This is a genomic window from Gracilibacillus xinjiangensis (assembly GCF_042651765.1).
GTDB classification, from domain to species: Bacteria; Bacillota; Bacilli; order Bacillales; family Amphibacillaceae; genus Gracilibacillus; species Gracilibacillus xinjiangensis.
In genome coordinates this window covers 230,686-328,311 of record NZ_JBHSDT010000001.1, presented here as the reverse complement: position 1 = coordinate 328,311, position 97,626 = coordinate 230,686, and the positions used below count along the sequence as shown (strand labels likewise).

Annotated in this window: 104 protein-coding genes, 2 tRNA genes, 2 pseudogenes and 4 riboswitches (1 of these 112 only partly in view); of the genes and pseudogenes, 71 read left to right on the top strand and 37 right to left on the bottom strand. The window is 36.4% G+C overall.

What is annotated here, in order from left to right; translation table 11 throughout:
• Nucleotides 1-93: 93 nt before the first annotated feature.
• Together ACFOY7_RS01600 and ACFOY7_RS01595 are read left to right on the top strand one after the other, a co-directional pair.
• A tRNA-Met gene (locus ACFOY7_RS01600) sits at nt 94-170 on the top strand.
• A 70-nt stretch (nt 171-240) separates the two neighbouring features.
• Nucleotides 241-317: transfer RNA gene (locus ACFOY7_RS01595), tRNA-Asp, on the top strand.
• An 88-nt stretch (nt 318-405) separates the two neighbouring features.
• Here the strand turns inward: ACFOY7_RS01595 and ACFOY7_RS01590 are convergent.
• A complete protein-coding gene (locus ACFOY7_RS01590) occupies nt 406-1,437 on the bottom strand; it encodes a saccharopine dehydrogenase family protein (protein ID WP_390248700.1) in 1,032 nt (343 codons plus the stop codon).
• A 174-nt stretch (nt 1,438-1,611) separates the two neighbouring features.
• Between ACFOY7_RS01590 and thiL the strand changes: the two genes are divergently transcribed.
• Genes thiL through tsaD form a run of 5 tightly spaced genes read left to right on the top strand, consistent with a single transcriptional unit; the run spans nt 1,612 to nt 5,215 of the window.
• The gene (gene thiL, locus ACFOY7_RS01585) at nt 1,612-2,589 is read left to right on the top strand and encodes a thiamine-phosphate kinase (RefSeq protein ID WP_390248698.1); all 978 of its coding nucleotides are present in this window, start codon (nt 1,612-1,614) and stop codon (nt 2,587-2,589) included.
• A 5-nt stretch (nt 2,590-2,594) separates the two neighbouring features.
• On the top strand, nt 2,595-3,050 hold the full coding sequence (tsaE, locus tag ACFOY7_RS01580) for a tRNA (adenosine(37)-N6)-threonylcarbamoyltransferase complex ATPase subunit type 1 TsaE (protein WP_390248696.1): 456 nt from the start codon (nt 2,595-2,597) through the stop codon (nt 3,048-3,050).
• Complete coding sequence (tsaB, locus tag ACFOY7_RS01575) at nt 3,047-3,754, top strand: tRNA (adenosine(37)-N6)-threonylcarbamoyltransferase complex dimerization subunit type 1 TsaB (RefSeq protein WP_390248694.1); 708 nt, start codon at nt 3,047-3,049, stop codon at nt 3,752-3,754. Before tsaE ends, tsaB begins: the two co-directional genes overlap by 4 nt.
• Nucleotides 3,747-4,193, top strand: coding sequence for a ribosomal protein S18-alanine N-acetyltransferase (rimI, locus tag ACFOY7_RS01570; RefSeq protein ID WP_390248692.1), 447 nt, complete (start codon nt 3,747-3,749; stop codon nt 4,191-4,193). Before tsaB ends, rimI begins: the two co-directional genes overlap by 8 nt.
• Complete coding sequence (gene tsaD / locus ACFOY7_RS01565) at nt 4,190-5,215, top strand: tRNA (adenosine(37)-N6)-threonylcarbamoyltransferase complex transferase subunit TsaD (protein ID WP_390248690.1); 1,026 nt, start codon at nt 4,190-4,192, stop codon at nt 5,213-5,215. The genes rimI and tsaD overlap by 4 nt, the downstream gene beginning before the upstream one ends.
• Before the next feature lie 331 nt (nt 5,216-5,546).
• On the opposite strand, the gene ACFOY7_RS01560 is transcribed toward tsaD, so the two are convergent.
• The gene (locus ACFOY7_RS01560) at nt 5,547-7,472 is read right to left on the bottom strand and encodes an ABC-F family ATP-binding cassette domain-containing protein (protein WP_390248688.1); all 1,926 of its coding nucleotides are present in this window, start codon (nt 7,470-7,472) and stop codon (nt 5,547-5,549) included.
• 215 nt (nt 7,473-7,687) lie between these two features.
• Between ACFOY7_RS01560 and ACFOY7_RS01555 the strand changes: the two genes are divergently transcribed.
• Nucleotides 7,688-8,326, top strand: a complete 639-nt coding sequence (locus ACFOY7_RS01555) for a redox-sensing transcriptional repressor Rex (protein ID WP_390248686.1) — start codon at nt 7,688-7,690, stop codon at nt 8,324-8,326.
• Nucleotides 8,327-8,361: 35 nt separating this feature from the next.
• Here ACFOY7_RS01555 and ACFOY7_RS01550 read toward each other — a convergent pair whose 3' ends face one another.
• Nucleotides 8,362-8,574, bottom strand: a complete 213-nt coding sequence (locus tag ACFOY7_RS01550) for a DUF4305 domain-containing protein (RefSeq protein ID WP_390248684.1) — start codon at nt 8,572-8,574, stop codon at nt 8,362-8,364.
• Nucleotides 8,575-9,279 (bottom strand): CPBP family intramembrane glutamic endopeptidase, encoded by a 705-nt coding sequence (locus ACFOY7_RS01545; protein WP_390248682.1) that lies wholly within the window; start codon nt 9,277-9,279, stop codon nt 8,575-8,577.
• Between the two features lie 253 nt (nt 9,280-9,532).
• Here ACFOY7_RS01545 and groES point away from each other — a divergent pair, with 253 nt between their 5' ends.
• Nucleotides 9,533-9,817, top strand: a complete 285-nt coding sequence (gene groES / locus ACFOY7_RS01540; RefSeq protein WP_390248680.1) for a co-chaperone GroES — start codon at nt 9,533-9,535, stop codon at nt 9,815-9,817.
• A 64-nt stretch (nt 9,818-9,881) separates the two neighbouring features.
• Nucleotides 9,882-11,519, top strand: coding sequence for a chaperonin GroEL (groL, locus tag ACFOY7_RS01535; protein WP_390248678.1), 1,638 nt, complete (start codon nt 9,882-9,884; stop codon nt 11,517-11,519).
• A 153-nt stretch (nt 11,520-11,672) separates the two neighbouring features.
• On the opposite strand, the gene ACFOY7_RS01530 is transcribed toward groL, so the two are convergent.
• Complete coding sequence (locus ACFOY7_RS01530; RefSeq protein ID WP_390248676.1) at nt 11,673-11,840, bottom strand: site-specific integrase; 168 nt, start codon at nt 11,838-11,840, stop codon at nt 11,673-11,675.
• Between the two features lie 555 nt (nt 11,841-12,395).
• Between ACFOY7_RS01530 and ACFOY7_RS01525 the strand changes: the two genes are divergently transcribed.
• The 5 genes from ACFOY7_RS01525 to ACFOY7_RS01505 all read left to right on the top strand — a co-directional run bounded on the left by ACFOY7_RS01525 (nt 12,396) and on the right by ACFOY7_RS01505 (nt 14,300).
• Nucleotides 12,396-12,584: a hypothetical protein gene (locus ACFOY7_RS01525; protein ID WP_390248674.1), complete on the top strand. Its 189-nt coding sequence runs from the start codon at nt 12,396-12,398 to the stop codon at nt 12,582-12,584.
• A gap of 71 nt (nt 12,585-12,655) precedes the next feature.
• Complete coding sequence (locus ACFOY7_RS01520) at nt 12,656-12,802, top strand: hypothetical protein (protein WP_390248672.1); 147 nt, start codon at nt 12,656-12,658, stop codon at nt 12,800-12,802.
• Nucleotides 12,802-12,963 carry a hypothetical protein gene (locus ACFOY7_RS01515; protein WP_390248670.1) on the top strand — a complete coding sequence of 54 codons (162 nt, stop codon included), beginning with the start codon at nt 12,802-12,804 and terminating at the stop codon, nt 12,961-12,963. The genes ACFOY7_RS01520 and ACFOY7_RS01515 overlap by 1 nt, the downstream gene beginning before the upstream one ends.
• A gap of 54 nt (nt 12,964-13,017) precedes the next feature.
• Nucleotides 13,018-13,446 carry a phage holin family protein gene (locus ACFOY7_RS01510; RefSeq protein ID WP_390248668.1) on the top strand — a complete coding sequence of 143 codons (429 nt, stop codon included), beginning with the start codon at nt 13,018-13,020 and terminating at the stop codon, nt 13,444-13,446.
• Nucleotides 13,446-14,300, top strand: coding sequence for an N-acetylmuramoyl-L-alanine amidase family protein (locus ACFOY7_RS01505; RefSeq protein ID WP_390248666.1), 855 nt, complete (start codon nt 13,446-13,448; stop codon nt 14,298-14,300). The genes ACFOY7_RS01510 and ACFOY7_RS01505 overlap by 1 nt, the downstream gene beginning before the upstream one ends.
• Nucleotides 14,301-14,396: 96 nt before the next feature.
• On the opposite strand, the gene ACFOY7_RS01500 is transcribed toward ACFOY7_RS01505, so the two are convergent.
• The 6 genes and pseudogenes from ACFOY7_RS01500 to ACFOY7_RS01475 form a co-directional block, all read right to left on the bottom strand.
• On the bottom strand, nt 14,397-14,540 hold the full coding sequence (locus ACFOY7_RS01500) for a hypothetical protein (RefSeq protein WP_390248664.1): 144 nt from the start codon (nt 14,538-14,540) through the stop codon (nt 14,397-14,399).
• Between the two features lie 7 nt (nt 14,541-14,547).
• Nucleotides 14,548-14,718: a hypothetical protein gene (locus ACFOY7_RS01495; protein WP_390248662.1), complete on the bottom strand. Its 171-nt coding sequence runs from the start codon at nt 14,716-14,718 to the stop codon at nt 14,548-14,550.
• A 146-nt stretch (nt 14,719-14,864) separates the two neighbouring features.
• Nucleotides 14,865-15,002 (bottom strand): hypothetical protein, encoded by a 138-nt coding sequence (locus ACFOY7_RS01490; protein ID WP_390248660.1) that lies wholly within the window; start codon nt 15,000-15,002, stop codon nt 14,865-14,867.
• 112 nt (nt 15,003-15,114) lie between these two features.
• A complete protein-coding gene (locus ACFOY7_RS01485) occupies nt 15,115-15,372 on the bottom strand; it encodes a YolD-like family protein (protein WP_390248658.1) in 258 nt (85 codons plus the stop codon).
• Nucleotides 15,373-15,981: 609 nt separating this feature from the next.
• Nucleotides 15,982-16,449, bottom strand: a complete 468-nt coding sequence (locus ACFOY7_RS01480) for a low temperature-induced protein (RefSeq protein ID WP_390248656.1) — start codon at nt 16,447-16,449, stop codon at nt 15,982-15,984.
• A 164-nt stretch (nt 16,450-16,613) separates the two neighbouring features.
• Nucleotides 16,614-16,745 (bottom strand): annotated as a pseudogene (locus ACFOY7_RS01475) (hypothetical protein); the annotation flags it as partial.
• Nucleotides 16,746-17,197: 452 nt separating this feature from the next.
• Between ACFOY7_RS01475 and ACFOY7_RS01470 the strand changes: the two are divergent.
• From ACFOY7_RS01470 to ACFOY7_RS01460, 3 genes and pseudogenes are all read left to right on the top strand, one after another.
• Nucleotides 17,198-17,674 (top strand): CarD family transcriptional regulator, encoded by a 477-nt coding sequence (locus tag ACFOY7_RS01470; RefSeq protein WP_390248654.1) that lies wholly within the window; start codon nt 17,198-17,200, stop codon nt 17,672-17,674.
• Nucleotides 17,675-17,897: 223 nt separating this feature from the next.
• Nucleotides 17,898-17,996: pseudogene (locus ACFOY7_RS01465) on the top strand (SET domain-containing protein-lysine N-methyltransferase); the annotation flags it as partial.
• 240 nt (nt 17,997-18,236) lie between these two features.
• On the top strand, nt 18,237-18,437 hold the full coding sequence (locus ACFOY7_RS01460; protein WP_390248652.1) for a cold-shock protein: 201 nt from the start codon (nt 18,237-18,239) through the stop codon (nt 18,435-18,437).
• Nucleotides 18,438-18,545: 108 nt separating this feature from the next.
• On the opposite strand, the gene ACFOY7_RS01455 is transcribed toward ACFOY7_RS01460, so the two are convergent.
• Both ACFOY7_RS01455 and ACFOY7_RS01450 read right to left on the bottom strand, forming a co-directional pair.
• Nucleotides 18,546-18,665, bottom strand: a complete 120-nt coding sequence (locus tag ACFOY7_RS01455) for an IS3 family transposase (protein WP_417398444.1) — start codon at nt 18,663-18,665, stop codon at nt 18,546-18,548.
• Nucleotides 18,666-19,178: 513 nt separating this feature from the next.
• Nucleotides 19,179-20,327, bottom strand: a complete 1,149-nt coding sequence (locus tag ACFOY7_RS01450) for a DEAD/DEAH box helicase (RefSeq protein WP_390248650.1) — start codon at nt 20,325-20,327, stop codon at nt 19,179-19,181.
• Nucleotides 20,328-20,527: 200 nt separating this feature from the next.
• Between ACFOY7_RS01450 and ACFOY7_RS01445 the strand changes: the two genes are divergently transcribed.
• The 7 genes from ACFOY7_RS01445 to rpiA all read left to right on the top strand — a co-directional run bounded on the left by ACFOY7_RS01445 (nt 20,528) and on the right by rpiA (nt 28,856).
• Nucleotides 20,528-20,842: a DUF3892 domain-containing protein gene (locus ACFOY7_RS01445; protein ID WP_390248648.1), complete on the top strand. Its 315-nt coding sequence runs from the start codon at nt 20,528-20,530 to the stop codon at nt 20,840-20,842.
• Nucleotides 20,843-21,302: 460 nt separating this feature from the next.
• Nucleotides 21,303-23,594 carry an MMPL family transporter gene (locus ACFOY7_RS01440; RefSeq protein ID WP_390248646.1) on the top strand — a complete coding sequence of 764 codons (2,292 nt, stop codon included), beginning with the start codon at nt 21,303-21,305 and terminating at the stop codon, nt 23,592-23,594.
• A 79-nt stretch (nt 23,595-23,673) separates the two neighbouring features.
• The gene (locus ACFOY7_RS01435; RefSeq protein WP_390248644.1) at nt 23,674-25,131 is read left to right on the top strand and encodes a sensor histidine kinase; all 1,458 of its coding nucleotides are present in this window, start codon (nt 23,674-23,676) and stop codon (nt 25,129-25,131) included.
• 12 nt (nt 25,132-25,143) lie between these two features.
• Nucleotides 25,144-25,833, top strand: coding sequence for a response regulator transcription factor (locus ACFOY7_RS01430; protein WP_390248642.1), 690 nt, complete (start codon nt 25,144-25,146; stop codon nt 25,831-25,833).
• Nucleotides 25,834-26,177: 344 nt separating this feature from the next.
• Nucleotides 26,178-26,399, top strand: a complete 222-nt coding sequence (locus ACFOY7_RS01425; protein WP_390248640.1) for a hypothetical protein — start codon at nt 26,178-26,180, stop codon at nt 26,397-26,399.
• 1,055 nt (nt 26,400-27,454) lie between these two features.
• Nucleotides 27,455-27,595: a hypothetical protein gene (locus ACFOY7_RS01420; RefSeq protein ID WP_390248638.1), complete on the top strand. Its 141-nt coding sequence runs from the start codon at nt 27,455-27,457 to the stop codon at nt 27,593-27,595.
• Between the two features lie 577 nt (nt 27,596-28,172).
• Nucleotides 28,173-28,856 (top strand): ribose-5-phosphate isomerase RpiA, encoded by a 684-nt coding sequence (gene rpiA, locus ACFOY7_RS01415; RefSeq protein ID WP_390248637.1) that lies wholly within the window; start codon nt 28,173-28,175, stop codon nt 28,854-28,856.
• Between the two features lie 226 nt (nt 28,857-29,082).
• Here rpiA and ACFOY7_RS01410 read toward each other — a convergent pair whose 3' ends face one another.
• On the bottom strand, nt 29,083-29,232 hold the full coding sequence (locus tag ACFOY7_RS01410; RefSeq protein ID WP_390248635.1) for a hypothetical protein: 150 nt from the start codon (nt 29,230-29,232) through the stop codon (nt 29,083-29,085).
• Nucleotides 29,233-29,438: 206 nt separating this feature from the next.
• Between ACFOY7_RS01410 and ACFOY7_RS01405 the strand changes: the two genes are divergently transcribed.
• From ACFOY7_RS01405 to ACFOY7_RS01395, 3 genes are all read left to right on the top strand, one after another.
• Nucleotides 29,439-30,110, top strand: a complete 672-nt coding sequence (locus ACFOY7_RS01405) for a FadR/GntR family transcriptional regulator (protein WP_390248633.1) — start codon at nt 29,439-29,441, stop codon at nt 30,108-30,110.
• A 222-nt stretch (nt 30,111-30,332) separates the two neighbouring features.
• Complete coding sequence (gene ilvD, locus ACFOY7_RS01400) at nt 30,333-32,006, top strand: dihydroxy-acid dehydratase (protein WP_390248631.1); 1,674 nt, start codon at nt 30,333-30,335, stop codon at nt 32,004-32,006.
• A gap of 320 nt (nt 32,007-32,326) precedes the next feature.
• On the top strand, nt 32,327-32,599 hold the full coding sequence (locus ACFOY7_RS01395) for a YuzC family spore coat inner layer protein (RefSeq protein ID WP_390248629.1): 273 nt from the start codon (nt 32,327-32,329) through the stop codon (nt 32,597-32,599).
• A gap of 208 nt (nt 32,600-32,807) precedes the next feature.
• On the opposite strand, the gene ACFOY7_RS01390 is transcribed toward ACFOY7_RS01395, so the two are convergent.
• Nucleotides 32,808-33,512, bottom strand: a complete 705-nt coding sequence (locus ACFOY7_RS01390; protein WP_390248627.1) for a YwaF family protein — start codon at nt 33,510-33,512, stop codon at nt 32,808-32,810.
• A gap of 136 nt (nt 33,513-33,648) precedes the next feature.
• On the opposite strand from ACFOY7_RS01390, the gene ACFOY7_RS01385 reads away from it, so the two are divergent.
• The gene (locus ACFOY7_RS01385; protein ID WP_390248625.1) at nt 33,649-34,086 is read left to right on the top strand and encodes a cell wall hydrolase; all 438 of its coding nucleotides are present in this window, start codon (nt 33,649-33,651) and stop codon (nt 34,084-34,086) included.
• Between the two features lie 60 nt (nt 34,087-34,146).
• On the opposite strand, the gene ACFOY7_RS01380 is transcribed toward ACFOY7_RS01385, so the two are convergent.
• From ACFOY7_RS01380 to ACFOY7_RS01370, 3 genes are read right to left on the bottom strand one after another with little or no spacing between them, the layout of a single operon-like run.
• The gene (locus tag ACFOY7_RS01380) at nt 34,147-34,374 is read right to left on the bottom strand and encodes a hypothetical protein (protein WP_390248623.1); all 228 of its coding nucleotides are present in this window, start codon (nt 34,372-34,374) and stop codon (nt 34,147-34,149) included.
• A complete protein-coding gene (locus ACFOY7_RS01375; protein WP_390248621.1) occupies nt 34,349-34,864 on the bottom strand; it encodes an RNA polymerase sigma factor in 516 nt (171 codons plus the stop codon). The genes ACFOY7_RS01380 and ACFOY7_RS01375 overlap by 26 nt, the downstream gene beginning before the upstream one ends.
• A complete protein-coding gene (locus tag ACFOY7_RS01370; RefSeq protein WP_390248619.1) occupies nt 34,851-35,222 on the bottom strand; it encodes a hypothetical protein in 372 nt (123 codons plus the stop codon). The genes ACFOY7_RS01375 and ACFOY7_RS01370 overlap by 14 nt, the downstream gene beginning before the upstream one ends.
• 238 nt (nt 35,223-35,460) lie before the next feature.
• Between ACFOY7_RS01370 and ACFOY7_RS01365 the strand changes: the two genes are divergently transcribed.
• Nucleotides 35,461-36,957 (top strand): OmpA family protein, encoded by a 1,497-nt coding sequence (locus ACFOY7_RS01365; RefSeq protein WP_390248617.1) that lies wholly within the window; start codon nt 35,461-35,463, stop codon nt 36,955-36,957.
• An 80-nt stretch (nt 36,958-37,037) separates the two neighbouring features.
• Here ACFOY7_RS01365 and ACFOY7_RS01360 read toward each other — a convergent pair whose 3' ends face one another.
• Entirely contained in the window at nt 37,038-37,187 is a 150-nt protein-coding gene (locus ACFOY7_RS01360; RefSeq protein ID WP_390248615.1) for a hypothetical protein, read from the bottom strand.
• A 276-nt stretch (nt 37,188-37,463) separates the two neighbouring features.
• Nucleotides 37,464-37,847: a YndM family protein gene (locus ACFOY7_RS01355; protein ID WP_390248613.1), complete on the bottom strand. Its 384-nt coding sequence runs from the start codon at nt 37,845-37,847 to the stop codon at nt 37,464-37,466.
• A gap of 228 nt (nt 37,848-38,075) precedes the next feature.
• Between ACFOY7_RS01355 and ACFOY7_RS01350 the strand changes: the two genes are divergently transcribed.
• Nucleotides 38,076-38,810, top strand: coding sequence for a YqjF family protein (locus ACFOY7_RS01350; RefSeq protein ID WP_390248611.1), 735 nt, complete (start codon nt 38,076-38,078; stop codon nt 38,808-38,810).
• Nucleotides 38,811-38,929: 119 nt separating this feature from the next.
• On the opposite strand, the gene ACFOY7_RS01345 is transcribed toward ACFOY7_RS01350, so the two are convergent.
• The 3 genes from ACFOY7_RS01345 to ACFOY7_RS01335 are packed head-to-tail and all read right to left on the bottom strand — an operon-like array spanning nt 38,930 to nt 40,778.
• On the bottom strand, nt 38,930-39,538 hold the full coding sequence (locus ACFOY7_RS01345; RefSeq protein ID WP_390248609.1) for an ABC-2 transporter permease: 609 nt from the start codon (nt 39,536-39,538) through the stop codon (nt 38,930-38,932).
• Nucleotides 39,532-40,401: an ABC transporter ATP-binding protein gene (locus ACFOY7_RS01340; RefSeq protein WP_390248607.1), complete on the bottom strand. Its 870-nt coding sequence runs from the start codon at nt 40,399-40,401 to the stop codon at nt 39,532-39,534. Before ACFOY7_RS01340 ends, ACFOY7_RS01345 begins: the two co-directional genes overlap by 7 nt.
• On the bottom strand, nt 40,401-40,778 hold the full coding sequence (locus tag ACFOY7_RS01335; RefSeq protein WP_390248605.1) for a GntR family transcriptional regulator: 378 nt from the start codon (nt 40,776-40,778) through the stop codon (nt 40,401-40,403). The genes ACFOY7_RS01340 and ACFOY7_RS01335 overlap by 1 nt, the downstream gene beginning before the upstream one ends.
• A gap of 262 nt (nt 40,779-41,040) precedes the next feature.
• Between ACFOY7_RS01335 and ACFOY7_RS01330 the strand changes: the two genes are divergently transcribed.
• A complete protein-coding gene (locus ACFOY7_RS01330) occupies nt 41,041-41,238 on the top strand; it encodes a hypothetical protein (protein ID WP_390248603.1) in 198 nt (65 codons plus the stop codon).
• A 115-nt stretch (nt 41,239-41,353) separates the two neighbouring features.
• Nucleotides 41,354-41,830 carry a spore coat protein gene (locus ACFOY7_RS01325; RefSeq protein ID WP_390248730.1) on the top strand — a complete coding sequence of 159 codons (477 nt, stop codon included), beginning with the start codon at nt 41,354-41,356 and terminating at the stop codon, nt 41,828-41,830.
• A gap of 286 nt (nt 41,831-42,116) precedes the next feature.
• Here ACFOY7_RS01325 and ACFOY7_RS01320 read toward each other — a convergent pair whose 3' ends face one another.
• Nucleotides 42,117-42,287 carry a hypothetical protein gene (locus tag ACFOY7_RS01320; RefSeq protein ID WP_390248601.1) on the bottom strand — a complete coding sequence of 57 codons (171 nt, stop codon included), beginning with the start codon at nt 42,285-42,287 and terminating at the stop codon, nt 42,117-42,119.
• A gap of 136 nt (nt 42,288-42,423) precedes the next feature.
• Between ACFOY7_RS01320 and ACFOY7_RS01315 the strand changes: the two genes are divergently transcribed.
• The 5 genes from ACFOY7_RS01315 to ACFOY7_RS01295 all read left to right on the top strand — a co-directional run bounded on the left by ACFOY7_RS01315 (nt 42,424) and on the right by ACFOY7_RS01295 (nt 49,222).
• Nucleotides 42,424-43,341: an SDR family oxidoreductase gene (locus ACFOY7_RS01315; protein WP_390248599.1), complete on the top strand. Its 918-nt coding sequence runs from the start codon at nt 42,424-42,426 to the stop codon at nt 43,339-43,341.
• A 552-nt stretch (nt 43,342-43,893) separates the two neighbouring features.
• A riboswitch (TPP riboswitch) is annotated at nt 43,894-43,993 on the top strand.
• 108 nt (nt 43,994-44,101) lie between these two features.
• Entirely contained in the window at nt 44,102-44,803 is a 702-nt protein-coding gene (tenA, locus tag ACFOY7_RS01310; RefSeq protein WP_390248597.1) for a thiaminase II, read from the top strand.
• Nucleotides 44,796-46,067 carry an acetylornithine deacetylase gene (locus ACFOY7_RS01305; RefSeq protein ID WP_390248595.1) on the top strand — a complete coding sequence of 424 codons (1,272 nt, stop codon included), beginning with the start codon at nt 44,796-44,798 and terminating at the stop codon, nt 46,065-46,067. Before tenA ends, ACFOY7_RS01305 begins: the two co-directional genes overlap by 8 nt.
• Before the next feature lie 218 nt (nt 46,068-46,285).
• Nucleotides 46,286-47,839, top strand: coding sequence for a BCCT family transporter (locus ACFOY7_RS01300; RefSeq protein ID WP_390248593.1), 1,554 nt, complete (start codon nt 46,286-46,288; stop codon nt 47,837-47,839).
• Between the two features lie 228 nt (nt 47,840-48,067).
• Entirely contained in the window at nt 48,068-49,222 is a 1,155-nt protein-coding gene (locus tag ACFOY7_RS01295) for an MFS transporter (protein WP_390248728.1), read from the top strand.
• A 247-nt stretch (nt 49,223-49,469) separates the two neighbouring features.
• Here the strand turns inward: ACFOY7_RS01295 and ACFOY7_RS01290 are convergent, their stop codons facing one another.
• On the bottom strand, nt 49,470-50,411 hold the full coding sequence (locus ACFOY7_RS01290) for a DMT family transporter (protein WP_390248591.1): 942 nt from the start codon (nt 50,409-50,411) through the stop codon (nt 49,470-49,472).
• Nucleotides 50,412-50,730: 319 nt separating this feature from the next.
• Here ACFOY7_RS01290 and ACFOY7_RS01285 point away from each other — a divergent pair, with 319 nt between their 5' ends.
• Nucleotides 50,731-51,387, top strand: a complete 657-nt coding sequence (locus ACFOY7_RS01285; RefSeq protein WP_390248589.1) for a reverse transcriptase-like protein — start codon at nt 50,731-50,733, stop codon at nt 51,385-51,387.
• Between the two features lie 157 nt (nt 51,388-51,544).
• Here the strand turns inward: ACFOY7_RS01285 and ACFOY7_RS01280 are convergent, their stop codons facing one another.
• Nucleotides 51,545-52,351 (bottom strand): VLRF1 family aeRF1-type release factor, encoded by an 807-nt coding sequence (locus tag ACFOY7_RS01280; protein ID WP_390248587.1) that lies wholly within the window; start codon nt 52,349-52,351, stop codon nt 51,545-51,547.
• Between the two features lie 213 nt (nt 52,352-52,564).
• Between ACFOY7_RS01280 and ACFOY7_RS01275 the strand changes: the two genes are divergently transcribed.
• Both ACFOY7_RS01275 and ACFOY7_RS01270 read left to right on the top strand, forming a co-directional pair.
• Nucleotides 52,565-53,011, top strand: coding sequence for a YndM family protein (locus ACFOY7_RS01275; RefSeq protein ID WP_390248585.1), 447 nt, complete (start codon nt 52,565-52,567; stop codon nt 53,009-53,011).
• A gap of 11 nt (nt 53,012-53,022) precedes the next feature.
• Complete coding sequence (locus ACFOY7_RS01270) at nt 53,023-53,886, top strand: manganese catalase (RefSeq protein ID WP_390248583.1); 864 nt, start codon at nt 53,023-53,025, stop codon at nt 53,884-53,886.
• 40 nt (nt 53,887-53,926) lie between these two features.
• On the opposite strand, the gene ACFOY7_RS01265 is transcribed toward ACFOY7_RS01270, so the two are convergent.
• The 5 genes from ACFOY7_RS01265 to ACFOY7_RS01245 form a co-directional block, all read right to left on the bottom strand.
• Entirely contained in the window at nt 53,927-55,279 is a 1,353-nt protein-coding gene (locus tag ACFOY7_RS01265) for an amino acid permease (RefSeq protein WP_390248581.1), read from the bottom strand.
• A 60-nt stretch (nt 55,280-55,339) separates the two neighbouring features.
• The gene (locus ACFOY7_RS01260) at nt 55,340-55,966 is read right to left on the bottom strand and encodes a LysE family transporter (protein ID WP_390248579.1); all 627 of its coding nucleotides are present in this window, start codon (nt 55,964-55,966) and stop codon (nt 55,340-55,342) included.
• Between the two features lie 101 nt (nt 55,967-56,067).
• Nucleotides 56,068-56,646: a DNA-3-methyladenine glycosylase I gene (locus tag ACFOY7_RS01255; RefSeq protein ID WP_390248577.1), complete on the bottom strand. Its 579-nt coding sequence runs from the start codon at nt 56,644-56,646 to the stop codon at nt 56,068-56,070.
• 116 nt (nt 56,647-56,762) lie between these two features.
• Nucleotides 56,763-58,622 carry an FtsX-like permease family protein gene (locus ACFOY7_RS01250; RefSeq protein WP_390248575.1) on the bottom strand — a complete coding sequence of 620 codons (1,860 nt, stop codon included), beginning with the start codon at nt 58,620-58,622 and terminating at the stop codon, nt 56,763-56,765.
• A gap of 16 nt (nt 58,623-58,638) precedes the next feature.
• Nucleotides 58,639-59,403 (bottom strand): ABC transporter ATP-binding protein, encoded by a 765-nt coding sequence (locus ACFOY7_RS01245; RefSeq protein ID WP_390248573.1) that lies wholly within the window; start codon nt 59,401-59,403, stop codon nt 58,639-58,641.
• A 173-nt stretch (nt 59,404-59,576) separates the two neighbouring features.
• On the opposite strand from ACFOY7_RS01245, the gene ACFOY7_RS01240 reads away from it, so the two are divergent.
• The 3 genes from ACFOY7_RS01240 to ACFOY7_RS01230 all read left to right on the top strand — a co-directional run bounded on the left by ACFOY7_RS01240 (nt 59,577) and on the right by ACFOY7_RS01230 (nt 64,035).
• Nucleotides 59,577-60,143, top strand: coding sequence for a TetR/AcrR family transcriptional regulator (locus ACFOY7_RS01240; RefSeq protein ID WP_390248571.1), 567 nt, complete (start codon nt 59,577-59,579; stop codon nt 60,141-60,143).
• 70 nt (nt 60,144-60,213) lie between these two features.
• Complete coding sequence (locus ACFOY7_RS01235; protein WP_390248569.1) at nt 60,214-63,321, top strand: MMPL family transporter; 3,108 nt, start codon at nt 60,214-60,216, stop codon at nt 63,319-63,321.
• Between the two features lie 111 nt (nt 63,322-63,432).
• On the top strand, nt 63,433-64,035 hold the full coding sequence (locus ACFOY7_RS01230) for a DedA family protein (protein WP_390248567.1): 603 nt from the start codon (nt 63,433-63,435) through the stop codon (nt 64,033-64,035).
• 292 nt (nt 64,036-64,327) lie between these two features.
• On the opposite strand, the gene ACFOY7_RS01225 is transcribed toward ACFOY7_RS01230, so the two are convergent.
• Nucleotides 64,328-64,963, bottom strand: coding sequence for a FusB/FusC family EF-G-binding protein (locus ACFOY7_RS01225; protein WP_390248565.1), 636 nt, complete (start codon nt 64,961-64,963; stop codon nt 64,328-64,330).
• Between the two features lie 90 nt (nt 64,964-65,053).
• Nucleotides 65,054-65,317 (bottom strand): CD3324 family protein, encoded by a 264-nt coding sequence (locus ACFOY7_RS01220; RefSeq protein WP_390248563.1) that lies wholly within the window; start codon nt 65,315-65,317, stop codon nt 65,054-65,056.
• A 364-nt stretch (nt 65,318-65,681) separates the two neighbouring features.
• Between ACFOY7_RS01220 and ACFOY7_RS01215 the strand changes: the two genes are divergently transcribed.
• Nucleotides 65,682-66,041, top strand: coding sequence for a nuclear transport factor 2 family protein (locus ACFOY7_RS01215; protein ID WP_390248561.1), 360 nt, complete (start codon nt 65,682-65,684; stop codon nt 66,039-66,041).
• A 120-nt stretch (nt 66,042-66,161) separates the two neighbouring features.
• On the opposite strand, the gene ACFOY7_RS01210 is transcribed toward ACFOY7_RS01215, so the two are convergent.
• Nucleotides 66,162-66,692 (bottom strand): YceI family protein, encoded by a 531-nt coding sequence (locus tag ACFOY7_RS01210; protein ID WP_390248559.1) that lies wholly within the window; start codon nt 66,690-66,692, stop codon nt 66,162-66,164.
• 138 nt (nt 66,693-66,830) lie between these two features.
• Here ACFOY7_RS01210 and ACFOY7_RS01205 point away from each other — a divergent pair, with 138 nt between their 5' ends.
• The 3 genes from ACFOY7_RS01205 (at nt 66,831) to ACFOY7_RS01195 (ending at nt 69,108) form a co-directional block, all read left to right on the top strand.
• Nucleotides 66,831-67,154: a winged helix-turn-helix transcriptional regulator gene (locus ACFOY7_RS01205; RefSeq protein WP_390248557.1), complete on the top strand. Its 324-nt coding sequence runs from the start codon at nt 66,831-66,833 to the stop codon at nt 67,152-67,154.
• Nucleotides 67,155-67,261: 107 nt separating this feature from the next.
• On the top strand, nt 67,262-68,191 hold the full coding sequence (locus tag ACFOY7_RS01200; protein WP_390248555.1) for a nucleoside hydrolase: 930 nt from the start codon (nt 67,262-67,264) through the stop codon (nt 68,189-68,191).
• Between the two features lie 236 nt (nt 68,192-68,427).
• The gene (locus tag ACFOY7_RS01195) at nt 68,428-69,108 is read left to right on the top strand and encodes a uracil-DNA glycosylase (RefSeq protein WP_390248553.1); all 681 of its coding nucleotides are present in this window, start codon (nt 68,428-68,430) and stop codon (nt 69,106-69,108) included.
• On the opposite strand, the gene ACFOY7_RS01190 is transcribed toward ACFOY7_RS01195, so the two are convergent.
• Together ACFOY7_RS01190 and ACFOY7_RS01185 are read right to left on the bottom strand one after the other, a co-directional pair.
• The gene (locus tag ACFOY7_RS01190; protein ID WP_390248551.1) at nt 69,109-69,762 is read right to left on the bottom strand and encodes a DUF2642 domain-containing protein; all 654 of its coding nucleotides are present in this window, start codon (nt 69,760-69,762) and stop codon (nt 69,109-69,111) included.
• 309 nt (nt 69,763-70,071) lie between these two features.
• Nucleotides 70,072-70,854, bottom strand: coding sequence for an ion transporter (locus ACFOY7_RS01185; protein ID WP_390248549.1), 783 nt, complete (start codon nt 70,852-70,854; stop codon nt 70,072-70,074).
• A gap of 281 nt (nt 70,855-71,135) precedes the next feature.
• Here ACFOY7_RS01185 and ACFOY7_RS01180 point away from each other — a divergent pair, with 281 nt between their 5' ends.
• From ACFOY7_RS01180 to ACFOY7_RS01150, 7 genes are all read left to right on the top strand, one after another.
• Complete coding sequence (locus ACFOY7_RS01180) at nt 71,136-72,503, top strand: TrkH family potassium uptake protein (RefSeq protein WP_390248547.1); 1,368 nt, start codon at nt 71,136-71,138, stop codon at nt 72,501-72,503.
• A gap of 205 nt (nt 72,504-72,708) precedes the next feature.
• Nucleotides 72,709-73,662 (top strand): AAA family ATPase, encoded by a 954-nt coding sequence (locus tag ACFOY7_RS01175; RefSeq protein ID WP_390248545.1) that lies wholly within the window; start codon nt 72,709-72,711, stop codon nt 73,660-73,662.
• On the top strand, nt 73,659-74,930 hold the full coding sequence (locus tag ACFOY7_RS01170) for a DUF58 domain-containing protein (RefSeq protein ID WP_390248543.1): 1,272 nt from the start codon (nt 73,659-73,661) through the stop codon (nt 74,928-74,930). The genes ACFOY7_RS01175 and ACFOY7_RS01170 overlap by 4 nt, the downstream gene beginning before the upstream one ends.
• On the top strand, nt 74,927-77,134 hold the full coding sequence (locus tag ACFOY7_RS01165) for a transglutaminaseTgpA domain-containing protein (RefSeq protein ID WP_390248541.1): 2,208 nt from the start codon (nt 74,927-74,929) through the stop codon (nt 77,132-77,134). Before ACFOY7_RS01170 ends, ACFOY7_RS01165 begins: the two co-directional genes overlap by 4 nt.
• Nucleotides 77,135-77,209: 75 nt before the next feature.
• Nucleotides 77,210-77,311, top strand: a riboswitch (purine riboswitch).
• Between the two features lie 179 nt (nt 77,312-77,490).
• On the top strand, nt 77,491-79,011 hold the full coding sequence (guaA, locus tag ACFOY7_RS01160; RefSeq protein WP_390248726.1) for a glutamine-hydrolyzing GMP synthase: 1,521 nt from the start codon (nt 77,491-77,493) through the stop codon (nt 79,009-79,011).
• A gap of 304 nt (nt 79,012-79,315) precedes the next feature.
• A complete protein-coding gene (locus ACFOY7_RS01155) occupies nt 79,316-79,846 on the top strand; it encodes a DUF7010 family protein (RefSeq protein WP_390248724.1) in 531 nt (176 codons plus the stop codon).
• Nucleotides 79,847-80,007: 161 nt separating this feature from the next.
• Nucleotides 80,008-80,108: riboswitch (purine riboswitch) on the top strand.
• Between the two features lie 116 nt (nt 80,109-80,224).
• Nucleotides 80,225-81,520, top strand: a complete 1,296-nt coding sequence (locus ACFOY7_RS01150) for an NCS2 family permease (RefSeq protein WP_390248539.1) — start codon at nt 80,225-80,227, stop codon at nt 81,518-81,520.
• A gap of 29 nt (nt 81,521-81,549) precedes the next feature.
• On the opposite strand, the gene ACFOY7_RS01145 is transcribed toward ACFOY7_RS01150, so the two are convergent.
• On the bottom strand, nt 81,550-81,978 hold the full coding sequence (locus ACFOY7_RS01145) for an Hsp20/alpha crystallin family protein (RefSeq protein ID WP_390248537.1): 429 nt from the start codon (nt 81,976-81,978) through the stop codon (nt 81,550-81,552).
• Between the two features lie 236 nt (nt 81,979-82,214).
• Between ACFOY7_RS01145 and ACFOY7_RS01140 the strand changes: the two genes are divergently transcribed.
• The 16 genes from ACFOY7_RS01140 to ACFOY7_RS01065 form a co-directional block, all read left to right on the top strand.
• Nucleotides 82,215-82,826 (top strand): DUF2179 domain-containing protein, encoded by a 612-nt coding sequence (locus tag ACFOY7_RS01140; protein WP_390248722.1) that lies wholly within the window; start codon nt 82,215-82,217, stop codon nt 82,824-82,826.
• The gene (locus ACFOY7_RS01135; RefSeq protein ID WP_390248535.1) at nt 82,789-82,980 is read left to right on the top strand and encodes an NETI motif-containing protein; all 192 of its coding nucleotides are present in this window, start codon (nt 82,789-82,791) and stop codon (nt 82,978-82,980) included. Before ACFOY7_RS01140 ends, ACFOY7_RS01135 begins: the two co-directional genes overlap by 38 nt.
• A gap of 84 nt (nt 82,981-83,064) precedes the next feature.
• A riboswitch (purine riboswitch) is annotated at nt 83,065-83,162 on the top strand.
• Between the two features lie 232 nt (nt 83,163-83,394).
• Nucleotides 83,395-83,886 (top strand): 5-(carboxyamino)imidazole ribonucleotide mutase, encoded by a 492-nt coding sequence (purE, locus tag ACFOY7_RS01130; RefSeq protein ID WP_390248533.1) that lies wholly within the window; start codon nt 83,395-83,397, stop codon nt 83,884-83,886.
• A complete protein-coding gene (purK, locus tag ACFOY7_RS01125; RefSeq protein WP_390248531.1) occupies nt 83,873-85,003 on the top strand; it encodes a 5-(carboxyamino)imidazole ribonucleotide synthase in 1,131 nt (376 codons plus the stop codon). Before purE ends, purK begins: the two co-directional genes overlap by 14 nt.
• A 13-nt stretch (nt 85,004-85,016) precedes the next feature.
• A complete protein-coding gene (purB, locus tag ACFOY7_RS01120; RefSeq protein ID WP_390248529.1) occupies nt 85,017-86,312 on the top strand; it encodes an adenylosuccinate lyase in 1,296 nt (431 codons plus the stop codon).
• Nucleotides 86,313-86,324: 12 nt separating this feature from the next.
• A complete protein-coding gene (gene purC / locus ACFOY7_RS01115; RefSeq protein ID WP_390248527.1) occupies nt 86,325-87,035 on the top strand; it encodes a phosphoribosylaminoimidazolesuccinocarboxamide synthase in 711 nt (236 codons plus the stop codon).
• Nucleotides 87,035-87,286, top strand: a complete 252-nt coding sequence (gene purS / locus ACFOY7_RS01110; protein WP_390248525.1) for a phosphoribosylformylglycinamidine synthase subunit PurS — start codon at nt 87,035-87,037, stop codon at nt 87,284-87,286. Before purC ends, purS begins: the two co-directional genes overlap by 1 nt.
• Nucleotides 87,283-87,966, top strand: a complete 684-nt coding sequence (purQ, locus tag ACFOY7_RS01105; RefSeq protein WP_390248523.1) for a phosphoribosylformylglycinamidine synthase subunit PurQ — start codon at nt 87,283-87,285, stop codon at nt 87,964-87,966. Before purS ends, purQ begins: the two co-directional genes overlap by 4 nt.
• Nucleotides 87,950-90,178: a phosphoribosylformylglycinamidine synthase subunit PurL gene (gene purL, locus ACFOY7_RS01100; RefSeq protein ID WP_390248521.1), complete on the top strand. Its 2,229-nt coding sequence runs from the start codon at nt 87,950-87,952 to the stop codon at nt 90,176-90,178. Before purQ ends, purL begins: the two co-directional genes overlap by 17 nt.
• A complete protein-coding gene (purF, locus tag ACFOY7_RS01095; protein WP_390248519.1) occupies nt 90,154-91,566 on the top strand; it encodes an amidophosphoribosyltransferase in 1,413 nt (470 codons plus the stop codon). Before purL ends, purF begins: the two co-directional genes overlap by 25 nt.
• A gap of 158 nt (nt 91,567-91,724) precedes the next feature.
• Nucleotides 91,725-92,750 carry a phosphoribosylformylglycinamidine cyclo-ligase gene (purM, locus tag ACFOY7_RS01090; RefSeq protein ID WP_390248517.1) on the top strand — a complete coding sequence of 342 codons (1,026 nt, stop codon included), beginning with the start codon at nt 91,725-91,727 and terminating at the stop codon, nt 92,748-92,750.
• The gene (purN, locus tag ACFOY7_RS01085) at nt 92,747-93,331 is read left to right on the top strand and encodes a phosphoribosylglycinamide formyltransferase (protein WP_390248515.1); all 585 of its coding nucleotides are present in this window, start codon (nt 92,747-92,749) and stop codon (nt 93,329-93,331) included. The genes purM and purN overlap by 4 nt, the downstream gene beginning before the upstream one ends.
• Nucleotides 93,328-94,863 carry a bifunctional phosphoribosylaminoimidazolecarboxamide formyltransferase/IMP cyclohydrolase gene (gene purH / locus ACFOY7_RS01080; RefSeq protein ID WP_390248513.1) on the top strand — a complete coding sequence of 512 codons (1,536 nt, stop codon included), beginning with the start codon at nt 93,328-93,330 and terminating at the stop codon, nt 94,861-94,863. The genes purN and purH overlap by 4 nt, the downstream gene beginning before the upstream one ends.
• Nucleotides 94,864-94,971: 108 nt before the next feature.
• Complete coding sequence (purD, locus tag ACFOY7_RS01075) at nt 94,972-96,228, top strand: phosphoribosylamine--glycine ligase (protein WP_390248511.1); 1,257 nt, start codon at nt 94,972-94,974, stop codon at nt 96,226-96,228.
• 135 nt (nt 96,229-96,363) lie between these two features.
• Nucleotides 96,364-97,212 carry a VOC family protein gene (locus tag ACFOY7_RS01070; RefSeq protein ID WP_390248509.1) on the top strand — a complete coding sequence of 283 codons (849 nt, stop codon included), beginning with the start codon at nt 96,364-96,366 and terminating at the stop codon, nt 97,210-97,212.
• An 87-nt stretch (nt 97,213-97,299) separates the two neighbouring features.
• Nucleotides 97,300-97,626 carry the beginning of a WD40/YVTN/BNR-like repeat-containing protein gene (locus ACFOY7_RS01065; RefSeq protein ID WP_390248507.1) on the top strand. The gene runs 618 nt beyond the window's last position, so the window shows 327 of its 945 coding nt (coding positions 1-327); it begins with the start codon at nt 97,300-97,302; the stop codon falls past the right edge of the window.

The window sequence follows — 97,626 nt, the reverse complement described above, 5'->3', positions numbered from 1 at the left end:
GTAGTTAAGCTCTCCAGCGCCCATGGTAGTTGGGGCTTTGCCCCTGCAAGAGTAGGACGTTGCCAGGCCAAAACAAAATTATATTTTTATTATCGCGGGGTGGAGCAGTCTGGTAGCTCGTCGGGCTCATAACCCGAAGGTCGCAGGTTCAAATCCTGCCCCCGCAACCAAAAATTATTTCACTTCATTAAAAATAACCATGTTGGATAATTTATTTTATCTGCTTAAAACTAAATAACTGGTCCGGTAGTTCAGTTGGTTAGAATGCCTGCCTGTCACGCAGGAGGTCGCGGGTTCGAGTCCCGTCCGGACCGCCAGTATATGACTAACAAACCTTAAGCGAGAAATCTTAAGGTTTTTTTGATGTGTTTGTTTTTATCGCACATTGCCGTATATCCCCATAGATTAAAACTCTTCCAAATTAATTTGAGCACACGAAATGGTTGTTAGAACTTCTTCGAATGTTGTAATTTCAAAAGGAAAATAAGTGCCGCTGTACTTTTTATTAGAAACTATCTTTGCTAATGCTACAGCCATCATTGCGGTTATACCATAATCAGAAATTGCAGTTAATGAGAATGTTTTTGTTATTGCTTTATTTGAAGAGGCCCCTGTCACTTCTACAGATAAAAGCACATCCTCAGTTGATTTATTGTCATGTTTGATTTGACTCTTAAAGATTGATTGATATTTTTGAAGGAATGGAATAATATTTGCTTTAAGAATAAATTCTATTTTTAAATTATATAAATTATCATTCCATCCTGTCCAGTAATTAATTACTGGGATAGAAAGCTTTCGCGATAAATAATCTTTTTCTGGATGAGTGATAAGTCGCACCGTGTGTTTATTATTAGAACCCACCATCTTCTTTTCTTTAAATCCTTTGATCATTTTGTTGCCATACTGAACAGGTTGAGAGATTAACTTTAACATATCTAGTGCTCCTGAGACCCCTACATTAGCATTTTTATTCTGTAATAAACTAATATTGACTTCTACTATATCACTAAAGGATGTTATAGCTTTTTTGACTAATAGTCCTGATAGCCCTGGAAGAAACCCAGCCATTACAATAGAAGCTATATTATGGGACTTTGCTTGAGAGTCTAACAGTAATGTACGGTCAACTAGATTTTGTGATGTTGTAACATCTATACACCTTATTTGTCGCTGGATACATATCTCTTGTATATGTGGCTTATTTTGTTGAATAGCTATTATAACAATATCCACACTATGTATAACATTTTCCACATTGCTTTTGTTATGTATATCTAACAAACGGAATTCTACTTGTTTTGAAAATGAATTTTTTACATGTTCTCCTCTTTCTTTATTATAATCGGTAATAATTAAATCTGCAGAATGTCCAAAGATTCTAAAAACTTCCTTACACATCAGTTTGCCTAGCACCCCACTTGCACCAACTACCATCACTCTCGTCATTTAAGATAACTCCCTTCAATATAAAAATGGCATATGATCACACTAATATTTTATCATATGCCAATTGACAATTAGAATAATGGGGGGTAATTCTTTCAAAATCACCTGATCTTTTGCTATGATATATGTATAAAGAAGATTAATTCATTCTAAGGGGTTAATATGGACGAATTTAAGTTTATACAATCTATTACACCAAAATATTATCGACATCCAAATGTGATTAAAGGAATAGGCGATGATGCAGCAATTATCCGCCATCAACAGGTGGATACGATTATGGCAATGGATACAATGGTTGAATCTGTTCACTTCTCTAAGAAAACAACAAAGCCATATCATATAGGCTATCGGGCATTGGCTGCCAATATTAGCGACATTGCTGCAATGGGCGGTAAGGCTACTGCCTATCTTGTATCCATCGTTATTCCAAAAAGGTGGAGAGAAGGCCAAATCCATGAAATTTATCAAGGTATGAATGATTTAGCCCAATCCTTCAATATGGACATGATTGGTGGAGATACGGTCACAGGAGAACAGTTAACGATATCTATTACCGTCATTGGGACAGTCCAGCAAGGGAAGGCTAGGTACCGAAGCCATGCTAAGCCGGATGACATTGTTTTTGTTACAGGTACTTTAGGTGATTCTGCATGTGGACTCCATGTACTATTACATTGTAGTGAAACAGAATTTGACCAGTATCAACATGTGATTAATCGTCACCAGATGCCAATGCCTAGAATACCCTTTATTCAAGCATGTCACAAAATTAATCGGATGGCTTTGAATGATATTAGTGATGGAATTGCAAATGAGGCAAATGAAATCGCAGAAGCTTCCAACCTTTTATTAGAATTGGATTATGAGAAGTTTCCCATTCACCCGAGCTTAAGGAACTTTTCTGAGCAACAACAGGTTAACTGGTCCTTATCAGGCGGGGAAGATTTTGAACTTGTAGGGACAATTCCCGCTCATGATTGGGCAATACTAGAAGAAGCTGCTAAAAAGTCAAACACAGATGTTACAAAAATAGGTGTAGTTAAAGATAGAAAGAATAAAAATGGAACGGCATGGATATATCATGGAAATGAGTATAAGCAACTGGACAAGTCAGGTTATACTCATCTAAAAGGGTGATTATTATGGAGCAATACTTCTTTCAAACTCAAACAGAAGAAGAAACAAAGAAATTAGCTGAAAAGCTAGCCTTGCTAGTTAAGCCTGGTGATGTTTTGACATTGGAAGGTGATCTAGGTGCAGGTAAAACAACTTTTACAAAAGGCTTAGGTACAGGACTAGGGGTAAGAAGGACAATCAATAGCCCTACTTATACGATTGTGAAAGAATATACTGGAGAGATCCCGCTTTATCATATGGACGTCTATCGCCTTGAGGAAAGTGATGAAGATATTGGGTTTGCTGAATTTTTCCAGGGTGAAGGTGTTACTGTGGTAGAATGGGCTTCATTTATTAATGATTTTTTACCTGAAGAAAGGCTAGCTATTGAAATTAGAAGAAAAGACGAATATACTAGAGAAATTGTGATGACACCAATGGGAGAACATTATGAGTTTATTTGTAAGGAGCTATATAGATGAATATTTTAGCGATTGATACATCCAATCAAGTGATGGGTGTAGCTATCTCCAAAAAAAGTCAACTGGAGGCAGAATATATAACGAACATGAAACGGAATCATTCGATCGGATTAATGCCGGCTATTGACCATATTATGAGAGAAACCAATACATTACCAAACGACTTAGATCAAATCGTTGTAGCAAAAGGGCCTGGTTCTTATACAGGTGTTCGGATAGGATTATCCACTGCCAAAACAATGGCATGGTCATTAGATATTCCGATTGCTGCTATATCCAGTCTGGAGCTTGTTGCCTATAATGGTATGGGGCAAGCGAAGTATATTTGTCCCTTCTTTGATGCGAGACGCGGCTTAGTCTATACAGGGTTGTATCAGCAGGAAGACAACCGTTTAGTTTTGGCGAAAAAGGAACAAAACATATCCTTTACAGAATGGTTGGAAGAGTTAAACAATATTGGAGAACCGATTTTATTTTTAAGTCAGGATCTTGAATTACATCGATCCACGATTGTATCTATATTAGGTGATAATGCTATCTTCCCCGCTTTGAATACTTTACATCTTCCGCGTCCAGGGGTTCTTTTATCATTAGCTGGAGAAAGACAACCAGAAATAACCCATAACATAACCCCGAATTATTTAAGGTTAGTAGAAGCGGAAGCAAAATGGATAAAGGAACAGGGATTAAAGGAAAATGAGTAGTTTAGATTTCCGTCAAATGACAGAAGCTGATATTGACCGGGTATATGAAATTGATTGTCTTTCCTTCCCGAAGCCATGGCCGAAGGATATTTATTATGAGGAAATGAGAACAAATAACTTTGCTCGTTATTTTGTAGCAACTCTTGATGATGAAGTGATTGGTTTCTGTGGTTCCTGGATAGTACTAGATGAAGCGCAAATTACAAACATAGCTATTGAACCAGCACATCGGGGAAACCGTTACGGTGAAGGGCTTTTTCAATATGTAATGAATTATGCAGTTGCCAACGGTGTGAAACATTTGTCTCTGGAGGTACGTGTATCAAACCTTGTTGCACAAAAAATGTACAAGAAATTTGGTTTAATCCCTGGTGGCATTAGAAAGAATTATTATACAGACAATCAAGAAGACGCATTAGTATTGTGGGTGAATTTATGAGTGAATATATTTTAGGAATTGAGACAAGCTGTGATGAAACAGCTGCAGCTATTATAAAAGATGGGCGAGAAATTGTTTCCAATGTGGTTGCTTCACAAATAGAGAGCCATAAACGCTTTGGTGGAGTGGTGCCTGAGATTGCGTCAAGACACCATGTTGAACAGGTTACACTTGTCCTGGAGGAAACTTTTGCAAAAGCAGGCTTAACAATGGACGATATCGATGCCGTTACAGTAACAGAGGGACCTGGACTTGTTGGTGCATTACTAGTTGGAGTGAATGCTGCGAAAGCGTTGGCGTTTTCGCATAATAAGCCGCTAATTGGAGTACACCATATTGCAGGTCATATTTATGCAAATCGCCTTGTGAAGGAATTTGAATTTCCACTCCTCGCATTAGTCGTATCAGGGGGGCATACAGAACTTATTTTAATGAAAGAACATGGTGATTTTAATATTATTGGCGAAACTCGGGATGATGCTGCAGGGGAAGCATATGATAAAGTTGCTCGTACGCTTAATCTTCCATACCCAGGTGGGCCCAAAATTGACCAATTAGCACATGAAGGCAATTCTGTCATTGATTTTCCCAGAGCGTGGTTAGAGGAAGGCTCTTATGATTTCAGCTTTAGTGGTTTAAAGTCAGCAGTGATTAATACATTGCATAATGCTAAACAGCGAGGGCAAGTATATCGTAATGAAGATATTGCAGCAAGTTTTCAATCAAGCGTTGTCGATGTATTAGTTGAGAAAACATACCGGGCTGCCAAAAATTATGATATCAAGCAAGTAATTGTCGCAGGTGGGGTTGCAGCAAATAAAGGTCTTAGAAGTGCGATGGAGACTAAATTTGATGATGAAGCGATAGATTTAATGTTTCCTCCAATCTCATTATGTACAGATAATGCAGCAATGATAGCAGCTGCAGGTTCTATTGCCTTCAATCAAGGGCATCGAGCTGCATGGGATTTGAACGCGAGTCCTGGCCTGGATTTAGAAAGATATGCTCAAAGAAAAAACTAATGAAAAAGGGTTGCTTTGCATCTAAATGTTTAGTAACCCTTTTTTGTTGCTTTTCCTTATCTATGTATCCCAAAGTGGCATGGCCAAATAGTATTTATTTGAATAGGTTCCTTACTTATCAACTATTTATCAACAACTTATTAACACCTATGTTAATAAGCGCTGTAAATAGCGGTAAATCAATGGTAAGAAATAATGGGATTTGTGGATAAATTGACTGTATACTGTGGATTATGGGGATAAGTCTATGGATAACCTTTTACATCAGTAAATAACTCAAAATATAATTGTGGATAAAAAAACGAGTTACTTGAAGCAACCCGCTTTCTTATTAATCTTCATGCAATCTTTCCCATTCTTCCATTAATCTTTCTATGGTAGCCTTGATTTGGCCACTTTTATCTGTTAACTCTAATGACTTCTCATGGTCTTGGTATACTTCAGGATCACATAATAATTCCTCGTTACGTGAAAGTTCTTCCTCTAATTGTTCGACTTCTGATTCGATTTCTTCAATTCTGCGTTGCTTTTTTCGCTCCGCTTTCTTTAATTCCTTTTCTTTTTTGAAATCTGATTTTGTTTGCTGTTTGGAGGCTTCTACTAATTCTTCTTTTTGCAGTTCCTTCAATTGTGCTTCCTCTTGCTTCTTTTCTAGATAATAATCATAATCCCCTAAGTAGACGGTTGTTTTATTTGCCTGCATTTCTAGTACTTGTGTTGCTAGTTTATTAATAAAATAACGATCGTGTGATACAAACAGAATGGTACCAGGATAATCAACGAGTGCCGCTTCCAGAATTTCTTTACTGTCCAAGTCCAGATGGTTTGTTGGCTCATCAAGCAGTAAGAAGTTTGCTTTTTCCATCATGAGTTTTGCAAGTGCAAGACGTGCTTTTTCTCCACCACTTAAGGCAGATACTGGTCGTAAGACGTCATCACCACTAAATAAGAAATTACCTAAAATTGTTCGGATATCCTTTTCATTCATTAGAGCGTAATCGTCCCATAACTCATTTAGCACCGTTTTCTTTTCGTGGAGCAAAGTCTGTTCCTGATCATAGTAACCAATTTGAACATTCGCACCAAGCTGAATCGTTCCTTTGGCAGGATCTAATTGCCCAATGATATTTTTTAACAAAGTGGATTTCCCGACACCGTTCGGGCCAACTAATGCCATGCTCTCTCCGCGCGATAGATTAATATTAAGATTAGAGAAAATATAAGGTTCGGAAGATTCATAACGAAAGGCAAGGTCATTAATTTTTAAAACATCATTTCCGCTTCTGCGGTCAATGGAAAAAGAAAATTTTGCCGAACCTTCATCACCGAGGGGTTTATCCATTACTTCCATTTTCTCTAACTGCTTTCGTCTGCTCTGAGCCCGTTTGGTTGTGGAAGCTCTCACCAAATTTTTTTGAATAAAGTCTTCCATTTTTTTAATTTCCGTCTGTTGTTTTTCATATTGTTTCAAATCACGTTCATAGTTTGCTGCTTTCTGGTCCAGATATTTACTGTAGTTGCCATGAAATTTGGCTGATTCCTGACGGGAAATTTCATAAACGATATTGACTGTTTTATCGAGGAAGTATCTGTCGTGTGAAACTATTACAACTGCCCCGTTGTAGTTGTTAATATAATTCTCTAACCATGTAAGTGTTTGGATATCCAGGTGATTGGTTGGTTCATCCAGGATCAGGACATCTGGTTTAGTTAATAAGAGTTTACCTAATGCAAGTCTTGTTTTTTGCCCTCCGCTAAGTGTAGCAATTGATGTTCCCCACATTGATTCAGGGAAATCCAACCCATTTAATACTGCTTTAATTTCTGCTTCATATTGGTAACCGCCAGCTGTTTTAAATGCCTCTTGTTTTTGATCATAATTTGATAATAACTGTTGATATTTTTCTTGATCTTCAATTAGATCTGGATCACCCATTTGCTGTTCCATTTGACGCAGTTTCTTTTCTTCTTTAATAAAATGTTCAAATATCTTAAGCATTTCATCCCAAATGGTTTCAGCGGAATCAAGTCCCGAGTGTTGTGCAAGATATCCTAGTGTTACTTCTTTTGGTTTATGAATCTCGCCTTCGTCATAGCTTAATTGGCCGGAAATGATATTCAATAAAGTAGATTTACCAGCACCATTTCTACCAACAATGGCGATGCGATCATGTTGTTTTATTTCTAGTTTTATATTAGACAAGATCAGTTCAGCACCAAATCTTTTTGTTAAATTGTTCACTTGTAAATAAATCATGCTTTGTTCACCTCATTGATGTAAGTTTATCTTAACTACTGCCTAATCTGCAAGTAGTCTAATTTATTATGTGGAAATCCTGGTTTCAATAAATTGCACTTGACAGTTGTCTCGTGTAGTGAATTATTTCACGACTTTTCTGACCTTTTCTGTTAGAATGAATAGTAAGTATCAACATTCACAAATCTTTAGTAGTAGAATAAGGGGATTGAATAATGGCGAATTATAATAAAATACCTCAAGCTACAGCAAAACGCTTACCTTTATATTATCGTTTTTTGAACAATTTACATATTCAAGGTAAAGACCGTGTATCTTCAAAAGAATTGAGCAGTGCAATGAAAGTGGACTCTGCAACAATAAGACGTGACTTTTCTTACTTCGGTGCACTGGGGAAGAAAGGCTATGGTTATAATGTTGATTACTTGCTCGGTTTTTTTCGAAAAACATTAGATCAAGATGAGAATACACCTGTTGTGTTGATTGGTGTTGGTAATTTAGGCACAGCATTTTTAAATTATAACTTTACCAAAAATAATAATACGAAGATTGAAGTAGCATTTGACGCTGATCCTTCTAAAGTTGGCAAAGAGATTGGCAGTATTCAAGTATATCATGTAGATGAATTAGAGGAGCAAATAGGTGATATCCATGTCGCTATATTAACGGTCCCTGTTGCTGAAGCACAACCGATGGCAGACAGACTTGTCCAATCTGGTGTTAAAGGGATTTTGAATTTTACCCCTGCCAGAATTACTGTACCGAATGATGTAAGAGTACATCATATCGATTTAGCGGTTGAACTTCAATCATTAGTCTATTTTATGAAACATTACCCATTAGAGGAAGAGTAAAAAAGAAAGAAGTGCAGCATTCGAGCTAGCACTTCTTATTTTTTCTTTTTATCTCTTGCTTTTTTAATACGAAAGTGTAAATTTACTAGTCGTATACCAACAACGAAATCAATGGTTGCAAAAAATGCAAGTAGTATCGTGATAAAGTTAAAAACAGATCCTTCTACTGATTGAATCGCAATATAGGTGAATAGACTGCCTAATGCGAAATAAAAAAAAGCAGAAGTTAGTGGTGAAATTCTCATCATTTAAAAGCCTCCAAATAATATCAACTGCAGCTCTTCAAGCCTTCTCTGTAACTCTTCAGGATCAATTGAAAATTGCAGAATTACAGCCATAGTATTCATGGACATATGAACAATGATAGGAACAATAATTCGATTAGTTTCTACATAAACGAATGCAAAAACCATACCTGCTAATATATATGTTAGCAAATGATCAAAGTCCATATGTAAGATAGCAAAGAGAAAACCTGATATCACAGCAGCAATGAAGAAATTCATTCGTTGATTCAGTGTACCAAAGATTGCTTTTCTAAAAACAAGCTCTTCTAGAATTGGTCCCAATATGGAGATAATAATAATAAATATTGGTGCACGTCTTGCAACTTCCAAAAGGATTTGGGTATTTTCGGAGGAAGTAGTAATTCCGAACACATACCTTTCAATTAGTCCAGCAACATTTTGAGCTATTATTACAAGGATAAATCCTACGACAGACCAAAATATAATTTGTCCGATTTTTTTATCTTCTAATCTGAAGAAACTGCGGATTTCATCTCTGAGTATATAACACGAGACTGCTAATGCAGCAAGAAAAGTTATTATACTCCATGATACGGTCAAAATGACTGGATCAATATCTAAATTCTTTTCAAGTGGAATAACAAAATAACTGGACAGTTGCATCAGTACATATGTTGCTATTACATATATATACTTTTTTGGCAAAGTAAAACGACTCCCTTTATTTATTTTTCTTTACATGATACGTATTTTAACATAAAAAAAGAATGAAATTGAAATAGTAAGACTAATTATATAAGAGTATCCCAGTTTAAGAATTTTTTTCTAAAAATATGTACTTAATACTTGCAAAAAAAATGCTGATTCATTATTATAATAATTGTGTTAGCACTCCCTTAGATTGAGTGCTAACAATCGACAAAAAATATAAATGTAGATATCAAGGAGGTTATTATCAATGCTTAAACCATTAGGTGATCGTGTCATTATTGAGGTTGTAGAGCAAGAAGAAAAAACAGCGAGTGGAATTGTTCTTCCTGATTCTGCGAAAGAAAAACCACAAGAGGGTAGAGTAGTTGCTGTTGGTACTGGTCGTGTAACAGACAATGGCGAAAAAATTGCACTTGAAGTAAATGAGGGCGAAACTGTTATTTACTCTAAATTCGCTGGTACAGAAGTTAAATATGATGGTAAAGAATACTTAATCCTTCGTGAAAGTGACATCTTAGCGATCGTAGGCTAATTGTTGCTCGAAGTACATTTAAATAAAATATCATAATAATTTATTTTCAAGGAGGTTTTCTATAATGGCAAAAGAAATTAAATTTAGTGAAGACGCTCGTCGTTCCATGCTTCGCGGGGTGGATACATTAGCAAACGCTGTAAAAGTAACTTTGGGACCAAAAGGTCGTAACGTTGTATTAGATAAAAAATATGGTTCCCCACTTATTACAAATGATGGTGTAACAATCGCAAAAGAAATCGAATTGGAAGATAAGTTTGAGAACATGGGTGCTCAATTAGTATCAGAAGTAGCATCTCAAACAAATGATGTTGCAGGGGACGGTACAACTACTGCGACAGTACTGGCACAAGCAATGATCCAGGAAGGCTTGAAAAACGTAGCTTCTGGTGCTAATCCGGTAGGGGTTCGCCGTGGTATTGAAAAAGCGGTACAAGTAGCGACAGAAGAACTTCGTAAAGTTTCTAAACCAATTGAAAGCAAAGAATCTATTGCACAAGTTGCTGCAATTTCATCAGCTGACGAAGAAGTTGGTCAACTAATCGCTGAAGCGATGGAACGTGTTGGTAACGATGGTGTTATCACAATTGAAGAATCAAAAGGTTTCTCAACAGAGCTAGAAGTTGTTGAAGGTATGCAATTTGACCGTGGATATGCATCTCCATACATGGTAACAGACCAAGATAAAATGGAAGCAGTACTTGAGGATCCATATATCTTAATCACTGATAAGAAAATCAACAATATTCAAGAAGTATTACCAGTACTTGAGCAGGTTGTTCAACAAGGTAAACCTCTTTTATTAATTGCTGAAGATGTAGAAGGTGAAGCACTTGCTACATTAGTTGTGAATAAATTACGCGGTACTTTCAATGCAGTTGCTGTAAAAGCTCCTGGCTTTGGTGATCGTCGTAAAGCAATGTTAGAAGACATCGCTGTTCTTACAGGTGCAGAAGTTATCACAGAAGATCTTGGTTTAGATCTTAAAAATGCAACGGTTGAACAATTAGGCCGTGCTTCTAAAGTTGTTGTAACAAAAGAAAACACAACAATTGTTGAAGGCTCTGGAAATCCGGAAAATATCTCTGCACGTGTAGCACAAATCCGTGCACAAGTGGAAGAGACTACTTCTGAATTCGATAAAGAGAAATTACAAGAACGTCTTGCAAAACTTTCTGGTGGTGTAGCAGTAGTTAAAGTTGGTGCTGCAACAGAAACAGAATTGAAAGAACGTAAATTACGTATTGAAGATGCATTGAACTCCACTCGTGCAGCTGTTCAAGAAGGTATCGTATCTGGTGGTGGTACAGCACTTCTTAATGTATACAACCAAGTTGCTGATTTAAATCTTGAAGGTGACGAAGCAACTGGTGTAAGCATTGTACTTCGCGCATTAGAAGCTCCAGTTCGTCAAATTTCTGAAAACGCAGGACTTGAAGGTTCTATCATTGTTGAGCGTTTGAAAAATGAAAAAGTTGGTATTGGTTTCAATGCAGCAACTGGCGAGTGGGTTAATATGATCGAATCAGGTATCGTTGACCCAACAAAAGTAACTCGTTCCGCACTTCAAAATGCAGCATCTGTAGCGGCAATGTTCTTAACTACTGAAGCAGTAGTTGCAGACATCCCAGAAGAAAACGCTGGTGGCGGTGCAGGAATGCCAGACATGGGCGGCATGGGTGGAATGGGCGGCATGATGTAATTTTCATTGCCCAACCCCTTATACACCAAGCTTTCAAGTGGTGTGAAAATTGATTTTTATGAAAAGTGTCACATAAATGTCACGATAAGTTTTAAATTAAGTCAGAAAGGGCGTTTTCATACAAAGTTTTCATTTTGTGTGAAGCGTCCTTTTTCATTTTCTTGGTGACATGTGTATTTCCTTTTCCATATTGATAGTACGTACACTACCTTCTGTCTTTGGAGGAGTTAATTCATAGTTGCTCATATTGTTGTTTGGGTTATAGGTTGTTTTCATGATCCTTGTTTCATTATTAGCAAAGTCCAGGTCCGACCATTTCAAAGACAGCATTTCCCCTACACGCATCCACTAAATGCTAATAAAGTAAAGCCATTCAATGTCTAAATCTTTCCCATGCTCTTTTACGGCAGTTATAAACTGATCAAATTCATCACGTTCTAAAAACTTTTCACTAACTGGATCCTTTTCAGTTTCTTACATTCCATCATTTTGCCCCCTTAAGTTGGTTGTTTAATTGCTCCATAATTGCTTTAGTTTCGGGAGACCAATTACATGGATCATTACTTTTTTTTAATTATCCTTTTGTCTTATTAATCAAACAGCAACAACAGTTGAGATCGAAGCCAAAAGGATTAATTTTGTCGGTGCAGTATTCGGTCAAAGCGTTACATTTGAAGTGGATTTAGTTGGTGGAAGAATACTTTCTGACACAAGCATAGACGTATCAACAGATTTGTATGTTTGAAATAACGCATACCTTGGCGATTATATGTCAAGCAACTTAAAGCAGCTTATATTTAATAGTCAATCATAATTACGAGTGATGACGGGACCTTAACCTTAAGTGCCAGTACTACCTCAATTACGGATGGTCGTTTGTTTTTAGGTAATGGAACTAGTGGAGAAGTGAATGTACAAGGTGAATTGTACTATCGTAATCAACCACTGGATAACCGATTTGTTAGAAACATGGGTAGTGGTGCTATCAGTTTACAAGTTAGTTCAGCTGGGAACATCGCTGTGTATGTCAATAATACCTATCAGGACCACATTCCAATACAATAAGGGGATAAAAATGAACATTAAAATTATGAATGTAGGCTTCTCTTACAGAGAAGAAGTAGTAGAGCAGGTTCATGTTATATTACGGTAGTAGTAATACGTTATCCATTAACGGTCAAGTTAATCTGATAAAGGAAGAATATGAAGGAAATGAATCGACAAGTAATTTAGAAGCCATTGTCCAAGATAAACTTCATTCAGAATTTGGTAGTGCTAGCTGATGAACCATGATGCAAACAAAATCATTGATACCATTAGTAATGAATGGGAAAACGATTTTGTACAAGCCAGGAGAAAGATTGCTGTACTCGTTGAGGACAATCGCTTATTGGAAGTGGAGAACAAACTATTGAAAAAGAAGTTAGAAGATAAAGCTGCGTAGGCTTATTTTTATCACAAAAACTAACGAAATGAAATTTGTGGAGATGTCAAACAAATGGGTGTTTTTAATTTGGAACACGTAGAAGCAGCAAGGTTTTATCAATTCGGTGATGTGAAATTCTTGCATCTGTTGTTGTTGCTCATGTTATTAGATGTCATAACTGGACTTGCTAAAGCATGGGAGAATGATAATTTGTGGTCACGAAAATCTTTATTTGGCTTTGCGCGAAAGATCTTGGTGTTAGTAGTGATTATCTTGGCTAATGTGGTAGATCAAATATTAAATCTTAGTGGTGCAGTCACTTATGCGACTGTGCTTTTTTATATTGCCAATGAAGGGCTTAGTATTATTGAAAATTTAGCTGAGGTGGGAGTATTGGTACCGTCCAATCTTGTGAAGAAATTGAAGAATATAAATGAAGAAAGTACAAGTGTTTCAGATGAAATTAGAGAAGAGTTGACAACGAAAGGAGAGAAAAAATAATGGTTAAAATCTATATTGACCCCGGTCATGGTGGCACGGATCCAGGAGCATTTGCAAATGGATTACGAGAAAAAGATTTAACTTTAAAAATATCCTTAATAATAAGAGACTTACTAAAACAATATGAAGATGTCCAGGTCCGTTTGTCACGTACAACGGACAAAACATTATCTTTAAAACAACGTACAGATGATGCCAATATATGGGGAGCTGACTATTTAATCAGTGTTCATATTAATGCTGGCGGTGGTACAGGATATGAGGATTTTATTTATAATAAGCTATCTGATTCTTCAAGTACTGCCAGAAAACAGGATATTATGCATGAGGAAATTATTAAGAAAGTTAATATGTATGATCGTGGTAAGAAAAAAGCTAATTTCCATATGGTACGAGAATCAAACATGGAAGCTATCTTAACTGAAAATGGTTTTATTGACGCTGCCCATGATTCAGCTAGATTGAAATCAGATGAGTTCTTGAACGATATTGCTAAAGGTCATGTGAATGGATTAGTAAGAATTTTTAATCTTAAAAAGAGAAGTGAAGGAGGGATTACAGAAATGGAGGCACAACAATTACAAAAGCAAATTGACGAATTAAAGGCATTACTAAACCAAAAGCTTGATAAACCTAACAATCCGAGTGTTCCAAGTAATTGGGCGGTAGATGTCTGGAAAAAGCAAGTTATGCAAGGTTATTTTGACGGTTCTAACCCCAAAATGCCATTAACAAGAGAACAAGCAGCAGAAGTTTTAGATAGATTTGCTGCTAAAATACGCGAGTATGAAGTGGATCCACTCAAGAAACGTGTGGATGCATTGGAAGAACAAGTGAAGGAACTATCTAAGTAAGTGGGAATACAATATTTTGATAACTATGTTCTGTAAACTATAAAATAAACGCATAATAAAAGCGTAAAGGAGCGTCTTGTCAGCGCTCCTTTTTTTCTATTTAAACAACTTCCTCAATAATTTTCCTGTTGCTTTTCCAGCTACACGCCTGCCAACACGTTTCCCAACTCTACCTTTACGAACAGCATCCACATCATTCCATATACGAAAGATCTTGTATATTTTAGATTTAAGACTCATTAGATTCCTACTTTAATACGTTCTCTCGATCAATTATTAATTGTTTCAATTCTTCTATATCTTCTAAAGTAGCTTGTTTTCTCACAAATGATCTAGCTGCGGATCTATTGCGCAAGTATCTTGCTTTTTCTCTATTCTTCTCTTGCCACTGTTTATTTCTCTCTGTTTGACTTTTCATTGATCAAATCCCTCTTTTCTTTTTCCAATTTACGCTTAGTATTAAGCAAGAAAAGCCTCCAGATACCTAAGATCAGAATTGCTAACAAACATATTCCAATTAATACTTCCATAAGAATGTGGTATACTTAGTGATGAGAGAGGGGATTAACCTCCCCTTCTCATTCTTTTAATTTCTTGCCTTAGCTTTTCATCTTCTAAACTAGTCTTACGAGTGCTCAGCCAAAGCTTAATGCTAGTTAGAATTGAAATTGCTAGGGCAATTATTTTACCTAAGTCTTCCACTTGTTCACCTCCTTTCTATACCCCTATCGTTCTACCGATAGTACAAAAGGTCAATAGTTATTGGTAAATTAAATAATTTTTTCCAATAAAAAAAGACAGCCAAAATGACTCTCTAATTAAGGTTTGCGCCAACAATATCCTCCAACTTCAATACCAATATATCATCATTCGTCACGATCTCCATGCGACCATTCTTAGGTGGCTTTATCTTACCAACAGCCTTACGGATCCTTTTATTCTTGAAGTAGCTTAACTCGATTTCTAATGAATGTTCCAGTGCTTCTTGCATGGTACGCTGTATATCATCAAATTGATCTCCACTAAGGATAGGCTTTTCAATGGCTTTATCTTCATCCCACGCATATTGCAAAATTTTAATATGTCACAAGAAATGTCACAAAAAAGAAAATAAAAGAAAATAACAGCCTGTTAATCTATAATAATTTGAATAGAATTTATACCTTTTCACCATTAAGGAGAAGATAAGAATATTGGAGAAAAACGGTCAATAGATGGGCGGCATGGTGTAAGTAAACTCTAAACCCTTGTTACAACAGAGTATAGAGTAACTCTCATCACATTGCGGTCATTCTATTGGTCATTAGCGCCGTAAATCAATTTAATTAAAAAGTCTCTCATTAATTCACTGAATTAAAGAGAGACTTTTTTTCTAATCCTGTAGTTAGGTGTCCGTATGTTCGTGTTTACGATTGCTTCGATTAATAATGAAGCATGATGGTATGCCGAAATTAATGAACGCTTTAATCGATTTACAAAAATTTTACACCTTGCCAGTCCTCTCGAAATATTCTGCCGTTATTAGTGTCAAAACAATAAGTGGTGGGAGGTGAAAGGATACTAGCAATACCTGAAATTATCATATCAAAAAATTAAGGAATGAGAAATCCCCAAACCAACCCGCGAGAACATTCGCACAAAATAGGGATATGCCCCCACAGCACCTCCCTATTTCGATAATTTACCAATTATTTGCTCTCTTAGTATTGATCGTAGCACGTTCAGGATACATACCTCTGTTTTCTGTATCATGGGACAGGAAGGTTTCATAAACCCTACCTTCCTGCTCTTCATCCGCTTCGACCAATACAATGATTTTTCCTTGTTTTAGAAAACCTTCGTATTGCTTTGCTTGTTCCTCTGGCATACCAAGTCCAACAAGCGCGCCGACGATACCGCCGCCACCTGCACCAACTCCTGCTCCGGTTAGTACCGCTGCCAGAGGCCCTGCCGCCGCGATTTGACCAATTCCGGGGATGGTTAACAGCCCAAGCCCTACAACCAATCCGCCGAGCCCACCGAGCAAACCGCCAGATGCAGCCCCGATTCCGGCACCTTTACCAGCATTTTTCCCTCGTCCTTCATCATTCGTAATAACACCCAAATTTGTTTCGTCTTCCAGCACGTTCGCTTTACTATTGTCATGCACAAATACAGATATACCCTTGGAATTGTTGCCACCATTTTTCAACTCTTTTATTACTTTTTCCGTAGTAGCTACATCTGAAAATACCCCACCGATAATTTTCTTATCCATAACAAGTCCTCCTTTATTGCGTTTATTCCTCTATACCCGATAATTATCAGATATATTCATATCCGGAAAAAGAAAAAGTGGCATGTACCAAGCATATAAGCTGAAGTAAGAAACTGATTTCTGTATTCAACAGGAGTCATCTTCTTTAAATTCCATTGATACCTGTAATTGTTATAGTAAGTCCTATATGGGACTCATGTAGTGTCCTGGCACAACCTTTTAAAGATGTCCTTTACAGGGGGGGACAGTTTAAATTCTGGCTAAGCTTATATTACGAACTGGTGCAATAATTGAACAAAAAGACATATATTTGTTAGGGTGAAAAAGATTGCCAATGCGATTACAATTTAGCCGAAACTTCTTAAACTAGTGGGTAAGATTGCTGATCAAGGCAGTCGCTTTTTTTGTTATTTTCGCAGGAAGGTTTTATATAAATTAAGAGAATATTAAGGTTAGTAGAGGTTTCAAAATATATGCAGGAAAATTAACCGTCCCTTTGTTAGTATTCCGACATGAATCTTATTGTTTTTGCCTTTTTTGATTTCCAAAGAAAAAAGTTGACAAACATAAAAATTTTATGTTAATATTAAAAATTTGATAAAAAACAATATATGTGTTATGGTTAAGAAGGTTACCATATATGGAGGTGGATTATATGTTTCAAATTGGCGATAACATTGTTTATCCAATGCACGGAGCAGGTATAGTTAAAGCCATGGAAGAAAAGGAAATTTTAGGGAGAAAACAACAGTATTATGTCATTAAAATGTTAATCGGTAATATGCAAGTCATGATTCCTACGGGTAAAATATTGAGTTTACGTGTACGCCCTGTAATTGACCTAATTGCATTAAAACAAATCACACACATTTTTGAGCATGGTGAATCAGATAGATTACTGCCGTGGAAACAAAGGTATAAAGTGAACACGGACAAAATAAAAACAGGTAAAATACAAGAATGTGCTGAAGTTGTACGTGATTTAATACGTATGAAGAAAGAAAAAGCACTTAATACAAGCGAAAAGGAAATGTTAGATAACGCACATGAGTTTTTGATTAGTGAACTGGGATTAATTAAAGGGATTACTGAAACTCAAATAAGAAGTTTCGGTTAAGTTAAATTAAGTTAATGGATTACAACTCCCGAAAATATCCTGAATTTTTAAGGAATATGTATATTATTAAAAGTAAATCTTTTCAAAGACATTCAACTCCTTCCAATCACGTTTAGAGTTTTAACCTCTTTTGTTATTTCCACAGTCTAATCCATTTCTATTATTTAAATTTCTTTTAAGAATGTTCGAACATCAAATAACTCGATAAAATAGTCACTTGATATTTTTACAATCCACAGATATAAAAGCAGGTGAAGAGATCTTAATCAATTATAATGGCAATGTTGATGATATAGATCCCCTTTGGTTTAATCAAGACTAAAAAGGATTGAAAAACACATTAGAATATTGTCTTTATTAAATACCTATCATGTTAATAATTGTATAGTAAGTGAAATAATTCACTTAAACTATCGGGTGCAATAATTAAACAAGAAGGGCTTCTGTTTAATGTAGAAAGAGGAATGTTTTTTTTTAGTAATTAGGGGTATAGTATGAATAAATTAATTGCATTAGCAGAACAACTAAAGAAAAAACTTTAAGCACAATGGAGGAATGTTATATGAACACAGGTACAGTAAAATGGTTTAACGCAGATAAAGGTTTCGGTTTCATCGAAGTTGAAGGTGGAGACGATGTATTCGTACACTTCTCAGCAATTAAAGGCGACGGTTTCAAAAGCTTAGATGAAGGTCAACAAGTTTCTTTCGATATTGAAGAAGGTAACCGTGGACCACAAGCAACAAACGTTGTTAAAATCTAATAAAATATAGAAAAAAGCTCTTCTGTCATAGGGTGATTATCCCCAAATGCTAGAGTTTTATTATGCAGCTGATTGGCTGGATTGAGTTCGGTATCCGACTGGACTCAATCAAGCCAATTTTTCTTTTGATCGTTCATGGTTGTACCAGTTGATATATTCTTCGATTCGTCTTTTTAACTCTTCATAGCTTACCAATTCTTCACCATAATACATTTCCTGTTTTAAGATCCCAAAAAAATTTCCATCGAAGCATAAAAAGTCTTATCGTAAAAAAACTTTGTTTACAAAACAAATTGCTAACAAATTGCTAACGCAAAAACGATAAATTCCCGCTAGAGATATTACAGCCAACAATATACAAAAAGTTGATATAACGCACTTCCTGCACATCCCATTAACGATACTACACACTCTCAACTTACGGGTGGCATGATGTAGTTTTTATCATCCCAACCCTTATTTAACACACTTTTATAGGTTAAAAAAGTAATTAATTTCACATAAATGGCACGATATATTTTAAATTAAGTCATAAAGGGCGTTTTCATACAAAATTTTCATTTTGTGTGAAGCGTCCTTTTTCATCTTTTTTGTAATACTCGTATAAATCTTCATTGTTGTATTTATATCCTCATGGCCAGCCTTCTCCATAATTGTTGGAAAATCAATTCATCATACTGATAGGAGAGTGTTTTAAGATAATGATCAGTGGGGAAAAACCCCACTGATCTTAGCCTCACTTTATTTTGTATCAACTAATTTCCCATGGAATAGGGCTTTTTTTGAAACAGTTAGATTTAACTGGCGACTAAACTTTTGTAATTGTCGCTCCTCACTCTCTGTGACAATGGCTACAACGGTTCCAGATTCAGCTCCCAACCGCCCAGTTCTTCCGGAGCGATGAACAAATTGTGCCATCTCTTGGGGAAGGTCCATATGAATAACATGTGATAAATCAGTAATATCTAAGCCTCTTGCAGCGACATCTGAAGCTAGTAAAAGTTCTGATTTTCCTTCGCGGAATTCCTTAATTGCTTTCGTTCGCTCTTGTTTTTTGGAATCGCTATGTAAAACGCCTGCATTGATTCCCATAAACCTTAGTTTTTCTGCCAGTACCGAAAGTGTTGAAATGTCTTTGACGAATACTAGTGCTTTCATTTTCTGATTTCGTACGAGCTTTCTTAGAGATTCAATTTTATCTCTCGCTTCACAAACAAGATACATATATTCTATTTTTGGTCGATCATCATCTTCATTACCTACTTGAATTACTTCTGGACTGTTCATTAGTTCTGCTGCCTTTGATTGTACTGTCTCAGGTAGAGTTGCTGAAAAGACGAGCACTTGCCGGTCACTCAAGGTACTTTTCACAATCTTTTCGATCGTAGATATATGTTCAGGTACTAACAATTGATCTGCTTCATCCAATACAATTGTTTTTACTTGATGCATCTTTAACTTTTTCTGGTTAATTAGTTCGTTCATTCTTCCTGGTGTTCCAATGACGATTTGCGGTTTCTTTTTCAACTTTTCAATTTGCCGTTTTACGTTTGCTCCGCCAATCAGTGTAGCACTCCCAATTCCGCTATCCCTTGACCAATCCTGAACTTCTTGATTTATTTGCATCACTAGTTCATGGGATGATGCTAAGATAACAACTTGCGTATTTTTTTGAGTTGAATCGATTTGTTGCAAAAGCGGTAAAAGGTAAGCTAACGTTTTACCGCTGCCTGTTGGTGACTCAGCAATGATATCTCTTCCCTCGATTATAAAACGGGCCGTATGTAGTTGAATAGCTGTTAGCTTTTCGAATCCGGATTTATCCCAAGCGGTTTGAAGAAATGGTTTCAGGTCGGGTATTGCTTCACTAAGTGATTGTTTGTTATTCATTTATTACGCTCCTTTTATTGCTTCAATTCGAACATCTCTATTCAGAGTAATGCGTATTACTGTATACGTCAACCTGTCAACTTGTACCATTATTTTGTGTAAAATCAAATCGATTATGTGCTCTCCGTAAGTGGGGAAGAGATTACACATAAAAATCTTTCATTCGTTAAAACTAAATGTATGGTCAGGAGGTGTGGAATATGGACAATCAAGAATTTGAGAAAATATATCAAAATTATAAACAGCAGGGTGAGGAACAAGCTCAGCAGGAAGTCCCATCATCAGGAGAGCTTGGAAAAGAACAAATAGTTGCTGTACGGAAGAATGATGATGGCGATATTATTGCATTTAAAACGAATAGCGGCAGGGAGTTAGATTACATCACCGCAATTGATGAAGCAAAAGCAGGAAAACTTGCCAATATAGATGTATTTCATAAGTATGGTCGAGACATTATTCGTAGTGAAGCTGATGGTATTAAAGAAAATAATCTGGATCAATTAGATACTTTTTAATGGCATTAAGGAAAAACATCCTTCTCTAGGTTTAAGAAGTTCACATTGAGAAAGAAATATTAAACGAACTCAAGGAAAAGTATACCAAATTGAATAGTATGATTGGTATGCTTTTTTTCGTTGCTTAGGAAATTATATAGTTATTGCCTAAGGATCATTTGAATACTTGCTTTATAGTCATGTCCAGCTACGCTCACCAAAACTAGGCAACTTTGACGACGTTTGGGAAGCTTCTTTTTATTTCCTATGTGACATAAAGTACACATTTTTTTAATTGGATCGTCTGCCGAGTCGATCCTTAATTTGCTCTAGTGAACGATGTTTGTTTGTGCTAATTATATGGCTCATGAGCTTAGTGGATTATTTTAGAAAAAGTTTAGAAATTCTTTAAGGATATAACAGATTCATTCGCTATGCTTTGAAGGAGTTCAGAAAAAGTATTAGCAGGGGGATGAAGAGATTGAACCGAAAAATGGAGAAGTATGCCAAAAGGATTTATCAGTTTCGTTGGGGAATTATTAGTGCCTGGACAATTTTCGTCATAATTAGTGTCTTTTTTGCCATGCAGCTTGGTGATTTACTGACTGGCGGTGGATGGGGGGATCCGGAAGCAGACTCCACGAAGGCTTATCAGCTGATGATCGATCAGGTGGATGGCCGTGAAGCATCTTCTTTAACGTTGGTATTAACCCATGATAAACACGAAGCAGGCTCTGATGAGTACACAGAAATGTTAGAGAGTGTCACTCAATTATTGGAAAAAGAAGAAACCATTGATCAAGTAGATACATGGCAAGATGTATCTTCCTCTCTGCAAGATCAGTTTTTGGGAGAAGATCTGCACACAAGTATTGGTTTTATCGGGATGAATATTGATGAGGGATATGCACAAAAGGTATTGCCAGCAATACAAGATCGCTTAACAGAACTTGTGGAACCGTATGGATTTGAAGCATTTATTCTAGGTGCACCCGCTTTTTGGGGAGAGACAACAAAGCTTAGTCAGGAAGGTTTGGAGGCAGCCCATTTATATGCCATTCCTATCATTTTGCTTGTATTATTATTTGTATTTCGTTCCATCGTCTCTTCTCTAATGCCGTTAGTATTAGCTGGTTACTCAATCGCGTCATCATTAGGTCTGCTTTACTTTTTTGCTGAGAGAACAGAGCTGTCTGTTTTTATCCTGGATGCTGCTTTAATGTTAGGGATAGGTGTAGGGATTGATTTCTCCTTAATTTTTGTGAAACGTTTTAAAGAGGAAATAGATAAGAAAAAGGGCGCAGAAGGAGTTATCGAGGCGCTTGCGATAACACTTCAGCATGCCGGTCATGCCATTCTTTTTTCCAGTATCACGATTGTCGGTTCCATGTCAGCTATTCTTTTTACTGATATTGCGGCAGTTCGATCGATTGCATTAGGCGTGATAACAGTTGTTTTCTTCTTAATGTTAGCAACACTTTCCCTTCTGCCTGCATTATTATCTGTTGTTGGTTATTCTATCAATGCTCTAAAGGTACCGTTTCTTAAAAAGGAAACCAATCGTGGCAATAAAGGAGTTTGGTATCGACTATCACATAAAGTTATGAGACGTCCTGTTATTTATTTATTGGGAGCAGGCCTGTTTTTAGCTGTTATAGCATTACCGGCAGCAGAAATAGAAGTATCTACACCGGATTCAAGGATGCTTCCAGGAGAAACACCAATTCGCCAAGGGGTTGAGCAGTTGCAAGAATCATTCGGTGTAGGCCATGCATCCCCTATACAAATTGTTCTCCAATCAGAAGAGGAATCTCTTGTCTCAGAAGAGCATCTCCTTTACATGGAAGACATAGTAGAACAGCTGGAATCAATGAAGGATGTGGTGGAAGTAGCATCGATTCTTTCTTATTTTCCTGATATGGATCATCAAACGATTAGTCAACAATTATCTTACCAGAGAGCGGAATTTCCTGCTGATTTTTCCAGAATGACTGATCGATATTTAAGTGATAACTTGAAAGTCGCGGTCGTTGATGTGATAACAAACGATTACTCGTCAAGTGGAACAAATAGAGAGATGGTTATCAAGATAAGAGAATGGATAAATGAGAGCGATATTCCTCTTCAACTATATGTTGGAGGCGAAACGGCAGAGGGAATGGATACATCCTCATCGCTTAATAGTATACTGATGACAGTATTGATTTTCACCCTTCTACTAATTTTCATTATATTAATGTTAACTTTTAAAAGTATTCTCTTACCAATTAAAGCGATTTTATTGAATATCTTATCATTGGGGGCGACCTATGGTGTACTTGTTGCAGTCTTTCAATGGGGATGGGGTTCTGATCTATTAGGATTTGGTGACTTTGGTTTTCTGCAAAGCTTTATCCCGATCCTGCTATTAGGCTTATTATTTAGTCTTAGCACAGATTATGAAGTTTTCCTCTTAACACGTATAAAAGAGGAATATGAGAGTGGAAAGTCGAATGAAGAGAGTGTGTCTTTTGGCTTAGAGCATACAGCCCCATTAATATCTGGAGCTGCTCTAATAATGATTGTTGTTTTCGGATCATTTGCTTTTGCTGGTGTCCTGCCGATGCAGCAGCTTGGCTTTGGTATGGCAGTAGCAATAGCTATAGACGCAACCGTTGTCCGTCTCATTCTGGTTCCAGCGACAATGAAGTTACTAGGTGATTGGAATTGGTGGTTCCCTGGTAAAACAAGCAGGGAAGATGTAAATGTCCGAGTAAAGAACGAGGTTTCATAACAAATAGTAAACTAGCACTCTTTTACGAAAAAAGAGTGCTGGTTTTCAAGCATATTGAAATTAATTGAGGGGGGTAGCCATGTCCATACGAGTGAAATTATTACTTTCTTATCTCATTATGATTATATTGCCTCTTGGCTTAGTCGTATCGTTTTTGCATTTGTTGTTTCATTTATTTGTTGGTAATCTTGAAGAGATGAAGGATTATTATAATGTAGAAGAGCCGTTTGTTGAGGAATTACTAACAGAAGATCTACTTATCTATACGAACCTGCAAAGCTATGTGAAGGAAAATCCGGAAGCATTTCGTAACCCTGGTATTTTAAAACAGTATGAGCAGCAGCTGTCTAAGCGGAAAGCAGTACTATTAGTCAGGGAGGATGAGGGTTTTATTTATCAGTCGGAGAAATTAGAGGAGGATCTGCTGTCAACTCTCTCCCAGCAGACTAATTCCACTGGCAGTGCTCAAGGATACCTATCAACCAATGAAGCGACATGGCTGTATACATCAACCGACTTTTTCTTTGATGATGGAAACAAAGGTACCTATTTTCTTTTGCTCGATATCGGACTAATCGATTCATTTATACGAGTTGTTGTACCAACATTAATCATTACTTTTATATTGGCCTTTTTAGTTACCAGTGGAATATTAACCTATGTTGTCTCAAAACATATTATTGATCCATTGAAGGAATTAAAAGAAGCTGCCAATAGGATGAAAGAGGGAGAACTTGAGCCTGCAATAATAATAAAAAGAAAAGACGAGATTGGAGAATTAAGTGATGCTCTGGAAGAAATGCGAGTAAGATTAATCGATTCGGTTGAAAAACAGTTGAAGTATGAAAAAAATCGAAGAGAATTAATTAACAATATTTCGCATGATCTGAAAACACCGATTACATCGATCAAGGGATATGTGGAAGGTATAATGGATGGTGTTGCCAATGATAGGGAAAAACTGGAGAAGTATTGCCGAACCATTCATGTGAAAGCAACCCATATGGACCATTTGATAGATGAATTATTCCTTTTTTCAAAATTGGATATGAACAGTGTGGCATTTTTCTTTGAGAAGGTGGATATACAGGAATTCTTAGAAAATATGATAGAGGAAATGAAATTAGACTTTGAAAAACAGAAGATTGAGGTCACACTGGATAATAAACTAACTGGAGAACCTTTTATTAAAGCAGACAGGGAAAAGTTAGAGCGGGTTATTCGAAATATTCTGGCTAATAGTATCAAGTTTTTTGACAAAGAGAAAAAGCAGCTATCCTTATCGTTGGAGAAAAGTGACCCATTCATCTTACTGATAATAAAAGATAATGGCCAGGGAATAAAAAAAGAGAATCTGGCACATGTGCTGGACCGTTTTTACAAAGGTGATTCATCGAGGAATACGGAAAATGGAGGCAGTGGGATAGGATTAGCTATTGCCAAACAAATTGTCGAAGCACATGGAGGAACTATTTCAATTGAAAGTACGTATGGGGAAGGAACGACTATTTATCTATCTTTAAAACAATGGAAGTAGGAGGGGGGCAAATTGTCCAAAATATTAATTATTGAAGATGAAATAAGTATTGCAGAGTTACAGCGAGATTATTTGGAAATAAACGGTTTCGAAGTTGATATGGAGCATGAAGGGAAAAAAGGATTATCCAAAGCACTGCAAGGTGATTATGATTTAATTATTCTCGATTTAATGCTTCCAGATATGAATGGGTTTGATATTTGTAAAGAAATACGGAAAGTAATCGATATTCCTGTTTTTATGGTCACAGCTAGGACAGAAGAAATAGATATTATTCGCGGACTTGGATTAGGAGCAAATGACTATCTGAAGAAACCTTTTAGTATGAGTGAGTTTGTAGCACGTGTAAAAGCACATTTAGATCGTTATTATGCAATGAAAAAGAACGATAAGACAGAAAAAGACCGACTGCAAATAAGAGAATTAGTTATCGATAGAAGCTCCCGAATGGTGTATGTGAACGAACAGGCTATTCCATTTCGTGTGAAGGAGTTTGACTTACTCTCATACATGGCTTCCTATCCTGGCCGTACATTTACAAAGGATGAATTATTTGAAACAATCTGGGGAATGGACTCCATTAGTGATAATGCAACTGTTACGGTACATATCGGCAAAATTAGAGATAAGCTTGCACGATTTTCCGCTAATGCGGACTATATTGAGACAGTATGGGGGATAGGTTATCGTTTTAATGCGTAATGGTCGTATTATTTCCTGTAGCAAAGAAAAAAAGAGGCTAACTATATAAAGTCAATAGTTTTAGCAGCAAAAATGAATATTTTCTTTTGTTATAAGTTGGAGCCATGACAAATGGAGCAAAATAGGGGAATCAGGTGAATGCCCACTTTGACTACACTTTTTGCTGGATAAAATGCAACATTCTTTCAGTTAAGATTTCCTTTTATATGGAAGAATGTATATGATGGTCTTAGCGATAATATAGCTAAATTATATTTGAGAGGGAAGGATGTGACTACGAAAAAGGAGATATGCCGAATTTTATAGCAAATATTGTTGCACTATAAAAAGGAGGGCAATCAAGAATGGAATTTAAAATGGGGAACGTTGCTATTGTTCTACCCCCTTTACACGTTACAATTATCGCAATAATAATTATTATCTTTTTAGTAAGGTGGAGTAAGCAATTAGAAACTGGTCGCTTTAAAATTTTCTTTTATTTTCTGATTAGCGCGTATGTTGCTCCAATTTATTCTGCGCTACAGAAGAGGGTGTCTTTGAGTTATGGTTTCCTTTGGGATTTGTAGCAGTTTCCTTTTACTTGTTTCGTAATAAAACAAACCATCCATCTAAAATAAAAGCGAGTATTTTGGGACTCTGCTTAGCATTATATCAGTTAGTTTATATATATATTGAGTAGTATTTGGTATATTAACTGGTGCTTTACTAAACAAAGAAGTAGCCTGAAGAGCCTGAATTATGCAAGTTTTTATACATTACTTGTTTTATAGGCTCTTTTTATAATTTAAAAAGTTACTGTAGTGATGAATTTTATTAATCGCAATGGGATCGCAACAATTTAAACTGAATTTCTAATTAATTGGGTCATTTAGTTGAACAAGAACTATGCCTTTTTACTTGACGGTCACATCATCCTAATTTCCTGTCCTCGTATATGGAGTAAGTTCTTCATTTAATCCAGCAAGTTTTAGTAATCTTTCTATTCTTCTCTCACCAACTTGAAGAAAGAGGAAGGACCAAAATGATAGATATATTTGAATATAAGTCGTGAATATATTTCCAGATAGTATGTTTTTTTAGAATCAATATCTAGCTTAATATCAACGAAAATTGGAAAAGGGAAAAATGAGATGTTTACTAAACGAGAATCTGAAATAATAAATTTGATAGTTAATATGTCGGATGATAAGATTGCAGACAAACTATATATTACACAAAGTACTCTTTGTCTGCCGGTTTACCTAGTCTCCAATGTACTCTATCTTTTTCAGATGAATCAAATGATGAAAAACTCCATAAGTAGGTCTAAAAGCTTCTGCCTAAAGAGTCTATAGGTATGATGAGTATAATTTAAGAGTGATTTTGTTATATTACAAAAGTATTAAATAGCAGTAATTTGGTTTATTTGATCTGAAAAACGAGAATACAATTAATGTGACATGAAAAAGGTTTATATAAGTAGGGAAACATGTCAAAGAAAAAACTATGAAAAAGTGGGCAGCTATTTTGTAAAGTTTTAAAATAATCCACGTAAGTGTTTGAACTTACAAAGAAGTTGCTTAGGCTTAGACGTTAAAGTCTCCTAGGATACTAGAAGAAGCTAAATAAAAGGAGGATAAATATGGCTGAAAACAATAAAAAACAAGACTCTAATGAGCAAAAATTAAAGAAGAATGATCCCAATCGCGATATTGATCCACAGCGTGAAGTAGAAGGTTCGAATAAGAAAGAAAGTGAAAAGAATCCTGACGATTTCAACTAGAAGTGGAATGGAACATTCAGTCTAAAAGGGGGAAGGAAACTAGAATGCAATTTTTTTGATTCTAGTTTTGCCCTCTAAACCATTATACATATCATAGTGTTAGATGGACGTATCGAGAACCTTCTGATTCCGTGAGATCCTAAAATGCCATCCGAAAAATAATTTCCAACCTTATCAGGGATTGAACATTATGATCATCGCGTTATCACAAATAGTTCAATTAGTTTAAAAAAGGACGTTTTCGTATAATTAACGGAAACATCCTTTTTACTTTCATTGAGAGGTGTTAGGGAACATGGTATCGGCATTACGCTCTTATACATGTATAGAGATGCTTTCAAAGAACCATCGTTTCAAGCGCTTTACGAATTTGCCTTTCACGATCTTTTCGAAGATCTTTGATTTAATAATACAACTGACTTTGAAGAATCAATTTTTTTCGTTATTAGCTGCATACCAGCGAGCTTGTTAAACGCACAGGCTACTAAGTAGTATCTACTTAAGCTTTTATACACTTGTTGCCCCGGAAAACTTAAAAATATATAATAAAATAAGTATAACACCGAGGGGGAGTACTATGCGCAAAGCGGAGCAGTTAAAACAAATCGTTGCAAAAGAAGCGGTAAACTATGTCAAAGATGGTATGAAACTAGGGCTAGGCTCAGGATCAACCATGTACTTTTTTATGAAAGAGCTAGGGGAACGTGTTAACAACGGTTTAAAAATTGTTGGCATACCAACATCAAATAAAACAGCAGAATGGGCAAGAGACTTTCATGTACCGTTAACGGATTTCTCCAAAACACAAGAATTAGATTTAGCGATTGATGGTGCAGATGAAGTTGATCCCAATTTACAATTGATTAAAGGCGGCGGTGGAGCATTACTTCGGGAAAAGGTTGTTGCTGCCTCTGCCAAAGAGTTTTTAGTTATTGTGGATGAATCAAAGATTGTCGAACACCTTGGGAAGTTTCCGTTACCGGTTGAAATTGTCCCATTTGGATGGGAAGTAACTGCAAATAAAATAGCAGCGTTAGGATGTGAACCAGAACGCAGAATCGTTAATGACAATGTTTATATCACAGATAATGGAAACTATATATTAGATTGTAAGTTTGACAAAATCACTGAACCGGAAAAATTAAACAACGAATTACAATCTTTAGTTGGTGTTGTTGATAACGGTTTATTTGTTAATATGACGAGCAAAGTGTTAATAAGTAATCCAGAACAGGTGAAGGTTATGGATAAGGAAAGCTGATTGCAAAAAACGGACAACCCGACAAAAAATAAAAATTAGAGGCTTTCCAAAAGATTTTATGAAGGCCTCTTTTTTAAAAAGAGATCAATCCGTAGTCAATTTATTTGTTGCATTATTTATGATTCGTATGACAAACAATTAGTTGTCTGTGTTTTATTATTTACCTCTTAACAAATAGATTAAAACCTAAACCCCATGCCTTTCTAATTTATAGTTAGGATGTAACTTATTTATCGTCTTGGCCTTTAATCACAAGGGATATGTTGTTGTTATTTATTAGAGAGTCAATATCAGTTAGGTTCTGTTTATTTTCTTTGTTGAAAACTTCATTAATCTTTATATTAGCTTTTTCAGTATCAGTTTTTTTGTTTCCCATCGTATTTACCTCCTTTATATTTTCACTAATAATCTTACCTACTATCTGAGTTTTATGACTTGATTTTTAAAAATCCTCTCAAAGACCAATTAATTTCTATTTTATTTCCGTTTCTAATTGTCCACACGTACCTTTTAAATTCTTCCAAAATGTAGTGAGCAGACAACCTATGCTATACTAGAAAGAAAATAGGGTGGATCAGGTATATGCAAAAAAGGCTATCAGATAGTGTAGCAGACGATATAATGTCAATGATTGCTATAGAGAAAAGGTTTTATCCAGGTGATAAGCTCCCGAACGAAAATGAGTTATCGGAAGAGCTGAATATCAGCAGGACAACACTTCGTGAAGCGATTCGGATATTAGTCACAAATGGCGTTTTAGAGATTAGACGAGGAAAAGGGACATATGTTAGAGAAGATATGGATATTAACGGCAAGGAATCTTTAGGTTTTCTGGCTGATGCTAAAATAAATGCGAGAGATTTATATGAAATGCGATTGATCTTTGAACCAGAAGCTGCTTATTATGCTACAATCCGTGCGAGTGATGCCGAGTTAAAACGCATTTTAGATTATGGAATGCGGATAGAACAAAAAATTAGACACAATGAGGACAGGACAGAAGTTGAACAAAAATTTCATCAATCCATTGTAAAGGCAACCCATAATGAGTTTATGGAAAAGCTTATGCCAGTTATTTACCAGGCTATTGATAAAGGAGTCATCTTATCAAAGAAGAAAGAACTAGCAATTAAAGATACGCTCAATGATCATAACATGATTATGGAATTTATGAAGAATCGTAACCCTGAAGGTGCAAAAAGTGCAATGAAAATTCATATTTTGCATGCAATGAAAGAGTTAGGAATCGAATAATAGTTAATGATACGACATCCCGTTTAGCGCCAGGATGTCTTTTTTTTTGTACATTGGGAGAAAAAAAGACAAGGTGAACGGTTAGAATGTACAGGGTATAAAGAATCTAATAAAATCGACCTTAATCCAAATTTTTCCAGTCATACAACGATATTGACAGCAGACAACATACATTATAAAATACATTAAACAAAAAATAAAAATTTGGGGATGTGTGTGCAGATGAGAAGAAGTGACACGATTAAAATTGGGGTAGATCGTGCTCCACACCGTAGCCTTTTGTATGCTACAGGAAAAGTAAAAGCAAAAGATTTAGGAAAACCATTTATCGGTATTTGTAACTCGTATATTGATATTATTCCTGGTCATGTACATTTACAAGAATTTGCGAAAGTGGTAAAAGAAGCAATCATTGAAGCTGGCGGTATTCCATTTGAATTCAATACAATTGGTGTGGATGATGGTATTGCGATGGGACATATTGGGATGCGCTATTCCCTGCCAAGTCGTGAATTAATCGCTGACAGTGCTGAAACTGTTATTAATGCCCATTGGTTTGACGGTGTATTTTATATTCCAAATTGTGACAAAATTACACCTGGTATGTTGATGGCTGCAGCTCGTACAAACGTACCTTCTGTCTTCGTTTCGGGAGGGCCTATGGAGGCTGGTATGAGCTCCAGCGGAAAACAGCTTTCGTTAACATCTGTTTTTGAGGGTGTTGGGGCCTATAAATCAGGTAAGATGACAGAAGAAGAATTTAATGATATTGAAAATAATGCTTGTCCAACTTGTGGATCTTGTTCTGGGATGTTCACAGCAAACTCTATGAACTGTTTAATGGAAATGTTAGGGGTAGCATTACCTGGAAATGGATCTATCGTTGCCACTAGCGATAAGCGTAAAGAATTGATTCGTGAAGCGGCGAAACATTTAATTCGTATGGTTGAAGAAGATGTAAAACCTCGTGATATCATTACAAAAGAGGCGATTGATGATGCATTCGCACTTGATATGGCGATGGGTGGATCTACGAATACGGTTCTTCACACACTGGCAGTTGCAAATGAAGCTGGTATAGATTATAACCTTGCTGATGTTAATGAAATTGCAGCACGTGTTCCATATCTTGCGAAGATTATGCCTGCATCTGATTTCTCCATGGACGATATTAATAAAGCTGGTGGAATAAGTGCCATTATTAATGAGTTGACGAAAATCCCTAATGCCATCCATCCAGACCGTTTAACCATAACAGGTAAGACAATGGGTGAACTTGTTAGTGGGTATGAGATTACAAATGAACAAGTTATTCGAACAAAAGACAATCCATACAGTCCTGTCGGAGGCTTGTCCATACTATATGGAAATATTGCTCCGGAGGGTGCAGTAATAAAGGTCGGAGCAGTTGACCCTTCCATTAAAGAGTTTGAAGGAGAAGCTATTGTTTTTGAATCTCAAGAGGAAGCTCAAGAAGCAATCGATAATGGTGTTGTAAAAGAAGGACATGTTGTCATCATTCGTTATGAAGGACCTAAAGGTGGTCCAGGTATGCCGGAAATGTTAGCACCTACTTCCGCTATTATGGGCCGTGGGTTAGGAAAAACGGTTGCCCTTTTAACTGATGGGCGTTTCTCAGGAGCATCACGTGGTATTTCTATCGGACATATTTCACCTGAAGCTGCAGAAGGTGGCCCGATTGCTTTGATTGAAAATGGGGATATTATTGTGATCGATTTACCAAAAAGAACACTAAATGTAAAAGTATCAGATGAAGTTTTAGAGGAACGCAGAAAATCTTTAAAACCTTTTGAGCCTAAAATTAAAAATGGCTGGTTAGGAAGATATTCAAAACTTGTAACAAATGCTTCAAATGGCGGTGTTATGAGCATATAATTGGTTTATCAATTCGGTAAGATTGATAGTTGTGTTTTTACTGGGTAAAAACGTTTGGATTTTAATATCCAAACGTTTTTTAATTTGCTTTTCAAAATCTTACTTAATGACAGGTCTTGTTTGTCAGCGCTTGAACCCAAATCTTCTTAAAATCTAGACACTAATAATAGGTTTCCGCATAAAATACCTGTAAAAAAAGGTGGTTTTTTATGTATTACATTACTGACTATTACCCCTATAACCACAGTCAAATGCTAAATTATCAGTATTTTCCCTCATATTATTTACAACATAGGCAATATCCTCAGGTGGATATTAACATGTTTCAGCAATCGGCAGCAGCTTTTCAAAAAATAGCTCGTGAGTCCATTACAATACTTGAAAAGTTTACGGAACCCGAATTTTCCCAAAGCTTGATGACAGCAGCTCAAGCGGGAAATCAAAAGGAAGTTGACCGTTTAATCAAATCAATAGGTACATCCACGCCAGTAGAAGTAAAGTATACTCCAACAGGACTTTTATTAACAATTTATGCCGATGCTCAAGGTACACAATGTTGTACCTTATCAATGTTTCTTAGATGGGGGAACTAAAGATTAACTTGTAATTGAAAGAGTGTTTAATACATTTACAGGGCTCTCGTTAAGTTACTAAACTTATTGAGAGTTCTTTTTTGAAATTGGGAAGAAGATAAAACAGGTTGCGACAGATATAAAGTAAAGACATACTATTTAAATTATCATCATTATATTTCCTTCCTTAAATTTATAATGCCAGTTACGACCAACCTTGCCATCTATTCTATTTAATAATTTTAAATAAACCAATATATAAAGCCATAAATAACGTGAATGCCACCACTTCCAATGACAAAATATACCACGGATAAGGGCCTAAGAAATCAATTGGGCTAGTATTGCTAGGCTTTCCAGCTAAAAACATATAATTAGAACCAATTATCTTATTTATAATAAATACAACGCCTGCCATTATATTAAGAGCAGTAAATGATCTAATCACAGACCCAAAAGTCGGTTTAAACTCTTCGATCCAGACCATGTAAAAACACGAGAGTACAATAGCAATATGGGCAAGAAAAAATTGAAAAAAGCGCATATGGGGAAACCCGAAAAATAGTTCAGGTGTGAGAATTGCTATAAAGGCTCCTGTCATACTTACAAAAAAAGAAATCTCGAATATTTTATAATTCCGTGTAAGTAACATAATTGTACATAAGTATAGGGAGATGGAACACAATTGGAAAGGTAAATTGAACAGTATATTCCATCGGTCATTAATCAGATACCATAAATGAAATGTTGCCTCACCTACCATAAGTAGGATAACTAAAGAATATTTAATTGTTCGCTTATTTCCCTTCAGGAATTTCCTGAAAATATACATACATGCTATTAGTCCCACAGTAATGAGCACCATACAAATATGGGTCAGAGAAAACAATTGAAATGGATAGTCTGCTTGGTTGAAACTAAAAATCCCTTCCATTTTCTCCCCTCCTTACTTTTTCTTTGATTATACAAGAGATTCTCAAACTGTACTACCAAGATTAAGTCATAATTTTTATTGTAAAAGCCACATTTTCCACTCTTTCCTCATACAATGCTTTTAGAGGTGATGAAAAGTGTCCAGAGTTAAACATACAAGCAGTGACATTGATTTAATGGCAAGAATGATGAGGGCAGAAGCGGAAGGTGAAGGACAACTTGGAATGCTAATGGTTGGGAATGTCATTGTTAATCGAGTAAGAGCAAATTGTGGAGATTTTGTAGGTTTAAGAACAATACCTCAAGTAATTTATCAAGTACAAGGCGGAAATTACTCGTTTGAAGCAGTACAAAAGGGGAATGTCTTTTATCAAAGGGCACGAGACCAAGAGAGGAGATTGGCTGAACGTACGGTTAAATTTTGGAGAGAACATCCATCTAAGTATGCGCTATGGTATTTTAATCCATATGATGTTTGCCCTCCAACATGGTATGATCAACCATTTGCGGGTCAATACAAACAGCATTGTTACTACGAACCGCAAGCAAATACTTGTGAAGGTGCATATACTTGATAGAGAACCCCACAATTTTGTGGGGTTTTTTGAGATAATCCCCCATAAAATATAAGTCGTTTAAATGAACAGTAATGGGACGGTACACAATAAAATCGGTAGAGGAAGCATGGCCATCCCTAACGGTGTCAAAGGTTTTGTGAAATAATCTGCAGGATTTTTTGCAGATGTAAACATCCAATCCGCAATTCGCCGTGATAATGACCTTTTCATGGTTATTTCAGGTACTTCGACGTTAAACTGATCCATCTTCTGCTTTAATTTATCTGGGATACCGTTCTTCTTCATTATCATCAACCTCCAATAGGTTTTTAAGTTTTTTTAATGACGTATGCAATCTGGATTTTACTGTACCAATAGGAATTTGCAAAATTTCAGCGATCTCTTGCTGCGGTAAATCATGATAATAAGAAAAAATAATTACAGATCTTTGTTCAGGTGGTAATTTCTTTATAGCAGTACGAATAGAGATCTTATCTTCGAGGCTAATCGAGTCACCTTGGTCTTTTTTATATAAAAATGGTAATAATTTTACAAATCTATCCTGTCTTTTTAGTTTCGTCATCGTTAATTGATAAGCAATTCTGAATAAAAATGTGCGAATATGAGACTTTGAGGGATCAAACTTATCTGCATATTTATCAAACTTAATAAAGGTGTCCTGTACAATATCACTGCTTAACATTTCATCTTGGGTGTAACGGTAGATAAATTGGTAAATTTGCTTATGATAGATAGTGAATAGCTCATCTACCTGTATTTTCTCACTTGAATTCATCTGACCACCGCTCTTTAACTCCTTTAAATACATACGCTAAACGCCAAGTAAACCAGCCAAATGAGAGCATGGAAAATATAACCGTTTGGTGAAGGAAGAATTGTACCCAGCTATCATTAATGGTCTTTTCCATAAATAAACAGACTGTAAGCCCAAGAATACAAATAAACGTATATGCAGCACAAATGATGGTGACATAATCCCATCTCGTCCAGTAAAAATAAACATTTGATTTTTTGAAGTTAATTTTCCCGTGTTGATCTTTCACCACTTTTTTATTCAATGTAGCAATGATCATCGCAAAGATATTACCTAACACCACCGCAACAACTAATCCAATTAACCAACCTAATTGCATTTTATCATCTCCTTTATTACTTATACCATTAATGGTGAGGAAAGGTTCACGTTTAATTTTAAAAAATGATTAGAATAGTACAACAGGCTGATTTCACTTACTTAAATATTACTATATCTAATCCCTGAGATGAAATAATGATAGGATGAATGACCTGTTTTACATCCCCTTGCTTGTTTAATAAAAGGATCCTGTTATGATGAAGATAGATAAATGGAAATGAAAGGAAGGCGGAATAGTGTATAGAAGATTATTTTTATTTTATTTTTGTATTGTATTTTTTCTTATGGCTTGTAGTGACAATACGGAACCATCAACAATAGCAGAAGAGGCGACAGAAAATGAACAAGGAGATGAACAAAAAGAAATAGAAGAAAGCCCCAATGATCAAGATAACAAAAAAATGGCAGCAGATCATATAGCTGAGGACCCTGTAGGAGACGTGATCTCTCCTAATATAACTATATCAGGAAAAATGACATTAAAAGAAGATATCATTGAGGTAGATGCAGAATCTAATTTGCCTGAAGGTGTTCAAGTAAGGGTTAAATCTTTTTTAAACCCTTATGGAGGAAATGTAGTAAGTGAAATTTTAGAAAATGAAACAATAGAAGTTGGACAGAGTGGGGTTATCAAGGGATCTATCCCTTTTGATTCAGCTTTATATGAATCTAACTTAAATGACCCGGTTCGTTTACAACTAACTTACAGTCATTCTCGTATAAGCTCAATGCATGAGAGAGCTGATGAGATTAATTCGATTTATGGAGAAGACGGTAAAAATTTTGAAGGTCCGTTTGTAGTAGAAGAGTATAAAGCTGGAAGGGATAAACCAACCTTTATTATTCAGGCAGATGCAATAGGTCCAATTCGAGTTGGAGAAGAATTTATATTAGAAGAGAAGATCGTTGGAGATCCGCCAGATGATTATGGTGAACCCGATGTGTGGGTAGAGGCAGAGATAGTAGACACTGATCATCGCTATGTGTATGTAAAAGGGTCTACCAACTTAATGGATGGTTTAATATTGCATGGAAATATACACAGTGATGCAGATTCTAATCATGGACAGAATATTTATACATATAAAGCTGAGGTACAGAAGGATGGAACATTTATGATGCCTATTGAATACAAGTCATTGACAGACGAAGGGTTTATCGAGATATACTCAATGGCCAGCTTAACTCATCGCAGAAGCAGGGTAATTTTAGATGCATATGGAGAAGAATTTGAACATTTAAAGGGGGACATAGTGGAAAAACGTTATGAAGGCAAGGCGGAACAAATGATTAAATTAACGATTCCATTGAATCCGGAGTATGAGGATGCTCCAGATAATATGGATGTGACAAAAGATGGGGATGAAATGAAGCTCATAATGCCTGACGATATTTTGTTTGAATTTGGGGAAAGTGATATCAGGAATGAAGGTAAGAGCTCAATCCAGGCTGTAGCTAAATGGCTTGAAGATAAAGAATATACAGGAATGATCAAAATATACGGACATACAGATAATGTTGGTGACGATAACATAAATCAACCACTCTCGGAAGAACGAGCCGAAAATGTTTTTCGTACACTGAAGTCTTTTGTGAATGATCCTTCACTTTACCAGTTTGAGGTGAAAGGGTTCGGAGAATATGAACCGATTTCCACAAATGAAACTGATGAAGGCAGGCAGCGGAATCGCCGGGTGGAGATATTATTGTCAGGCGATATGGATACAGATTAAGAATATTGATACACAAGCTTGCTATAAAAAAACTCCTAATTGCAGATTTGCTCATTCTTCTGCTTTTAGGAGTTTCTCTATTATTTATCTAACTCTTCGGCCTCTGGATCTGTTTCCCCTTCCAATCCCTCATCTGGTGGATCAAAGAGACCAGGTTCTGCATATTTGTTATTACTAACACGAATTTCTACAGTATATTCCATTGGTACGAATGAATTGAATTGCCCCATAACAACGGTAGATCACCAGTTTCTTCCGTTTTATTTTTTTTCGTTGGTAATATGGATCGGTTTCAATTTGTTCATTATTCAAGGACGTTTTGACAGAGCGGTTGTAGAAACTGCTACTAGTAAATGAAAAATCCGAATGATTTATGGAAAATCATTCGGATTTTACTGTGGACTAAATACCTTTGTCCTTGCATCTTTACTTGTTATTGATTTTCTAATTTGTAAAAATTAAATTTATGCTAGGTCTTTTAGCAGAATTGCTCTTATTCTTATATTTTAATATTGGTTTGAGGTTCTGTATCTATTCCCAGGAGTGAAATCTCTCTTTAACATAAATTTATGGAAGAAGTATTCACCTACTGCCATAACTATAGCTGAAAGAATAGCTGCTCCTGCCATAGTACCTGCTGAAATGTCTGTCAATGCCATTCCAAGAAGCCAGATTACTAAGAATGCCATTCCCAAGTCTGCCATTGTTGCTGTCATATTCGATGTTTTAGGCAGAATATAGAGATCTCCTAGCAAGTAAGATAGGACACCAAGAACTAATGTAATTAACACCACATTTCCGAAACTCATTTCGAATCCAAGACCTAAAATCAAGTAAAGTACAACTAGTGTCATCAGAGCTTTTATTGCCAGTGCCTTAACATGTTCCATCATGAATCTCCTCCTTTAATATTTTTTTATTGTTACTATTTCTGTAACTAGTAATGCTATTCCCAGATTTACAAGATTAAAACATCATCCTTTGGGTTATGTTTGTTTTCTATTCAAACAGGCTATCTAACATATAAGTAAAATTTATATTGTTTAGTAATAATTTTGGAACCCCATTCAATGAGATATTCGAAAAAATTTGTTAGAACATGTAGAAAGGAGCTAGGTATGTATAAAGAGATACTCCATACAACAGACCATCGTGACAAGCAGTTACCTGGTGGCCCGTGGTTAATGAGTCAGAGATGGGACCATTTACTGTTCATACATTTGCCTGTATCAAAAGAGGTGATGAAAAAACATATACCAGACGGTTTAGAATTAGACACGTATGAAGGAACAGCATGGATTACGATCCTTCCATTCAAATTAAGCAAAATGCATTTTAGAAAAATACCGCCAATTCCTTTTCTTAATACATTCCTCGAGCTGAATGTAAGAACATATGTTAAACGAAACGATACAAAGGGAATTTATTTCTTCAGTTTGGATGCAGATAAATTTCCAGCTGTTCTAGGAGCACGAGCAGCTACATTACCATATGTTTATGCCAAGATGGACATGAAACAAAAAGGAAATACATTTTATTATTATTGTAGAAGAAAAAGGTCATCAAAAGCTTTCAAAGGGAGCTATCGTCCAATCTCAGAACCATATTATCCGGAAAGGAACAGTCTGAGTCACTGGCTTTTGGAAAGATATTTCCTGTGGTCCAAACGAAATGATTCTTTATATAGTGTAGGTATTCATCATAGGCCATGGAAAGTTCAGGATGTAGAGGTAGAAATAGAAGAAGAAAGTATACTTCCAGATTTTGCTAAAGATACCATCATTGGAAAACCTGTCTTTCATTACGCCTATTCCAGACGTGTTTTGTTCTGGCCAATAAAGAAGGTGGATTGAGATAATCATTCTTTTCGTTTTTGTTTTCACTTCCCGTAAAAAAAGCGCACAAAAGTGCGCTTTTTATTAATTTTGGGCATTAAGGATAGGGTGAAATAAATTGATGCTAACCTTTTGTACTAAAATGCTTTCCTGCTATAAATGCGGACTGAAACCATCCATGATAACAAATAGAGCAACCCAACTGATAATATAATTATTAAGTACAATTGTGAATTATCTAATGACAACACTGTTTGTACTAAATTTCTTATTCTGTCATTCAAGTCGACTATAAAAGTGTTAGCAATAACCATATAAATGACAAAGACAACACCTGAAGTCATTAATAAATATTTACTTTTGAATTGATAAGAAAATGGAAATGCAAATGAGATAAACAATAGAACAATACCAATTGTGAGCAATATTTGGTCCAACTGTATAAAATCTCTATATCTGATCCAATGTCCAATAGAAATGGTGATGAGCACTAGACTAACAAAAACAAATGCACCAATATATTTGGAACTAACGATTTCCTTTCGTGTATATGGCAGGGCGTTTAATAAGATATGAGAGGAAGTATTTTCATCTTTTGCAAAGGCATCCATAATGATAGCGATACAAAATACAATACTTATCCAGGTAGAGGAAGTACCGATAAATAAATAGATAGCTAAAGCTGGTAATAAAATGAATAATCCGTTTTTTTGAAGGAAAATATCTTTTATAACAAGGTTTACCATATTGTCTCCGTTCCTTTCTTTGTATATAGCATAATATCTTCAAGTGTGGGTCTTTCGAGAATGACAGTATCACCAAAGACAGTTTCTGTACGCTGTTTATTCGTTGTTAATGCTTCAAAACCATGATTAGATCTTCGTATTGAGACAAATTCTTGTTCTGTATCCCGATCTAATAAATCCGTATCCCCTTTAACAATCGCGTATTCTTCCTCAATTTTATACTGCTCTTTCGTAAAGACATGGTGTCCATTATGAATAAAGGTAATGTAATCCGCTATCCGGTCCAAATCTGTTGTAATATGTGTCGAGAAGAAGATGGTTCTATCACCATTTTGCATGAGATCATGAAGAACTTCTAATAATTCTCTGCGAAAAATTGGATCAAGCCCCGATGTTGGCTCATCCATAATGATTAATTCAGCATTGTGAGATAATGCGAATGTTAAAGAAGCCTTCATCATCATGCCTTTTGAAAAATTCTTTAGCTTTTTCTTTAAAGATAGCCCAAACATGTCTACATATTGATTGAAGATAGTGTCATTCCAATTATGGTAGGCAGGTTTTATTAATCGTTTCATTTCATTCAGTGTTAGATGCTCATAAAATATATTGTTATCAAACACGAATCCGATTCGCTGCTTGATTTCTTTCTCATTCTGTTTGTAATCTAAGCCAAAAACAGAAATTGTGCCACTATCCGGTTGTAATAAATTCAGGATCATCTTAATTGTCGTGGATTTACCTGCGCCATTTCCTCCTATAAATCCTGTTATGAAACCTTTTTTTACAGATAGAGATAAATCCTTTATCTGAAAACCTTTAAAAGTCTTATTTACATTATGCAGTTCAAGGACATCTTCCATTATGTATCCTCCTTATATAACATGGAGAGCAGTTCTCTCAGTTCCGGTAATTTTATCCCGATTTCTTTACTGTTTTGGATCACAGCCGTTAATTGTTCCTCAATTACTTGCATTTTCCGCTCCCGTATCATCTCATTACTTTGTTCTGTGACGAACGAACCTTTTCCAACAATGGAAAAAATAAATCCATTCTTTTCAAGCTCTTCATATGCTCTTTTTGTTGTAATAATACTAATATTTAACTCCTTTGCTAATTGCCTCATTGATGGCAAAGCCTGGCCGGCCTGCAATTCATTGCTCAATATATGCTTTTTTATCTGGACATAAATCTGCTCATAAATAGGCTCTTTCGAATTATTGGAAATGATGATGTGCATGCAAATACCTCTTTTTTAATATTGTATATATACTCTATATACAATATACACAAATATAGAATGATATGCAATAATAATTTGCCTTAAAAATGAACTCATGAGGGGGTGCTGCTTCTTATCCTGGTTTTATGGTTATATTATTTTTATTGGTGCGAAATGGAAATTGACTGAAAAATAGGTAAAGGCACTTACTCATAAGGGATTAGATACATAAGGTATCAGAGAAAGAAGATAATTCATTCAATTATGGGAGGTGAATTGGGTGAGCGACAGTAATTTTAAAGAAACATCGGAGAAAATTATCGATATGCTTGTTGGAACAACTCTGAAACGTCACAATGTTCAATTAGATAGTCAAAAGCTTAGTGAAGAAGACAGGGAACAGTTAAAAAATCTTGTAGATGAATTAAAAAAGAGTGTGCAATCTTTGCAATCGAAACAAGAAAATAATGAAAAGTAATTACTTTCTTAAAAATAAATATTTGTTTATATCCTTAGTTAAGTAGCCTTTGCAATAAGATTATACCGACATATATTAATTATATAAAATGACAAGGAGTGTTACTATGACAGAAATGAAGTACGTTAATGGAAGACCTGTTTACTATACAGGCAGAAATAGTAAGCAAACGAAAAGGTGGAATGCATTGGACACTAGTATGTGCCATCCATTCGATCAAAGTGATGATACTCAAGAGGCAAATCAAGAAATCAAAACTGTACAGGAATCTTTTGAGTCGATAATTATTAAAGATTCATGTGATGTGGAAGTCACTACAACGGATACGCAGGCTGCACTAAATGTACAGGTTGGACTCCAAGCTGCTATAGCTTTGGTCATTAGTATTTCCATTGCGGACAGTGATAAGGCGGAAAGAATTACCCAAGATCTCCATGAAAAGATTAAGTCTAGTCAAGTGAATAAACAACAAACTTATGTAGAAAATTCTAGAGGGGTAAAAATCACAACAACTGACACTGATATTGCAGTAAACGCACAAGTGTTATTACAAGTATTACTCGCATTGGTTGCCCGCCTGGACATTTTATAAGTATCTCAAATCTTTTATCTCTAATAATTTGTTTATCTCCTATAAGGAGGTCTCCACTTAGCGGAGGCCTCCTTATTTTGGAAGATGCAACTGGATAATTAGGTGGGTAAAATATTTACATATATTTTCTTAATTAGTAAAAAAAGAGTATGATTTTGTTAATAAACGTGAGTAACCGTCTGGAAAATATCACATAGGGTATTTCGTGAATCAGGAAATACCAGGAATTATAGCTACCGTAATGGAAGGGAACGGACGATGGGGAAAACAGACCCATGAAGTTTAATTAAATTAGCGGATAGTTTTGCTCATAACGCGGGTTACAGTAATAAGGCGGTCTAAGTCCAATTTTCGGTCCGTAGAATGGCTTCTTATTATGATCATATATAATGGTGTCTTTTCCGAAGGATTCATTCATCAATAAATAGTGTACTTTTGGATTATAGTAATATTCCATAATTATCACCTCCACTTATTAAAATATGCGCCAATGTGAAATTCGAGCCAGTATCTATTTTAAATGGGACAAACACGGCGGATGCCTATTAAACATAAAGTAATCCATACAAAAGAGTGGAGGAGGGTATTTAACAATGTCTGAAAAAAGACTAAATCCTGATTATTATCCAATGTATCCTAATTACGGGGAAATAACGCGATATGAAGAGGTTGCCTTGACGGTTCCGGAGCAACGTCAATATAGACAGCCTGGAGTAGAGAAACTAATGGTACCGGCGCCGATTGTTGAAAATCCTAACTATATAGGGAGTGGGAAGCTAGAGGGGAAAGTTGCCCTTATTACAGGTGGTGATAGTGGTATAGGTGCAGCAGCTGCGATTGCCTTTGCTAAGGAAGGAGCCAATGTAGCGATTGCCTACTTAGATGAACATGAGGATGCCAATCGTACGAAAGCCAGAATTGAAGAAATAGGGAAAGGTTGTTTACTGTTGCCAGGGGATTTGCGAGTAAAACAGCAGTGTCAGGCTATTGTGGAAAGCACTGTCAAAAAGTTTGGGCAACTCGATATACTCTGCAATCATGTAGGAATCCAATTCCAACAATTAGATTTGCAAGATATTACTGACGAACAGTTTGATGATACGTTTAAAGTGAATATATATTCCCATTTCTATACAACAAGGAAAGCGCTAGAATATTTAAGTGCGGGAAGTTCGATCATAAATACCTCTTCTGTAGTTACGTTTGAAGGGAACGAACAATTAATCGATTATACGGCTACAAAAGGAGCAAATATCGGTTTTACACGGGCCCTTGCGAGGAACCTGGTCAAAAAAGGAATCAGAGTAAATGCCGTTGCACCTGGGAAGTTTTGGACACCATTAATCCCATCAAGCTTTTCCCCTGACCAAGTTAGTCTTGCGCTTAATCCGATGAACCGTGATGGTCAACCATTTGAGCTTGCCCCAACCTTTGTATATCTTGCTTCAGATGACTCCCGTTTTGTAACAGGACAAACCTTGCATGTGAATGGTGGGCAGGTTTTTGGGTGAAGTAATATCTCCGTTTGGAATAGCTCAGTAGAGAACAGTCTTTACTGTGCTAATTTCCAATGGGAGTTTTAAATCCCTGTTCAGTTATATAATTATTAATTATCATCGCTAAAGGAGATTTCTAATGGAATTTTTAGCATGACTTTTTCTACATATCACTGGTTTTGTTATATTTGTTGCCTTTATCTTGTTGGATTAATGAATCAATGGAACTAGCTGAACTGGTAAGAAATCAAGAAAAGGACAGACAGAGATGAAAGTGGAGGGGAAAACTGTATTTAATGATCTTTTTGGAAGAATTACTTATTATGCTGTACTTGAGGAGGCTGCCTTGACGAAAGTTACCATTAAGAAATAGCTGAAATCTCCAAAGCGGAATTTGAAAAGCTAAATATTGGTGACAAAATAAAAGGAAATGCTATTGGAGCTTTTTCGAAGGGGTTATACTCGTTTATCCAATCTTTTACCTCATTATTCAACTATTACGTATTCCGCAGCGGGATTTGAATTACCATTGCTTATCCTTTATACTAATAATTAACAATTAAATATAGTTTCTACTAGGGGAGCATGTAAATGCTGAGAGATGAAAGGTCGACCCTTTGAACCTGATCTAGTTAACACTAGCGTAGGGAAGTGGAGTGGCAAATAATTATGGATGTAACAATAAATCTGTAGTTTAAATGCTATACCCATCTCCTTAACTGGTGATGGGTTTTTTGTTCCTCTAGTAAATCTTTTTAAAAAGGAGAGGGAAATAATGAGCAACTTATTTACAGAACATTTATGGACACGTGTCGAACCAATCTGGAAGAGTTATTTGGAACACCCCTTTGTAAAGGGGATTGGAGAAGGGACATTAAACCAAGAGAAATTCAAGCATTGGCTAAAACAGGACTATGTATATTTAATCGACTATTCTAGATTATTTGCATTAGGCAGTGCGAAAGCAGAAGACTTGGAGACAATGACTGTCTTTGCAAAATTACTGCATGGTGTACTTGATATGGAAATGGACCTCCACCGTAATTATGCAGCGGACTTTGGTATTACAGCAGAAGAACTGGAGACAACAGAACCTTCCGCCATTACTACTGCTTACACTAGTTATATGTTAAATGTATCTCAACGAGGTGGAGTGGAAAATGTAATAGCAGCAGTTCTTGCATGTGAGTGGAGCTATAATTTTATTGGTAAATCACTCGCTGAATGGCCTGGGGCATTAGATGACAATTTCTACAGCAGCTGGGTGAATATGTATGCATCAGATGAATTTACAGAATTAGCTGAAAAGTGCAAAAGACTAATGAATCAACAAGCAAAAGGAAAATCAGAACGAGAATTAAAAAGATTAGAGGAGATTGTCATTAGAACTAGCCAATTTGAATACATGTTTTGGAATATGGTTGAGAAAAAAGAGCAATGGCCAGTAAACGTGAGAGGGGAGAAACAGTTTGGCTAATCTAACAGTAGACTTAGTAGATGAGTATCAGGATGAATTAAAGCAAATTCTTGCAGATTTAATTAGCTTTCCAACAGTTAGTCCACCTGCTAGAAATACAGGAGAACTTCAAACATATATTGCCGACTTTTTAGAAAACGAAGGATTTACTACAACTAGCTGGGATGTGTTCCCAAATGACCCCAATCTGGTTGCAATGAAGGAGGGGAAAAATAAAAAGGAGTACAACAGTCTGGTAATTAATGGACATATTGATGTGGCAGAAGTGGGAGATGAAGCGAATTGGACGGTACCCGTGTTTGAATTAACCGAGAAATCCGGTTATGTTTATGGTCGTGGTGTAGCGGATATGAAGGGTGCAGTTGCTGCAACATTGTTAGCTGTAAAAATTTTAAATGAGCAAGGCGTATCCTTAAATGGAGATCTGCAAATCCAGACAGTTATCGGTGAAGAGGCGGGAGAAGCAGGTACGTTATCTTGTATAGAGAAAGGTTACAGATCAGATTTTGCGCTGGTTGTTGATAGTAGTGATTGTCAAATTCAAGGACAAGGTGGTGTTATTACTGGATGGATCACTGTAAAGAGTAAAGAAGTGTTTCATGACGCAATGAGGGCAGATTTAAACCAATCAGAAAACCCTAATAAAGGTGCTAGTGCGATTGAGAAGATGATGCAAATTATTGCTAGTTTGCAAGATTTAGAGAGACAATGGTCGGAATTGAAAAGCTATCCCGGTTTTAAACGAGGTACAAATACCATTAACCCAGCAGTTATAGAAGGGGGCAGACATGCAGCATTTGTTGCAGATGAATGTAGCTTATGGGTTACCGTTCATTTCTATCCGAATGAAAGCTATCAAACTGTAGTTAATGAAATAGAAGATCATTTAACCAAATCGATAGGGAATGATCCCTGGTTCACAGAGAACCCCCTTCAATTTCGGTGGGGGGGAAGATCGATGATTGAGGATCGTGGTGAAATTTTTCCTTCTGCTGATATTGATAAAGAACACCCAGCTATTCAACTTCTCCAACAAAGTCATGAAAGGATAGCAAACAGCCCTGCAGAAATCGGTATGTCTAAATCAGTTACTGATGCAGGCTGGTTCCATGAGGCAGGGATCCCGACTGCTATTTATGGTCCTGGGAAATTAGAAGAAGCCCATTCTGTTGATGAAAAGGTAGAACTGGAAGAGCTATTAACTTTTACAAAAACATTGCTTACATTTATTTTAGAATGGTGCAATAAACCGAAGATTATGTGAGATTTGCAACAAAACAGGGTTTATCGAGATAACATGTGTAATCTAGAAAATAAGTCAAATGATTAAGCAAACCATTCCTGCTTTTCAAGAAGATGATCGTCGTTATTGGTCGTCTTCTTTTTTGTTTACAAACTTAAAAGACGTGGTATCAGTTAACTAGTCTAATGACAGAGCATTTTTTCTTGATAAATACACAGTTTACAGAAAGGGGAAATCCAATGAATAAAAAGGGTATTTTTGATAGTTGGAAATTAATTGATTTTCGCATATTCTTGCCATCAATTCTTTTTATTATAGCTATTTCTATTCCGTTCTCCTTATACGAAGCGGAATCTTTGGAACTATTAAATGTGATCTTCGATAATATTGTGGATGGATTTAGTTGGGGCTATATTTGGTATACGATTATTTTATTAGGTGCAGGGCTTTATTTATCTTTCTCAAAGTATGGGAAAGTAGTATTAGGTGATCCCAATGAAAAACCAAAGCTCTCTTTATTTGGGTATGCTTCCATTCTAATTGCGATGGGGGTCGGTTCGACTATTATGAGAACAGGGATGGTGCAATGGACACAAGTGGCTATTGACCCTCCGTTTGGATTAGCTGAAGGTTCAGACCAATCCTTATTATGGGGCAATGCTTACAGCATGTTCCTGTGGAGCTTTCAAACATTTGCGATTTTTGTCATGGCAGCACCAGCAATGGCGTATGTTATTCATGTCAAAAAACGGCCATTAATGAGAATATCTGAAGCATGTCGAGTTATTTTTGGCGATCGCTTTACAGATGGAATCGGCGGAAAAATTTTAGATGTATTATTTCTAGTGAGTATTCTGTCAGGTGCTGCCGTTACATTAGGGCTTGGCACACCTATTATTACCTCTAACATTTCCAGAATGATGAATACAGATGTTACGTTCGGGTTAACAATGACAGTTACAATTATATGGGTAGTATTGTTCTCTATAAGCGCTTATTTAGGTATTGAAAAAGGGATCAAGCGTTTGAGCACAACTAACATGTATTTAGCGGCTGGACTGGCTATTTTTATCCTGATTGTTGGCCCAGGAATATTTATTCTCGATTATTTTACTGATACAGTAGGACATCTGTTCAGTAATTATTTTAAATTATCATTCTATACAGATTCCGTTGCTTTGGAATCAACGACACACATACAAAGTCACATGGTATTCTGGTTCGCATACAGTGCAACATGGGCAATGCTTCACAGTATATTTGCAGCCAAAATTTCTAAAGGCCGGACTGTAAAAGAAATGATCCTGACTTATTTATTAGCACCGACTATGCTGTCATGGCTTGCTACAGGAATTTTAGGTGGGTTGGGTGTTCATAGATATTTAACAGGTCAAGTGAACGTATTAGATATTGTGAAAAGTACAGAACCAGTCAATGTTATTCCAGACATATTATCAACACTTCCAATGTCTGGATTGATTATCATCTTATTTGTAATTGTATCCATGATTTTCTTAACAACTACGCTGGATTCCACTACTTATACGATTGCAGCATATTCAAGTAAAAGAGATATGAGTAAATATGAACCCTCACGTAATTTAAGAATCATTGTTGCAGCGATCATTACAGTACTTGCATTAATATTAATGCAGGCAGGGGGACTAGCTCCGCTTGAAGTGATCTCAGGATTAATGGGATTACCTATTATTATTATTCAGTTTCTAACAATTTATGCCGCGAAAAAAATGATGGATCAGGATAAAGCGTGGTTATACAATATTAGGAAATAATTAAAGGAAGAATAGAAATAGAAAGAGGATCTTTTTAAATAATGATCCTCCTTTTTTAAAAATAGATATATTCCTTCCATGTAGTCAACAATACGATGTGTGCATTTTATTTCCTCTGTGGCAATAAGAGGCGTATCCTAATATTTAGGGTATCGAAATAAATTGAAAACAAAGAAGGGGTTAACCATTTTAGATCAAGAACAATTAGCAAAACGAAATTTATGGATCATGTGGTTCGCAAACTTCTTTATTGCAGCAAGTATGACGATGGTAATACCTTTCCTATCCTTATATATCGAAACATTTGGCAATCATTCTGATAAATTTGTACAAAAGTGGTCTGGTTGGGTTTTTGCGATTACTTTCTTTACTGCATTTATAGTATCACCAATCTGGGGGAGGTTTGGCGATCGGCATGGTCGTAAGATATTTCTAATTATAGCAGGGTTCGGCCTTGGTATTTGTGTGTTTTTTATGGGGTTTGTGACAAATGTTTATCAACTTTTTTTATTGCGATTTTTTATGGGCTTTTTCTCCGGATTTATTTCCATGTCACAAGCGTTTATTTCTACACAAACACCGAAACATATTGCAGGTAAAGTGTTAGGGACATTGCAGACAGGTAATGTAACAGGGAGCCTGCTGGGGCCATTGTTCGGTGGGGTTTTAGCCGATTTAATAGGCTATCCGGCTACATTTCAATTGACATCAATTACACTGTTTGCAGCTGCTTGTTTTGTTTTATTTGGTATTCGGGAGATTAGGATAGAAAAACCTTCTGCAGAAAAGACAAGTTATTCTTCTAAAGCTGTGTTGAAACATATTATATTTCAACCTGTTCTTGTAATGGTAATGATTATATCGATGTTTGTGCAAATTGCAAATTTCAGTATACAACCGATCTTGTCCTTGTATGTTGATCAAATTCATGGTCCGAGCAGTATTGCATTCTTTTCGGGGCTTGCCTTTTCGGCAGCAGGTCTTGGGAACCTTCTTATGTCAAGAAATTGGGGGAAATTAGCGGATCGCGTCGGTTATGAGAAGATTTTAATCTTATTGTTATTTTTATCTGCTGTATTTTTCTTCCCAGGTGCATTAATTCATAATATATGGCAATTAATTATAGTTCGTTTTTTATTAGGGATAGCAATAGGTGGAATAATACCACTAAGAACGGCGTACATTCGACAAGTAACGCCATTGTCAATGCAAGGGGAAGTGTTAGGATATAACACAAGTATCCGTTTCTTAGGTAATATAATCGGTCCCGTATTTGGTGGTTGGATTGCAGGGTTGTTTACGATATCAGCTGTTTTTTACTTTAGTAGTGCTATTCTGCTGTTTAGTGGCATTGCATTCTGGATCACAGTGAGACGGCAATGAAAAATAGGTCAGAACAACTCCCGTTATATTCTTATGTTCCTCTAAATGATTGCCCTGCTTCAATTAATGGTATCTGAGTATATGACTTCATACATTTATAGTTAGGGGGGACATTAGTTGGCGTTGTGATTAGAAAATGGATGGACTATGGCAAGTGCAAGCAATAGGTGCATTTTATCTCATCTATTTAGGGCTGAAACATTCTGCTTGGTTCGTGAAACTACTTGATATAGGAGGATTTAAGGGATTAATAGTATCCCTTTAAATCCCTCCTTGCTCTATTTTTAAACTGTTTGAATGTTTTCTCTGATTTCCTCTTTTGATGAAAGACTGTTAGAAATGCTGAGGAGATGACAAAGAAAATACCAGTTAATTGAAGTAAGCTTAATACATCTCCAAAAATAAACACACCAACCAGAACAGCTACAATTGGCTCCATTGCCCCTAAAATTGCTGCTTTACTTGATTCGATGTAAACAAGCCCTAATGTATAAAGAGTATAGGCTAATATTGTGGAAATAACCGAAACCCCGAGAATATTAATTATCACCTCGGTTTGATGAAAGAGGTCTAATTTGCGCCACAGCCCGCTAGTAGGAAATATGAATAGACTTCCCGTTAGTAATGCATATAAAGTAATAGTCAGAAAATTATAGTGTGCACTAATTAATTTGCCTATAATACTGTACAGCGCACAAAATAATGCAGATAGTAAGCCTAACCCAATGGTGTGGATGGAAAGAGTTGTATGACCAATTGGGAGAAGCTGTATGGCTAAAGCACAACCAACTAAAGTAAGTAATAGAGAAAGGCACTTTCTTTGCGTAATTCTTTCTTTGAATAAGAAGTAGGAAAGAATTGTTACAAATACCGGGGATGTATATAATAAGACAACTGCGATAGACACTGAAGTTTGGCCGATTACAGTGAAATAACACCAATTAAATATAACAATTCCACATACACCTAAACCAATAAAATGGGGGAGGTGTTTCACATTAATCTTTAAATGTTTTGGTGAAAATAAAAAGAGTAATAAAATCAAAATAATCGTTGAAGTGGTTAAACGTGCCGCTACGATTTCCCATGCTGAAAATCCATATTGATATAAATTTTCCACAAATAATCCTGTTAATCCCCAAAAGCTTGCACCAATAATTGTGATAATATATGCTAGGTAGCCTTTCATACTTTCACCTTCTTTTCTCTCTATATTTTAAAGGCTTCTGTACTATGTCTTTTCTTCATAACAAATTTTTTGTGCTTTTTAATGATCAAGTATTGGCATTATATCATATAAATTAATTTAGTAAATAGTATGGAGAGAATTCAGAAATTCTGTTTTTGAATTATTAAATAATGAGGGAATTAACTAAGGCTAGTTAACCAGCAGGCACTGATCACAAAGTAGTAAAAGCCAGATAACGCGTTGGATTGGAATATCATGTTTTATTTTTGAAGATATGACTAATATAATAGTAAGTAATTTAAAAAGGTGGGCTTTTTTTATGAAACTTCGACTAGAGATTGTTTATAGTACGCCTAATGGGATAGAAACTTTCCTTCATTCTTCTGATTTAACTGTAGAGGAAGTCATTACAATTTCTGAAGATATGATGAACTTGAACAGGGTGAAAGAAATTAAATATATTGACTCGTATGACAGTGCATGGACATTGAAGGATTTAAAGAAGTATGTAAAAGATTTGGAAGAGGAGCCTCATGATATAATGCTGTACTTTGATGGAGGATTTGACCATGAAACATTACAATCAGGACTCGGATGTGTCATCTACTATAAGCAAAATGGTATTTCTTATAGAATTCGAAAGAACGCTTTGGTTAGTGAGCTAGAAACAAATAATGAAGCGGAATATGCTGCATTACATTTTGGACTGAAGCATTTAGAGGAAATGGGTGTACATCATATGCCTATAACTATTAAAGGGGATTCGAAAGTAGTGATCAATCAATTGACAGATGAATGGCCATGTCTGGAAGAAACCTTATCCCAATGGATTGATCGAATTGAAGAATCGTTAGCAATTTTAGGGACAGTTCCAATTTATCAGGTTGTATCACGGAAAAATAATCAAGAAGCGGATCAATTAGCGACACAAGCACTCCAAAATATTGAGATAACAAGCAAAATAGAATTAGCATAAGTAAGTCCTTAAAATGTGAATAGTCCTTATGTCAATGGAAATATAAAAAGCCAAAGCTGATTCGATACATGGAAGTGAAAAAATAAAGAGCATCGAATGAAAAGAATGGCCAGCAGTAATTTCACTTTAAGTAAAGAGGTTCTGACCCACTAAAGGGTCAGACCTTAACTACTTCATCAATTACTTTCATTTCTTCATGATCCAGCATGTTCTTGTTTACTACCTTTGTAACCGGTTTATTCATGTTTACCTTTAAATCATTTACTTCATCTTTATCCCCGACAATGTAGATGTTCTCCCAATTTAGCCCTTTTGCAAAGCGGTCTAATGTGGAGGCAAGGGTTTTATACCAGCGATACCTATTCGCATCAAAACGTTCTTTGAACTGATCTTGTTGCGTGTTTTTCCCTCCAGCAACTGTTGATGCTTGAGCACGCGGTGGTCCGGAATATTCACGCCAGTCTTCTGTATCCAAATCTAATTCAAAGGTATGAGAATCTTTTAATGTACCTAATTCTGTATCTAATACTTTTACTGCAGCTTTTTGAGTAAGAATTATTCCGGATTTCGGAAACGATTCATACATTTTTTTTAGTTGGTCTAAATGTGCATAATCGTCCCACTCAAATTCTGTCGTGACAGGTAACTGGAACTTCTCCGCAAACCAAATGGAATCATCCCCTGTTGCAAAAATGACAACACTCTTAGCTAAGTTTTGTTCGTTTTCATTCATATATTTTTCAACTTTTTCTTTTACTGCCCAATAGTTTCTTTTTTCATCAGAGTCTCCATCTTCTTTTAAGTAACTTTCAAAATTGCGCAAACCATTCTTCAGGTGTATTTTCCATTCTCCACCTTGTTGTTCAGGATCAGCACGGTCAGTGTTCAAATACATGGTAAAAATTCGATTCGGTTTTCCCAATTGAACATTTGATAATTCTTTTATCTTCTCGTGGATATTCATTGCGCGCATTACTCCTTTTTATAAGATTTCACTTACACTTTACATGTAACCTAAAAGTGCCCTAATAAAACATTAAAGAAGTTAGAAAATAAACAGACCATTCAGTCATGGGAATCGGCTTTTATGATGGGCAAAATATACAATATTGAGATTATTTGTTTCAGTATATGTTGATAATTATTACAAAAGATAGAAGCAAAGGAGGTGTTTGATTTGAAGCATATCAAGCTTATAGCAGTTAAATTTCTCATTAGTTTGGCACTATTATTTGTCATACTGGGAATGGGGTTCGATGTTTCTTTCGGAAATGTTTTTCTTATAACTCTTGCATTAGGGGTTATTTCTTATGTTATTGGTGACCTTTTGATATTACCTAGAACAAATAATATGGTAGCTACAATTTGTGATTTTATCCTTGCCTATGCTGTTATTTATTTAATGACAGATGCACTAACAGTTGGAGACGGTGTAATGCAGGCAGCTTTTATCTCTTCTCTAGGTGTTGCTGTATTTGAATATTTTTATCACAAATATGTTGCATCAAACCTTGATACAGACAGAGAGACGACGTATGTTCCGCCACGTGAGTTAAATGTAGAAACATCAGAAGAGATTTCCACATTTGAAGAAGAGAATAAGGTAGAAAAGCGAGAAGAATAGGAGGTCGAGACATGTTTTATCACGTGAAAGAACTGCAATATGATGCAAGGCCTTCACAACCAGATCCTGTTTATGCAAAAAAGTTACAAGAAATATTGGGTGGACAATTCGGCGAAATGTCGGTTATGATGCAATACTTGTTTCAAGGATGGAATTGTCGAGCAGAGAATAAGTATAGAGATATGATTTTAGACATTGCGACAGAGGAAATCGCTCATGTGGAAATGATTGCAACAATGATCGCACAGCTCCTCGATGGGGCACCGGCTAATGATCAAGAACAGGCTGCAAAAGACCCGGCAGTGGAAGCAGTTCTTGGTGGAATGAATCCACAACATGCAATCGTCAATGGACTTGGGGCACAACCGAATGACAGTGTAGGTTATCCTTGGACTGCACGTTATACGATAGCAAGTGGCAATTTATTAGCGGATTTCCGAGCAAATTTAAATGCTGAATCACAAGGACGTTTACAAGTTTGTCGTCTATATGAGATGACGACAGATCCTGGTGTTAGGGACATGCTTTCCTTTCTAATTGCAAGGGATACTATGCACCAGAACCAATGGATGGCAGCCATCGAGGAACTAGAGGAGACACAAGGGGCCATAGTACCGAGTTCATTTAACCAAGAATACGAGAAGCAAGAAGTATCCTATTCATTCATGAACTTTTCACAAGGTGAAGAGAGTCGTACTGGAAGGTGGGCAAATGGTGTATCATACGATAGACAAGCCAATTTTGAATATGTCCAGAAACCAGAAGCAATGGGGCAGAAACCAAGCTTACAACCAGCACCTGATTATATACATGGAACACCTCCTCTAGCTATGAGGCAAAAGCAAAACAAAATGGAACCAAAAGACAATCAGTAATGAAAAACCACTCGCAGAATTGAAGTGAGTGGTTTTTTCTTTATTGATTTATTTCCTTTTTCCATTTTCTATTCATCCATAGGGTGATAGCTCCAATAAGCGCAATTAGCAGTAGGCTGATCCAAAAACCAGGTCGTATTGATTTTTCAAACAATGTACCTGATACAGCCGCAATTAGTAGTAACAAACCAATAAACGATAACAACTTATGATATAAGGGGAGTTCTTTTAATACTCTTAATGAAGAGATAATGATAAAAGACCAGTTATATAGGAGCAAAATCCCTGCTGCTGTTGTAATATACTCATATATTTTGTCTGGTAATAATAATGCTGTTATGACAGAAGCAGATAATCCGGCTACTGCTAAGAGCAGAGAAGGGAAGGGGAGATTTTTCCACTTCTTAATCTTTTTTGAAAATACCTTTGGTGCATCCCCATCTTTAGCCAATGTTACAAGCAGTGTCACGACTCCAAATAAAGCGGCAGTCATTGTAGAGAATCCAGCAATAATAATCGCAGCATTAAAGACATGGGGAAAGAAGGCTAATCTATAATCAGCTAAAGCTGTGACAAATGGACTTTCACTTTGATCGAAAGCACTAACTGAGACCATGGTGACAGCAAGTCCTAGTGATATAATGTAAATGACTGTAAGTAAAGACAGCATAACTTTTCCTGCTTTTGGAGCATCATTTTTATTGATTAAACGAATGGTCATTAGACCTATTACTTCAATTCCGCCGAATGCATAAAAGGCATAGATTAGGGATGACCAGAATCCAGTAAAACCTTCAATAAAAAGCTTGTCTATGGAGCTTGGAATACCGGGCTGTTCCTTAGGACCTCCTGGAATCCAACCAAAAAGTGCAATGACAGCTATGACAATGAACATGATAATAGCTGCCGTTTTGATTAATGCGAAGAGGTCCTCCACTTTATCAAAACCTTTTGTGCCTAACAAGATGACGGAAATGGATAACAAGGAATAAATCATTGCAGAAACCCACAATGGTAAATTCGGGAACCATAGTTGGGTAAGAATGGATAATGCGATTAATTGGCTACCCATTATGAGAATACTGGAACACCAATAATTCCATCCACAACTGAAACCTGCCCATTTCCCATAAGCCTTTTCAGCATAATAACAGAACGATCCTTCTTGCGGATCTTTTGCTGACATTTGGGCAAGTCGGTTAAAAACAATATATGTTCCAATTGCCGCAATCAGAAAAGAAAAAACAATTGAAGGTCCTGTTATGCTAATCCCAATACTAGAACCGAGGAAATAACCGGTTCCAATCGTACAACCGATACCAGTTAAAGCTAATTGCCACCATTTCATATCACCATTTTGGGGAGATGATTTTTTCTTGGTTGCTGAACTCATGCAAATTCTCCTTCTTAGCTGTGATTAATCATTTTAGTATGTCCCCAGGATGATGGCTTATTAATAAAATAATAATTGAAATGCTTGGTAGCCAAAATATATGGCAAATCCGATAAGTGAAATTCCTGTAATAATCGATATTACTTTTAATGTCCTGTTTGTGAGAAAATGTCGAAAACTGCTCGAGACAAGTGCCATAGTTAGATCCCAAATAATTAAGCCAAGGATAATTGCAAAGGTGTAGAGTAAAAGTTGTAAATTTTCATATTTATTTATTGTATTTGCTAGGACAGATCCGTATATTCCCAGCCAGAATAAAATGGATAATGGGTTACTTATTGATATTAGAAAGCCTGAAGCAAATGTTTTCAGTAAGCTTTCCTTTCCGCGTTCATGGTTCATTTCGATTTTATGCGAACTGTTAATGCTTTCTATACCAGTATAAAGCAAGACAAAGGCGCCGAACGACCATAGAAAAGTTTTCATAAATGGTGTTTCCAAGAAATGAACAATTCCAAAAAATACAGCAAGAATAAAAAGTAATTCTGCTAAAAGTGCTCCGACTGCAATCGTCCATGAATGAAGAAAGCCATTTTTAATCCCTTGATTAATTTGGGCAGCATTCAATGGGCCAATTGGTGCAGCCAAGGACAAACCGAGAAAAACGTAACTGAAAAAGATAGCCAATGGCATTCCACCTCTCAAAAAATATAGCTAGTCCCATTTTTATTCAATTCATTTGGTAACTAGAACTTATTTAGTGAAAGGTGTTTCTTTTTTCATTGCTATCAACTTCTAAAATTATTTGCCCTGTTATTTGTATGATAAGGACATGACTGAATATGATCATCTACCATTCCAATAGATTGCATAAATGAATAGATGATAACAGGTCCTACAAATTTGAAGCCTCTCTTCTTTAAATCTTTGCTAATTTGTTTGGATAATTCTGTTTGGGCTGGTATTTGTTCATCTTTTTCCCACTGGTTAATAATCGGTTCATAATCAACATATTCCCATAGAAAATTAGAAAAACTTCCAAATTCCCGCTGTATTTCCAAAATCGCCATAGCATTATTTCTCACGGATTGCAGTTTTAATAAGTGTTTGATTACTTGATAGTTCTCTTTAATAAATATTAAATCGTCATCGGTCAAGCTGGAGCAATATTCTAAATCGAATTGATGAAATGCTTCTTTGTAACCATCTCGTTTGGATAAGACAATACTCCATGATAAACCAGATTGTGCTCCTTCTAATGTTAGCATTTCAAAGATATATTGATCATTATTTGTAGGTACACACCATTCCTTATTATGATATTCTTGCATCATCTTGTTATTATCTGGCCATGAACATGTATTCATTTAATTGCTTCACTTCCAATTTTAATATTTTGCTATAACTATAACACGAATGATCCGAATTTAAAAAATCACCAAGCATGCCAAACAAGGACAAGCTTGATGATTTTCATTGTTCCTTAAATTTCTTTTGGTAACACGATTCTCTTATACATCTGTACTGTCAACAAGAAGTAGGATACATAAATTACGAGGAATAGTGTTATCGGGATCCATATTTTTGTAAAAGGTTCTATTAAAATAATGGAGAACATCTCCATCCCTACAAGGACATGGATAAAACCAAGCAGACTAGGGAACAGGAAAACGAGAAATAATTCTTTATAAATTGATGCAGATAGCATAGAGCGTCTGACACCTATTTTCCGTAACATTTGATATCGATTAATGTCTGTAGTTGCACTGGAAAGTAATTTAAACATAAGCACACTTGCCATCATCATTAGAAAGGCGAAACCAAGGAATAGTCCCATAAAAATCGTTCCATTAGCCAATGCTTTTAATGATGTGTAATTTTCATATTTACTCCCAATCATATCTGGTCTGGAACCAGTATAGGCTAATCCAATTTCCCGATTGTGTTCATCTATTTTCTCTAATGTATCAGCATGTTCTACAAAGTTTTCTATACGACCTAAAAACACTGTCTCCGTTTCAGAGTCAATCTCCGCAAATTTATCCTGACTCACGATATTTATAGTTTTTTCACCAAATATGCGGAAAGTTGCCAGCAGTTCATTACGTAATGCTGTAGCCCAATTGTCTGGAATCACTAGGTCTTCATCCGTTGCTGTCTCAGAATATTCTTCTGAATCTAGCGGGTCATTGACACGCACAGTTTTTGTAAGGTCATCCATATTTCCTGTAAATTGTTTAATGAGTGGTGGATTATTTAATAAATCATCTTTAAGAAAATAAACATCATCATCTGTAACTTTGTACGTGTAATTGCTCTTCTCAAGGAATTCCCATTGTTCCATCTCTTCTAGTTGTTCTTCAGTTGGCTGATATACAGCAACATCATTGGCATAAATCAACGATGTTTGGATCGCAATATTGTGATAAAAAGATAAACCAGCTGCCATTGCCCCTAATCCCAGTGCAATTAACATCGTGACGGTACCTAATACTTTTGTTAGCTGGCTAATACGGAACTGTAATTGTGAAAAGGTAAATGAATTTAGTCCTTTTTCATTTAAGGATCGAAATGACTTTATCCTATTTATTAAAAAAGGCAGTAATGCCATGAAGAAAAGGTATGTTCCAAAGGTTATTGTTATTGCTGCCACAATTACTCCGATATGCATATATATGCCCATGTTAATCATTGCATAATAACCAATTCCAATTAAGATTAGAGAGAACAGGGTTCCGATAAAGGTTTTCCACCCCCTTCTTATTATGGGATCTGCTTGTAGAGGTGCACGAACTAATTCTAATACAGATTTCCTTGCGACCTTCACAGCATTGGCAGTGGCTGTTAGCAAGAAAAGGATTGCATAGAAGATAATTGTTGTAACAAGTGAAGATCGGTAAAATGATTGGAAACCGCCACCATTAAAGCCGAGCTGATTCATTAGCAACCTGGCTATTAATTCAGCCAATCCTACACCTGCCAATAATCCAATTACTAAAGATATAAAACCAATCAATAATGTTTCAAAGAACATCATTTGAGTGACTTTTCCTTTTTTTGCACCTAAAGTCATATACATCCCAAGTTCTTTTTGGCGTAATGACAAAATAAATGATGTGGCATAGAAAATATAAAAAATTGTAACCATTGCTAGAATAAATGTCCCAACATGAAAAACAAATACAATCGAACTTATCAATGCATTCGCTTCAAGGAAAGTTTTATTTTGAGCTAATGTTTGAAACATATAAAAAATCGCAATGGATACGGTTAATCCAAATAATAATACAAAGTAGTCTTTCCACATCTTCTTCATACTGGATGAAAGTAATTTCCATAACATAATTGGACGGGCCTCCTTACACTCGGTCTAAGCTGGTGAATTCAGCCAACACATTAAGGATTTGCTGATGAAATGCAGCTTGATCTTCTGTTCGATGGAGTTCTTTATAAAGAGTACCATCCTGAATAAATAAAATTCTTTCACAATAACTTGCACTTAAAGGGTCATGGGTAACTAACATAATGGAAACGTCATGGTGTTTGTTTAAGTGCTCCATTGTTTCCATTAAGCTGCGAGCATTTTTAGAATCGAGTGCACCGGTAGGCTCATCGGCTAGAATGATCGCAGGTTCATGAACAAGTGCTCTTGCCGCAGCGGCTCTTTGTTTTTGTCCACCTGAAATGGTGACAGGATATTTATCTAAAATGGATTTAATTCCAAGCTTCTCAGCTACTTGGTTCACTAACGGTTTGATTCTTCTTGAAGCCACACCTTGAAGTGATAATGGTAAAGAGATATTTTCATAAACGGTTAAGTTCTCCAACAGATTAAAATCTTGAAAAATGAAACCAAGTTCTGTTGAGCGGAAATCAGCTAATTCATTTTGTTTCATCATAGTTATATTTTTTCCTGCTATTTCAATTTTCCCTGATAATGCTCGATCAAGTGTTGACACAACATTTAAGAGCGTTGTTTTCCCTGCACCTGATGGTCCCATAATACCTACAAATTCTCCTGGGTAGATATCAAAAGAGACGCCACTAAGTGCTTTAAAGCTATTTTCAGATTTTTTCCCGAATATTTTTTCCACATTGTCGACATGAACGACTGGTTTTGACATTTATTATTCCTCCTGAAATATTTATTCTGATCTCATTGTAGTAAGGATTGTGCTAAGTACCTATTGATTTTTCTTTCATTTATCTTACAGTTTTGTAAGATAGGAAGTATTGACATTTAGTAAATCGTTATTATAATACTATATGAATGAATGTTCATTCCGGAGGTGAAATAATGTCAAAAAATAAACAAGAAGACATTTTCCAGGCAGCAATGCAGCTGTTCGCTGAAAGAGGTTATGATGGTACGACTGTTCCGATGATCGCTAATAAAGCAAAAGTAGGTGCTGGTACCATTTACCGCTATTTTGAGAATAAAGAATCATTAGTAAATGCACTTTTTGTAAAATGTGTGGAACAATTTTTTGAGGTAATTCGTACAAATTTCCCTCAAGATGCAGATGTACGTCAACAATTTAATCATATATTCAGAAGAATGTTTGTTTTTGCTAAAGAAAATAGCAATGCATTACAGTTTATTAATTCTCATGATGAAGGTTACTATTTGGATGAAAAAAGCAATCAAACCTTCGAAGATTTTCTCGATTTCTTCCGAGCGGTCATTGAAAATGGTAAAAACCAAGGTGTCATTCGCTCTTTACCATCCCATGCTCATATTGCAATTGTTTACGGAGCATTTGGAATGCTGTTTAGCCTAATTCAATCAGGGCGTATGGAAGAAACGCCAGAATTATTAAATGAATTAGAAGATAGCTTATGGAATGCTATTCGAATCATTTGATTCTTTAGCATGGCACAAACGGAATGAATATTCATTCCATAATTTAAACTAAAGGAAAGGTGAAAAAATAATGCTGAAATTTAAAAGCTGGAGAAGTGTCTCACTTCTTTTGTGGACTGTAGTAAGTATATTTATGTTAACAACAATGCCTAACTTAACTCAGTTAGTTCAGGAGAAAGGGCAAATTACAATACCTGACACAGCTCAAAGCTCTGTTGCGAATGAAATGATTAAAGAAATGTATGTAAGCGGCCAGGAAACATACGGGATTATCGCTGTTTTTAATAGTGGGAGCAATGTGGCACTCACCGAAATACAGAGAAAAGAAATTGCAGAAAAAATAACGCAATTGAAAGTTCAAGATGATAAGCTTGGTATCACAGAAATTATGACACATATTGATAGTAAGGAAATGGAGGACCAACTTGTTTCAGAAGATGGGACTACCATTTTAGCACAAATTTCTGTTGACCAAAGTCATGGAGAAATTACTGATACGGTGGAGGAACTGAATGAAGTAATTAGTTTAGAGAATGTGGAAACTTTTTTAACAGGAAGTGAATTAGTTAGTAATGACTTTGCTAATTCTACTCAAGATGGTGTGAAAAAAACAGAAGTTATTGCAATCATATTTATTTTGGTTGTATTAATTATTGTTTTCAGGTCACCAATTGTGCCAGTTATTTCATTGCTGACAGTTGGTGTATCATACTTGGTATCAATGGGAGTAATCGCACATATTGTTGATAAATTGGATTTTCCTTTCTCTAACTTTACACAAGTATTTGTTGTGGTGGTCTTATTTGGTGTCGGGACAGATTATAATATTCTCCTGTATACCCGGTTCAAAGAGGAATTAGGTAAGCAGGATAATGCCTTTTTAGCAACGAAAGCAACCTTTAAATCTGCCGGTAAAACAGTCTTATACAGTGGATTAGCTGTATTTATCGGATTTGCATCACTTATTTTGGCGAAATTTTCTTTATACCAAGCTACATCTGGCGTAGCAATCGGTGTAGCGGTATTGCTTTTAGTTTTAACAACACTAAATCCATTTTTTATGGTGTTATTAGGTAAAGGTATGTTTTACCCTATTAAAAACTTCAAGGGTCATGGAGAAAGTCGTATATGGGGTTTTTTAGCGGAAAATACAATTTTGAGACCGTTTCTTGCAGTTATTGTCGTGCTCGTAGTAACTGTTCCTTTTATTTTTAATTATTCTAGTACGCTTAATTTCAATGATTTGTTTGAAGTTAATGACAAGTATGAATCGAAGCAGGGAATTAATGTGATTGAAGATCATTTCCCGCCAGGCTTTTCTTCACCAGGAACATTAGTGATAAAGTCGTCTGATTCGAAATTAAATGATGCTAAAATATTACAAACTATTGATGAATTAACTGAAAAAATCACTAATATTGATGGCGTATCTGAGGTATATTCAGTAACACGTCCTGCTGGTGACAAGATCGCCGAATTATATATAGATGAACAAGCAAATGAACTAGGATCTGGTATTGATGACGCCAATAATGGAATTGGGGAAGTAAGTGATGGATTAACATCGGCCCAGGACCGAATGGGCAGTAACAATTCTGCTGATTTAACAAATGTTCAGAAATTGATTGATGGGACATATGAGTTAGAAAATGGCGTTATAGCTTTACGTGATGCCATGAATGAACTAACAAAAGGATTTAATAGTGGAGTAACTGGATCCGAGAGTCTTGAAACAGGGTTGGCTTCATTAAGTGGTAATGTCGAAAATCTTTCTGGGGCAACATCTCAATTGTATGAAGCTTATAGCCAATTAGAAACAGGATTGAGCAGCTATGATGAATATTTTGACAGTATCACACAGGCGATTGATGGTGCTATATCTGGATATAAGCAAATCGAAACTTTAATGAATGGTTTTATTGAAAGAAATCCGGAAATGGAAACTGATCAGGATATTCAACAAACGTTGGGGATTGCTGTTTCAGCACAAGGGCAATTAAATGGTTTAGCTGATCAATTGCAGCAGTTATCTACCCAACACCAAACGGTTATAGAATCTTTTAATAAAGCAAATGAATCAATGTCTGCTGTAAATGATGGATTAGTACAAGTACAGACGGGTGTGGAGCAGTTAAAAACAGGTGCTGCTGAATTAAAGGATGGTTTAGATACAGGTGCGGCAGGTGCAGAACAAATTGCTGGAAAAACTGGTGAGTTACAAACAGGTTTGGCACAAGTAAATAATGGCCAAGCACAGCTTTTAACTGCTTTGAATGACTTACAAGAAAAAATGGGTGAGTTGCAATCAGGGTTAACTGCAAGTACGGATGGTCTGGGTCAAATTAGTGATGGATTAAATGATGCGGAAAGTTATTTAAATGACTTAAGTGAATCAAATAGCTCTGAGAAATTTTACATCCCGCAAGAGGTTCTAGAAGGAGAGGAATTCCAAGAAGCATTAGACACATACATGTCCGATAATCGGACCATCTCTACAATGAGGATTATACTAGATGTTAATCCATATTCCCGTGAAGCAATGCCAATTGTTGCAAATATAAATAATTTAGTAGAGACACAGCTCGAAGGAACAGAGCTTGCTGAAGCAGAAGTAGCAATGGCTGGAACTACAGCGACTAATGCTGATTTAAAAGAAATTACAGAACAAGATTTCTTTAGGACAGCAACAATTATGTTGGTTGGAATTACAATTGTATTAATTCTGATTACGTGGTCTGTATCTCATTCGTTGTTTATCATTGGATCATTAATATTAGTTTATTTTACGTCACTAGGAATTAGTGAATTAATTAGCACACATCTATTGGGTGTGAATATGCTTAGCTGGAATGTACCATTCTTTAGTTTTATTATGATTATCGCATTAGGTGTTGATTACAGTATTTTCTTGATGATGCGTTATAATGAGTCAGATGGTGATCCATCTGCTAAGATAGTGGAAGCTTCACGCCATATAGGAGGAGTAGTCTTATCAGCAGCTCTAATCCTTGGCGGGACATTTGCTGCACTTATTCCCTCAGGCGTGTTAACACTTATTCAAGTGGCAACGGTTGTCATTGTCGGGCTAATTTTACTAAGCTTAGTAGCAATGCCAATTTTGTTACCAGGATTAATGGAAGTAACGAATAAATTGAATGTTTTTAAAAAGAAAAGATAGGTGATGAGAGCTGGCCCTGAGGCCGGCTTTTTTCATTTCGCGATATCACTCATGTTCTTCTTTTTTCTTTTCTATTGTATAATGTTAAAAAGGAAAATTAAGGGGATGGATATGGAGAATTGGATTACCGATTTTATGAATGAATATGGTTATATGGGCATTATGTTCCTAATTGCATTGGAAAATATCTTTCCACCTATTCCCTCAGAAGTGATTTTAACGTTCGGCGGATTTATGACAACTACGTCCAGTTTAAATATCGTTGGAGTAGTTATCTCTTCAACTGCTGGTTCTGTTTTCGGTGCAATTGTTTTATATATCATAGGCTTACAATTAGATGTGGCAAGACTGGAAAAAATAGTAGAACGATGGGGTACTTTTCTTCGGATAACAAGAAAGGATATACACAAAGCAGATGAATGGTTCGATAAATATGGTCCTTGGACTGTTTTCTTTTGCCGGTTTATTCCTGTTATCCGCAGCTTAATCTCCATACCTGCTGGAATGTCTAACATGAAAATCCCCGTGTTTTTGTTTTTTACAACGATAGGGACATTTATTTGGAATATTGTTCTTATTCTATTAGGGGCATCCATCGGTGACTCGTGGGATATTATTGTTAAATATATGGATATTTACTCTAATGTAGTATATGTTTTATTGTTCATCCTTCTTATTGTTGCAGCTTTTCTTTATATTAAAAAGAAAAAGTGAGACTGTCTTTTAACTCCTCTGTTAGTATGGCTGAATGGAAGAACAGCCGGACTTAACATCAATCCAGATATGATTCAGGCAGGGAAGTAATGATTAAACGCGTTTAAATATCAACCAGACCCAAACCAAGCAAGGAGTAGAATTAAACGCGTTTAAACATCAACCGGATAAAATCAAGTGAAGGAATGAAAAATAAAGTATATTTATTTACCAATCCGGATCAAGATTTGATCTAAACAATCTGTCAGCGATTTAAACAAACACTTTCAAACGATGAAAGAATGTATCGTTGTTATTGTAAGTATTTTAAAAACGCAAGCAGTTTGTCGATACTTTTCAAATTCTGATTACAAACAGCAGCATCTTTACAAATATAATTTCCTTTCTTAGAATAAGTTCCTCTCATCGTTCCTTTTTTCTCTATTGTAAATAATGCAACTTCTTCCAGACCATTGCATATGGAACAAATTCCTTTATGGATTGAGGTTTCCAAAAATCCTGAAACACCAACAAGCTTTCCTTGTCTCGGCATTAACATATAAGTTTTGCTAGTTCCAAGGTCTTCCCATCTTAAATAAACCGTTTCTTTTAAATCATATGCACTTAAATCAGGTTGTTTTAATTTCTTTACTTTAGGAAAAGCTTTTTCGATCATCTTCTCTGAAACTAAGGGAAATGGGATAACATATTGCTTTAATTGATGGAGGAAACTTTCCAAATCTTCTTTATCTTGTATTTGATCAATTTCTCTTAATAGTTGCTCTTGATCCTCACTTAAATCAGTAAAAATACTCCTTGTGTTTTCCATAGCCATTTCTCTCACTGCTTGAGTGACGCCTAAGTCAGTAGAGTTTACTTTTGCTTGGATGATTGTTGATGCTTGTTCTCTAATAAAGTGAAATTGTTCCACTTGTATAAATGACTCCATTATTAGCACTCCTTCCTCCATTTATTTTAACAAATTGACATAAAAATACTATGGCAAGAATGGATCTGAAACATTCTTGCCATAGTTCGATTATTTCCTGTAAACAATTTTTTTAACAGTTTCAACGGAAAGATAATATTCCTGTGCTAAACTTTCTAACCGCCTTCCTTTGCGAAAAGCTTCTATAATTTCATTATTCCGATCATCATAATATTTTCTATTTCCAGAACAAGTCCCCCAACCTTTGCGAGTGGGAACTCTTTTTGGGATATAAAGCATTTCTCCCTGGATATAGTCTTGTAATCTCTCCAACAATTCATCTGGCAACACTTCTCGTGCTTTCATATATTTCATTTTCAGCCCAGCTCCTTATATTTTTCTTTATAAGGGCAAAGCCTAGTAAGTTGGAATAAGGCGAAATCAACTATCTCCCATACAAAGTATCGCCTCAATTTCTAGGCTCTGCATGGGTAATCAATAACTCTGGCAATGATAAATTAATTGCCATGGCGAACACCTCCATTTATAAATTATTTTAATTGATTCTCAGAAAAATGTGGAGATTTTTTGGAAAATTTAACAAAAATCTACCTGGCATATTCCTGACATTATTCTTTAGTAAATTAGAGCTCGATATAAGGAGATCTCTTGATATGATTCTTATAATCATGTCGTAAATTGATATGATATACTGAAAGCAAAAAGGAGTGTGGATTGAATGGAAACACAGAATCAAGCCTTTTTCCGCAAATTTAATGAAGGATTTGTAAAAGGGGATATAAAACAAATTTTATCAAGTGTCACTGAAGATATTACTTGGAGAATGGTAGGAACAGATACAATTAAAGGGATTGATGCATTAAAAGAAGCATTAGAGGGAATGGAGAGTGATAATCAGTTCGAATTAGAAATCGAGCATATGATTACACACGGAAAAGAAGCGGCAGTAAATGGATTGATCCATTCAACCAATCGTGATGGCGAGCAACGCCATTACAGCTTTTGTGATATTTACAGATTAAATAAGCATAAGGATGGGAAAATTAAAGAGATCATTAGCTATGTTGTAGAGGTCTAAATAGGGGGCAGCTTTGGAAATAAATAAAAGATTGCTTCCCCTCAAAGATGTTAATTCACATTACATAAAATAAATTTCAAGTAAAAAAGCCAACGCAAGACATGCGTTGGCTTAAATATATTACTCTTCAATTGCAAATTCAAAAGAACCGCTAAGTTTAATCTCTTTACCGATCAGGACACCACCAGTTTCCAATGCAGCATTCCATGTTAATCCATAGTCTTCACGGTTGATTTTCCCTTCAACATCAGCACCTGCTACAATGTTACCGCTCATTGGATCTTTTGCTTTACCGTTATAGTCTACAGTAAACGTTTCTTCATTTGTTACACCTTTAATTGTTAAATCACCAGTTACTTTAAATTCAGAGTCACTTACTTTTGACACAGATTTACTTTGGAAAGTAATGGTTGGGTAATTTTCTACATCAAAGAAGTCTCCAGATTTTAAGTGACCGTTACGATCTTCATTGTTAGTTTCGATTGATGCGACATTAACTGTCACTTTAATACTAGCGTTCTCCAGATTATCAAAATCTCCATTAAAATCGATATCGAAATCTTGGAACTCGCCTTTTGCTTTAGAAACCATCATATGTTTCACCTGAAAATTTAATGCACTGTGTACCTTATCTAATTTTACGTTTGTCATAATTAGTATTCCTCCCAAAAAAATATTAACTTACTTTATGTAACTAAGTATACAAATATAAATTAATTACGTCAAGTAAATTAGTTATTTTATTTCTGTAAAATCTTCTGCTATAATAGAAACAAAGAGGTGAAAGTGATGAGTGATAAGACGATATGCCCTAGATTTGAATCTGCATTAGATATATTAAATAAACGATGGACTGGTTTAATTATCTTTCAACTATTAGAAGGGGCACAACGCTTTTCAGTAATAGAATCTTCGATTGGGATTAGTGGACGTGTTTTGTCAGAACGATTAAAAGACCTCGAGAAGTCGGGGATTGTGGAACGCAAAGTTTATGATGAAACACCTGTAAGAATAGAATATGGGTTAACAGATAAAGGACGCGCCCTTGAACCGGTTTTAAAAAGTATTCAACAATGGGCCGAGGGCTGGATAGATAAAGAGACATTAGCTTAGTAACTTGTTTTCCCTGGGTGAAAAGACTTTGTAGGAAAGCGGAGAGCGACTCTTCGCTTTTTTTCTATGTTAAAATATAGAGAAAAGTTTAAGAGGAGGTCCTTCAAATGAAATTTATACTAGACTGTGATCCAGGACATGATGACGCTGTTGCCATCATTTTGGCAGCTTCCAGAATTAATCCGCATAAGATAGAAGCCATCACAACAGTAGCCGGGAATGTAGAAGTAGAAAAAAACACATTAAATGCATTAAAGGTTTGCGATATTATTGGATTAGATGTTCCCGTGGCACAAGGAGCCGTTCGTCCATTGATTAAACAATCAGAGATAGCAAAAGAAATTCATGGTGAGACAGGTTTAGATGGACCAAATCTGCCTGATATTCCGGAGAAACAAGCAGTTAAACAACATGCAGTTGACCTGATAATAGAAAAACTCTTAACAACAGATGAGCAAATAACGCTCGTTCCAACAGGGCCACTAACGAACATTGCCATGGCACTAATGAAAGAACCGGAAATAAAGCAAAACATAAAAGAAATTATATTAATGGGTGGTGGGAGTTATGGGAATTGGACACCAGCAGCAGAATTTAATATCTATGTAGATGGAGAAGCAGCTAAAGTTGTTTTCGAAAGTGGAATACCTATCCGAATGTTCGGCTTAGATATCACCCATCAAGTACTAGCAACAAGTGAAACAGTTAATGAGTTGAGAGTAATGAAAAATAAAGTAGCAGATTTTATTGCAGAACTTTTCATTTTCTTCATCCAGGCATACAAAGATCACTTTGATTTTGATGGTGGGCCCATTCATGATGCATGTACAATTGCACATTTAATTGATCCAACCATCTTTACATTCAAACATCTTCACGTTGATATAGAAACGAAAGGTGAACATACATATGGCATGACTGTTATTGATCGGCATGGAGTAACAGGTAAACAGCCGAACGTCTTTGTAGCAACAGGGTTTGATGAAGAGAAATTCTGGAAAATGTTTAAAGATGCGATCACTTCTTATGGTAATTAATATGAGGAGAAGTCAGTGAAGCGGTTATGTAACAAGAATGATCTCATTAAAAGTTGGATTCAGGTGTAAAAGTAATTCGAGAGGGTAAAGGAAAAATATATCTTTCATGAAATTGCGATAACAGAGATAAAGTCATTAGTCAGGTAATAATGGTGTGATAGCGGTATGTTATCAGTACAAACAGGTGGCAGATAAACAAATAAGGTAAATAATCCGTAAATAAAGGTTGATGTAATATGTCAAAAACAATTTTGAAAAATGATTGGGCAAATATACTTGATCAGGAATTTGATAAAGAATACTATATCCATTTACGAGAATTTTTGAAAAGAGAATATCAGCAGTTTCCAATCTATCCGGATAGGGAAGATATATTTAATGCACTTCATTATACACCGTTTGAAAATGTCAAAGTTGTTATTTTGGGCCAGGATCCTTATCATGGACCTGATCAAGCACATGGTCTTAGTTTCTCGGTTAAACCAGAGGTGGAAATCCCGCCATCACTTAGAAATATCTATAAAGAACTAGCTGAGGATGTAGGTTGCACAATCCCAAATCACGGGCATTTAACAAAATGGGCAGAACAAGGAGTGCTCCTGCTTAATAATGTTTTAACAGTAAGAGCGGGACAGGCACACTCTCATAGAGGTCAAGGGTGGGAACAATTTACAGATCAAGTAATAATGAGTTTGAATGAGAAAGCAGATCCGATTGTATATATCTTGTGGGGAGCAGCTGCCCAAAAGAAACAAGCTATTATAAATACTTCCAAACACTTTATTATTAAATCGGCACACCCCAGTCCATTATCAGCACACCGCGGCTTTTTAGGTAGTCAACCTTTCTCGAAAACAAATGAAATCTTAAAGAGTATTGGCAGGAATCCAATCGATTGGCAGATTGATAATGTGTAATTACTGAAAATGTATTGTTTTAATATGGTTTACAGGAAGTAAAACTGTCTTTTGTTTTGCGTTAACCATTTCTATTATATTTGTATGAACATTTATTAATTGTCCAATTTGATACGGTTCTGCACCAAGGTCTACCATAACTATTTTCCCAATTAACTTCTGTAATTGGATTTCAAAAGTTCTCGATAAATTCATAAAACTCGGATGTAGTGGTAATTGTTCTTTCACCAAGCCATACGGTGTTTGGTTTTCCTTGTAGGGGATTAACCATTTCAAATGGTTAAATGGAATAAACATTGTTTTATAGACAGGGGAATAGAAAGTAAAATAATCATTTAACACATTTGTGATATACCCATGAATCGGTTGCGATGGAGAAACGAAGATCTCTGTAAACATTCCTTTAGCATTCATTAGAACTTTTCTTAAGGATATGTCCTTCAATAAATCAATATCTTCATTATCAAAGGAAATCTCGTCATCCCTGCATTCCCTAATTTGTTGAACATGAGCAGTAGGTATATAAAAGAGTTCTCCAGCGTTATAGATAACAAGGACATCACTACCTGCTCCAATAAGAAGTCCTTCGATCTTCCATTTTCCTGATAGGTATAGGGTAATTGTCTGATTTAGGAGCTTATCTAATATATCCAAATTGGTCCCTCCTTTGATAAGTGCATATTCATTAAAATTATATGTACCTACTCGTTAGATTGCACGATGCACCGGCCTAACAAAAACAATAATGAATAAATAACCCAGCGAAGCGTTTATGCATTATAAGTCTCTCCTCCAAAGTAGTAACCTGCTTTAATTAGAGAATGATAGACCCTGTTTTCAGAAAGTAAATAATCCAGACAGATTCAGTTGAATCGTCTGGATTACAGAAGGGGCAAACTACTTTTGTCCCAGCTTTATCCTTTTTTTATGGCCATATCTCCAGTCACACTCTATGGAAGATATTTATTTTTTTTCAAGGAGTATTTGTTTGATCTCATTTATTTCTTTTCTCAACTCTATTATTTCGTGTATTTCATCTTTAATCTCATCTGTTTCTTCTTCTATACTTTCTGATAGTTTTTGTGCATTATTAACGATTTCTCCTACAATTAAATTGATCATAATAAACGTTGTAATAACAATAAATGATAGGAAGTAAAGCCATGAAGAAGGGGCTTGTTGGAATATTGGTCGAAATATACCACTAGCCCATGATTCCAACGTAAATATTTGGAATAAAGTAACGGAGCTTAAGAAAATATCTCCGAAATATTCGGGGGAAATCTCCCGAAAGAAACTGGTTCCTAAAATAGCATAAACATAGAAGATAATAGCCATAATAAGAAGAACACTGCTTATTGTTGGAATAGCCATAAAAAGGGCAGCAACAATACGACGTAATGTTGGAATAGTTGTTATTGTACGAAATACACGCAGAACACGGAAGATTCGTAATACACCGACATATGGAGTGCTGTAGAGAATAACACTGCCTAATACAATAATAAGGTCGAAAATGTTCCAGCTATTTTTAAAGAAGCTTTTTCTTAACACTATTATTTTTAGTAATACCTCTATAGTGAAAATAGCTAGTATAACTATGTCTATAACGAAAAACAAGTTGTAATACTCAGCATAAATGTTTGGGAAGGTCTCTAGTCCAATTAGAATAGCATTGATAATGATTAGACCAGTAATAAAACGATTAAAACGTATATCCATCACAAATTTACGCAACATATCCATAAGATTTCATTATTCTCCTTTACTATTAACAATCCTAAACAAACTACTAAAGTTATTTTAAATTGAAAGTGATAGAAATACAAATTGTAATGGAGCAGTTGTAATTAAACCGAATGTATTAACAAAAAAGAGTCTCAGCCTTGGGAACCTGGTAAGGCAGTTGTTCGTATAATATTCAAGAATGGGCAAATTTATAATATAACTTTTTAATAAAGTAATGAATATTCATTACGAATATGGTAAACTATCGACTAGTTTCAATACATTGAGGGAGAATTTTCATGGCGATTCAGGGCAATTGGAAAAATATATTTAAACAATGGTCAGCAATTCATCATATTGTGACATATTACTTATTAGCAGTTATTTTCTCAACTATTATTGTTAGTTTACCAGTATTCCATAAACCAGGTGTAGAGCTGTCACTTATTGATGCTATGTTCACTGCAGTTACTTCCATAAGTGTAACAGGATTAACTGTCGTATCTATTGCAGATACATTTAATCCTGCCGGTCAAATCGCAATTGCAGTCATCTTACACTTAGGCGGAATAGGCATAATGACAATGGGGACATTTATCTGGGTTATATTAGGTAAGAAAATTGGGATAAGAAATCGTAAATTGATCATGGTTGATCAAAATAGTAAGACATTAGCAGGATTAGTAAAATTAATGCTGGAGATTTTTAAACTGATCCTCCTCATCGAGTTTATTGGTGCACTTATTTTGACCATCCACTTTTTGAATTATTATGATTCGGCACAGGAAGCATTGCTCCATGGTGTGTTCGGTGCGATTAGTGCAACAACAAATGGGGGATTGGATATTACTGGTGCTTCGCTGCTGCCGTTTGCTGATGATTATTTTGTTCAGTTTATTAATATGATATTAATTATTCTCGGAGCAATTGGTTTCCCTGTATTAGTGGAAGTTCAAGAAGTATTACAAGGAAAAAGATATGCAGTCAATGACCGTCATAAATTTTCATTGTTTACAAAAATCACAACAATTACATTCTTCTGGCTGGTAATAATTGGCTGGTTATTGATTTTTGTGCTGGAACGAAATGCATTCTTTGCTGATAAGAACTGGCATCAGTCATTCTTTTATAGTTTATTCCAGTCAGTTACGTCAAGGAGTGGCGGCTTATCAACAATGGATGTTTCTGAATTCACTTTACCAACACTTGTTTTAATTAGTGTATTAATGTTTATTGGTGCTTCGCCAAGCAGTGTTGGCGGTGGGATTCGAACAACAACTTTCGCGATTATGCTGCTAACTATTTGGAATTATGCGAAAGGTAATTCTAGTGTGAAAGTATTTGGACGGGAAATAGATCAAGAAGATATGCTCCGTTCCTTTATCGTTATCTCTACTGCGTTAATGCTCTGTGTTTCATCTGTCATTGTGCTGGCATATACAGAAAATTTTTCCTTCATCCAAATTGTATTTGAAGTCTCATCAGCATTTGGAACAACAGGTTTATCGATGGGTATTACACCAGAGTTATCACAGTTTGGCAAATGTTTGATTATGTGTCTGATGTTTATTGGGAGAATTGGTATATTTTCTTTCTTGTTTCTCGTGCGTGGAGATGCTAGTCAAGATAAATTTCATTATCCAACGGAAAAAGTTATTATCGGTTAAACTCCTAGAAATGTCTAGGAGTTTTTTTTCTATATAAGTATGAATGTATGCGATATTTCTATTAATATCAATAAGCTTACTTCTTCTAAAAAACGTATGGGAATGGTATGCTAAGGATAGAATGATATATAGAAGATTTTTATTGTAAACAGAGACTGCTGCATCGAGATTACTATACTAGCATAATAGAGATGGAGGCCATGAAATGACGGAATACCATATAAAAGTGAATGAAATACTTGATAATATTCAAAAAGTAATAATCGGTAAAGAACGGGAAGCAACCCTTAGTTTGGTTGCATTACTAGCAGATGGACATGTTTTATTAGAAGATGTCCCTGGGGTTGGAAAAACCATGCTTGTTCGAGCGTTAGCAAAATCTCTTAACTGTGATTTCAAGCGGATTCAATTCACTCCTGATTTGCTTCCATCAGATGTTACCGGTGTATCTATTTATAATCCTAAAGAAATGGTGTTTGAATTTAGAGAAGGACCGATTTTTGGTGATATTGTCTTAGCAGATGAAATTAATCGTACGTCACCAAAAACACAATCCTCTTTATTAGAAGCGATGGAAGAAATGAATGTAACAGCTGATGGTGTAACAAAATCATTAAATAAACCATTTTTCGTTATGGCGACACAAAACCCTGTTGACTATGAAGGGACATATCCATTACCTGAAGCACAACTTGATCGATTTATTATGAAGTTAAGTATGGGGTATCCTAATGAACTGGATGAATTGGAAATGTTAAACCGAACGGATCGCAGACATCCCATTGATGAATTATATCCAGTGATTGATAAAACACAACTTATTGAAATGCAAAGTATGATAGAAGATTTGTATATTGATCAGTCAGTGAAACATTTGATAGTCCAAATTGCTTCTGCTACTAGAAAAAATAATTATGTACAATTAGGTGTAAGCCCGCGTGGTTCGATTGCTTTAATGCGTGCTGCTAAAGCTTATGCATTTATTCATAACAGAGATTATGTCATTCCGGATGATGTGCTGCTTTTAGCGCCGTATGTGTTGACACACCGCATTATATTAAAGCCAGAGGCGAGATATGAAGGAATAACACAAAAGAAGCTGCTTAGTGAAATTGTTGATCAAGTGGATATTCCAGTCCGAAAGGAACTTCATGGATGAAAACGACTGCACAACGTTTGATTCGAGTAATACAATTGTGTCTGCTTATTGGAATTCTGTTTTCATTTGCCATGTTTCAAGGAGGCTTTCTAAGCTGGTTTTTATTTTATAGTGTTACTCCCATTCTTCTCTATATGCTAATCATTCCTTTTTATCCATTTAGGCATTGGCACGTGGAGAGGGATATTTCTGCAAATTACGTACATGCTGGAAGTTCAGTAGAATTAAAGATCACAATAAAACGTAAAACACATTTCCCTCTATTTTATCTTATGATAGAAGATTTATGTCCCGAAACGCTGCGTTATAAGGATATTGGTGATAAGAAATATCGATACTTGGCGGATCAGTCACATTATCGCGAGGAGCGTATTTTGAAGAAAATATTATTCCCGTATTTCAGGAAACAGTTCACTGTATCTTTTAAATTAGACCACTTACCACGTGGGAAGCATGAGTTTTCAACAATTAAAGTGAGTACAGGAGACCCGTTCGGTCTTGTTTCAAATGATTGTCATATTCATTCAAATTCTCATATGATCGTTTATCCTGCTTTCCGTGATATCAAGTGGCAATTAAGGTCAGATAGTTTAGAAGAGGGAAACAGCCCAGCTAATATGTATGATGAGAAATTAACCAATGTTGTTTCAGGTGTGCGTGAATATATTCCGGGAGACCGATTTTCCTGGATCGATTGGAAAACCACTGCAAGAAAAAACACGGTAATGACAAAAGAATTTGAACAAGAAAAAGATGCCCATTTAGCGATAATATTGCCAACTAATAATAGTAACCATCACTTACCGATGTCTTTTGAAGCTGCAATCGAATTAACCTTATCCTTGTTAAATGAAATGAAATCAAAGGGACAACAGATATCGATGCATGTCCTGGGAGAGCGGGAGAAACATTTCACCTCTCAACAAATTCAATCCCAATTCTCTGATGTCAAGAATTATTTAGCTACTTTAAGGCAGGATGAGCAGTCCAATGTTACAAAAAAACTGCAACATATGGTTCAATATTTTCCAAAAGGAACGCTAATATTTTTCATTATCACCCAAATAGATTCCGCATTGGTGGATAGTTTAATAGCAAAAAAGAAGCTGGATTATCAGCTGTTCGTAACTTATATTACTACTGACGAAAAAATGACAATAGAGAATCAACGCATGATCCAGCAACTGAAATTAAGTGATATTGCTGTTCAAACAATGACAGAAAAAGATTTAGTTAAAGAAAAGTGGGAGGTGCATGCAGCTAAATGAATGTAACGAATAAAAACTTCTCTTTCCCCTCTCTTTTAATCCTAGCAGCAGGATTTTTATTGTTTTGGGAGTGGTTAAGACCATTAAAACAGATCACCGACACTGGGAGTTTGCATTTATTTATAATCTACACAGGTTATTGTTTTCTCCTCTCCTTTTTTGTGAAAAATGGCAGTTTAAAGTTCATTCTTAAAGCGATAGGTTTGGTTTTTGTATTAGATTATTTGTTTTTGACAAGTATGTTTTTCAGTAGTGAATGGATAGAGCAGTTGGTGACTGAGATAAGTTATAACATTCAAGTTATTATGCAGGCGGATTGGAATCAGATGACTCCGTTTGTGAGAAGTTTCCTGTTTCTGATCCTCTTATGGTTGATGAGCTATTTATTACATTTTTGGTTTCTAATTGCAAATAAGTTCTTCCTGTTTGTTGTACTTACAATCTTTTATTTGGCGATATTAGATACCTTTACTGACTATGCTGCGACAACAGCGATTATCCGGACAGTATTTATTGCTTTCATTGCTTTGGGGCTTAGTCGGTACATGCATTTGCAAGAAACAAATGTATCTGTTGAAAGGAATAAAAACTTCTTTAGATGGATGATACCCGTATCAATTATTGTTCTTGTTGCCGTAGGTTTGGGGTTATTCGCTCCGAAACCTAATCCGCAATGGCCGGATCCCGTACCTTTTATTCAAAGTACTGCAGGGCATGTGGGATTTGGTGAAGGAAATTCAATCCAAAGAGTAGGTTATGGAGAGAATGACTCTAACTTAGGCGGTTCCTTTATTAAAGATGATACACCGGTATTTGAAGCATATTCAAAGGAGAAACTATATTGGCGTATCGAATCTAAAGATATTTATACAGGAAAAGGCTGGGAACGATCTACAGAATTAAATTATGTTCCATTACGGACTAGCAGTTTCCGCTTTCAAACATTTTCGCTTAGCCAAGTAGAGACAACACCATCAGAGACTTCTCTCCGTTATGCTTCGGAAAGTAATTTATCAAAGGTTCCATTCCCATATGGTTCAAGTTTCATAATGGCACCAAATGGAGCAAACCTTTTCCAGGACAGGGAATCAGGCATGATGGAAGTGGAAGCGGCAGAACAAAACATGGCCAATGAGTCCTTTACTATTCTCTATGAAGCACCTTCATTTAATATCGATCAGCTCAATCAGGTAAGTGAAAAAGACCCAGCAGATATTAGAAATCAATATTTACAACTTCCTGATACATTACCACAACGTGTCAAGGATTTAGCTGAAGAAATAGTTGATCAAGAGCAAACTCGGTATGAGAAAGCGAAAGCAATTGAAAACTACTTTGGCCAGAATGGTTATACTTATCAAATAGAAGATGTATCGATACCACAACAAGGTGAAGATTATGTTGATCAGTTCTTATTTGAAACAAGGGTTGGTTATTGTGATAACTTCTCTACTTCAATGGTTGTCCTGCTGCGTTCATTAGATATTCCGGCAAGGTGGGTGAAAGGTTTTACAGGCGGAGAGTTAAAACAAGTTCAGCCCGACTTGGCAAATGGTTATCATTTGTATGAAATTACGAATAATAATGCACACTCATGGGTAGAAGTATATTTCCCTGAAATTGGTTGGGTACCGTTTGAACCAACGAGCGGCTTTACAAACCCGACAAATTTTTATCAAGAGACAGCTGGTGAAATGTTGACACCAGAAGAATCAGGAGAAGATGCTGAACCACAAGAAGAATCAGAAGAGCAGCAACAAGAAGAAATGGAACAGGACGTAACAGAGCAAGAAGAGAATAGTGATACATTGGCGGGGAATGATACAAATAGTAATAACAATAGGGTATGGTTCATTATTGTTGTAATCCTTTTAACTATTCCCGGAATCATAGCATTTGTGAAACGTTATGAAATAAGAGACTGGTACGATAAACGGAAATGGGCGAATATTTCCAAGCAAATGGAGCTGGATAAGGGTTATCTGTACGTGATGTCTGTTTTGGATAAAAGAGGCTATCATCGACAGAAAGGACAAACATTACGACAGTATGCTCGATCAGTTGATGAGCAAATGGGAATAAATGAGATGATGGAATTGACTTTGATTTACGAGCAATATTTGTATCGGAAATCAGATGACAAAGTAGATAGGAATAAATTGCGCGAACTATTCCAAAAAGTAATTGATCAAATATTTGCTTGACCAAAAAAACGCCGATTGATAGAATAAGATAAATTAAAGTGCGCGTTCAAAAAGAAAGAGCGCTTTTGAACAATCTTTTAAAATGGAATAAGCCTTCATATAAATTTGGGAATATGGCCTGAATGTTTCTATCTGAACACCTTAAATGTTCGGACTATGAAGGTAGGGGTCTGTCGTGATTTCTGCCTTTCTGATAAGAAGTTAAGAAGAAAGGCAGTTTTTCTTTATACTATAAAAATGCATCTTTTTTTGGGGGATTATAGTATAAGTGAAACAGAGGCTTGTCGCTGGCTGGCGACAAGCCAAGTTTTGTTAATTTGTTAAAGGAGTGGACAATCTTGGAAGTAAACAATGAAATGATCCTGGTGCTTGATTTTGGAAGTCAATATAACCAGCTAATAACTCGTCGTATTCGTGAGTTTGGTGTATATAGTGAATTACATTCTCATCGATTAACAGTAGAAGAAATTAAGGAAATGAATCCTAAAGGAATTATTCTTTCAGGTGGCCCTCACAGTGTTTACGGGGAAAACAGCTTCCGTTGTGATGAAAGAATCTTTGATTTAGAGATCCCTGTATTAGGAATTTGTTATGGCATGCAACTAATGACACATCATTTCGGTGGAGTGGTTGAACGTGCCAATGAGCGTGAATATGGAAAAGCAGAAATTAATGTACAGGAAGGTACAGTACTATTTGATGGAACACCAATGGACCAAGTTGTTTGGATGAGCCATAGTGACAAAATTATTGAAGCACCTGAAGGTTTTAAAATTGAAGCAACAAGTTCCTCCACACCTGTTGCTGCTATGAGTAACACAGAAAAACAATTTTATGGTGTCCAATTTCACCCTGAAGTTAGAAACTCGGAATATGGCAATGATTTATTGAAAAATTTCGTCTTCCATGTGAGTAAATGTTCTGGTGATTGGACAATGGCGAATTTTATCGATATGGAAGTGGAAAAAATCAGAGAACAAGTTGGTGATCGTAATGTTCTTTGTGCACTAAGCGGAGGTGTTGATTCTTCAGTTGTAGCTGCGCTGATTCACAAAGCAATTGGTGACCAGTTAACATGTATTTTTGTTGACCACGGCTTACTTCGGAAGAATGAAGGAGATACAGTCATGGAAACATTCCGAGATCAATTCCATATGAATATTATCAGAGTTGATGCAGAAGACCGTTTTCTAAGTAAGTTAAAAGGTGTATCAGATCCTGAGCAGAAACGTAAAATTATTGGTAATGAGTTTATCTATGTATTTGATGATGAAGCAGCTAAATTAGAAAATATGGATTTCTTAGCACAAGGTACGCTATATACAGATATTGTTGAGAGTGGTACAGAAACAGCACAAACAATTAAATCACACCATAATGTAGGCGGACTTCCAGAAGATATGGAGTTCCAACTTATTGAGCCATTAAATACATTGTTTAAAGATGAGGTGCGAGCACTTGGTACGGAATTAGGTTTACCTGATGAAATCGTTTGGCGTCAACCATTCCCGGGCCCTGGTTTAGGAATTCGGGTACTAGGCGAAATTACACCCGAAAAAGTGGAAATTGTCCGTGAATCAGATGCTATCCTGCGTGAAGAAATCCAAAAAGCTGGACTAGACCGCGATATTTGGCAATATTTCACGGTGCTTCCAGATATCCGCAGTGTTGGTGTAATGGGCGATGCAAGAACATATGATTATGCTATCGGTATCCGTGCTGTGACATCCATTGATGGAATGACATCAGACTGGGCACGTATCCCGTGGGATGTATTAGAAAAAATATCTGTTCGTATTGTAAATGAAGTCGATCATATTAACCGTGTGTTGTATGATGTAACTAGTAAGCCACCTGCAACGATTGAGTGGGAATAAGAAGACAACATAATTTGAAGAAAAAGCGCCTTTTAACAGGTATTTAATCTAATCCAAAAGGAGCAAAACCTGATTCCCTACCAATAAATTTTTGGTAGGGAATTTTTAAAAATATACATATAAGTTGGATTACAACTATAATAAAGCATGAATGTGGTGGCTTTAATGGTGATATCTAGTAACTGCAATTATATAAAAGGAAAACGTGGTATTCAGAATGAGCTTTTATATAATAGTTTTTTAAAAATGATACAATCTTATTTATGTACATACTTGGAGAAATGTAGGGGGAGATATTTTGGAAGTGAATGAGATTAGAAATGAAATATCGGTTAAAGCGAAAAATGGAATAGGATTTTTATTAGCGGCTATTGTTATTTGGTCTATTATTACAATCATATTTTTACTACCTATAGATATACAGAAAAAGAACATATACATGTTGATTTCCACAGGAATCATGTTTCCTTTATCTGTAGGTATTTCTACTATGATTAAAGCAGATTGGCAATTGAAAAATAATCCACTAGGCAATCTGGGTTTAATTTTCAATTTTGCTCAACTTATCTATTTTCCAATTTTATTTTTTGGAATGATAACAAACCCAGAGGATGCAATTATATTTTTTGCCATCATAACTGGTGCACACTTTTTTCCATATGGTTGGTTTTATAATACTAAAGTTTATTATATTATGGCGCCGGTCATTTCAGTTGTTATTATGGTTTTGGGGCTCTATTTAGATGCAGAACATTTATGGGGCATATCACTTTCAGTTGTTATCCTTTTCTTTCTGTTGATCTTTTTACTTATAAGAGATTATAAGAAGAAATAAATGGACGTAAGGAAATTGAGTGAATAATCATCTTGCTAAGAAGAGAAACGAACCAAAATCTAAAATACGAACGATATATGTAAAGTGTTCATAAACATTCGTATTTTCTCTTGACTAATTGTCTCGATCCTAGTATGATATGAATTGAAATTATTAATAAAATAATATTAATTACCATCCGTCGTATAATATTGGGGATATGGCCCAAGAGTCTCTACCAGAGCCCGTAAAAGCTCTGACTACGAGGAGGGAATATTATCATTCGTACTGTATCAGTTCGTTTGATGATGTTTCTGAATTGTATGAGAGACTCCTTTAGCTATCATGGTTAAAGGAGTTTTTCTTACTTCTGGTATCAAAAGAAGGGGAGATAATAAAATGAAGAAGTTTTTCGAATTTGATAAACTTGGCACTAATTATCGGAAAGAATCTGTTGCTGGTATTACAACATTTCTTGCTATGGCATATATTTTATTCGTGAATCCATCTATGCTTGCAGAAGCAGGAATGGATCAAGGTGCAGTATTTGTTGCAACAGCGTTAGCGGCAGCACTTGGTACATTATTGATGGGCTTATTAGCAAAGTATCCAATTGCTCTCGCACCTGGTATGGGTTTAAATGCATTCTTCACCTATACTGTAGTGTTAGGTGCTGGTATAGCATGGGAAACAGCATTAGCAGGTGTGTTAGTTTCAGGGTTAATCTTTATTATTCTAACATTATCAGGTATTAGAGAAATGGTTATTAATGCCATCCCTGCTACTTTAAAAATGGCAGTGGGTGCCGGGATTGGTTTGTTTATTGCATTTATCGGTTTCCAAAATGCAGAAATTATTATAGCAGATCCTAGTACACTTGTGGCTTTAGGAGATATTACTTCAGGAGGAACCCTGTTAGCGGTATTTGGTATACTTGTTACAGTAGTATTAATTGGTTTAGGAGTTAAAGGCGGCGTGTTTTACGGAATGATTATCACTGCTATTGCAGGAATGATCTTCAACCTTGTACCAATTCCTGAGAAGATTGTAGATTCTGTACCTAGTCTTGCACCGACATTTGGTGCAGCATTTTCTCACTTTGGTGAAGTATTCACTGTAGAAATGTTAGTCGTCATTTTGACATTCTTATTCGTGGATTTCTTTGATACTGCTGGAACTTTAGTAGCGGTTGCATCAAAAGCAGGATTTATCAAAGATAATAAACTGCCGAGAGCAGGTAGAGCATTGTTTGCAGATTCTGCTGCAACTGTGGTTGGTGCAACATTAGGTACTTCTACGACAACTTCTTATGTTGAGTCTGCAACTGGTGTAGGTGCTGGCGGAAGAACAGGTTTTGCATCCGTTGTAACGGCATTGCTATTCCTGCTGGCGATTTTCTTTTCACCACTTCTTGGTGTGGTAACATCAGCAGTTACTGCTCCTGCATTAATTATTGTTGGGATAATGATGGCTTCCTCATTAAAAGACATCCCTTGGGATCAGTTCGAAATTGCAGTACCAGCCTTCTTAACTATTATTATTATGCCTTTAGCTTATAGTATTGCAACAGGTATTGCTATCGGGTTTATCTTCTACCCTATTATGATGTCAGCAAAAGGCAGAGCAAAAGAAGTAAATCCAATTATGTGGGTATTAGCCGTATTATTTATTCTATATTTAGGATTCGTAGATTAAGTGGAGAGCCAGGTGGTTGCCTGGCTCTTTTATTCTTCTATTTCAAAGTCGACTTGTTTCATATTCTTTTTCCTGTTGCTTATTTTAAATAATTGAATTTTCATCACACCGTGTTTTAAAACCGCAGACACCTTATCTTTGCGGACAGCACAAGGTAATTCAATCTTTCTTGAAAATTCCCCTTGTAAGATCTCCTGGTTTAATTGCTTCCCCCTCTGTTCGAATGGATATAGCTCACCTTTTAATTCCAATATGTTTTCATCTAAGTAGATTTTGACATGCTTACTTTCCTTTATTCCTGGTAAATTTACATATATAATAATTTCGTTTTCCAATTCATATAGGTTAATCGCTGGAATTGGAGGCTTTATGATATGCTCAAAATCATTCCAGAAATCCCCTCCAAAAAACTGATCTAAATTATTTTTCCAGTCTTGCATTTGTTGAAAAGGATCCATTAATTATTCCTCCTTTTTATGTAGTGAATTTATTTTAATATATGGAAAGGGATATTGATTGGTGCATAATGACGTGTTTAAAATTATCCTAGGTTTATCGTACGGTAAAACGGGCAAATTAATATCGTGATCATTAACTTTTTCTACTAGGAACTACTCATATTCTATGATAAAATGGGACGGCGAAAATCAGTTTCCCTGTTATGAAACAAATAGAAAGGCTAGGAGGGGAAGTATTGTTAGAAAATGCACTTGTCATGGTTGCAATAATTATGGTAATTAATATTGTATATGTCTCTCTTTCTACATTAAGAGTTATCTTAACATTGAAAGGAAGAAGGTATATTGCCGCAACGATTGGTACGATTGAAATTGTGATATACACACTAGGCTTAGGCCTGGTTTTAGATAACTTAGGTGAAATTCAAAACTTAATAGCTTATGGACTAGGGTACGGTATAGGTGTGATTAGTGGATCATTAATAGAAGAGAAGTTGGCACTTGGATATACAACAGTAAATGTGATTTCCTCAAATCCAGATATTACTTTTACGAAACAGCTTAGAGAAAAAGGGTATGGCGTAACAAGCTGGTATGCTTATGGCATGGATGGAGACCGACTAGCGATGCAAATACTCTCTCCAAGAAAATACGAATTGCACTTATATGAAACGATTAAATCAATTGATCCAAAAGCTTTTATCATTGCCTATGAACCAAAACAAATACATGGTGGTTTCTGGGTTAAACAGGTGAAGAAAGGAAAGATTATTCGTAGTGTCGAAAAAGAAAAAGAGCAATCAAGAGAAGTTGCCGAAGAAGAGAATATTCCAAGTCGAGAAAAATGAAACCATTGATGTATGTCTTGATAGGATAAACAGAGCAGGGTATCAACCAGTTAGGCGGATAGAAAAGCCTGTATTCCAAGAAGATGAGCATGGGGTAACTCCTGTGGATCGGATTATACAATTTGAAGCAATATTAATGAAACACGAACGTTAAATTAGTTATATGATTTAACGTTCGATTTTTTATTGACAGAAAGGAAGCCAACTTGTTATTATAGAAGTACAGTGAAATAATCTTACAATTAAAGATAAAAAACCTCATATAGTTTGGGAATATGGCCCAATGTTTCTACCCATCACCGGAAATGATGGACTATGAGGGAAGATGTGTTACTTACTTTCTAATTCTATAATCATGGGGTGAAAACGAGGATTCGGTACAAAGCTGAAATTAGCTAGTTAAACCCATTCTAATACTTTTTCGAGGACTCTGCTGAAAGAGAGATTATAGATAGAAAGGTTGAGTGGACAATTATCACAAACCTATTCATCTTCTCTTATTAACGGGGGAGATTGGATAGGTTTTTTTAAATTTTATTAAAAGTTAATTAGAGAAAGAAGGGGAATAATGGCACAAGTTGGGGTAATAATGGGAAGCATTTCAGATTGGGAAACAATGAAACATGCTTGTAGTGTGTTAGAAGAATTGGGAATTAGTTATGAAAAGGATGTTATCTCTGCTCACCGTACGCCGGAGGATATGTTTACCTATGCAGAACAAGCAAGAGAGAAAGGCTTGAAAGTAATTATTGCTGGAGCAGGTGGTGCAGCACATTTACCAGGAATGGTTGCAGCAAAAACTACATTACCGGTTATCGGTGTACCTGTTCAAACAAAAAGTCTAAATGGATTAGATTCCCTTCTATCAATTGTGCAAATGCCTGGCGGTGTTCCTGTTGCAACAGTGGCTATTGGCAAAGCAGGTGCAAAAAATGCTGGCATATTAGCAACACAAATTATTGGAACATCTGACGAGAAAATTGCTAAAACGTTATGTAACTTTCAGAACAAAATGCGTGAGAAAGTAGAAGAAATGAGGGAAGACCTTGCAGAACAATAGATTATTATTTGGAACTACGATTGGTATTATTGGCGGAGGTCAATTAGGTCGAATGATGACAACAACTGCAAAACATATGGGTTACAGAGTGATAGTATTAGATCCCACACCAGACTGTCCAACAGCCCAGGTAGCCGATGAACAAATTGTTGCCCAATATACGGATATGGAAGCAGTAAAGCAACTAGCCGAAAGGTCAGATGTTGTCACATATGAATTCGAAAATGTAGACCTGAGAGCAGCTCAAATCCTTGAAGATAAAGGGATTTTACCCCAAGGTGCGAATTCTTTAAAAGTAACACAAGACCGCGAATTAGAAAAAAATGCGATGGTCGAAAGCGGCCAGCCTGTAGCAGATTTTGCAATTGTTACATCAGTGGAAGAACTCCAGGCTGCTTTAAATAAAATCGGATTTCCATCTGTTGCAAAAACATGCCGTGGCGGCTATGACGGAAAAGGACAAGTAAAACTAACGAATGAAGCAGATCTGAAAGAAGCAGGGAGCATGCTTGCATCAGCAGATCGATTAATCATAGAAAAATGGGTCCCTTTTGATAGAGAAATCTCCATTGTTTTTACAAGATCAATGGATGGAGATATTTGTTATTTTCCAGTAGCTGAAAATATTCATCGTGACCATATTTTACATGCGACAATTGCACCAGCTCGTATTTCTGAACGAATTGCTATAAAAGCAAGACAAGCTGCTAAGGCGATCGCAGAAACGATCGGCGTAGTTGGAACTTTTGCTATTGAAATGTTTGTAACTGGTGAGGAGATATTAATCAATGAACTCGCTCCTCGCCCTCATAACTCCGGACATTACACAATCGAAGCATGTAATGTATCGCAATTCGAACAACACATTCGTGCGATTTGCGGTTTGCCACTTGCCCCTGTTTATGTACATGGTGGAGCAGTAATGTTTAACCTTCTTGGAAAAGATGTGGAGCCATTCTTCAACAGGTTAGAAGAAGTGGGTACAGCACATCTTCATATGTATGGTAAAGAAGAGAACAAACCGTTAAGAAAAATGGGACATGCTACATTTATAGGTGATAATGCAATTGACATATATAACGATTTAGTAGAAAAGAAGATAATTGAAGAAAACTAGGAGGCATAACTATATGATTGAACGTTATACAAGAGAAGAAATGGGAAAAATTTGGACTGATGAAAATCGTTTTAAAGCATGGCTGGAGGTAGAAATTTTAGCATGTGAAGCGTGGAGTGAACTCGGGATTATTCCAAAAGAAGATGTGAAGAAATTACGTCAAAATGCCTCATTTGATATTGATCGCATTTTCGAAATTGAACAAGATACTCGCCATGACGTAGTAGCCTTCACTCGTGCCGTATCAGAAACATTAGGCGAAGAGAAAAAGTGGGTGCACTATGGCCTAACGTCAACGGATGTAGTCGACACTGCTCTATCCTATATGTTAAAACAAGCGAACGAAATCATCCGTCGTGATATCGTGAATTTTATCGATATTTTAAAAGAAAAGGCAATTGAACATAAACATACAGTTATGATGGGACGGACACACGGGGTCCATGCGGAACCAACTACATTTGGGCTGAAAATGGCGCTTTGGTATGAGGAAATGAAGCGTAACTTAGAACGTTTTGATGCGGCAGCAAAAGTGATCGAAACAGGTAAGCTGTCAGGTGCTGTTGGAACATACGCGAATATTGATCCATTTGTTGAAAAATATGTTTGTGAACAGTTAGGCTTACAAGCCGCACCGGTTTCAACACAAACTTTGCAGCGTGATCGCCATGCACAATATATGTCAACACTCGCATTAATTGCTAGTTCAATCGAGAAATTTGCAACAGAAGTACGTGGCCTGCAAAAAACAGAAACACGTGAAGTAGAAGAGTTTTTCGCAAAAGGTCAAAAAGGTTCATCAGCAATGCCTCATAAACGTAATCCGATCGGTTCTGAGAATATGACTGGTATGGCACGAGTTATCCGTGGTTATATGGTTACGGCATATGAAAATGTATCCCTATGGCATGAACGGGATATTTCTCACTCTTCCGCAGAGCGAGTGATTTTACCTGATGCGACAATTGCACTTAACTATATGTTAAATCGTTTCAGTAATATCATTAAAAACTTAACAGTATTCCCTGAAAATATGAAACGCAACATTGACCGCACGTATGGTGTTATTTTCTCACAACGCGTATTGCTATCACTAATTGATCAAGGGATGAGCCGTGAGGAAGCCTACGATATGGTTCAGCCAAATGCAATGAAAGCATGGGAGACTGCCACACCATTCCGTGAATTGATTGAGCAGGAAGAACGAATTACAAGTACATTAACAAAAGAACAAATCGATGATTGCTTCGATTACACCTATCACTTAAAAAATGTCGATCAAATTTTCAAAAAAATCGGTTTAGCATAAGGAGTGTACGACATGAAGGACAAGCTGTTATATGAAGGAAAAGCGAAGCAGGTTTTCACAGTGCAAGATGATGAGCAGTTACTTGTACTTTCTTATAAAAATGATGCGACTGCCTTTAATGGAGAGAAGAAGGCTCAATTTGAAGGGAAAGGTCGTTACAATAACTTAATTTCCGCGAAAGTGTTTGAATATCTGCAAAAAAATGGTGTGAGCAGCCATTTCAAAAAAGCGTTAAATGATACAGAACAACTTGTTGAGAGAACAACAATTATTCCATTGGAAGTAGTTGTTCGCAATGTTGCTGCAGGCAGTATTGTAAAACGGATTGGTATTGAAGAGAAATCTGTCTTTACCCCGCCGCTTGTGGAACTTTTTTATAAAAAAGATGAGCTTGGCGATCCATTAATCAATGATGCACATGCATTGCTTTTAACTGACGCAACAGAGGAAGATTTAGCGCAAATTAAACAAATGGCACTGAAAGTAAACGAAAGTTTGCAAACTTTTTTCAAAGAAATCAATTTACAGCTTGTTGACTTCAAACTGGAATTCGGACGAAATGCTTCTGGTAAGATTGTATTATCCGACGAAGTTAGTCCTGACACCTGCAGATTATGGGATCTAACGACAGGTGAGAAGATGGATAAAGATGTGTTCCGCCAAGACTTGGGCGATTTATTAGCAGTATATGACAATATTTTGAATAGACTGGAGGCATTATAATGAAATTAGTAAAAGTGCATGTAACATTAAAAGAGGGTGTCCTGGATCCGCAAGGGAAGGCTGTTCAAGGATCTTTAAATACATTAGGTTATGATTTTGTGCAGGAAGTCCGTGTGGGTAAATATCTTGAGTTAACGGTAGAAGATGATGCCAATATTGAACAACAAATTAAAGAAATGTGCAATAAACTTTTAGCCAACCCAGTTATTGAAAATTATACGTATACAGTGGAGGAGGGTGTTACTCAGTGAAGTTTGCTGTTGTAGTATTCCCAGGTTCAAACTGTGATCGTGATATGTATTATGCTGCGAAAGAAGCGCTTGGCGAAGAGGCGGATTTATTATGGTATAAAGACGCAAACCTGGATGGTTATGATGCCATTTTAATCCCTGGAGGATTCTCTTATGGTGATTATCTGCGTTGTGGTGCGATTGCTTCTACTTCCAATGTTGTGAAACAATTACGTGAGAAAGCAGAAACAGGTGTTCCGATTTTAGGTGTATGTAATGGATTCCAGATTTTATTAGAATCAGGGCTTTTACCGGGTGCGTTGTTGCGTAATAAAAATTTAAAGTTCATGTGCCATTTTGAAGATTTAGTTGTCGAAAACAATGAAACTATCTTTACTTCGAATTATGAAAAAGGGGAGGTAATCTCTGTTCCTATCGCACATAATGAAGGAAACTATTATGTTGATGAGGAAACACTTGCTAGCTTAAGAGATAATAATCAAATAGTTTTCACATATAAAAACAATCCAAATGGTTCTGTTGCAGACATCGCAGGGGTTACGAACGAAAAAGGCAATGTACTCGGAATGATGCCACACCCTGAACGAGCGGTAGAAGAAATTTTAAACAGTGCGGATGGATTAAAACTTTTCCAATCAATCGTAAAAAACTGGAGGGAATCATATGTTGCAGGCGCCTGAGATTACACCAGAAATGGTAGAGCAAGATAAAGTCTATCGTGAAATGGGTTTAACAGATAAAGAATATGACATGATTAAAGACATTATGGGCCGTCGCCCGAATTTCACGGAGATTGGTATTTTCTCTGTTATGTGGTCAGAGCATTGTAGTTACAAAACTTCTAAACCATTGTTGAAGAAATTCCCGACAGAAGGAAAGCAAGTTGTCCAAGGTCCTGGTGAGGGTGCTGGTGTTGTCGATATTGGTGATGGACAAGGTGTTGTTTTTAAGGTGGAAAGTCATAATCACCCTTCAGCAGTTGAGCCATATCAAGGGGCTGCAACAGGAGTTGGTGGAATAATCCGCGATGTGTTCTCAATGGGAGCTCGCCCGATTGCTTCATTAAACTCACTGCGATTCGGTAATTTAAAAACAGGCCGTGTGAAGTATTTATTCGAAGAAGTAGTTCACGGTATCGCAGGATATGGTAACTGTGTTGGTGTACCAACAGTTGGCGGGGAAGTTCAGTTCGATGATTCTTATGAAGGTAACCCGTTAGTAAATGCAATGTGTGTAGGTTTAATTGATACGAAAGATATCCAAAAAGGTATTGCCGCAGGACTTGGTAACACGATTATGTATGTAGGTTCAAAGACTGGGCGCGATGGTATTCATGGGGCAACATTTGCTTCTGAGGATTTATCTGAAGAGACAGAAAGCAAACGATCCAATGTTCAAGTTGGTGACCCTTTTATGGAAAAACTATTAATTGAAGCATGTTTAGAAGTTATTCATTCGGATGCGTTAGTTGGTATTCAGGACATGGGAGCAGCTGGTCTTACGTCCTCTGCCAGTGAGATGGCAAGTAAAGCTGGAATGGGTATGGAAATGAATCTAGACTTGATTCCGCAGCGTGAAGCAAATATGACAGCATATGAAATGATGCTTTCAGAATCACAAGAGCGCATGCTTTTATGTGTGAAAAAAGGTGAAGAACAAGAAATCATAGATATTTTCAGAAAATATAATTTGGAAGCTGTGGCTGTTGGAACAGTTACTGATGATAAACGCTTCCGTTTATTGCACAATGGTGAAATTGTTGCAGATATCCCTGTTGACAGCTTGGCAGAAGATGCACCAATTTTCCATAAAGAATCAAAAATGCCGGCATTTTATGAAGAGTACCAAAACATGCCTGCATATGCTCCGAACGTAGAAGACCATGCGGATATGCTTCGTAAGTTGCTGCAGCAGCCAACAATTGCGAGCAAAGAATATGTTTATGATCAATATGATTCCATGGTACAAGCGAATACAGTTCTCTCACCTGGTTCTGATGCGGCAGTTATTCGTGTACGTGGCTATGACAAAGCACTTGCAATGACAATTGACTGTAACTCTCGTTATATTCATTTAGATCCAGAAGTTGGCGGCAAAATTGCTGTAGCAGAGGCTGCTCGTAATATTGTAGCATCTGGTGCAAAACCATTGGCGATCACAGATGGTTTGAACTTCGGAAATCCTGATAAACCAGAGAATTTCTGGCAAATGGAAAAAAGTGTTGATGGTATGAGTGCTGCATGCTTGAAGCTTGATACACCTGTTATTAGTGGAAATGTGTCCTTATACAATGAATCCAACGGCCAGGCGATTTTCCCTACTCCAATTGTGGGTATGGTAGGGCTTCATGAATCACTTTCCCATATCACACCGTCTCATTTTCAAAATTCAGGTGATGCGATCTATGTGATCGGTGAAACAGCTGTTGAGTTCGGAGGAAGTGAATTACAAAACGTTCTGGAAGGCCGCTATTTTGGAAAGGCACCTGCGATTGATTTAGATGTGGAAGCGAAACGGCAGGCACAATTATTGGATGCCATTCGTTCAGGACTTGTCGTATCTGCCCATGACTTGGCTGAAGGTGGACTTGCTGTTGCATTAGCAGAAAGCTTGTTTACTGGAAAAGGTTTTGGTGCAAACGTAGCTGTTGATGGCGATCTAACTGCAGCATTATTTAGTGAAACACAATCACGCTTTATCGTTTCTGTAAAAGAAGCGGATCGTGCAGCATTTGAAAAAGCAGTAGAAGATGTCAAATTGATTGGTATAGTAACTGGTCAAGGTAAGTTAGTTATTTCGAACGGATCCAAAGAAGTCATCAATGAAGAGATTGAGGCATTACAACAGTTGTGGAAAGGAGCTATCCCGTGCTTGCTGAAATCAAAGGCTTAAATGAAGAGTGTGGCGTATTTGCGATCTGGGGACATGAAAAAGCGGCCGAAATGACTTATTACGGTCTTCATGCCCTCCAGCATCGCGGGCAAGAAGGTGCAGGAATTGTAACAACAGATGGTGAAAAGCTTAATCTCCATAAAGGTGTTGGCCTTGTGAATGATGTTTTTTCAGAGGATGAGTTTTCTCGACTGAAAGGACATGCAGCAATCGGTCATGTTCGCTATGCAACACAGGGGGGCGGTGGCTATGAAAATGTACAGCCACTTGTATTCCGTTCACAGAAAAATAGTATGGCACTTGCCCATAATGGAAATCTTGTCAATGCCCATGCATTGAAAAGTCAATTAGAAGCGCAAGGAAGCATATTATCCACAACTTCAGATACAGAAGTAATTGCTCATTTGATTAAAAGAAGCGGCAATGTACCAATCGAAGAAGCGATTAGTTCAGCACTTGGTATGATTAAAGGAGCATATGCTTTTTCGATATTAACTGAGGACCAGCTGTTTATTGGCTTAGACCCGCGCGGGTTACGCCCATTATCAATTGGTCGTCTTGGTGATGCTTATGTTGTTGCATCCGAAACGTGTGCATTTGACTTGATCGGTGCAACTTATGAGCGTGAAGTCCGCCCTGGTGAATTAATCGTGATCGATAACGACGGTTTTCGGACATCACAATTTACTTCCCCGTTACAGCGTACCTTATGTTCCATGGAATATGTATATTTTTCAAGACCGGATAGTGATTTAAATGAATTAAATGTCCATGCGAGTCGTAAAACAATGGGAAAACAGCTTGCAAATGAAGCACCTATTGAGGCTGATGTTGTAACAGGTGTGCCAGATTCCAGTATCTCTGCAGCAATCGGTTTTTCAGAAGCAACAGGCATTCCATATGAGCTTGGATTGATCAAAAATCGGTATGTTGGACGTACGTTTATTCAACCTTCACAAGAATTGCGTGAGCAAGGGGTGAAAATGAAACTCTCTGCTGTACGAGGGATTGTTGAAGGAAAGCGTGTCGTGATGGTAGATGATTCCATCGTTCGAGGAACAACAAGCCGCAGAATCGTTCGTTTACTGAAAGAAGCTGGTGCCACGGAGGTGCATGTTCGTATCGCGTCTCCACCGATTCAAAACCCTTGCTATTATGGAATTGATACATCAACAAAAGGTGAACTCATTGCATCAAGCAATTCTGTCGACGAGATTCGTGAAATTATTGGTGCAGATAGTTTAGCTTTCCTGTCAACAGAAGGATTAGAAGCATCAATTGTGGCAGATCGTGATAAACAAGAGCATGGAGTGTGCCAAGCATGTTTTACAGGAAATTATCCAACAGAGATTTATCCAGATACGGTGATTCCTGCTTATAAAGATTAGAACGACCGAATTGATTTCCGTAACGACCGAAATAATCAGAATAACGACCGATAAACGCTAGATAATTACCGGAATAATCCAATTAACGACCTGATTATTGGAAAAAATGACCGGATTCATTCTAGCGTTTATCGCTCATATAAAAAAGGAGAAATTCGATGAGTGATATTTATAAAGAAGCTGGCGTCGATGTCCATGCTGGATATAAAGCTGTCGATTTAATGAAAAAGCATATAGCCAAAACAAATCGCCCAGAAGTAATTGGTGGTGTTGGTGCGTTTGCCGGATTATTTGACATAAGTAAGTTTACTTATGAAGAGCCTGTGCTGGTTTCAGGAACAGACGGTGTTGGGACCAAATTAAAGCTCGCGTTTGCACTTGATAAACATGATACTGTCGGGATTGACCTTGTTGCCATGTGTGTGAATGATATTGTTGCTCAAGGAGCAGATCCCTTATTTTTCTTAGATTATATTGCTTGCGGCAAAAACGAACCGGAAAAAATTGAGCAGATCGTCAAAGGTATCAGTGAAGGGTGTGTTCAGAGCAATGCTGCTCTGGTTGGTGGCGAGACAGCGGAAATGCCTGGTATGTATGGTGATGGTGAATATGACTTAGCTGGCTTTGTTGTAGGAATTGGAGATAAGAACAAAATCATTACAGGCGATACAATTGAAGCTGGTGATAAAATTATCGGTATCCCATCGTCAGGTGTTCATTCCAATGGTTTCTCATTAGTAAGAAAGATAATTGATGACAAAGGTCTAAAATTGACTGATCATGTGGAGGAACTCGGTAAAACATTAGGTGAAGCTTTACTTGAGCCAACGAAAATTTACACAAAAGCAATTCAGCAATTGAAGTTAGATCTTACAATAAAAGGGATCAGCCATATTACAGGTGGAGGATTTTATGAAAATATTCCGCGCGCACTTCCTGAAAATCTTGGTGTAAAGTTAGTAGAAGGAAGCTGGAAAGTACCAGCAATTTTCACCTATTTACAACAACAAGCAGGTCTATCTTTAGATGACATGTACGGTGTATTCAATATGGGTGTTGGTATGGCTGTTATTGTGGAAGCACATGAGGCAGAGATGGCGTTACAATTACTAGAAGACATCGGTGAGCAGGCTTATATCATTGGTGAGGTGACGGGTGAGGCAGGGGTGACTTTTTCTAAATGAGAAAAGCTAAATTAGCTGTCTTTGCATCAGGAACCGGAAGTAATTATGACGCAATTATAGAAGCGATAAACAAAGGAACACTTGATGCAGAAGTTACCTTACTAGTATGTGACAGGCCGAAAGCAAGAGTAGTAGAAAAGGCAAAGAGAAATGGTACGCCAAGCTTTGTCTTTGATCCAAAACAATATGCAAAGAAAGAAATGTTTGAGTCGAAAATTGTGGAAATCTTAAAAGAAGCTGAAATCGATTTGGTTATCCTTGCAGGTTATATGCGTTTAATCGGTAAAACCTTGCTCCAACCATTTGAGGGGAAAATCATTAATATTCACCCATCATTATTGCCATCCTTTCCAGGTCTTGATGCGATTGGCCAAGCATTTAATGCAGGTGTCAAAGTATCTGGTGTGACGGTTCATTATGTTGATGCTGGAATGGATACAGGCAAAATTATAGCACAGGATATTGTTAATATAACAGATGAAATGACACGTGAAGAATTACAAAATGAAATTCAAAAAGTAGAACACAAGCTTTACCCGGAAACGATTCAAAAACTGATTTCGAGAGGAGAATCATCTTGAAGAAAAGAGCATTACTTAGTGTATCGGACAAAAGCAATTTAATTCCATTTGCGGAAGGGTTAGATCGATTAGGATATGAATTAATCTCAACAGGTGGAACCTTAAAAGCATTAAAAGAAGCAGGTCTTCCAGCATTGCCGGTTTCTGCTGTAACTAATTTTGAGGAAATTCTTGATGGGCGTGTAAAAACACTACATCCTTTCATTCATGCAGGATTACTAGCTCGCCGTGATGAAGAATCACATGTAAAGCAATTAGAAGAACGTGATATTGCACCAATTGATGTGGTTGTCGTTAACCTGTATCCTTTTAAAGAAACCATTGCCAAACCTGATGTAACAGAAGAAGATGCAATTGAAAATATCGATATTGGCGGTCCAACAATGCTTCGCTCAGCATCAAAGAACTTTCGTGATGTAACAGTTGTTGTAGATCCGTCTGACTATGATACTGTTTTAGAAAACTTAGGCGATAATGGTGGTACTGTCGAGTTCCGTAAAACCTTAGCGGCAAAAGTGTTCCGCCATACAGCGAACTATGATGCAATGATAGCAGGATATTTTGTTGATATTACAGGTGAAGAAGATCCCGAGACATTTACCCAGAGCTTTGAAAAAGTTCAATCACTGCGTTATGGAGAAAACCCGCATCAGAAAGCTGCTTTTTATAAAGAAGGAAATGTGAAGGGTGCTTCGATCGCGAATGCCAAACAATTACATGGTAAAGAGCTTTCTTATAACAACATTCAAGATGCAAATGCAGCATTAGAAATAGTATTGGAATTCGGTGATCAACCGGCAGCAGTAGCCGTAAAACATATGAATCCATGTGGTGTGGGGATTGGCGAATCAATGGAAGCAGCATTCAAAAAAGCATATGATGCAGATCCAGTTTCCATCTTCGGTGGGATTGTTGCATTAAATCGAGAAGTGGATGAAGCTACAGCAAATCTATTAAAAGATATTTTCCTGGAAATTGTTATCGCACCAAGCTTTTCTGATAAGGCCATAGAAATTTTAACAGTAAAACCAAATATTCGATTACTGGAAACACCAATGGTAGTGAACACAGATGATACGAAAAAGGTCGTTAGCGTGATTGGTGGATTGCTTGTCCAGGAACGTGATAATGGAAGTGTGACAGCGGAAGACTTAGAAGTAGTAACAGATCGTAAACCAGAAACTGGTGAAATGGAAGAATTATTATTTGCATGGAAAGTTGTTAAACATGTTAAATCGAACGCCATTGTTGTAGCGAAAGACAATCAAACAGTTGGTGTCGGTGCAGGGCAAATGAATCGTGTTGGCGCAGCAGGAATTGCATTCGAACAAGCTGGTGAAAAAGCAAAAGGTGCAGTTCTTGCGTCAGATGCATTTTTCCCTATGCCTGATACCGTAGAGAATGCGGCCAAAGCTGGAATTAAAGCAATCATTCAACCAGGTGGTTCGAAACGTGATCAAGATTCAATTGATGAATGTAATAAGCACGGTATTGCAATGGTATTTACCAAAATGCGTCACTTTAAACATTAAGGTGCAGGATTCCCTATAAACTGGGGATCCTTTCATATAGAACGGCAAGAATAGAGCATCGGAATTTCAAGAAATTATTTTAAAAAAACTCTATAAAGGAGTGATCAGATGAAAGTTCTAGTAATAGGCAGTGGGGGCCGTGAGCATATTATTGTGAATAAGTTAAAAGAAAGCAAACGTGTTACAGAAATATTTGCTGCACCTGGTAATGGCGGTATTGCTCAAGATGCAACATGTGTCCAAATCAAAGATGATGCAATTGAAGAGTTAGTCACATTTGCCGAAGAAAAGCAAATCGATTGGACAATTGTTGGACCAGAGATTCCACTAACAAAAGGTATTGTTGATGCATTCCGCGCGAAAAACTTAAAAGTATTCGGACCATCAAAAGCGGCAGCAATTATTGAAGGAAGTAAGGACTTCGCAAAAGCTTTTATGAAACAATACGATATTCCTACAGCGAAATATCAAACATTTACTGATGTGGAGAAAGCAAAAAGCTATATTCAACAAGAAGGTGCGCCGATTGTTATAAAAGCAGATGGCCTTGCTGCAGGTAAAGGTGTAGTTGTAGCGATGACAGAGCAAGAAGCAATTGATGCCGTTGATGACATGCTTGTAGGAAACCGCTTTGGTGATGCCGGAAGCCGTGTTGTGATCGAGGAATTCCTCGATGGGAAAGAATTCTCTCTTTTCGCGTTTGTTGATGGTGAAAATGTTTACCCGATGGTGCCAGCACGTGACCACAAACGAGCTTATGATAATGATGAAGGCCCTAACACTGGTGGAATGGGTGCTTTCTCGCCAGTACCAGGGCTTGATCCAAAGCACGTCGAATTCGCAGTAGAAAAAATTCTGAAACCTGCAGCGAAAGGGATGAAAAAAGAAGGCCGTACATATACAGGAGTACTTTACGGCGGTCTGATTGAAACAAAAGAAGGGCCAAAAGTAATCGAGTTTAATGCCCGTTTCGGTGACCCGGAAACACAAGTAGTTTTGCCACTCTTAGAAAACGACTTGATCCAAGTGATCGAAGATGTTACATCTGGTAAAGATCCCCAACTGAAATGGAAAGACGGCTATGCGATCGGTACAGTAGTCGCCTCAAAAGGCTACCCAGGAGCATATGAAAAAAATGTGCAGCTTCCAGACCTTGAGCCGGATAACCAAGTTTACGTGATCCATGCTGGTACAGGAAGCTCAGAGGACGGGACTTTCCACTCAACAGGTGGACGTGTTCTCCTAGTTGGATCACTCCAAGATAGCCCGGAGAGCGCCCAAAAGGAAATTTATCGTTACTTGGAGAGATTTGATCAAACCGACGATTTTTTCTATCGTAAAGATATTGGATTTTCAAAAGAATAAATAAAAGGAAAGCTGCTATCCTATGAAAGGAATAGTAGCTTTTTTTTGCAATATATTAGTTTTCTTGACACAACAAACTTACAAAAGTAAAATTAGTTACACAAAGTAAGTGACTGAATAATGAGGAGGAAGACGATGAATTTCCACCAAAAGCCCAACACTTTCGTTAGTCATGTAAAAATAAAAGTTCAGGACTTAGATAGATCCATTCAATTTTATCAACAAATTGTCGGCTTCGATATATTTGAGAAAACAGAAAATACAGTTCAACTAACAGCAGATGGCAAAACGAGTATTCTATCATTGGAACGACCTGAAGGAGTTCAGCCGAAAGAAAGCAGAACAACGGGCTTATATCATTTTGCTATACTTTTACCGACACGTAAGGATTTAGCTGATTTCGTATTTCACGTTGTCAATGAAGGCGTTCAACTGGGAGCATCTGATCACCTTGTAAGTGAAGCATTGTATTTTAGTGATCCAGATGGAAATGGTATTGAAGTATATGCAGACAGAGATCCTGCTAATTGGAAATGGCAATCAGATCAAGTAATCATGGCAGTTGATCCATTAGATTTTGAGAACCTAGCGAAAGAAGGCAATCCTAATGCATGGCAAGGGTTACCGCCCAAAACAGTGATGGGTCATATCCATCTTCATGTTGCCGAATTAACTAAAACACAAGAATTTTATACAAAAGGACTAGGTTTTGATATTGTTGCAAGTTTAGGTAATCAGGCATTATTTATTGCAACAGGAAATTATCATCATCATATTGGCTTAAATACTTGGAATGGTGTTGGAGCACCCCAACCTCCAGTAAATAGTGCGGGCTTAGAATATTTCGAATTAACCTATCCCAATCAGAACAGTTTAGATCAAGTCATTGAAAAATTAAATTCAATTGGCGTATCAGTGATGGAAGATGCTGATAAGGCAATGATTACTGATCCATCAGGAAATAAAATCAAGTTAACTGTTTAATAAATGCTGCTACCTTGAAATAAGGTAGTAGCTTTTGTTTATTTCACTTATAATTGGGATGTACTGTAAAAAACAAAAGGTGGTATTATGAAAAATAAAATTCCTATTGCGATAGGTTTCAGCATGTTACTGGTCGTATTAGTGATGATTCCTTTCTATCAAAATCGAGATGGAGTCCAAACCTCAGCAAATCCAAGAGAGCCACAATCAAGTGAGGAACCACTTCATCAAGAACAAGAACCTGAGCCGCTGCGACCGACAATCGTCGATGGTGATATTGGCTATTCCTTACAGAATGACGATTTAAACATAACATATGATGGTGGAGAAAATTGGATTCTAGTACCGATTGAAAAGGAATTGTTATTTAGCGGAGAATATAGAGGAAATCAACAGCAATTAATTGATAACAGC

Bases quoted from the DNA above. Each gene is read 5' to 3' on its own strand.
- ACFOY7_RS01225 (WP_390248565.1), bottom strand. From the start codon at position 64,963: ATGGAGTCATTTATACAAGTGGAACAATTTCACTTTATTAGAGAACAA.
- ACFOY7_RS01505 (WP_390248666.1), top strand. From the start codon at position 13,446: ATGGTTAAAATCTATATTGACCCCGGTCATGGTGGCACGGATCCAGGA.
- ACFOY7_RS01165 (WP_390248541.1), top strand. From the start codon at position 74,927: ATGAATGTAACGAATAAAAACTTCTCTTTCCCCTCTCTTTTAATCCTA.
- ACFOY7_RS01235 (WP_390248569.1), top strand. From the start codon at position 60,214: ATGCTGAAATTTAAAAGCTGGAGAAGTGTCTCACTTCTTTTGTGGACT.
- ACFOY7_RS01325 (WP_390248730.1), top strand. From the start codon at position 41,354: ATGAAGTACGTTAATGGAAGACCTGTTTACTATACAGGCAGAAATAGT.
- tsaB (WP_390248694.1), top strand. From the start codon at position 3,047: ATGAATATTTTAGCGATTGATACATCCAATCAAGTGATGGGTGTAGCT.
- ACFOY7_RS01150 (WP_390248539.1), top strand. From the start codon at position 80,225: ATGAAGAAGTTTTTCGAATTTGATAAACTTGGCACTAATTATCGGAAA.
- purS (WP_390248525.1), top strand. From the start codon at position 87,035: ATGAAATTAGTAAAAGTGCATGTAACATTAAAAGAGGGTGTCCTGGAT.
- ACFOY7_RS01230 (WP_390248567.1), top strand. From the start codon at position 63,433: ATGGAGAATTGGATTACCGATTTTATGAATGAATATGGTTATATGGGC.
- ACFOY7_RS01435 (WP_390248644.1), top strand. From the start codon at position 23,674: ATGTCCATACGAGTGAAATTATTACTTTCTTATCTCATTATGATTATA.
- ACFOY7_RS01220 (WP_390248563.1), bottom strand. From the start codon at position 65,317: ATGAAATATATGAAAGCACGAGAAGTGTTGCCAGATGAATTGTTGGAG.
- ACFOY7_RS01215 (WP_390248561.1), top strand. From the start codon at position 65,682: ATGGAAACACAGAATCAAGCCTTTTTCCGCAAATTTAATGAAGGATTT.
- ACFOY7_RS01350 (WP_390248611.1), top strand. From the start codon at position 38,076: ATGTATAAAGAGATACTCCATACAACAGACCATCGTGACAAGCAGTTA.
- purB (WP_390248529.1), top strand. From the start codon at position 85,017: ATGATTGAACGTTATACAAGAGAAGAAATGGGAAAAATTTGGACTGAT.
- ACFOY7_RS01510 (WP_390248668.1), top strand. From the start codon at position 13,018: ATGGGTGTTTTTAATTTGGAACACGTAGAAGCAGCAAGGTTTTATCAA.
- ACFOY7_RS01500 (WP_390248664.1), bottom strand. From the start codon at position 14,540: ATGAGTCTTAAATCTAAAATATACAAGATCTTTCGTATATGGAATGAT.
- tenA (WP_390248597.1), top strand. From the start codon at position 44,102: ATGAGCAACTTATTTACAGAACATTTATGGACACGTGTCGAACCAATC.
- thiL (WP_390248698.1), top strand. From the start codon at position 1,612: ATGGACGAATTTAAGTTTATACAATCTATTACACCAAAATATTATCGA.
- ACFOY7_RS01560 (WP_390248688.1), bottom strand. From the start codon at position 7,472: ATGATTTATTTACAAGTGAACAATTTAACAAAAAGATTTGGTGCTGAA.
- ACFOY7_RS01170 (WP_390248543.1), top strand. From the start codon at position 73,659: ATGAAAACGACTGCACAACGTTTGATTCGAGTAATACAATTGTGTCTG.
- ACFOY7_RS01355 (WP_390248613.1), bottom strand. From the start codon at position 37,847: ATGGAACATGTTAAGGCACTGGCAATAAAAGCTCTGATGACACTAGTT.
- ACFOY7_RS01335 (WP_390248605.1), bottom strand. From the start codon at position 40,778: ATGCACATCATCATTTCCAATAATTCGAAAGAGCCTATTTATGAGCAG.
- tsaD (WP_390248690.1), top strand. From the start codon at position 4,190: ATGAGTGAATATATTTTAGGAATTGAGACAAGCTGTGATGAAACAGCT.
- ACFOY7_RS01070 (WP_390248509.1), top strand. From the start codon at position 96,364: ATGAATTTCCACCAAAAGCCCAACACTTTCGTTAGTCATGTAAAAATA.
- ACFOY7_RS01290 (WP_390248591.1), bottom strand. From the start codon at position 50,411: ATGAAAGGCTACCTAGCATATATTATCACAATTATTGGTGCAAGCTTT.
- purE (WP_390248533.1), top strand. From the start codon at position 83,395: ATGGCACAAGTTGGGGTAATAATGGGAAGCATTTCAGATTGGGAAACA.
- purN (WP_390248515.1), top strand. From the start codon at position 92,747: ATGAGAAAAGCTAAATTAGCTGTCTTTGCATCAGGAACCGGAAGTAAT.
- ACFOY7_RS01315 (WP_390248599.1), top strand. From the start codon at position 42,424: ATGTCTGAAAAAAGACTAAATCCTGATTATTATCCAATGTATCCTAAT.
- ACFOY7_RS01410 (WP_390248635.1), bottom strand. From the start codon at position 29,232: ATGGGAAACAAAAAAACTGATACTGAAAAAGCTAATATAAAGATTAAT.
- ACFOY7_RS01320 (WP_390248601.1), bottom strand. From the start codon at position 42,287: ATGGAATATTACTATAATCCAAAAGTACACTATTTATTGATGAATGAA.
- ACFOY7_RS01470 (WP_390248654.1), top strand. From the start codon at position 17,198: ATGGAGGTGGATTATATGTTTCAAATTGGCGATAACATTGTTTATCCA.
- purL (WP_390248521.1), top strand. From the start codon at position 87,950: ATGTTGCAGGCGCCTGAGATTACACCAGAAATGGTAGAGCAAGATAAA.
- ACFOY7_RS01300 (WP_390248593.1), top strand. From the start codon at position 46,286: ATGAATAAAAAGGGTATTTTTGATAGTTGGAAATTAATTGATTTTCGC.
- ACFOY7_RS01255 (WP_390248577.1), bottom strand. From the start codon at position 56,646: ATGAATACATGTTCATGGCCAGATAATAACAAGATGATGCAAGAATAT.
- ACFOY7_RS01550 (WP_390248684.1), bottom strand. From the start codon at position 8,574: ATGATGAGAATTTCACCACTAACTTCTGCTTTTTTTTATTTCGCATTA.
- ACFOY7_RS01345 (WP_390248609.1), bottom strand. From the start codon at position 39,538: ATGGTAAACCTTGTTATAAAAGATATTTTCCTTCAAAAAAACGGATTA.
- purC (WP_390248527.1), top strand. From the start codon at position 86,325: ATGAAGGACAAGCTGTTATATGAAGGAAAAGCGAAGCAGGTTTTCACA.
- ACFOY7_RS01240 (WP_390248571.1), top strand. From the start codon at position 59,577: ATGTCAAAAAATAAACAAGAAGACATTTTCCAGGCAGCAATGCAGCTG.
- rimI (WP_390248692.1), top strand. From the start codon at position 3,747: ATGAGTAGTTTAGATTTCCGTCAAATGACAGAAGCTGATATTGACCGG.
- ACFOY7_RS01590 (WP_390248700.1), bottom strand. From the start codon at position 1,437: ATGGTAGTTGGTGCAAGTGGGGTGCTAGGCAAACTGATGTGTAAGGAA.
- ilvD (WP_390248631.1), top strand. From the start codon at position 30,333: ATGAGAAGAAGTGACACGATTAAAATTGGGGTAGATCGTGCTCCACAC.
- ACFOY7_RS01360 (WP_390248615.1), bottom strand. From the start codon at position 37,187: ATGGGGCAATTCAATTCATTCGTACCAATGGAATATACTGTAGAAATT.
- ACFOY7_RS01205 (WP_390248557.1), top strand. From the start codon at position 66,831: ATGAGTGATAAGACGATATGCCCTAGATTTGAATCTGCATTAGATATA.
- ACFOY7_RS01495 (WP_390248662.1), bottom strand. From the start codon at position 14,718: ATGAAAAGTCAAACAGAGAGAAATAAACAGTGGCAAGAGAAGAATAGA.
- ACFOY7_RS01265 (WP_390248581.1), bottom strand. From the start codon at position 55,279: ATGAGTTCAGCAACCAAGAAAAAATCATCTCCCCAAAATGGTGATATG.
- ACFOY7_RS01200 (WP_390248555.1), top strand. From the start codon at position 67,262: ATGAAATTTATACTAGACTGTGATCCAGGACATGATGACGCTGTTGCC.
- ACFOY7_RS01270 (WP_390248583.1), top strand. From the start codon at position 53,023: ATGTTTTATCACGTGAAAGAACTGCAATATGATGCAAGGCCTTCACAA.
- ACFOY7_RS01175 (WP_390248545.1), top strand. From the start codon at position 72,709: ATGACGGAATACCATATAAAAGTGAATGAAATACTTGATAATATTCAA.
- groES (WP_390248680.1), top strand. From the start codon at position 9,533: ATGCTTAAACCATTAGGTGATCGTGTCATTATTGAGGTTGTAGAGCAA.
- ACFOY7_RS01180 (WP_390248547.1), top strand. From the start codon at position 71,136: ATGGCGATTCAGGGCAATTGGAAAAATATATTTAAACAATGGTCAGCA.
- rpiA (WP_390248637.1), top strand. From the start codon at position 28,173: ATGCGCAAAGCGGAGCAGTTAAAACAAATCGTTGCAAAAGAAGCGGTA.
- ACFOY7_RS01195 (WP_390248553.1), top strand. From the start codon at position 68,428: ATGTCAAAAACAATTTTGAAAAATGATTGGGCAAATATACTTGATCAG.
- ACFOY7_RS01285 (WP_390248589.1), top strand. From the start codon at position 50,731: ATGAAACTTCGACTAGAGATTGTTTATAGTACGCCTAATGGGATAGAA.
- ACFOY7_RS01520 (WP_390248672.1), top strand. From the start codon at position 12,656: ATGTTATATTACGGTAGTAGTAATACGTTATCCATTAACGGTCAAGTT.
- guaA (WP_390248726.1), top strand. From the start codon at position 77,491: ATGATCCTGGTGCTTGATTTTGGAAGTCAATATAACCAGCTAATAACT.
- ACFOY7_RS01295 (WP_390248728.1), top strand. From the start codon at position 48,068: ATGTGGTTCGCAAACTTCTTTATTGCAGCAAGTATGACGATGGTAATA.
- groL (WP_390248678.1), top strand. From the start codon at position 9,882: ATGGCAAAAGAAATTAAATTTAGTGAAGACGCTCGTCGTTCCATGCTT.
- ACFOY7_RS01145 (WP_390248537.1), bottom strand. From the start codon at position 81,978: ATGGATCCTTTTCAACAAATGCAAGACTGGAAAAATAATTTAGATCAG.
- ACFOY7_RS01250 (WP_390248575.1), bottom strand. From the start codon at position 58,622: ATGTTATGGAAATTACTTTCATCCAGTATGAAGAAGATGTGGAAAGAC.
- purM (WP_390248517.1), top strand. From the start codon at position 91,725: ATGAGTGATATTTATAAAGAAGCTGGCGTCGATGTCCATGCTGGATAT.
- ACFOY7_RS01185 (WP_390248549.1), bottom strand. From the start codon at position 70,854: ATGGATATGTTGCGTAAATTTGTGATGGATATACGTTTTAATCGTTTT.
- ACFOY7_RS01380 (WP_390248623.1), bottom strand. From the start codon at position 34,374: ATGAAGAAGAACGGTATCCCAGATAAATTAAAGCAGAAGATGGATCAG.
- ACFOY7_RS01245 (WP_390248573.1), bottom strand. From the start codon at position 59,403: ATGTCAAAACCAGTCGTTCATGTCGACAATGTGGAAAAAATATTCGGG.
- ACFOY7_RS01555 (WP_390248686.1), top strand. From the start codon at position 7,688: ATGGCGAATTATAATAAAATACCTCAAGCTACAGCAAAACGCTTACCT.
- ACFOY7_RS01405 (WP_390248633.1), top strand. From the start codon at position 29,439: ATGCAAAAAAGGCTATCAGATAGTGTAGCAGACGATATAATGTCAATG.
- ACFOY7_RS01515 (WP_390248670.1), top strand. From the start codon at position 12,802: ATGAACCATGATGCAAACAAAATCATTGATACCATTAGTAATGAATGG.
- tsaE (WP_390248696.1), top strand. From the start codon at position 2,595: ATGGAGCAATACTTCTTTCAAACTCAAACAGAAGAAGAAACAAAGAAA.
- ACFOY7_RS01450 (WP_390248650.1), bottom strand. From the start codon at position 20,327: ATGAATAACAAACAATCACTTAGTGAAGCAATACCCGACCTGAAACCA.
- ACFOY7_RS01445 (WP_390248648.1), top strand. From the start codon at position 20,528: ATGGACAATCAAGAATTTGAGAAAATATATCAAAATTATAAACAGCAG.
- ACFOY7_RS01395 (WP_390248629.1), top strand. From the start codon at position 32,327: ATGTTTCAGCAATCGGCAGCAGCTTTTCAAAAAATAGCTCGTGAGTCC.
- ACFOY7_RS01280 (WP_390248587.1), bottom strand. From the start codon at position 52,351: ATGAATATCCACGAGAAGATAAAAGAATTATCAAATGTTCAATTGGGA.
- purD (WP_390248511.1), top strand. From the start codon at position 94,972: ATGAAAGTTCTAGTAATAGGCAGTGGGGGCCGTGAGCATATTATTGTG.
- ACFOY7_RS01375 (WP_390248621.1), bottom strand. From the start codon at position 34,864: ATGAATTCAAGTGAGAAAATACAGGTAGATGAGCTATTCACTATCTAT.
- ACFOY7_RS01390 (WP_390248627.1), bottom strand. From the start codon at position 33,512: ATGGAAGGGATTTTTAGTTTCAACCAAGCAGACTATCCATTTCAATTG.
- ACFOY7_RS01420 (WP_390248638.1), top strand. From the start codon at position 27,455: ATGGCTGAAAACAATAAAAAACAAGACTCTAATGAGCAAAAATTAAAG.
- ACFOY7_RS01425 (WP_390248640.1), top strand. From the start codon at position 26,178: ATGGAATTTAAAATGGGGAACGTTGCTATTGTTCTACCCCCTTTACAC.
- ACFOY7_RS01340 (WP_390248607.1), bottom strand. From the start codon at position 40,401: ATGGAAGATGTCCTTGAACTGCATAATGTAAATAAGACTTTTAAAGGT.
- ACFOY7_RS01370 (WP_390248619.1), bottom strand. From the start codon at position 35,222: ATGCAATTAGGTTGGTTAATTGGATTAGTTGTTGCGGTGGTGTTAGGT.
- ACFOY7_RS01210 (WP_390248559.1), bottom strand. From the start codon at position 66,692: ATGACAAACGTAAAATTAGATAAGGTACACAGTGCATTAAATTTTCAG.
- ACFOY7_RS01460 (WP_390248652.1), top strand. From the start codon at position 18,237: ATGAACACAGGTACAGTAAAATGGTTTAACGCAGATAAAGGTTTCGGT.